Consider the following 115,343-nt stretch of genomic DNA (forward strand, 5'->3'; position numbering starts at 1 on the left):
CATACGGTGGAGCAGAAAACCTCCGGTCTGACGCTTGCCCTGTCCGGCACAGCGGGCAGCGCCCTGAATACGACGGTGGAGACCGTACAGGCGGCGAAATCTGCCGGAAACAGCCGGCTTGAAGCCCTGCAGGGGGTGAAGGCCGCGCTCTCGGGGGCTCAGGCCGTGCAGGCCGGACGACTGGCAGAAGCACAGGGCAACCAGAAAGAGAATAACAATGCCGTGGGTATCAGCCTCTCTTACGGCAGTCAGTCTTCGAAATCAGAACAGCAGTCAGAGCAGACGGTGGCGAAGGGCAGTACACTGACCGCAGGTAATAATCTCAGTATTCAGGCCACCGGCTCCGGCGTGAAGGGCGTGGATGGTGACCTGACGATACAGGGCAGTCAGATAAAGGCCGGGAACAACGTTCTGCTGCAGGCAAACCGTGACGTGAATCTGGTATCAGCAGAAAACACGTCAAAGCTGGAAGGAAAGAACACATCCAGTGGTGGCAGCGTGGGTGTCGGTGTTGGTGTGGGCTCCGGAGGCTGGGGTATCAGTGTTTCAGCCAGCGCAAACCAGGGTAAGGGCAGTGAAAAAGGCAACGGTACCACCCATACAGAAACCACGGTGGATGCGGGAAAACAGCTGACCATTATCAGCGGGCGGGACACCACGCTTACCGGCGCGCAGGCTGGCGGTGAAACGGTGAAAGTGGATGCCGGTCGCCATCTGACACTGACCAGTGAGCAGGACAGTGACCGTTATGACAGTAAACAGCAGAATGCCAGCGCCGGAGGCAGCTTCACTTTCGGGTCCATGAGCGGTTCGGCGAGTGTGAACCTCAGCCGGGATAAAATGCACAGTAACTACGACAGTGTACAGGAGCAGACGGGGATTTTTGCCGGCAGGGGCGGGTTTGATGTCACTACCGGACAGCATACGCAACTGAACGGTGCGGTGATTGCGTCCACGGCAACGGCAGATAAAAACCGGCTGGATACCGGCACACTGAGCTTCAGTGACATTGAAAACCGGGCCGACTTTAAAACGGAACATCAGAGTGCAGGGCTCAGTACCGGTGGCAGTGTTGCCGGAAATTTCCTGGGGAACATGGCAAACAATCTGCTGGTCGGTGCAAATCATGAAGGCCATGCGGACAGTACCACGCAGTCGGCAGTGTCTGCCGGGAACATCACCATCCGGGATACGCAGAGCCAGAAACAGGATGTGGCAGACCTGAACCGTGACGCAGCACATGCAAATCAGACGCTGTCCCCCATCTTTGACAGGGAAAAAGAGCAGCAGCGATTGCAGCAGGCGCAACTCATTGGTGAGATTGGTAACCAGGTGGCAGATATTGCCAGAACGGAAGGACAGATAGCCGGTGAGAAAGCGAAGCGGGACCCGGCAGCACTGAATCAGGCCCGCGCAGAACTTGAAGCAGCAGGAAAGCCGTTTACGGAACAGGATGTGGCACAGCGGGCCTACAATAACGGTATGGCGGCCTCAGGTTTTGGAACGGGAGGCAAATACCAGCAGGCGATACAGGCCGCAACGGCAGCGGTACAGGGACTGGCCGGCGGTAATCTGAGTGCAGCCCTGGCAGGTGGTGCAGCGCCGTATATTGCTGAAATTATCAAACAGACCACCCCGGACGGTGCGGGACGTGTGGCAGCTCATGCTGTGGTAAATGCTGCACTGGCGGTGGCACAGGGAAATAACGCCCTTGCCGGTGCTGCAGGTGCAGCCACCGGCGAGGTGGTGGGAATGATAGCCACACAGATGTACGGTAAGCCGGTGAGTGAACTGAGCGAGGCAGAGAAGCAGACGGTCTCGACACTGGCAACGGTTGCTGCCGGCCTGGCCGGTGGTCTGGTGGGAGACTCAGGTGCTTCAGCGGTAGCCGGCGCACAGTCAGGTAAGACGACGGTTGAGAATAATGCGCTGTCTGAGCTTGTGCCGCCTCGCGTACAGCAGGATGCTTCCCTGGCTTTTGATCTCAGTGGTAAAGGAGTCACTAACGATGAAATTATCAAAGCGGTAGACAAATCACATATCGGCCCGTCAGTAGGTGATACGGCAAAAATACATGGAGATGTAAAAGGCCAGGTCGCTGGAGGTTATGTCGCAGGAGGGTATCTGGAAGGTGTACTGTCAGAGGATAAATTTTCAATTAATGGCGGGGTCACGAAGGTATTAGGCTGGCGTGCAGATGTGTCTGCCGGGTTGACTTTTGGGCCTTACCCGATTAAAGATTTTAATCCTACTTATGATTATTCTGGTGCTATATCGACAGGTATTTTTTCAGTTGAAGGGAGTATTGGTAAAGACGGCTTTGGCGGCTCTTTCAGAGTTGGTGGAGGAATTGGTGCGAGTATTCGACAAAGTGAAAACAGTAATAATCAGCCGGAAATTAACGGTTCTGGTAGTACCGAACTAATTTCTTGGCCTATAAAAAAGGACTAACCAAATGATGTACTTGCTGTTAGGTATTGCACTTTCTGCTTTTACTGTCGGAACGGTCATGTTTTATCGATTTAGTAAAGTGACAGGAAGAAGCGTGCAATCACCTTTTACCCCAATGTTTTTTTTTGATGCTCTATTTTTTGGGCTAGGCAGCAGACGCGATATGAATATTGCTGCCTGTGCTTTTATGGTCTTTTTACTGAGTGTTTGGGGGCTCACCTATGTAAAATTACGGACTAATTTTTGGGGAAGCCCAGAAAGTTATTTTGGTTTAGGGATTGTCGGAATTTTCTTTCTGATAATGCATTGTCGCTATGGTGCAAAGGATGTTGTTATCAAAAATGATGGTCTTGCACCAATAAGGGAGTTAATTAATGTTCATCAGTCTGGCCTCACCAGCCCATTTTTGTGGTTAAGTAGGGCAGGGTACCTCGGATGTTTAATTGGCATGATAGGCTGATGCAGTGTTAATGAAATTTGTGATAAATGCCAATTAGTTGTTGAGAATAATGCGCTGGGTAACAAGAATGACAAGCTGCCACCCATTATTCCGATAAATCCGCTGCCAATCGGGGTTGAAGGTGCAGGTGGTGAGCTGCTGAACGGTGGTGGTGGGATAGCTAAAGGCGGTAAATCTAAAGATACTCAAATTTAGACAGAAACCAAGAAAGCAGAACCTGTAGGTAATGCCTATGGGCATTGGACAAAACATGGAAAAGAGTTTCCAGAGTATCAGAATGCGAAGCAATATGTTGATGCTGCACATAATTTTATGACAAACCCACCGCCAGGTACTTTAACTAAAACCCGCCCTAACGGAGACACACTGTATTACAATCCTGTGACTAATGTCTTTGCTTCAAAAGATATAAATGGTGTACCGCGTACAATGTTTAAACCAGATAAAGGTATCGAATATTGGAACAAGCAATGATGAATAATGGTTCTTATCCTTGTCCATGCTGTGGAAATAAGACAATTGATGAGCCGGGTTGTTATGAAATTTGCCCTATATGCGGATGGGAAGATGACCCTGTTCAATCGGCTGATCCAGATTTTTCTGGCGGGGCAAATTCTCCGAGTTTAAATGAGGCGAAACGAGCATTTAACGAACAGTAACTGATTATTAGCCGTCAGGCTCACCCAAATTGCCCGTACTCACGCTTGATCGCAGGACGATCCCGGTTTCGTTCAGTACGCTGGGGAACGCCCTGAGCCACCGCTTTATCTTCGGCCCGTTGACGGAGACTACGCACAGCTCCTCGGCGCAGCCGTACGGTTCGTTGTTAACGTCATCAGCCACGCTGACGGAAAAATTTGTTAGTGCCGGGCTGAGCTATGGGGCTAATGGTGCGGTACAAATTGGTACGGGAAATATCGGTGATAAGTTCGATTATCTCAGTTTCATGATGTCAGGCTTGACTGGCGTAGGTACAGCCGGGAAAGGATATTACGCTAACCAGTTGTTGGGTGCCGGTAGCGCTTACATGAGCAGCCAGATTGAAGGCCAGGACAGTACCGCATCTGTACGGTAAGCCGGTGAATGAACTGAGCGAGACAGAGAAGCAGACTGTTTCGACACTGGCAACGGTTGCTGCTGGCCTGGCCGGTGGTCTGGTGGGAGACTCGGGGGCTTCAGCGGTAGCCGGCGCACAGTCAGGTAAGACAACGGTTGAGAATAACTACCTGAGTGCTGATCAGATCGATAACTTTGCGGCGAGGGCGAAAGGTTGTGAGGCCCGTGGTGACTGTGGTCAGATCGTGAAAGAAATGGAAGATCTGAGTCTCAAGCAGCGTAATGAACTGATCGCAACATGTGCTTCGAGCCCGACAGCCTGCAAAGAGAAGTACGGTGACATCCCTGCTAACAGTTTGTTGGTTCACGAAGCCATAGACAGGGCATTGGGTGAAGATATTCCGTGGGCAATGAAGAATGACTTATCCGTTCTGTTGATGCAGCAGATGGATGAGTCAGGGATAGTGAGCAGTACTGACTTTGCCCAACGGCTGGAAAAACAGTATGGTCTTGACAGTCAGAGAGCCGAAATTTTAGCGGGAGCGGCAATGGCAGCCGTGACCGGTGGGTTGGGTAAAGGCGGGAAGCCTGCGGCTGGAACCGCAGGGAAAAATATCGTTGTGGTTGACTCGGGCAAGAAAGGTGCCTGGAACAAGGCGATGAGCAAGCCGGAGCCGAACACCATTTATAAAGTGGACGGGGATAAGACTTATCACACTGATAACCTGGCCAGACCCACTCAGGTTGAAGCAACTCTTAGCGCAAATGTGAAAGACCGGAATGGTTATCAGCAATGTAAGGCGGGTAGATGTGGTAATCTTGGAGATGAAGGTGGGCATTTAATAGCCAGTATATTTAATGGTCCAGGTGAAAAATTAAACCTGCTACCAATGGATGGAAACCTTAATAAAGGTGCCTGGAAAAGTATGGAAAACACTTGGGCTAAGGCATTAAGTGAAGGTAAAGATGTTAAAGTTAATATCCAGCCATCTTATACAGGTAACAGCGTAAGGCCGGATAAATTCTATGTTGAGTACTCTATAAATGGCGGAAGGCCGGTATCTGAAACGTTTAAAAATGTACCCGGAGGTAAGTAGTGAGGACTGATCAAGAGATTTATAATGATATAGGTTCAGTATTGCTATCTATTGCGCCTGAAAATGCATCCAAAGTGATCATGAGAGCAGAACTGTCTCCTGAAAATGATCATTGTAAATGTGAATTTGACTATATAAATGCAGATACTGGCAATACTGATTGGTTTTCGGCAGGGGCACAAGCAAACGGTGATTTATTTGATTTTCTTGTGGAATTAAGAAATTATTTTCTAGATAACTTTAAATCTCAGGAAAAGCCATTCTGGCATGGCTGTGAAGTGACAGTAGATGTAGAGGCTTTAAAGATGAATATTGAATTTAAATACGAAAATTGATTGCTAACCCACCTCTTGATTGGCGGTTTTTTTGCTCCGCAATTTATTCGGTGATTACTGAATCCATCCCAGCAGGCTATTTTACGATAGCCTGCTTCTCACCTCAAAATCTCCACACCCCATGCAAAACCAAGTTTTTGCTGATAGGTATTTAAAATCATAAAGTTATAATTTCAGAATTACGTTATGATAATTTTTATTATGCCGATCCGACTCGCCGATGACTCTATGGCAAGTCATCGGCGAGTCGTCACAGAGTCAGTACTGACTATCTTTATATAAAACAATAGATTAGTGAGAATCGAATCGGGAGTTGAATCGCATGTTTATTGGCGGTGACTCTGGGGCGACTCGTGAATTGATTCGCCAGGTGAATCGTGCCGGAGGGCCTGAAACCTTAATGAAGATTAAAGGGGGTGATACAATTATTGGTATATTTACTGATTCCTCGCGTTGCTTGTATTCCAATATCCCACGTGTGGTAATGTAACTTAAACAAAATTAGTGCAAATTAAATAAATTTAATGCAATCAAACTGCGTATTTTCATGAAAGGAGATCACCCAATAACGGGGGCTGTCTTAGGAGAAGTTACTGGCAACCAAGTAAAAGATAAACTGGACAAAGTAGGGAATAAAAATGGGAGCAATTAATATAAAAGATTTGGTTAAGCTTATTTTTTTATGCATAGGCTTGATGTTCGCTATTGTAGTAATGGCCTATTTATTAGCGTCAGTAATTGTTTATTTTAAAATAAACACATTTGATTTCAATTGGAGTGAGGCTCTTCCTGATGCCTTCAGAGTGGGGGGAGTTGGTGGGACAATCCTTGGTTTAGGTCTCTGGATAAAAGCAAAACTACAAGAAAGAAAATAAGATGATAAATAAGTCGATAACAATCTCAGCTTTTTGACTGGGGGGTTGTTGAAAACAATATGCTGAACGAGATCAGAGTCGCGATGGTACTTGGGGACCGGATAATGAAGAAAAAGCCCGTCATCAGGAGGTTCAGCAACAACGATTTGATGAACTGAGTAAAATATATGATAAAAGTCACTCGGTCGGAGAGTTAACGGTGGATGGGCAGACTATCAGGCAGAGTTCGGTAAGTAACCGTTATGGTACGACGAAAGTGTTTGAAAGCCAGAATCTGACGGATAAACAGATCCATAATTACGCACAACAGCTGGCAGGAGATACACCGCTGAAAGAGGTTCGGCCGGGGATCTATACTGCAAAGCTGGAGAACGGAACATCGATCACGTTGCGGAGTTTATCGTCGTCCCAAGAACAAACAGGTGCCAGATGGACTATTGATATTAAGGGGAATAAACAACTTTCTGACATTGCATATAAATACAAAGATGTGGAGATAAAATTTAAATGACATTATTACTTAATGACAAGCAATATAATGAATTATGTGAAGCTGCAGAAGGTCGTAATTTGGGGGCCGTTTTTTCCTATAGTGAACCAGAAGAACCCCCGCCGTTAAATTTTTCATTTGAAGAAAGGAAAAAAATTTTTCTATGGGTATTGACCCGTCTTCTGAAAGAAGGACGCATCAAACTGGCCAAGCACGGTAAGTTTCTGGGAGGAAGTATTGATGAGCAGGTTGAACGTTTCCGACAGGCATTTCCGAAAACAGAAGAAGAGATGGAAGACGGTATCTGGTTTTTTGATGAGAGTTGTCCGGGGGGAGCTGTTTGGGTGCTTGAAGATGGCTCTCTCGAATGGACCTGATAAACCCTTCACAGCGCAGGATGTGGCGCAGCGAGCGTATAACAGGGAAATACCAGCAGGCGATACAGGCCGCAACGGCAGCGGTACAGGGACTGGCCGGCGGTAATCTGAGTGCAGCCCTGGCAGGTGGTGCTGCGTCATCTGAAACAGCAGCGGTACGTTCAGACATGAGCCGGAGCAGGGAGGGCAGAACAGAAATAAATAAACAGCGATGGATATATGTCAGGTGTGAATGTGACATTATTCTGGCTTATGACAACGCTGGCTGGATGTTTCATCACCCTAATAACTCTGGCATATCAGCAATAACAATGTATGAGTTTTAAAATGAAGAAAATTATCTTTTTTCTGTTCGTGGGGCTTTTATTTTCTGTTCAGGCAGATGCTGCACGGGGAAGAAAACCCTGCTCGGGTGCTAAAGGTGGTATTTCACACTGTACGTCAGACGGACGTTTTGTCTGCAATGACGGAAGTCTGAGTCAGTCGAAGCGCTTTTGTTCCGGTTATGGCGTGGCACCCGCCAAACGTCAGGTGAAATCACCGGTCACCACGAAGCCGGTTCAGAAGAAAAAATCAGCGGCTGTCCGGAAGGTGTCACAACCGTCGGTGGCTGAGAAAAATGAGGCTGTGCTGGTCACTGAACCCCGCAACCCTACCTGTGCGCCGCTTTATATGGCCAGCAAACCCGGATTTACGCATCTGCCCATTTGTTCCGGTAATCAGTATTAATCTGTTACTGAAATAGCAGAGGAATCTGTGCTCAGCCTGCAGTTAATCCTGTAGTGGCGAGCATCATAAAGCCGGACAACCTTCCAGGTATAAATATGTCCGGAGGGCGTTAATCAAAGATATTCAGTTACTGAGAAGGAAAATAAAGGAAAGTCATGGCAGGAAGAAAAAAAGATGATAATGCAGCGGGATTTGTCCTGATTTTAGTTTGCGTTATTCTCTGGGGGATTTATGTGGCGGTCAGGGCGCTGATAAATCTTAATGAGCGCTTTATTGATGCAGTATCGAATCCGGCAGGTATTATTGGTTTGTTTTTTGGTTTGCTTACTGTATTTGTAATTTTACTTCGTTTTTTTATTTACCGGAGACTCAGAAAGAAAACAGCAGCCTTTGAGCAGGCCGTTTCAGAGCTGATTCAGAGGGAGCGGGATTTTAATGAAACTGTCAATGCCGCGATAGCCCGGGGAATACGACAGGAAAAGGAGCAGCTTGCCAGACGCCGTGAGGAGTTTCATACCGCCAGACAGAAGGCCAGCCGTGCAATGCAACGGATTGTTGATTCCGCCTGGAAATTTAAGGCGAAAACTCTGCTGGCTGGTGTAACGATTAATAACTGGCAAAACAAATATGACCAGCTTCGTAAGGAAAGAGAGGCTTACGCTGCTGTCAGTGAGAAAATAGCCTTTCTTAACCTGGAAGATAATTCTGACAGGGAGAGTGTCAGGCAACAGTTTCTGGACAAAGTGGCATTGCTGGAAAAAGCGCAGGAAGAGAAGGAATATCAGGCAGAGCTTAAGCGTCAGATGCGTGAAGAAAAAGAGCGTCAGGATGAACTTGACCGGCGCCAGCGGGAAGCGGAAGAGGAAGAACGGCGTCTTGCTGAGCAGCAGAAACTGATTGAGGAGGCGCTGCGCGCAGCAGAAGGGGCTCACAGGGAGGAGTTAGAGAAACAACGCCTGGAGCTGGAACAGAAAATTCAGGAAGCGCATGCGCAGTATGAACGTGCTAAATCCATGGCTCAGCTTACGAAACAGGGGCATGTTTATATCATTTCGAATATTGGTTCGTTTGGTGAGGATGTTTTTAAAATTGGCATGACCCGACGGCTGGAACCCATGGACAGGGTCAAAGAGTTAAGTGGTGCTTCTGTTCCGTTTGATTTTGATGTTCACGCCATGATTTCCTGTGATGATGCGCCCGCGCTGGAAAAAACACTTCATGACAGTCTGGAAAAATACCGCATTAACAGGATTAACCTGCGTAAAGAATTTTTCCGCGTGAAACTTGAGAGAATCATTAATGAAGTGGAGCGTCACCACGGGCAGGTGGAATATGTGGCTGACCCGGCGGCGCTGCAGTATCTGCAGAGTCTGGAATACGCGGAAAATGAAGCTGCCTGACAATCAGTGTTCTGATTTTATTCCGGCCGGATATAACAGGAGGGGTATCTGCAGATATCCTGCAGCATGGTTCACAGTATTCCGGTCATGTTAATGATTCTGTTTTTTTATTTCTGAATAAAACGACACCCACGATATAACGTCGTGGGTGTCGGTGATGATTATTTTTTTTGTTCACAGATTAAGGTGCGTTTATGGCGAAACTGATAAATGTATCGGCGTCCACTGAGGAGAGAATGACGTCCGGGGAGAGGAGGGTGGCTTCACGACTGGAGAGCTTTCTGAATGATGACTGCCTTGTCTGGTACGATATCCCGGTGGGACGGAAAAACCGGCATCCGGATTTTGTCATTATTGACCCGGAGAACGGACTGGTATTTCTGGAGGTCAAGGACTGGACGGTTTCCACGCTGCGCCAGGCAAATCAGGAGCAGGTCACGCTGGAAACCGACGGTCTTCTGAAATCAGAAATAAATCCGCTGGTACAGGTTCGTCGTTATGCCTGTGATACTGTTAATGCCTTACCTGCAGACCCGTGCTTACGGCAGAATGACGGTCAGTATAAGGGACGGCTGAACCTGGCCTGGGCGTATGGTGTGGTGTTTACCCGCATTACCCGTCAGCAACTGAAGACACTGGCAGGGAATGATGAGAATGCGGTGGAAAAGATTTTCCCTTCAGCACAGACAATCTGTCAGGATGAAATGACGCAGTCTGTTTTACCTGAGGTATTCCGGCAAAAAATTGCCGGGATGTTTACCACGGGATTCAGAACCCGGGTGACACCCCGGATGAGAGATATTCTGCGCGCCCATCTGTTTCCTGAAGTGACCGTGAAACAGAACTCACAAATCAAAATCATGGATATTCAGCAGGAGATTCTGGCCAGAAATATTGGTGACGGGCATCGTGTCATTCATGGTGTGGCCGGTTCCGGAAAAACCATGATTCTTTTGTTCCGTTGCCTTTACTTGGCAGAAACCATACCCGGAAAGATTCTGGTGTTGTGCTACAACATCACCCTGGCCAGTTATCTGCGGGAATGCATTGAAGCCAGAGGACTGATGTCACGGGTTACGGTATCTCATTTTCACAGTTGGTGTGCCTCGATGATAAAACGTTACGGTATTCAGGTGACGGCTGACAGAAAAGAATATCCTGAGAAATGCTTTAGTGCACTGGAAGAGGCCGTGAACAGCGGAAAAATCACCCAAACCGGATATGATGCTGTACTGGTGGATGAAGGGCATGATTTTGACAGTCGCTGGCTGGCCCTGATTGCCCGTCTGTTTGATAACGCATCCCGTTCACTGCTCCTGATGTACGATGACGCCCAGTCCATTTACCGGCGGGAGCGGGCCCTGAACTTTTCTCTGGCCAGTGTGGGGATTCAGGCACAGGGACGCACTTCTGTCCTGCCGGTCAATTACCGTAATCCGAAACGCATTCTGCACTTTGCTTATGCATTTTCCCGCGAGTATTTTGAAAAACATCAGAACCGTGAAATACCGCTTGTTCAGCCACAGGCGGGCGGTGAAGAGGGCACAGAACCGGAAATCTTGCGTTGTACTTCTGAACGTGATGAAGCCAGACAGGTAGCAGACTGGCTGGAGAAGCGTCATGCCCTGTGCGGCCACTGGAGTGATATGGCTGTATTGTGTCCGACAGAGCGTTCAGCGAAACAATTGCAAGACGTTATGACACAACGCGGGGTACCTTTTGCCACCTGTTTTGACAGGGAAGGCAAGAAGGCATACTCGCGACGTAAGGATGTGGTGCACTTACTGACATACCAGAGCAGTAAGGGGCTGGAGTTCCCGTATGTGGCGGTTATCAATGCTTCTTTCGTTCCTTCTGGTGTAGCGGATGAGTCTGAAGTAATTCCGGTGCTTTATGTGGCGTTCACCCGGGCAACCCGTGAATTACTGGTGACCTGTTACCGTGAAAACAGTATCAGTCGTCACCTTGAGGATTTTGCATAATACTGGACCATTTCTTTATTCCGGACTTTCACCATACTGTTATTATCAGGTTTATTTAATTCGCCATGAACCCGTTATTTAACGATATTCAGATGCGTCTTTTTCATCTTAACCATTCTCCGTATTCCTGGCACTGGAATGTCAGATTCAGACCCCAGGAAGCCATATATACTGGTAACGATACCTGTCATATCACCATTACCTGTAATCAGTCAGGTTTTCATTTAACCAGGGACGGACAACGGCTATTCACTGAGCGTTATATCAGAAACCTTAATGAGCTGTTACCTGTTCTGAAACGGCAGTGGGATGTGACACCGGCAATTATCCGCGCGGTGGAATACCTTTCCCGGGTACCGGTATCACACTGACGTTCTTTCCGTAACTATTAATCATGATTTAATACAGCAATACTGAATCTGCCGATGACTTCTGAAGTGAAACTGAAAACAGGTGGTGACCCCCGGTCATTACCGGATTATGCTGCCCTGCGCGATGAAATCAGCAAACTGACACACCCGGCACGCCCGGATGCATACAACAGGATTAAGTGGCCTGAATGAAGGGCTGGCTGCTTGTAGCCTGTATTAATCCGGAGAGAAAGGGACAGGCTACACGTATGGCGGTCACCATACGGCATAACCGGGCTAGGGGTAACCATCAAATAACCTCAATGTCTGATATTGTCAGGGACCTTTCGCGTCTGGGGTGGACAGATGAGCATATTGGCACAGAACTGGGGATGGACCAGGATGAAGTGCTGAGGCTGAAACCGATTAGCGAACTGACAGAGCTGTTTCAGGAAGAGGCTTTCAGTACGGCATGAACGGTTCGCTGAGATCGTCAGATATGAGTATTATTTCAGTGAGTTGATGTTTTGAGCAGGAAAAAGAATAGCCCGGAAGTTGTGGAAGACACGATTGCACTGAAACTGGAGGCTGCAGGTTACTGGCGCAGAGCTTCCACCCGCTGGCTTTTTATTGTGGGTAATTTTGAATGTACAGAAGCACAACGGGAGTGGTGGTTGTTGCGACGGGAGTATTGTCTGACGCAGATATCATCGCCGACATTACCAGTGAAGCTGGATATCAGCAAATTGGCGAAAGCTGCAGATAAGATACTGCGTTGAAATAAATGAGGGTTAAAAAATCAAAACCTAAGATGCAATCAAAAACTTCTTCTGAAGTGCTGTTTTATATTTAGTTGTGGGAATTCGTTGTTCATTTTTTTTGTAATCGAGGAGCTTTATGAAGATATCATTTTTTGGCGTGAATAACTTCAGGGCTATTTCAGGGGGGCTTGATAATAATAAAATCATTTTTAAAGATACGAACACGCTTTTTATATATGGGGCAAATAATGCCGGGAAATCCACTTTTTTAAAGGCTTATTTGTTTTTCTATTATGATGAAAAACCTGACATTAATGATTTCTTTAAACGTAACGATAATTTACCTATTGAATTTGAACTAGAAGTTCAGCTTGATGATTTAGATAAAGGTAAAATTGAAATAAAAGCACCCAAACAAAAAGATAGTTATAAGAAGTATTTGCATGATGGGTATATAAAAATTAAAAAGGTTTGGAGTAAGAATAACTCAAAAATAGAATGTAGAAATTATACTTATAATTACTCTAACGAGCAATATGATGAAGTTGGTTATGCAACAATTGGGTTGCACTCGGTATTTCAATCATGTTTGCCGAAGCCTGTATTTATTAAAGCAATGCCAACAGAAGAAGAGGCAAAAAAGATTCTTAATGAAATACTTAAGATGATGGCAGAAAGTACGCTAAAATCATCAGATCTTGAGGAGTTAAGAATAGCACAAGCTAAAATAAAAGAACTGCAAGATAAAATGTATGACTCCGGAGTGATAGAAGCATATCAAAACTCTGTTAATGGATATTTCAATAAAATATTTTTTGATACATCAATATGTTTTAAAGATAAAAAGGACAGAGTGGTTTGGACTGAAAATAAACTCGGTAGGGATTTTGAAATTGAGTTTATGAAAAAGAACGAATACGGTGAGTATGATGACGCAATTCCATCAAATTATAGTAGTGTAGGGCATGGAACGATTAGAACAGCTATATTTACTTTGCTACTCATGAGAGACGTAGCCGAAAGATTCGAGAGAAAAAAAGGAAGAAAAGACTATATGGTGCTATTTGAAGAACCAGAGTTGTTTCTTTATCCAAGAATAGTTAAAGAGTTACGAGAATTAATATATCAGGTCAGCGTTGAGGAGTTGCCATATCAGGTACTTTGTGCATCACATTCTTCAGCCATGATAGATCTTTCTAAACCTAAATCATCAATAATACGGTTAGTTAACAATTCTAAAGGTACAAAAATTTACCAAATCAATGATTCTTTTTTAAAGGATGCTAAAGGGATAATTACTAATGATGAGCTCAAACAAGAAATGTATGAGGTGCTGAGATTTAATCCTTATATATGTGAGTCATTTTATGCAGATGAGGTCTTATTAATTGAAGGTCCAACAGAGGAAATAATTTGTAGGGCTTATTTCCAAGAGTTTCCATCAAATAAAAATATTTTTGTTCTGAACTGCGGTACAGTCAATAACATTCCATTTTACCAGAAAATATTTTCCCAGTTTAATATTAAATATCATATTATCTGTGATACAGATAAATCAAAGATAATCTCTCTTGATAAAAATGGAAATCCTTATTTCGATTCGGGAATTCAGAAAAAAATTTCTGAGCAATACAAAGAGGATATAATTAAAATGAATGGGTGTATTGGATTGTTCAGGACTCACAATATAACTTTTGAACCAGCTCACCAGGATGATAGTATTCCCGAACATTTACGATTTGTTGATTGTGGGGATAGAAGTAAACCTTTTAATGCGAATATGTATTGGAAAACGATACTAAAGCCAAATATGTCCGACCGTGAAATAAATAAAGTCCCTATTATAAGACATTTACAGGAAATACTTGCACATTAGTTATAGTTTTTAAGAGAAAGAGTCCGAACACTCGCTCGGACTCTTTTCCCATTATTTTAGAGGATTGTTACCTTTGGCGTAATCGAAAGGGGAGATATTTATTTCTTTGTTTGTGTCCAGAAAATCTGCTCACCACTGTGGCATCAGTCGATGTTTTTCCAGATGCTCTGCTTTATAGATATACGCAGCACGTACGCCATTATGCTCCTGATGGCTCATCTGACGTTCCACTGCATCGCGGGACCACAAACCTGATTCAATGCACTGCACGCCATCGCCCGGATTCCACGACCATAGATTTTTTGGGTTGTGTCATACCATGCCCCATCACCCTGAGGGCTTTATTTACGGTGTTTTCACTAATTGCTTTACGTGGGACATGTGCTCCCGTAAATATCAGACTATTTTCACCTGCCCATGTCTGAAGTTCTGCCAGTATGGCTACAGCCTGTTTGTAGAGTGGTACAAGATGTGGAGTCCGCATCCTGGCTCCCCCGATGTGGGTTCAGACAGTGTGAGCAAATAAAAAAAGAAATATAAATAAAGCCATCCTGCTGTCAGTGCAGGATGGTTATTCATTATTTTTGTATCACTGAACTTTCATTCATCAGGTTTGCTCAGATAGTGAATCTATGTAGTCAGCGTACCATTGCATCATTTCACGGCGGCCATCGAGATACTGAGCATGGTTATAAGTTCCCCTGATAGCATTTTTATCTACATGGGCTAACTGTGTTTCGATCCACGATGAATTAAAACCCTGTTCGTGTAAAATAGTACTCATGGTGTGGCGGAAGCCATGTCCGGTTAGCCTACCTTTATATCCCAGTAACTCAATAACCTGATTAATACTTTCCTTGCTTATAGGCTTGCGAGGATCGTTCCTGCCGATAAACACCAACGAATGATGTTTTGATATTGGCTCAAGCAGCTTAAACAGAGTAATGACTTGTTCTGAAAGCGGCACAATATGAGGACGTTTCATCTTCATCACTTCTGCTGGAATTTCCCACAACTTTGCTTCAAAATTGATATCCTCCCAGCGAGCAAAGCGCAATTCTTGCGTGCGTACGCCAGTTAACATGATGATCTGAGTCGCTGTTTTTGTGATGATACTGCCGGTATAACCTGCTAGATCGTTAAGGAAGTAAGGAAGCTCATTAGCAGTAAGGAATGGGAAATGCACTTTCTTTGGTGTAGCTAACGCACCGGCAAGATCGGGGGCGGGATTGTAACTCGCTCTGCCAGTAATGATTGCAAAACGGAATACTTCTCCACAGCGTTGACGAACTTTACGCATTTTCTCCAACGCTCCGCGTTTCTCCATTTTACGTAAAGTTTCCAGTAGCTCCATTGGTTTAATATCAGCGATGGGACGTTTGCCAATATAGGGGAAGATGTCTTTTTCAAAGGTGTCAATGATTTCTGCACGGTAGCGTAGGGACCAGCGATCTGCTTTAGACTGATGCCACTCGCGAGCAATCACTTCAAAGGTGTTTTCTGCATTCAGTTTCTGTGCAAGTTTCTCGGCTTTTTTAGTTTCTCCAGGATCTCCACCTGCCGCCAGAATCTTCTTAGCCGCATCACGTTTTTCACGGGCGTCAGCAAGAGAAACATCGGGGTAGACGCCAAAAGCGAGGCGTTTTTCTTTACCCGCAATGCGATATTTCATGCGCCAGTAGCGTGAGCCATTGGGAGCAACTTCAACGTATAATCCGCCTGCGTCGCTTATGCGGTATGCTTTTTCTCTGGGTTTTAATGCGCGTACTTTTGCATCAGTTAACGGCATCTTTGTTTCCTCCTTAATGCAAGAATGTTTTGGTAACCAGAGTTTGTTTATATGTAAGGGAAAGGGTCAACTTGGTCATTTTGACGTTCTAATAGACTCAGTTGAGAGGGGGCCTGTCCTTAGTAACATTGCTCTCTTTCTAGAGTGTTATATGCGCCAGATCGTAACCATTCTTGATTTTTTTTGTGCATCCTCTCTTAATTTGATGGTCTTGATTAAACATCACATTCGATGTGTGTTGTGGAACGAGATGTTTTTACCCTTTCCCGTCTATTCGACAAGCATTCTGAGCCCGTTGAATTTATGAGCAGAAGGCTCTTTACCGATAGAAAATTTGCAAGGTCTACTATGGGTATCAGATGATGTTATTATTTGATTATGAAGTTTTTTTTATTGTTTTGGTGGCATGAACTTTCCTTTCAATATTTAGTTCCCCCAATTATGCCCCCAAAGGTATATTGAAGTATGTTGACTCCTGTTGACCTCAGGATACAAAGAAAGCCTGATATATAAGGGATTAGAAGGGGGGGATTGACGTCGGGAGAGTTCAGTAGAGGCATTTTGGCGGAAGATCACAGGAGTCGAACCTGCCCGGGACCGCTGGCGGCCCCAACTGGATTTGAAGTCCAGCCGCCTCACCGGAGACGACGATCTTCCGCGCCTCGATTGCTACATGGAGGCGGGGCGCATTATAGCTAGTTCCTCGCCTTATCACATCCCCCATCACACTTTTTTCCGCTTCGTTTCACCTTGCCATGATCCTCTTCACAGAAACTCTCGGCAAATCCATAAGTTACGCTTTGGCACAACCGCGCTCCCAGAAAAAAGAAACGTAAGTTGATAACAAAAAATAGCAATATCCGTATTCTTAAGGATGGTTTACGCCGTGCAATGAGCGGGAACGAACATGGTAATGAGATACTCTACTGTTTGTTATTTATTGAAAAAATGCCGGGTACGGCTGTGTCGTACCCGGTGAGATTGATTTTTACTGCACTGGCTCTGTTGACGTAACTTCGCCACTGGAAACTACGCCAGCATTCATGGTTTGGGTTACCTGCTGCTTTTCAGCGTTCACAGCATGGAGTTGCCCGCTAACCGTGGGTTTTAGCGGTGCATCGGCCTGAATATCGCCGCTGGCGGTAAGCTGAATATTGCCGTCGCCAGTCAACGGTAATTCAGGCCATCCCCACTGTTGCAAAATATTCACCGGCACACCGCGTCCGTTCAGGCTGATATGAGTCTGGCGCTGCGGCGTTTGTGAAACACTGGCAGTGGCTTCCAGAATGCCTTTCTCGGTAAACGCGCTAAGTTCGCTGATATTCACCGTGCTGCTGTTGGCGGCCAGTGCCAGCGACGGACGGCGAACATCAACACGATTGAACGTCGCGGCGGCGGCATTCAGATTCGCTGTGCCACTCCAGACGCCCCATTGGTGATTGGCAACCAGTGTCAGATTCGCGCCATAGCCATCGAGCGCGGTGAGTTGCCATGGAAAGTCAGGGTCGATATCAATGATCAGGTTGCGGCTGGCGCTAAATCTCTTCAGTTGCAGACTGTTTAACCAGCCGGGTGTTGTTTCCATCCATAACTGCTGCCAGTTTTTTGGCAGGGTATATTCCAGCCCGACAATTGCCGCATCATCGAGGATCAGCGTTTTCCCGTCGCGTTGCCAGTTTCCTGACGTTCTCACCATGCCACCTTCCCAACGGCTGGTAAACTGGCGCAGCGCCACGCCCTGCGGGGAAAACTCTGCGTTCATAATCGGGTCAAACAAATGTAGCGAACCATAAATAAACTCGCTGGCGTTCATCGACAGCTTTCCTTCCTGCGTCTGCCAGTCATCTTTAATGAAGGTCATGTTGCGCAAGCTGAGATCGAGATCGGTCACCGCCCAGTCCGGGCCTTGCAGGCGAGCATCTATCACTTCCAGGCGACCAATCTGTAACGAAGGCACAGAGCGCAATGGCGCAAAGAAATCAGTCAGCGATTTTTCGCTTTGCAGACGGATATCCGCCATGCGCAGGTTTTCCACCTGCCAGCTACCGTCGGCATTACGCTGCGCGTTTCCGGTTAATGTACCGTGCGCGATATCGGCACCCAGATTGGTCAGCGTAACGCGATCGTTATCAATACTGCCTTCAACCAACACATTGGTGGCAGGAACATCATTGAGCGACAGGGAGCCAGCACTGAACTGAATCTGCGCTTTCGTTCCCAACACTTTACCGGCTTCTGGCGACCACGGAATGACGCCGCCATTTACCCGCTGAGCACTTAATTTCCACTCGCTATTTGGGCTATTAAATGCCATATCGCGCAGTTGCAGGCGATCGGCTTTGAACGGTAGCGGGGCGGTCTGGTCGGTGAGATTCAGCGTCCCGTTTTCCAGCAGAATGGTATCGACATGGCGCGGTTCGGTCAGTTGCCGACTACTCAAGGCGATATCAACACTTTTTGCCACCAGGGTAGCGGGCTGTCCATCACGACCAAACGTGACGTTCTCCAGTATGATATGAGACGGCGCGGAAAAGCGGTGATCCATTGCCCCGAAGACCAAATGGTAGTCGCTATTTTCGGAAATCCATGCGCTGATATGCTCCGCACCCCAACGGGTTTGCAGAAGAAAATAGAGGCCAGTTATCACTACGAGTAGCGCGACGAAAATGTAGAGAAGCAGCTTCCCAATAAATTTCATAGTCTTCCATCCCGCGAAATACACATAAGGGAGTTATGCACGATTTACGCGCATTCCTCAAGGCGGGAATGGTGAAAGAGGGGCGCTGCGGCGGTAAAGAAACTTACCGCCGCTAAGTGAATTACGGTTTTTCCGGCGGGAAAATCAGGTTCAGCACAATGGCAGTAATACCGCCAGCGGCAATACCTGAAGAGAGCAGGTTTTTCAGCCAGTCAGGGGCAAATTGCAAAATCAGCGGCTGCTGAGAAACGCCCAGACCGACGGCCAGCGACAGTGCAATAATCAGAATTGCCCGACGGTTCAGCGGCTCGCGGGAAACGATGCGTACACCGGATGCGGCGATGGTGCCAAACATCACAAGCGTAGCGCCGCCCAGAACTGGCTCTGGGATGTGTTGCACGAAACCACTCACTGCCGGGAACAGGCCCAGCACGATCAGCATCAGCGCCACCACAAAACCGACATAACGGCTGGCAACACCCGTTAACTGAATTACACCGTTGTTCTGTCCGAAGCAGGAGTTCGGGAAGGTGTTAAATACTGCCGAGACAAACGAGTTCAGGCCGTTTGCCAGCACGCCGCCTTTCAGACGTTTCATGTACAGCGGGCCGGAAACCGGCTGTTCGGAAACGTCAGAGGTCGCGGTGATATCGCCAATGGTTTCCAGTGAGGTGATCATAAAGACCAGCATCAGCGGCAGCAGTAGGCTCCATTCAATACCAAGACCGTAATAGAGCGGCGTTGGTACCATAATCAGTTCTTGCGTCATCGGTTCGTTGCTTTCTGGCAACATACCCATAAACCACGCCAGCGCATATCCGGCCGCCATCGCAATCACCAGCGAGGCCACGCGTAAGTAAGGGTTACGTTGGCGGTTAAGCAGAATGATTAAAGCTAAGACCACGCCCGCCAGCAGCAGGTTTTTCGGTGCGCCAAAGGTGTTGTCGCTCATGGCCGCATAGCCGCCACCAATGGACGTTAACCCAACCTGAATTAGCGACAGGCCGATAATCATCACCACGACGCCAGAAACCAGCGGCGTAATAATGCGGCGCGCCAGATGCAGTACGCGGGAGATCACCATCTCCGTGCAACTTGCCAACATCAGGGTACCAAACAGTGCCGCCATCATGGTGGGAACATCAGCACCACCGGTCTTCAGCGCCGTGCCGCCCATAATCAGCGGGGCAACGAAGTTGAAACTGGTCCCCTGAATCGACAACAACCCGGAACCTACCGGCCCCTAGGCTTTAATCTGAATAATCGATGCCACACCGGAGGCAAACAGCGACATACTAATAATGTGTTGTGTGTCCTGTGCCGGTAAACCTAGCGCCTGGCAGATGAGAAGCGCAGGGGTGATCACCGCGACAAACATCGCCAGCAGGTGTTGACAGGCGGCAAACAGAGTTTGAGCAAGCGGTGGACGATCTTCAAGACGATAAATCAGTTCGCTGTTTTGAGTCTGCGCAACCGGTTGCGCATTTTCTGACTCGAGGGTGGAAACAGACATCGAAAACAATCCCGTGGTGGCAAAGCGGGCATTTTAGCTGACCGAAAGGTAAAAGCAAACGTTTGCCATGCATTCTCCTAAATATTTAAATGCGATAAATGCACTTTTTTATATAACTTTTGGTTGTTTTCTGCTTAAAATCCATGCCATTTTTTTATTTTCAGCTGAGAATTCGAACCGGGATAGCATGACTCGATACTCGTCATATTTCGCCCTACTGCACATGCGCGATGAAGTATGACGAGTGTGAAAGAGTGGTGCGGACACAAAGGAGTAACTATGTTTCATCTCGATACTTTAGCAACGCTTGTTGCTGCAACGCTGACGTTGCTGCTCGGGCGCAAGTTGGTCCATTCCGTCTCCTTTCTGAAGAAATACACCATACCGGAACCTGTTGCGGGTGGTTTATTGGTGGCGCTGGCGTTGCTGGTGCTGAAAAAAACCATGGGCTGGGAAGTCAATTTTGATATGTCCCTGCGCGATCCGTTGATGCTGGCTTTCTTTGCCACCATCGGCCTGAACGCCAACATTGCCAGCTTACGTGCCGGTGGCCGTGTGGTGGGTATTTTCCTGATTGTGGTTGTTGGCCTGTTGGTGATGCAAAATGCCATCGGTATTGGTATGGCCAGTCTGTTAGGTCTTGATCCGCTGATGGGGCTGTTAGCAGGGTCTATTACGCTTTCTGGCGGTCATGGGACTGGCGCGGCGTGGAGTAAATTGTTCATTGAACGTTACGGCTTTACTAATGCGACGGAAGTCGCAATGGCCTGTGCAACGTTCGGTCTGGTGCTGGGCGGCTTGATTGGGGGGCCGGTGGCGCGGTATCTGGTGAAACACTCCACTACACCGAACGGTATTCCGGATGACCAGGAAGTCCCGACGGCGTTCGAAAAGCCAGATGTAGGACGCATGATCACTTCGCTGGTACTGATTGAAACCATCGCGCTAATTGCTATCTGCCTGACGGTGGGGAAAATTGTTGCGCAACTTTTGGCTGGCACTGCTTTTGAATTACCAACCTTTGTTTGTGTGCTGTTTGTAGGCGTGATTCTGAGCAACGGTCTGTCAATGATGGGCTTTTATCGCGTCTTTGAACGTGCGGTATCGGTGCTGGGTAACGTAAGTCTGTCGTTGTTCCTGGCGATGGCGCTGATGGGGCTGAAACTGTGGGAGCTGGCTTCGCTGGCGCTGCCGATGCTGGCGATTCTGGTGGTACAGACCATCTTCATGGCGTTGTATGCCATCTTCGTCACCTGGCGCATGATGGGCAAAAACTACGATGCGGCGGTGCTTGCTGCGGGTCATTGTGGCTTTGGTCTTGGTGCGACACCAACGGCAATCGCCAACATGCAGGCGATTACTGAACGCTTTGGCCCGTCGCACATGGCGTTCCTGGTAGTGCCGATGGTCGGTGCGTTCTTTATCGATATCGTTAACGCCCTGGTGATTAAGCTGTATTTGATGTTGCCGATTTTTGCGGGGTAACCGATGAAGCGGCGGTGTAAGCGCCGCTGCAACAAAGACAAATGCCTGATGAGCTTCGCTTATCAGGCCTACATATTGATTCACAATTTATTGAGTTCGTAAGTTTCTGTAGGCCGGATAAGGCGTTCACGCCGCATCCGGCAGGAAGGTAGATCAACCTGAAACGGCGGTCTTCTCACCGCCGCCTTTTACGCATTCGAGTAACGTTCAGTCTCTGGCATCCAGCGTTCTATCAGGGCTTTTGCCTGCTGTGGGTAACGTTCGTGAATATGTCGCGCCAGGCGCTGAACTTCCGGGATCATCGCCTGATCGCGCAGTAAATCTGCCACTTTAAATTCGGCATTACCTGTCTGACGCGTACCTAACAGTTCACCCGGTCCACGTATCTCCAAATCTTTCTGCGCAATCACAAAACCGTCGTTACTATCACGCAGCACTTGCAGGCGGATTTGCGCCGTTTTGGAGAGCGGTGTTTTGTAGAGCAGGACACAGTGAGAAGCCACCGCGCCACGACCCACGCGCCCGCGAAGCTGGTGTAACTGCGCCAGACCCAGACGCTCCGGGTTTTCGATAATCATCAGACTGGCGTTAGGCACATCAACGCCCACTTCAATAACGGTAGTGGCAACCAGCAGGTGTAACTCGCCTTGTTTAAACGACGCCATCACCGCCTGCTTCTCGGCAGGCTTCATACGCCCATGTACCAGACCGACATTCAACTCTGGTAGCGCCAGTTTCAACTCTTCCCACGTGGCTTCCGCCGCCTGCGCTTCCAGTAATTCCGATTCTTCAATCAACGTACAAACCCAGTACGCCTGACGGCCTTCCGTCATGCAGGCGTGGCGCACGCGGTCGATAATATCGTTACGGCGCGTATCAGGAATTGCCACTGTCGTCACTGGGGTACGTCCTGGCGGCAGTTCATCAATGACTGAGGTGTCGAGATCGGCATACGCGGTCATTGCCAGCGTGCGGGGGATCGGCGTGGCTGTCATGATCAACTGATGTGGATGAAAGCCCTGTTGCTGGCCTTTCTCCCACAATGCCAGACGCTGATGCACGCCAAAGCGATGCTGTTCGTCGATAATCACCAGCGCCAGGCCGTTAAACTGCACCTGTTCCTGGAAAATGGCATGAGTGCCAACAATCATCTGCACCTGACCGCTGGCGATGGCTTCTTGCTGAGCCAGTCGCGCTTTACCTTTCTGCTTACCGGCGAGCCAGCCCACGTCGATACCGAGCGGTTCAAACCAGTTGCGGAAGTTATTGGCGTGCTGCTCGGCAAGTAACTCGGTTGGTGCCATCAGCGCCACCTGTTTGCCGTGCGCAATCGCACGCAGCGCGGCGAGGGCGGCGACCAGCGTTTTACCGGAACCTACATCGCCCTGTACCAGACGCATCATCGGCACATCCAGCGCCATATCGCGCTCGATCTCCGCCACTACGCGTGCCTGTGCGCCCGTTGGCTTGAACGGTAAGGCGGCGAGGAGTTTATTTTTCAGCGCGTCATTGGCGCTAAGCGGCTGGGCATGGAAACGTTGCGCTCCGGCGCGTAACGCCAGCATGCTAAGGTTGTGCGCCAGCAGTTCTTCCAGAATCAGACGACGTTGCGCCGGATGCTGCCCGGTTTCCAGATCGCTAAGTTGCAGCGTTGGCGGTGGGCGATGCAGAGTGCGCAACGCTTCCGGTAACGTCATCATTCCTTGTGACAGCTCCGGCGGCAGGAGTTCTTCAATGGCGCAGGTGTCGAGCAGATCCAGCGCCTGGTCAGTTAATTTACGCAGCGTCGCCTGCTTTACGCCTTCCGTTGTTGGATAAACCGGCGTGAGCGTTTCCTGCAACTCTGGCGTACTGAGATCGCCCTGTACGCGGTATTCCGGGTGGATCATCTCCGCACCATATTTACCGCGCTTTGCTTCGCCATAGGCCAGCACGCGGCGGCCCGTCGCCAGGCTATTTTTCATCGCCGCGCTGAAGTTGAAAAAGCGCATGGTGAGAATGCCGGAACCATCGCTGATCTGGCAGGTCATCATCCGCCGACCGCCGAAGGAGATATTGCAATTCAGCACTTCGCCTTCCACCGTGGCATAAACGCCCGGCAGTAGTTCACCGATGGGGTAGAGATGGGTGCGATCTTCGTAGCGCAGGGGAAGGTGTAAGAGTAAATCCTGCACGGTATGCAGATTGATTTTCGCCAGCTTGTTACTAAGCGCTGCGCCAACGCCCGTTAGGGAACTGAGTGGGACAGCATCTAACAGGCGACCTTTCATGGCACTTACCCTGCAGCCTGCATAGTGGCCCACCAGTCGGCATCGGCTTCAATTTCGCCTTGCTGATTGACGTGGGGGTAAGGCAGGCCTTTGCGTTTTGCGACTTTCGCCAGCACCGGATAGCCGCCTTCAAATAACAAACGTTGTTGCTCTGCTTCCGGCAACATACTGTTTTCACGCAGGTACATGCTTGCGTTTTGCCGCTGGCGCTGGGCTTCGTAAAGAATGAGGGCTGAGGCAACGGAAACATTCAGCGACTGCACCATGCCGATCATCGGAATGATGATGTCCTGATCCGCCAGGGCTAATGCTTCCTGAGTGATGCCCGTTTTCTCCTGACCCATCAAAATACAGGTCGGGCGGGTGTAATCAATTTCGCGGAAATCGACAGCGTTATCAGAAAGATGGGTTGCCAGAATCTGCATGCCCTGGCCTTTCAGATGGGCGACGGCATCGCCAATGGTACGGTGCGTTTTCACCTGTACCCAACTGTTGCTGCCAGCCGCAGCCGAAGCCATAGTGCGCATCCGGCTACCAGGCCAGACGGCGTGGACTTCGTGTACGCCAACGGCATCTGCGGTACGAATAATCGCAGAAACGTTATGGGGTTTGTGGACCTGCTCCATGCAGACGGTCAGATCAGGCTGCCGCCTGGCGAGCATTTCGCAGATACGTGCATAACGTGTTGGGTTCATAAAACATTAATTTCGGTTTCGGGTGACTTTAATCACGTCTGGCATCACGCGGATTTTGCGCATGATATTCGCCAGATGCACACGGTCACGGGCGGTCAGACGAATAAAGGCGCTGTAGACGCGACCATCCTTTTCTTCTGTATTCAAACTTTGAATATTGGAGTTGGTCGTATTGATCGCTGCCGTCAGGTTAGCTAATGCGCCCTGATGATTGAACATCTCCACCTTGATTTCGGTGATGAACTCTTGCGCCGTCTCTTTATCCCATTCCACAGCCATAAATTTCTCTGGCTCTTTCTGGTAGCCACGGATGTTACGACAGGATTCATGGTGGATCACCAGACCTTTACCGGGGCTGACGTGAGCGATAATTGGATCGCCAGGAATAGGACGGCAGCATTTCGCAAAGGTGATCAGAACGCCATCGGCACCTTTAATTGGCAGATGTCCGTGACTTTGGGTCGCCGGAGGAATGGAAGCGTCTCCATGTTGCAGATTTTTCGCGACCACCACGCTCATCGCGTTGCCAAGGCCGATTTCAGCCAGCAGATCGTCAAGCGTTGCCAGCTTCATGCGGTCCAGTTCGCGCTGAATATTTTCCTGCGGGATTTCATTGAGCTTACGGCTACCACCCAACGCATGGTTGAGCAGACGGCGGCCCAGGCTTACAGAATCATCACGCTTGAGGTTTTTCAGCAACTGACGAATTTTGGCGCGCGCTTTCGAGCTGACGACAAAGTTCAGCCACGCGGCATTCGGGCGAGCGCCCGGTGCGGTAATGATTTCAACTGTTTGACCACTGGTAAGCGGCTGCGACAGCGGGTAAGGCTGACGGTCGACGCGCGCGCCCACGCAGGCATGACCGATATCGGTATGCACCGCATAAGCGAAGTCTACGGGCGTTGCACCGGCAGGCAGCTCGACAATGCGCCCTTCCGGTGTGAAAACGTAAATCTCATCCGGGAAGAGATCGGATTTAACGCTCTCGATAAATTCAAACGAGCTACCGGCGCTCTGTTGCAGCTCCAGCAGGCTTTGCATCCAGCGCTGGGCGCGGATTTGCGCGGTAGTGCTGGTTTCGCCGTGCTCTTTATAAGCCCAGTGCGCGGCAACACCCATCTCCGCCATCTGATCCATATCTTCGGTACGGATCTGGACTTCAACCGGCACGCCGTGCGGGCCAATCATCGAGGTGTGCAAAGATTGATAGCCGTTCGCTTTTGGAATGGCGATATAGTCTTTCACGCGACCCGGACGCGGCTTGTACAGGCTGTGCATCTGGCCGAGCACGCGATAACAGGTGTCGGAATCATTGACGATCACGCGGAAGGCGTAGATGTCCATGATCGAGTGAAAACGCTGCTCTTTGAGCACCATTTTGCAGTAAATCGAATAAAGATGCTTTTCGCGACCACTGACGCGGCACGGTATTCCCGCTTCCTGCAAACGCCCTTCGATTTCCGAGAGGATTTTTTGGATCATCTCTTTACGGTTGCCGCGCGCGGCTTTCACCACTTCTTTGATTACGCGATAACGGTTGGGATACAGCGCTTCAAAACCCAGCTCTTCGAGTTCGGTTTTAATGTGGTGGATACCTAAACGGTGCGCCAGCGGGCTGTAAATTTCGAGAGTTTCACGGGCGATGCGGCGACGTTTGTCCGGGCGAAGTGAGCCCAGCGTGCGCATGTTGTGGGTACGGTCTGCGAGTTTGATGAGAATGACGCGGATATCCTGCACCATCGCCATAATCATCTTGCGAAAGTTTTCGGCCTGCGCCTCTTTCTTATCGCGGAACTTGAGCTTATCAAGCTTTGATACTCCCTCTACCAGTTCGGCGACGCTTTTACCAAAAAGCTGTTCCATGTCCTGGTAGGTGGCGGGAGTATCTTCAATCACGTCATGCAGCAGCGCTGCCATTAGCGTTTCATAGTCGAGTTTCATCTCGGCCAGAATGCAGGCAACCGCTACCGGGTGCGTGATATAGGGTTCACCGCTTGAACGTGTTTGCCCCTCGTGAGCATCACGTGCAACGAGATACGCCTGCCGCAGACGCTTGATTTGGTCTTCCGGCAGGTAGGTTTGAATCAGTTGATTCAGGCTTTCAAACAGATACAAGGGCGACCCGCTTTGTGATTAACGACGACCTTCAGCAATAGCGGTAACGGCTTGTAATTCAGCGGCTTCCTGCTCTTGCTGTTCCTGGCGTTCGCGCACGTCGAGGATCTGGTTGTTGATCAGACCTTCTTCGATTTCGCGCAGCGCAATTACTGTGGTTTTATCGTTTTCTTCCGGTACCAGCGGATCCTTTCCGCCTACCTGCATCTGACGAGCGCGACGCGCGGCGACCAGTACCAGGTCAAAACGGTTACCAATTTTCTCTACAGCGTCCTGAACAGTTACGCGTGCCATACTTAAAAAGCTCCACAGGTGAAGAAATGACTGGGCATGATACTGAAAGAAGGTTCAGTCTGCCAACAATTTGCTGATTAAAGCGTCATGACGCTGCTTTTGGCGGCTCATGCGCAAGCGTTCGGCGCGAATGATAGTCTTTAGATCACCCAGAGCGGTGTCGAAATCATCATTCACTATTAAATAATCATATTCGGCGTAATGGCTCATTTCTGCAACTGCTTGCGCCATACGCTTTGCAATGACCTCTTCGCTGTCCTGACCTCGACCCCGTAAACGGCGGTCTAACTCAATTTTTGACGGCGGTAAAATAAAGATACTCCGCGCATGCGGCATTTTCTGGCGAATTTGCTGTGCGCCCTGCCAGTCAATATCCAGAAAAACATCCACGCCGCTCGCCAGTACTTGCTCAATGGCCTCGCGTGAAGTGCCATAGTAATTACCGAACACTTCCGCGTGCTCAAGGAATGCATCTCTGCTAATCATCTCTTTAAATTCATCATGATTAACAAAGAAGTAGTGTTCGCCATGTACTTCACCCGGACGCGGTGCGCGCGTGGTGTGTGAAACAGAAACCTGAGTGTCGTACAACGGTTGGGTTTTTAATAAAGCCTGAATCAGGCTGGATTTACCCGCGCCACTGGGGGCAGAAACAATATAAAGCGTGCCTTGAGCCATGAGTATCTTTCGTATGTGATTAAGCGAAATAAAGCCTACATACGAGCTTATTATACACGGCGCAGCCATGTGACGTAGCCCTTGCTCACACTTTTTGCGCAAAGTTGTTGCGTTTTGCGTACCTGTTTCCGCAATTCCCGGTCATTTACTGCAACAAAGACGATTCTCTGGAAGCGTCATCTCACACTTTATTTTTGCCCCTCGGTTTTGCATTCATCTCGTTGTATATCTGCCCGCCTGACTACAACGGAGGTGACGATGAAAGTATGGATTGTAGTGTTAATGAGTATTTTGTGCTGGCAATCATCAGCGAAGGCGGTATGTCCGGCCTGGTCGCCAGCCAGAGCGCATGAAGAAATTTCCCGCCTACAACAGCAAGTAAAACAGTGGGACGATGATTACTGGAAAAAAGGGAAAAGTGACGAGGAAGATGGGGTTTACGATCAGTTAAGCGCCCGCCTTGCACAGTGGCAACGCTGTTTTGGCGAAGAGACAACGGGTGACGCTATGCCGCCGCCGTTGAGTGGCACGGTTATCCATCCGGTTGCTCATACGGGGGTACGTAAGTTAGCGGATAAAAATGCGCTACGTCTGTGGATGCATGAGCACAGCGATCTTTGGGTACAGCCAAAAGTTGATGGCGTTGCGGTAACACTGGTCTACCGTGATGGAAAACTGATTAAAGCGATCAGTCGTGGCAATGGGCTTAAAGGTGAGGACTGGACGCAGAAAATACGCTTGATTCCTTCTGTACCGCAATCTGTTAGCGGAGCTTTGGCCAACAGCACCCTGCAGGGTGAGATATTTCTCCAGCGTGAGGGGCATATCCAACAACAAATGGGAGGAATGAATGCCCGTTCAAAGGTCGCTGGCATTTTGATGCGCCAGGACAATAGCGACACGCTGCATTCACTGGGCGTGTTTATCTGGGCGTGGCCGGATGGACCACAGTTGATGGCCGAGCGATTACAGCAGCTTGCTACTGCGGGCTTTACTTTGACGCAGAAGTATACCCTTGCGGTGAAAAGCGTAGACGAGGTTGAGCGAGCACGTAATGAGTGGTGGAAAGCGAAATTGCCCTTCGTCACCGATGGCGTGGTTGTGCGAGCGGCTAAGGAGCCCGAATCCCGTCATTGGCTACCGGGTCAGGCGGACTGGCTGATAGCGTGGAAATATCAGCCTGTGGCCCAGGTTACTGAAGTAAACGCGATACAGTTTGCTGTCGGTAAGAGCGGAAAAATCTCGGTGGTGGCGTCACTCGCGCCTGTCATGCTGGATGATAAAAAAGTCCAGCGGGTGAACATTGGTTCCGTCAGACGTTGGCAGGAGTGGGACATTGCACCTGGCGATCAAATCCTTGTGAGTCTTGCCGGTCAGGGTATTCCACGCATTGATGAAGTGGTCTGGCGCGGTGCAGAACGCACAAAACCGAAACCACCAGAAAACCGTTTTAACGCGTTGACATGCTACTTCGCTTCTGATGTTTGTCAGGAACAATTCATATCGCGATTAGTTTGGCTGGGATCAAAACAGGTTTTGGGGCTGGAGGGCATCGGTGAATCTGGTTGGCGCTCGCTGCATCAGACGCATCGCTTTGAGCATATTTTTTCCTGGCTTTCATTAACGCCAGAGCAATTGCAGCACACGCCGGGGATCGCGAAGAGTAAAGGTGAGCAGTTGTGGCATCAGTTTAACCTGGCACGTCAACAGCCTTTTACTCGCTGGGTGATGGCAATGGGAATACCGTTAACCCAAACGGCGCTTAATGCCAACGACTTCAGCTCCTGGGCGCAACTTTTGCAGAGAAGCGAACAGTATTGGCAGCAACTACCGGGGACAGGGGGGCGTCGCGCAAGTCAGGTTATGGAATGGAAGGATAATGCGCAAATCAAGATGCTGGGCAACTGGCTGGCTGCCCAGCAGATCACAGGTTTTGTGCCTTAGTGGCCTTCGTGGCTGTAATAAAAAACCGGTAATCCCAGTTTAAGACGCAGCGCCAGCAAGCGAGCGAAAAAGCCGAATACCAGGGTGGAAATAATCACCACATCATGGTTGGAAACATAGTGTTGCAGTGCGATGTACAGCACGGCGGAAGCAAAAGAAACCCCGGCGTACAACTCTTTCTGGAATACCAGTGGGATGCGTTTACAGAACATATCGCGCAAAACGCCGCCAAATACGCCGGTCGTCACAGCTGCGACAACGGCAATGATCGGGCCGTGTCCCATATCCAGCGCGACCTGTGCGCCAATGATAGAAAAAACCACCAGTCCGAGCGCATCGAGCACCAGAAAGACTTTACGCAGGTAAGGCATCACGGGAGCAACGATGGTGGTGAACACGGCGGCGGTGGCGACGATAATCACATACTCCGGGTGTTTGACCCAGCCAAGCGGATAGTGGCCCAGCAGAATATCACGTACTGATCCTCCGCCAATTGCGGTGGCGGTAGCAATGATAATTACGCCAAATGTATCCATGCGCCGCCGTCCGGCCGCTAGCGCCCCTGTCATGGCTTCGGCAGTAATGCCAACCAAATACAAAATGTGTAACAGCATGGTTCTCTCCCTAAAAATCTGTCTGGCAGGGTAGCGATTTGTGCGCATTGTCACGATTGAGATTTTTTAAGGAGAGAATGGATTGATAATTTGTAGTTATGTGAAATTGCTATTTTCTGTAGTAAGAATGCATTTTTCTGATTTTGTGATAAGTAAAATGCATTAGAAAAAGTATGGAGTAAATAAATATGAGGACGAAACTGTATGCGTAGCGCCGCTGTAATTAACAACGGCCTACGGAGATATGTCGCTTACTCGATGTTCTGAATCTGCTCGCGCATTTGCTCGATCAACACTTTCAGCTCGATGGCGGAGTTTGTCACTTCGGCATTGATAGATTTCGACGCAAGAGTGTTCGACTCGCGGTTGAACTCCTGCATCATAAAGTCCAGACGACGGCCAACCGCTTCTTTTTTCTTCAGAATGTTGTACGTCTCTTTAACATGCGCTTCGAGGCGGTCCAGCTCTTCGGCAACGTCAATTCGTTGTGCCAGCAGAACCAACTCCTGCTCCAGACGGTTATTTTCCAGCTGTACCTGGGCATCTTCCAGCTTCGCTACCAGACGCTCACGCTGCCATTGTAGGATTTCCGGCATATGGGCGCGCACTTTGACCACTTCGGCGGTGACGCCTTCCAGACGCTGCTCGATCAATGCTTTCAGCGCCTGACCTTCGGTTTCACGCGCGATGATAAAGTCATCCAACGTACCATCGAGAGCCGCGAGAATTTCAGCTGCAATGGCGTCGAGATCCTGCTCCTGGGCTGCCATCACGCCTGGCCAGCGCAGAATATCAACCGGGTTGATTTCCCCTTCGTCGCTCTGCATTTTCACCCAGTTCGCGGCAGTTACCAGCTGTTTAGCCAGTTTTTCGTTGAGAATCAGCTCACCTTGTGCGCTAACATCTGGTTCATAGCGCAGGGTACATTCCACTTTACCGCGCGTCAGACGAGAGCGAATACGCTCGCGAACGACAGGTTCAAGGCTACGGAACTGCTCCGGCAGACGAAAGTAAGTTTCCAGATAACGCTGGTTTACCGAGCGCATTTCCCAGGTTGCGCTCCCCCATTCACCCTTGATTTCACGCCGGGCGTAGGCGGTCATACTGCGGATCATAGACGTTCCTGTTTATAAAAGGAGAGGTGGAAGGATTATAGCCATCGATGCCTTGTCAGGATAGGAATAACCGCCGGAAGTCCGTATAATGCGCAGCCACATTTGTTTCAAGCCGGAGATTTCAATATGCGTCCAGCAGGCCGTAGCAATAATCAGGTGCGTCCCGTTACCCTGACTCGTAACTATACAAAACATGCAGAAGGCTCGGTGCTGGTCGAATTTGGCGATACCAAAGTGTTGTGTACCGCCTCTATTGAAGAAGGCGTGCCACGCTTCCTGAAAGGTCAGGGTCAGGGCTGGATCACCGCAGAATACGGTATGCTGCCGCGTTCTACTCATACCCGTAATGCCCGCGAAGCGGCGAAAGGTAAGCAGGGCGGCCGCACGATGGAAATCCAGCGTCTGATCGCTCGTGCATTGCGCGCCGCAGTAGATTTGAAAGCCCTCGGTGAGTTCACCATTACGCTGGATTGCGACGTACTTCAAGCCGATGGCGGCACCCGCACTGCTTCTATCACCGGTGCTTGTGTTGCACTAGCTGATGCCCTGAATAAACTGGTTGAAAATGGCAAGCTGAAAACCAATCCAATGAAAGGGATGGTAGCCGCGGTTTCTGTCGGTATTGTTAACGGTGAAGCGATTTGCGATCTGGAATACGTTGAAGACTCAGCGGCTGAAACGGACATGAACGTAGTGATGACCGAAGACGGGCGCATCATTGAAGTGCAGGGGACGGCAGAAGGCGAGCCGTTCACCCATGAAGAGCTACTCACCTTGTTGGCGCTTGCCCGAGGGGGAATCGAATCCATTGTAGCGACGCAGAAGGCGGCGCTGGCAAACTGATTTTTAAGGCGACTGATGAGTCGCCTTTTTTTTGTCTGTAGAAAAGTAAGATGAGGAGCGAAGGCATGAAACCATATCAGCGCCAGTTTATTGAATTTGCGCTTAGCAAGCAGGTGTTAAAGTTTGGCGAGTTTACGCTGAAATCCGGGCGAAAAAGCCCCTATTTCTTCAACGCCGGGCTGTTTAATACCGGGCGCGACCTGGCACTGTTAGGCCGTTTTTACGCTGAAGCATTGGTGGATTCCAGCATTGAGTTCGATCTGCTGTTTGGCCCTGCTTACAAAGGGATCCCGATTGCCACCACAACCGCCGTGGCGCTGGCGGAGCATCATGACCTGGACCTGCCGTACTGCTTTAACCGCAAAGAAGCAAAAGATCACGGTGAAGGCGGCAATCTGGTTGGTAGCGCGTTACAAGGGCGTGTGATGCTGGTGGATGATGTGATCACCGCCGGGACGGCGATTCGCGAGTCGATGGAAATTATTCAGGCCAATGGCGCGACGCTTGCTGGCGTGCTGATTTCGCTCGATCGTCAGGAACGGGGTCGCGGCGAGATTTCGGCGATTCAGGAAGTTGAGCGTGATTACAACTGCAAAGTGATCTCTATCATCACCCTGAAAGACCTGATAGCCTACCTGGAAGAGAAGCCAGAAATGGCGGAACATCTGGCGGCGGTTAAGGCCTACCGCGAAGAGTTTGGCGTTTAAAAATATGCGCTGCGCAGGGTTTTTGCTGTGCGCAGCGTGATGCGCTTTAAGATATCGTGTTAATCTGCTTTCGCCAGCAGTGGCAATAGCGTTTCCGGCCTTTTGTGCCGGGAGGGTCGGCGAGTCGCCGACTTAACGCCAGTAGTTTGTCCATATACCCAAAGCCGCTTCATTGTACTTAAGTACGCTTCGCGTACGTCGCGCTGACGCGCTCAGTACAGTTACGCGCCTTAGGGATGGTTTGATGGTATTGCCGCTGTTGGTGCCTCTTTTGGCCGCCGTGATGTGGAGAGTGGAATGGATGCTACCCGGATAACCCTTCTGGCGCTCGATTTGTTCGGCTCGCCGGGCTGGAGTGCCGATAAAGAAATACAGCGACTGTATGCGCTCAGTAATCATGTCGGACGCCATTACCGACGCATTATTCTTTCTAAGCGCCACGGTGGTCAGCGGATGGTGCTAGCCCCTGATTACTTGCTCAAAACCGTACAGCGCAACATTCTTAAGAACGTACTTTCACGATTTCCGCTTTCCCCTTTTGCTACCGCCTACCGGCCAGGTTGCCCAATCGTCAGCAACGCGCAGCCTCACTGCCAACAGTCGCAGATCCTGAAACTCGATATCGAAAACTTTTTCGATAGCATTAGCTGGTTACAGGTCTGGCGTGTGTTTAGCCAGGCTCAGGTGCCACGCAATGTGGTAACCATACTGACCTGGCTTTGTTGCTATAACGACGCGTTACCGCAGGGGGCGCCAACTTCGCCTGCCATTTCCAATCTTGTGATGCGCCGTTTTGATGAGTGCATTGGGGCATGGTGCCAGACACGAGGAATTATCTATACCCGCTACTGCGATGACATGACCTTTTCAGGTCACTTCAATGCCAGTCAGGTTAAAAATAAAGTGTGCGGATTGTTAGCGGAACTGGGCCTGAGCCTCAATCAACGCAAAAGCTGCCTGGTCGCGGCCTGTAAGCGCCAGCAGGTAACCGGGATTGTTGTTAATCACAAACCACAGCTTGCCCGTGAAGCGCGCCGGGCGCTGCGTCAGGAGGTGCATTTGTGCCAGAAATATGGCGTTATTTCGCATCTTAGTCATCGTGGTGAACTTGATCCTTCAGGCGATCTCCACACACAGGCAACGGCGTATCTGTATGCTTTGCAGGGAAGAATAAACTGGTTATTGCAAATCAACCCTGAGGATGAGGCCTTTAAACAGGCGAGGGAAAGTGTAAAGCGAATGCTGGTGGCATGGTAAGAAAAGCGTCAGGCAGACGTTTCTGCCTGAACGTTTAGGGGAGAATTACTGCAACTGCGCAGCAATCAGTGGCCAGCGGGCGTCAAAATCATCCGTCGGGCGGTATTTAAACTCGCTGCGGACAAAGCGTGACAGCATACCTTCACAAAATGCCAGCAACTGGCTTGCCAGCAGCGTTTCATCGGTGGTGTAACCTTCACCCTCACGCATTCTTTTTTCACGCAACACCTGACGCAACTGCGCTTCAATACGCTCGAACAGTTGGTTGATGCGCCCTTGCAGGCGGTCTTGTTCAAACATCAGCGCATGCCCGGTAAGGATGCGGGTCAGGCCAGGATTACGCTCACCAAAACCGAGGAGCAACAACACAATCAGACGCAGGCGCGTAGTGGTGTCCTTCTCATCTTTCAGAATCAGATTGATGCGAGTAATCAGGCTATCTTCGATAAACTCAATCAGGCTATCGAACATGCGGGTTTTACTGGGGAAGTGGCGATACAGAGCCGCTTCGGAAACGCCGACAGAGGCGGCCAGTTTCGCTGTCGTGATACGTTGGCTTCCATCGCTGGATTCCAGCATCAGCGCCAGAGACTGAAGTATTTCTTCGCGACGGTTCCTTTTCGCAGTTTGTTTTTCTGCCATGTTACAAAATACCCCTGAAAATAAGCACTTGCCAGGCGGCACCCACGCTATGACCGCAAACGAAATGTTTGCGGCAATGTTATGACGTTATTCGGATGCGTATGTGTTACTGACGACCAGAGTGACCAAAGCCGCCTTCACCGCGATCGGTGGCGTCGAAATCTTCCACCAGATTAAATTCGGCCTGTACCACCGGAACAAAAATCATCTGCGCGATACGTTCGCCAGGTTGAATGGTGAAGCTGTCCTGACCACGGTTCCACACGGAGATCATCAACTGCCCCTGATAGTCAGAATCGATCAATCCCACCAGGTTACCAAGCACGATACCGTGTTTATGTCCCAATCCGGAGCGCGGCAGCATCATCGCCGCCAGTGAAGGGTCGGCGATATGAATCGCCAACCCGGTAGGTACCAGGGTGGTGTCGCCCGGCGCCAGTTCTACGGCGTCGTCGAGACAGGCGCGCAGGTCAAGTCCGGCAGAACCAGAAGTGGCATAAGTCGGGAGCGGAAATTCCTTCCCAACGCGCGGGTCCAGAATCTTAACGTCGATTTTTTTCATCATAACGGGTCACGATCTCGTCGAGTAATAATTGGCCAAGGAGCTCTTTACGCTCAAGCGGTAAGACTTTATCTCCGTCTTGCCAGAAAAGGTGTAATGCATTGCTGTCGCTGTTAAATCCTTGAGTTGGTCGGGAAACATCGTTCGCGCAGATCAGATCAAGGTTTTTACGAATACGTTTTTGCCGGGCGTATTCTTCCACATTATTTGTTTCGGCCGCAAATCCAACAACATAAGGCCTTTGGTCTTTTAGTGCGGCAACTCCAGCGACGATATCAGGGTTTTTGACCATTTTTATTGTTAATTCATCCCCCTGAGTCGCCTGCTTTTTGATTTTTTCACTGGCGACAGCGGCTGCGCGATAATCAGCCACGGCGGCGCAACCGATAAAAATATTTTGCTGCTGTACAGAGGCCTTCACAGCGGCTTCCATCTCCAGTGCGGTCATCACATCAACACGTTTAACAAACGGCGGTGTCGGTAGTGAAACCGGTCCGGAAACCAGCGTAACGTTCGCTCCGCGACGGGCAGCGGCAGCGGCGATAGCAAAGCCCATCTTTCCGGAGCTGTGGTTGGAGATGTAACGCACCGGATCGAGCGGTTCACGCGTCGGGCCGGCGGTAATCATAATGTTCAGATGTTTCAGGTCGTTGACGGGCGAAAAATGCGCTACCGCCATATCCACAATGGTTAATGGATCGAGCATTCGCCCAGGGCCGATATCACCACAGGCCTGACTGCCGCTATCTGGCCCCCAGATCAGCAAACCACGTGAGGCAAGTACCTCTAAATTATGTTGGGTAGCCGTAGCACGATACATCTGCTGGTTCATGGCTGGCAGTACGGCTACAGGCGCAGGTGTAGCCAGACAAATCGTCGATACCAGGTCATTCGCCATTCCGGAAGCAACACGGGCAATTAAATCTGCCGTGGCAGGGGCGAGAATCACTAAATCAGCCCATTTACCCAGCTCAATATGGCCCATAGCGGCTTCGGCTGCCGGGTCCAGCAGACTGTCGGAAACGGGATAACCAGAAACTGCCTGTAAGCTAAGTGGGGTGATAAAGGCTTTTGCCGCTTCGGTCATGGCTACGCGGACGTCTGCTCCGCGATCGCGCAAACGACGCACCAGCTCAGGGGTTTTATAGGCAGCAATACCGCCGCTGACGCCGAGAACGATTTTTTTACCGGCCAGGCTCATGATGATTTTTCCTGTAGGGGGACACCAGAAGTTGGCGATTTTATCACAATACTTTTGTTGTCGTGCTTTCACCTGAGAATCACTTTGCGAGGCGCTTTCCAGGATTGAAAACTGGCCGTCGATTTAACCAAACGTCTATGACAGGATGCGCTCTCCACAAAGGAGGTGAAGGTGAAAAGCAATGTAGAATTGTTGATGCCACGCGAAAAAATGCTGAAGTTGGGCATTGGCGCGTTAACGGATGTTGAACTGCTGGCGTTATTTCTGCGTACGGGTACGCGCGGTAAGGATGTGTTAACCCTGGCGAAAGAGATGCTGGAGAATTTTGGGTCGCTTTACGGCTTGTTATCCTCTGAATATGAACAATTTAGTGGCGTTCATGGAATTGGTGTGGCGAAATTCGCCCAGTTGAAGGGAGTTGCGGAACTGGCGCGGCGTTACTACAACGTGCGGATGCGCGAAGAAAGCCCGTTGCTCAGCCCGGAGATGACGAGGGAGTTTTTACAAAGCCAACTTACGGGAGAGGAACGAGAGATCTTTATGGTGATCTTTCTCGATTCCCAACACCGGGTCCTTACTCACAGCCGACTCTTTTCCGGCACGTTAAATCATGTGGAAGTCCATCCACGAGAAATTATTCGTGAAGCGATAAAAATAAACGCCTCGGCGCTGATCCTTGCCCATAATCACCCTTCTGGTTGTGCTGAACCCAGTAAAGCGGATAAACTCATTACCGAACGGATAATAAAAAGTTGTCAGTTCATGGATTTACGCGTGCTCGACCATATCGTGATTGGGCGTGGAGAATATGTTTCTTTTGCCGAACGCGGCTGGATTTAATCCGCTATGCGCGATCCTTCGGGATCTTTGTCTGTTCGGGACTTGAGCACATCGCCGAGTCAGCGTATACTACGCCACCTTTGAGAATCTCGGGTTTGGCATTTGGGCCTGGCAATCGAGAGTTCACATAGAACTGCGATGACCGGGCTGTAAAGCCTGACGAGGCGCCAATACCCCATACGAAGCTCGAGCTAATTTGATTTTTGGAGAATAGACATGTCCCGAGTCTGCCAAGTTACTGGCAAGCGTCCGGTGACCGGTAACAACCGTTCCCACGCACTGAACGCGACTAAACGCCGTTTCCTGCCGAACCTGCACTCTCACCGTTTCTGGGTTGAGAGCGAGAAGCGTTTTGTCACCCTGCGCGTATCTGCTAAAGGTATGCGTGTAATCGATAAAAAAGGCATCGATACAGTTCTGGCTGAACTGCGTGCCCGTGGCGAAAAGTACTAAGTACTTAGAGGAAATAAATCATGGCTAAAGGTATTCGTGAGAAAATCAAGCTGGTTTCTTCTGCTGGTACTGGTCACTTCTATACCACTACGAAGAACAAACGTACTAAGCCGGAAAAACTGGAACTGAAAAAGTTCGATCCAGTTGTTCGCCAGCACGTGATCTACAAAGAAGCGAAAATCAAATAATTTTCGCTTTGATGTAACGAAAAACCTCGCTCCGGCGGGGTTTTTTGTTATCTGCATGCCCCCATATTGACTGCATCTGTTCATTCCTGGAGATGCTATGCCTGAATTACCCGAAGTTGAAACTAGCCGTCGCGGCATAGAACCGCATCTCGTTGGTGCAATCATTCTTCATGCGGTGGTGCGCAACGGACGCTTGCGCTGGCCGGTTTCGGAAGAAATCTACCGTTTAAGCGATCAACCAGTGCTTAGCGTGCAGCGGCGGGCTAAATATCTGCTGCTGGAGCTGCCTGAGGGCTGGATTATCATTCATTTGGGGATGTCTGGCAGCCTGCGCATCCTTCCAGAAGAGCTTCCCCCTGAAAAGCATGACCATGTGGATTTGGTGATGAGCAACGGTAAAGTGCTGCGCTACACCGACCCGCGCCGCTTTGGTGCCTGGCTGTGGGCCAAAGAGCTGGAAGGCCATAATGTGCTGGCACATCTTGGGCCGGAGCCGCTTAGCGACGATTTCAACGGTGAGTACCTGCATCAGAAGTGCGCGAAGAAAAAAACGGCGATTAAACCGTGGCTGATGGATAACAAGCTGGTGGTAGGCGTAGGGAATATCTACGCCAGCGAATCTCTGTTTGCGGCGGGGATCCATCCGGATCGGCTGGCATCGTCTCTCTCGCTAGCAGAATGTGAACTGTTGGCACGAGTGATTAAAACGGTGTTGCTGCGTTCAATTGAGCAGGGCGGCACGACGCTGAAAGATTTTCTACAAAGCGACGGTAAACCTGGCTATTTCGCTCAGGAATTGCAGGTTTACGGGCGAAAAGGCGAGCCGTGTCGGGTGTGCGGTACGCCGATTGTGGCGTCTAAACATGCGCAGCGGGCAACGTTTTATTGCAAGCACTGCCAGAAATAATTGATGCTTGCCGGATGGCATACCATCCGGCATAAACGCTACGCTAACTTCGCCATCAGCGCCTGATGGACATTCTCCGGCAGGAAATGGGTGACATCGCCCTGATGGCGCGCCACTTCTTTAACCAGCGATGAAGAGATAAACGACCACTCTTTTGAAGGCATCAGAAACACACTTTCCAGTTCCGGCATTAAGTGGCGATTCATATGCGCCAGCTGCATTTCATATTCAAAATCCGCCACCGCACGCAGGCCACGAATCAGCACCGTAGCGCGTTGATTACGTGCGAAGTTCGCCATCAAATCACTAAACCCGACCACTTCCACGTTTCCCAGATGCGCGGTTGCCTGCTGTGCCAGCGCCACACGCTCTTCCAGAGTAAACATCGGTTTTTTACTGGGGCTGGCGGCAATCGCCAGAATAACGTGATCGAACATCTGCGTGGCGCGCGTCACGATATCGATATGACCATTGGTAATGGGATCGAAAGTACCCGGATAAATCGCCCGTTTTTGCATAACAACCTCAATGCGTTTTCGGTGGCAGGTAAGGTTCCAGCAGTTGAAGCAGACGCTGTAGCGCGCCCTGGTTTTGATACAGCACTTCAACGGCATGACGGCCATAGAAACTACGGTAATCGGCGTCGGTGAGTAAAGAGGAAACCTCTTTTGCAAGCGTAGTGGCATCGGTGACGGTAATCAGCCCGCTTGCCTGCTCCAGCCGCGCGCAAATGTCTTTAAAGTTAAAGGTATGCGGCCCCATCAACACCGGGATAGCGTGTGCGGCGGCCTCCAGCGGATTATGCCCACCGCGTTCAACCAGTGAACCGCCAACAAACGCGAGATCGGCAATACCGTACAGCAACATCAGTTCGCCCATCGTATCGCCAACCACCACTTGTGTACTGGCGGAAGGGACCTCTCCGGAAGAGCGTGTGATATAGCTTAGTCCAGCCTGGCGGACAAGGTTAATCGCATCCGGGAAGCGTTCCGGATGACGGGGTACCAGGATGAGCAATAAATTCGGGAACTGTTGTAACAGCGCCTGATGGGCGGCAATCACTACGCTCTCTTCGCCATCATGAGTACTGGTGGCAATCCATACCGGACGATGCGGCGCCCACTGGCGGCGCAGTGTTACTGCTTTAGCGGCCAACTGTGGCGTCACTGAAATATCGAATTTCAGGCTACCGGTGACGGTGACCTGATTATTTTTTGCACCTAGCGTCACAAAGCGCGCAGCATCTTCTTCATTTTGCGCAGCAATCAGCGTAATACGGCGGAGCAAGCGACGAACAAATTTACCCAGTTTGGCGTAACCTGCGGCAGAGCGTGCAGAGAGTCGCGCATTAGCGATAACCAGTGGAATTTTACGTTTATGTAGCGCCGCAATCAGGTTAGGCCATAGTTCGGTTTCCATAATCAACACCAGTTTTGGGTCGACTTTATTCAGGAAACGGTTGAGCGCATCGGGCAGATCGTAAGGCAGATAGACGTGCTGAACATCTTTTCCAAAAGCCGATTGTACGCGCTCCGAACCAGTCGGCGTCATAGTCGTGACTGTGATTGGTAAATCAGGATAGCGATGACGCAGCGCGCGCACCAACGGGATTGCCGCCAGGGTTTCACCGACGGAGACGGAGTGCAGCATAATGCCGCCTGGTGTTAGCGGATGGCGGTAAAAACCGTAACGTTCACCCCAGCGTTTTCGATAGGCCGGAGCCTTACGTCCGCGCACCCAGAGCCGTATCCAGATTAGCGGCTGAATAAGGTAGAGAAGGGCGGTGTAAAGCAATTCGAGCATAATAAATAGCTGACTTATGGATGTGCTGGGGATTCTATGTATTTAACGATGGCTTTACCATTACTTTTCCCGTTTTTGACTTAAATAGCTTCAGTTTGGTCTGATCTGCCGCTACATCTTCATTTTTTTTGTATTTTTATGCGATTCATTGAAACTCGGCCCCATTTTCAACTCTACATAGGCCATACCGACATTATCGATATGCTTTTTTTATCTATTTGATTTTTATGATTAAAACATATTTCGTGTATAAAAATCATTCGGGTCGGATTGCTGCGAAAGAAATGATACACTAGCACGTCAAGTAAGTGCGTTATCAGTATTCAGGTAGCTGTTGAGCCTGGGGCGGTAGCGTGCTTTTTTTCTGCTTAACTTAATCAGACAATCACACAAAAGAGTCGCTAGTGGAAAAGCCATTTCGAAAAATTCTGGTCATAAAGATGCGATATCATGGAGATATGTTATTAACTACTCCTGTCATCAGTACGCTCAAGCAGAATTATCCTGATGCAAAAATCGATATGCTGCTTTATCAGGATACCATCCCTATTTTGTCTGAAAACCCGGAAATTAATGCGCTCTACGGGATAAGCAATAAAGGTGCGGGAACATTCGATAAAATTAAAAATGTGCTTTCGTTGATAAAAACTCTGCGTGCGAATAATTATGACCTGGTCATTAATCTTACGGATCAGTGGATGGTGGCGCTGCTGGTACGTTTTTTACCCGCACGGATGAAAATATCGCAACTTTATGGTCATCGGCAGCATGGCATTTGGAAAAAAAGCTTCACACACTTAGCGCCAATACACGGCACACATATTGTTGAGCGTAATTTATCGGTCCTTGAGCCATTAGGTATTACCGATTTCTACACCGACACAACAATGAGTTACGCCGAAGATTGCTGGAAGAAGATGCGCCAGGAGTTAGATGCCCTGGGCGTAAAAGATCATTATGTTGTGATCCAACCGACAGCGCGTCAGATATTTAAGTGCTGGGATAACGATAAATTTTCTAAGGTTATCGATGCGCTGCAACAGCGAGGGTATCAGGTTGTCCTGACCTGTGGACCTTCGGCAGATGATCTCGCCTGTGTAGATGAAATAGCGCAAGGCTGCCAAACAAAACCTATCACTGGCCTTGCTGGTAAAACGCGGTTTCCTGAACTGGGTGCGTTAATTGATCATGCTGTGCTTTTTATTGGCGTGGATTCTGCGCCGGGGCATATTGCGGCAGCGGTGAAGACGCCAGTTATTAGCCTATTTGGGGCCACTGATCATGTATTCTGGCGCCCATGGACCGAGAATATTATTCAGTTCTGGGCGGGGAATTATCAGAAAATGCCGACCCGGCATGAACTTGACCGCAACAAAAAATATCTTTCTGTTATTCCAGCGGAAGATGTGATCGCCGCTACGGAAAAGCTGTTGCCAGAAGATGTCCCTTCAGCTGACAGGAATGCACAATTATGATCGTGGCGTTTTGTTTATATAAATATTTTCCATTTGGTGGGCTTCAACGTGACTTTATGCGTATTGCATCAACAGTTGCTGCACGGGGCCACCATGTTCGGGTCTATACGCAGTCGTGGGAAGGTGATTGCCCGAAAGCATTTGAGCTTATTCAGGTGCCAGTTAAGTCCCATACCAACCATGGACGCAATGCAGAATATTATGCCTGGGTACAAAATCATCTCAAAGCGCATCCCGCTGATCGCGTTGTTGGGTTTAATAAGATGCCAGGGTTGGATGTTTATTTTGCCGCTGATGTTTGTTACGCCGAGAAAGTTGCGCAAGAAAAAGGTTTTTTATATCGTTTAACATCACGATATCGCCATTATGCCGCATTTGAGCGAGCGACTTTCGAGCAGGGTAAATCGACGAAACTTATGATGCTGACCGATAAGCAAATCGCCGATTTCCAAAAGCATTATCAAACTGAATCTGAACGTTTTCAAATTCTTCCTCCCGGTATTTATCCGGACAGAAAATACAGCGAGCAAATCCCAAACAGTCGTGAAATTTATCGCCAGAAAAATGGCATAAAAGAGCAACAAAACTTATTACTGCAGGTTGGATCAGATTTTGGCCGTAAAGGTGTGGATCGCTCAATTGAAGCTTTGGCATCGTTACCGGAATCATTACGTCACAATACGCTTTTATTTGTTGTTGGCCAGGATAAACCGCGGAAATTTGAAGCGTTGGCAGAAAAACTCGGCGTGCGGAGCAATGTGCATTTCTTCTCTGGCCGCAATGATGTGTCAGAATTAATGGCAGCCGCTGATTTATTACTGCATCCCGCCTATCAGGAAGCCGCGGGTATCGTTCTTCTTGAAGCGATCACTGCTGGATTACCTGTTTTAACAACTGCGGTATGTGGGTATGCGCATTATATTGCGGATGCCAATTGTGGAACGGTCATCGCTGAACCTTTCTCCCAGGAACAATTAAATGAAGTTTTACGTAAAGCGTTAACTCAGTCTCCGTTACGAATGGCCTGGGCGGAGAATGCTCGCCATTATGCCGATACTCAGGATTTGTATAGCCTGCCAGAGAAAGCCGCAGATATCATTACAGGTGGTTTAGATGGTTGAATTAAAAGAGCCGCTTGCCACACTTTGGCGTGGTAAAGATGCTTTTGCAGAAGTCAAAAAACTGAACGGCGAGGTCTTTCGTGAACTGGAGACTCGTCGCACATTACGCTTTGAGCTGTCCGGGAAAAGCTATTTTCTTAAATGGCACAAAGGGACGACTTTAAAAGAAATTATAAAAAACCTGCTCTCATTGCGGATGCCCGTTTTAGGCGCAGACAGAGAGTGGCACGCTATTCATCGCCTGAGTGATGTTGGCGTTGATACAATGAAGGGCATTGGGTTTGGTGAAAAAGGGTTAAATCCATTAACTCGCACATCATTTATTATTACCGAAGATCTCACTCCCACGATTAGCCTTGAAGATTATTGTGCTGATTGGGCAGTCAACCCGCCTGATATACGTGTAAAGCGTATGCTGATTACACGAGTGGCAACCATGGTGCGTAAAATGCACGCCGCAGGGATAAATCACCGCGACTGCTACATTTGCCACTTTTTGCTTCATTTGCCATTTACTGGCCGGGAAGATGAATTAAAAATTTCGGTTATCGATCTGCATCGGGCACAGATACGCGCAAAAGTACCACGCCGTTGGCGGGATAAAGATTTGATTGGTTTGTATTTCTCATCAATGAATATTGGGCTGACGCAGAGAGATATCTGGCGATTTATGAAGGTTTATTTTGGGATGCCTTTACGCGAAGTTTTATTACAGGAAGGTAACTTAATTAAAAAAGCAGAAATTAAGGCGCAAAAAATAAAAGAAAGAACAATAAGAAAAAAGCTTTAAATATTCATTGCTTATAATAAGGGTTTGAAAATTGTTAAATCTTAGAAGCTTCGTTGCTAAGAAACAAGATTTATTTCGACACGAAATATCGAATGTTAAACATTTGCATATAGCATTATGCTTTGACCGTGGTTTCATAATGCCGGCGGGCGTTGCATTATATTCAATTATTTCAAATAATAGCAATATTAATCTTCATTTTCACCTTCTTGTTTCAGGAATAAGCGAAAGCGAATGCTCAGTATTTTCAGAGTTAGAGGGACCAAATACGTCAATATCAATATATCATGTGACAGATAAATTTGATATTAATCCGGACACTCTGATTCTGGGAATTCCTTTATCAACATGCTTGCGTTTTTTAATTCCAGAAGTTGTTGATGATAAAATAACAAATATACTTTATCTTGATTGTGATATTATATGTAATGGTTCTTTATATGATCTTGTTGATTACGATTTAAAAGATTATATAGCATGTGTCATCTCTGACTCGCCAGATATGCAAGAGCGTGTGAAAAAATTAGACTATGGTATTGATTTTATAAATTATTTTAATGCCGGAGTTATGCTTATTAATATCAGTGCGTGGAAAAAAGAAAATATAACACAAAAGGCGCTGGAGATGATCAATAATGGGAAGGTATATAGGTACGCAGACCAAGATGTATTAAATATTTTGCTCAATGGACGCTTATATTACATCAATAAAAAATATAATAATAAGACAACATTATCAGTAATATGTGACGAAGAACAAAAAAACTTACCCAACACAATCATAATGCATTATGTCACTCAAAATAAACCATGGTATAAAATATTTAGAGCCAAAAACTTTGAACATTATTTTTATAATTCACCGTGGAAATATCATAAAAGGATGTTAGCACCATCATCAAGTGATATTAGATTAAAAGCTAAAGTATATTGGGCCGAAGGAAAATATAGCAAAGCCATTTCTTATTATTACCATTATCTTCGCGCTAAATTATTCGGTGTGAAAATTTAGATGGGAAATTAATATAATTATGAAAATAGCATTTATCGGCGAAGCTGTTTCTGGATTTGGCGGCATGGAAACAGTCATTCGTGATGTTATTACTACCTTCAGGCAACAACATATCCATAGTGAAATGTTTTTCTTTTGTCGTAATGATAAAATGGATAAAGGATGGCTGGAAGGTATTAAGTACTCGTGTTCATTTTCCAATATTCGCTTAGGTTTTTTGCGTCGGGCGAAACACATTCATGCTTTAAGCAAATGGCTTCAGGATTGTCAGCCAGATGTTGTTATTTGTATTGACGTTATCTCGTGTTTGTATGCGGCCAAAGCACGTAAAAAATCAGGAATTGATGTGCCAGTATTTTCATGGCCGCATTTTTCTTTAGATCACAAAAAACATGCTGAATATATCACCTGTGCCGACTATCATTTAGCAATCAGCTCTGGCATTAAACAGCAAATGATTAATCGGGGTGTACCAGAATCGACGATAAATGTTATTTTTAATCCAGTCGAAGCTAAAGACACAGTCATTCCAGCGCCTGAGGAAGGCGAAACGGCAACGTTCATTTATGTTGGGCGTATGAAATTCGAGGGCCAGAAGCGGGTTAAAGACCTCCTTGATGGCTTATCACAAGCGCAAGGTAACTGGAAACTCCATGTATTGGGGGATGGTTCCGATTTCGAAAAATGCCAGGCTTATGGTAGAGAATTAAATATTGATGATCGAATTGTCTGGTATGGTTGGCAACAACATCCCTGGGAATTGGTCCAGCAAGATATTAAAAAAGTGAGTGCGTTATTACTCACATCATCTTTTGAAGGTTTCCCAATGACCCTACTTGAAGCCTTGTCATGGGGAATTCCTTGCATCAGCGCCGATTGTGTATCCGGGCCTGCTGACATTATTCAACCTGATGTTAATGGTCATCTGTATCAACCGGGAGATATTGCTGGTTTTGTAACTCTTCTCAATAAATATATAGCAGGTGAAATTTATATCGAACATGAAAAAATTCCTGCGTCGATCGATAAATTTTACCAATCGAAGTATTACGATAGATTACATAAGATAATTATTTCTGCTATTTCCCGGAGGAAATAATGCAGCAGGTGTTTTTCCAGGAAACTGAGTTTCTTAATTCAGTTATTGATTATAATCATAAAGTAGAAACAGAAAATCTTTGTCTGGACATCGCTTATGGAACTGACAAAAATTTTCTATTTGGTTGCGGAATTTCGATTGCTTCAATATTAAAGTATAATGAAGGAAGTCGATTGTGTTTCCATATTTTTACTGACTATTTTGGTGATGATGATCGTAAGTATTTTGATGCCCTGGCGCTGCAGTATAAAACCAGAATTAAAATATATCTGATTAATGCTGATCGACTCCGCTCATTGCCTAGCACTAAGAACTGGACTCATGCAATATATTTTCGCTTTGTTATTGCAGATTACTTTATTAATAAGGCGTCTAAAGTCCTTTATCTGGATGCAGATATCATTTGTCAGGGGAGTATTGAGCCACTAATTAATTTCTCATTTCCTGACAATAAAGTCGCAATGGTTGTTACAGAAGGGCAAACTGACTGGTGGGAAAAACGCGCACATTCGTTAGGTGTTGCGGGAATTGCTAAAGGTTACTTTAACTCCGGTTTTTTATTGATTAATACTGACCAATGGGCTGTTCAGCAGGTTTCTGCACGAGCCATTGCAATGCTAAATGATCCAGAAATAGTCAAAAAAATAACACATCCTGATCAGGATGTATTAAATATGTTGCTGGCAGACAGACTTATTTTTGCTGATATAAAATATAACACCCAGTTTAGCTTAAACTATCAACTCAAAGAAAGTTTTACAAACCCAGTAACCAACGATACTATTTTTATCCACTATATCGGTCCAACCAAGCCCTGGCATGATTGGGCCTGGGATTATCCTGTATCACAAGCCTTTATGGAGGCAAAAAATGCTTCGCCATGGAAGAGTACGGCGTTGCTAAAACCGAACAATAGCAATCAATTAAGATATAGCGCAAAACATATGCTTAAAAAGCATAGATATCTAAAAGGATTTAGCAATTATCTTTTTTATTTTATTGAAAAGATAAAGCATTAAAACTGGGAAACTATAAAGTAATGATATAAGGGTAGCATTGTGGACTCATTTCCTGCCATAGAGATAGATAAAGTTAAAGCCTGGGATTATCGGCTAGTTAATATAAATACTTCTGAATGTTTAAATGTTGCCTATGGTGTCGATGCTAATTATCTTGATGGTGTAGGTGTTTCCATCACATCAATTGTTCTAAACAATCGACATATTAATCTTGATTTTTATATTATTGCTGACGTTTATAATGATGGTTTTTTTCAAAAAGTCGCAAAGCTTGCAGAGCAATACCAATTAAGAATCACGCTATATAGAATTAACACTGATAAGCTCCAGTGCTTGCCTTGTACGCAGGTCTGGTCAAGAGCAATGTACTTCCGTTTATTTGCATTTCAATTATTGGGTTTAACGCTTGATCGTTTGCTTTATCTTGATGCAGATGTTGTTTGTAAAGGCGATATTAGCCAACTATTGCATCTGGATTTAAACGGAGCGGTTGCTGCTGTTGTTAAAGATGTTGAGCCAATGCAGGAAAAGGCGGTATCCAGGTTGTCTGATCCTGAATTACTTGGGCAGTACTTTAATTCCGGCGTCGTTTATTTAGACTTAAAAAAATGGGCTGACGCAAATCTAACAGAAAAAGCGTTGTCTATTCTTATGAGTAAAGATAATGTTTATAAATACCCTGATCAGGATGTTATGAATATCTTACTGAAAGGGATAACAATATTTTTGCCTCGTGAGTACAATACAATTTATACAATAAAAGTGAATTAAAAGACAAAACACATCAAAACTATAAAAAGCTGATTACAGAAAGTACTCTGCTTATTCATTATACAGGGTGCAACTAAACCGTGGCACAAATGGGCAATTTATCCATCGGTAAAATACTATAAAATAGCTTTAGAAAATTCACCATGGAAAGATGACTCTCCACGAGATGCAAAATCAATTATTGAATTTAAAAAAAGATATAAACATCTTTTAGTGCAGCATAATTATATCTCAGGAATTATAGCAGGAGTCTGTTATCTTTGCCGAAAATATTACCGTAATAACATTTAACTGGTTTATTATGATTCAGAAGAGCAAGATCAAAGACTTGGTTGTTTTTACCGATGAAAACAATTCAAAGTACCTCAATGTATTAAATGACTTTTTGTCTTATAATATTAATATCATCAAAGTGTTTCGTTCTATTGATGATACAAAAGTCATGCTTATTGACACCGATTACGGTAAGTTGGTGCTTAAGGTATTTTCTCCAAAAATTAAACGTAACGAGCGTTTTTTAAAATCTCTATTAAAAGGAGATTATTACGAACGCCTTTTTGAACAAACCCAAAAAGTACGAAATGAAGGATTACATACTCTCAATGATTTTTATTTATTAGCAGAGCGAAAAACCTTACGATTTGTTCATACATATATCATGATCATCGAGTATATTGATGGCATAGAGTTGTGTGATATGCCCGATATTGATGATGTGCTAAAAAATAAAATTCAGCAATCAATTAATGCCTTGCATCAACATGGCATGGTTTCTGGTGATCCTCATCGTGGTAACTTCATTATAAAAAATGGTGAAGTTCGAATTATTGATCTCTCCGGGAAACGTGCTTCAGCGCAGCGGAAAGCGAAAGACCGTCTTGATTTAGAGCGTCATTACGGTATTAAAAATGAGATTAAGGATCTTGGTTATTATCTTTTAGTTTATCGTAAAAAAATACGCAATATTATGCGGCGTTTGAAAGGAAAACCAGCACGCTAAAAGCAGAAATATCCCACAATTACGCGTCTTCGGTAGTCATTTTTATACGGAGTTATTTATTTCACAGGTTTATCATGAAGAATATTCGATACATTGACAAAAAAGATGTTGAAAACCTGATTGAAAATAAAACATCTGATGATGTTATTATTTTTCTATCTGGTCCCACATCGCAAAAGACGCCTTTGTCGGTATTACGGGCAAAGGATATTATTGCTGTCAATGGTTCAGCGCAATATCTGTTAAGTCATAATATTATTCCATTTATTTATGTACTTACAGATGTTCGCTTTTTACATCAGCGTCGTGATGATTTTTATAATTTTAGCCAGAGAAGTCGTTATACCATCGTAAACGTTGACGTTATGAACACGCCTCCGAAGAAGATAAACTTTATATCCTCCAGAATTGTCTCGTACTACGGTCATTTTACCGTAGAGAAAAAGGTGGATTTATAAAGAAGATTAAATTCAACATATTAAGACAGATTCATAAAGAACTGCTGATCTCTGTACCGTTATCTAAAAAAGGCCGCCTGGTTGGATTTTGCAAGGACATTAGTCTTGGTTATTGCTCATGCCATACTATTGCCTTTGCTGCAATCCAGATAGCATATTCACTGAAGTATGCGCGGGTCATTTGTTCCGGCCTGGATTTAACGGGTAGTTGTTCGCGTTTTTATGACGAAGATAAGAATCCTATGCCTTCGGAGTTGAGTAAAGATTTATTAAAAATATTACCGTTTTTCCGCTTTATGCGTGACAATGTAGAAGATATTAACATTTATAATTTGTCTGATGATACAGCGATTCAATATGATATTATTCCATTTATGAAAGTATCAGAAATTGAAGAGTCTTGAGTTTGATAAAATAAGCTAATATCTTTTATACCTTTACGTTATTTTATAAAAATATTGGGGTTATTTAATAATGATTAAAAAAATAATATTTACCGTCACACCAATATTTTCTATACCGCCAAAAGGCGCTGCAGCGGTTGAAACATGGATTTATCAGGTCGCAAAAAGACTTTCGATTCCAGCAACTATCGCCTGTATTCGAAACGACGGTTACCCGACCTACACAAAAGTAAATGATAATTGTGATATTCACTACATTGGTTTTAGTCGAGTCTATAAACGACTTTTCCAAAAATGGACTCGACTTGATCCTGTGCCGTATTCTCAGCGCGTTTTAAATACTCAACCTAAAAATGCTGATCCGAAAGACTCAGTTATTGTTATCCACAATAGTATGAAGCTGTATAAACAGATTCGTAGTAGAAGCCCTCAAGCGCAGCTAGTCATGCACCTTCACAATGCTTTTGAACCAGGGCAGTTAGACAAAAATGCAAAAATAATTGTTCCCAGCCAGTTTCTGTTCGATTTCTATTCGGAAAAAATGCCTGATGCAGATATCGCTATTGTGCCTAATGGTTTTTGCTCTGAATCGTATGCACATGACAATACTGAAGATTTAAGGAAGACGTTTAACATTGATGCGAATGATACGGTGTTATTATTTGCAGGAAGGATATCGCCAGATAAAGGCTGTCTGATGCTTATGGATGCTTTCAATAAGCTGTGTAAGGATCGAGACAATCTTAAATTGGTTATCGTTGGTGATCCTTTTGCCAGTAAAAAAGGTGAAAAAGCTGAATATCAGAAAAAGGTTCTGGATGAAGCGAAAGCTATTGGCGCGCAATGTATCATGGCGGGTGGGCAGCCACCGGAGCAGATGCATAAATATTATCGCTTAGCAGATTTAGTTGTTGTTCCTTCCCAGGTAGAAGAAGCTTTTTGCATGGTAGCAGTTGAAGCGATGGCGGCTGGTAAACCTGTTCTTGCGAGTCAAAAAGGTGGGATAAACGAGTTTGTTCTGGAAGGAATAACAGGATATCACCTTGCAGAGCCTATGACATCTGAAAGTATTCTCGCGGATATTAAGCGAGTTTTAGCGGATGCTGACAGAGAGCAACTTGCTGAAAATGCCCGGAATTTTGTTTTCTCAAAATATAGCTGGGAACATGTAACTCAGTGCTTTGAAGCACAAATGCAAGACTGGTTTGGTTAAACAATTATTTGATTTGAAGAGCCTGCCTGACATTAACTTCAGGCAGGCTTTTTTTTATTTATTCCGCATTGCTAACAGTAAACCAACAATCAAGCCAATTGGTTTAAGATCAACTTCCTCAAAGTTACCTCGAATAATATAAAAACCTACAAGAGTTAAAAATAGTAGTAATTGACCATTATAAGGAGTGACCACAACTTTTTTTAATGTTGCATTAGCTGTTTCTTTGATAATAGAGACATACAGATAAAGTAAAGCGAGTAACCCTGCTAATCCTGCTGCAAACCAAATTGACAAAATAATGTTATGTGGCCCAATAGATTGCTTGCTTATCCAGGATGGAAAATCTACGACGCGTTTATTATAAATACTATGGTAAATATCATCTCCGTAGCCATATCCCTTGAGCGGATTTTCCATTATTAATGTCCAGGCCGTACCCTGAGTGCCATTGGTGTAGCGATTAGAACTGTCAGTTTGTTGAAGTTTATAAATAAGTCTGTCTTTGTTGGCATTATCAACTTTATAGGTAAATACACAAGCTGCCGCGACGGTAATAATTATGGAGGCCAGCATCAATAATTTCCACTGACGATTTAAGATTAACCATAGTAGAGTTACTATGAATACTGCCAGCCATGCACCACGCGAGAGCGTTCCTAATAACAGAAATAAGAAAACTGCACTAAAAATTACGAATGCTATTTTATAAGAGGTTTTCTTGATAAGCCAAAGGTTTAATAATGCTGGAAATAGAAACACCATTGAGTCGGAAATACTACGGTGTTCATAGGTCGAAAATGGCATTATTCCTTTATTATAATCCTGAATATAAAGAATAATCTCAACAAGGCAACGTAACCCAAGTCCGGTAACTAATGAGTATAGTACAACTTTACCGATGCTTTCATTATCTTCATCTTTTAATAATGCGGGTATAAGTAAACTATATGCAAAAAAACCTTTAAGCACCGTGTTACTGAATTCTTTAAAGCTTAGTTTCAGATCTGGTGATATGAAAGTGGCATATAAAAGAATGAGCGACAGTGCAAGGACACTATAAAAAAGATTATTTTTATAGAGTGATTTAAATGTTCCTGGAGCACGAAAAACTTGATAGATTACCGTAATAATCATTAGTATAGATATGATATGTTTATAACGGGTAACACCATCAAGGAAAAAGGTTGCGATAAAGAGGGATACCAATACTTTATTCCAGTATGGTTTCCAGTTCTCTTTATTACGCAGCGCCAGCGAGGCTGTTAACATTGCTTCTCCACCATCTTAATAATATAGAACGTGTTAATCAGAATTGATTTTTTTAAATACGGTTTCTGCAGCCAGATGAGCAAGATCTTTATCCGGTGCCATGCAAACTACCTGATTCTTCCCATAACCGCCAATTAATCCCGGGTCTGTAGGTCCATAAACTGTGATATTGGGTTTATCGAGTGCCGCAGTTAAATGGCTTAATCCTGTATCGACTGACACAACAAATTTAGCTCCAGCCAGCACACGGGCAACGCCTTCCAGAGTCATCTTCGGCAGTACGTCGACATAATCAAAGCCTTCCGCCAGTCTTTTTGCCCGCTCTTCTTCATGCGGTGCTCCCCACGGTAGTTTAATTCGAATCCCTGAACCTGCCAGTAAACCAATTAATTCTCGCCAGTGCTCTTCCGGCCAGTGTTTATCATCGCGGGTGGTCGCATGAAGGAATACAGCATACTCCCCAACATCCGGTAGTGGATTTGTCAGGAAATGCTGCGCAATAGCATAATCGCCCTGGGCCTGCGGTTTGCTATACCCAAGGCTTTTTGCAAACAGTTCACGGGTACGTTCTACAGCATGCTGCTGTTTCGCAATATGATGCTTACGATTGTAAAACAGGCTGGCTAAAGGCTCGCGAGCGGTTTGCCAGTCCATTCCATGCTTCACGCCATGTGCTAAACGTGTCACCAGCGCTGCGCTTTTTACCAGCCCTTGGGCGTCGATAATTGCGTCATAGTTTTCTGCCTGAAGGGCTTCACGAAACGCTTTCCGTTCCGCTTTTATGGGGGCCGAGAACCAGGCTTTGCGCCAGCGACGTATCGCCACCGGAATAACCCGCTCAACGGCGGCGTGCCAGGAAGGAATCTGTGCGAATCCCTCTTCCACCACCCAATCAAACTTAATCCCCGGGATTGCCTGCTGTGCATCGGTGAGTGCGGGCAGCGTATGGAGAACATCGCCCATCGACGATGTTTTAACGATCAGAACCCGCATCCGTCAGGCTTCCTCTTGTAGCAATAGCGCGTTGATTTCTTCCAATACGCGCTGGGGAGTAATGTCGATCAAGCTCTGGTGATAACCCTCTGCAGCGTCACCTTTACGCACTTTGTGATAGCCGGTAATCAGGCGGATCACGCGCGCTTTATGGGAAAGCGGCGGCGTAAAGTCCGGACTGCTCGGCCCATACAGAGCAACCAGTGGACGATTGAGCGCCGCAGCAACGTGCATCAGGCCAGAATCGTTAGTGACAATGGCTTTACAGGCGGCAATCAAAATGACTGCCTGCTCAAGCTGTGTTTCCCCCGCCAGGTTCCGACACCATGCCTGCTGCTCGGTATTCAAAGCGGCAAGAATCTCATTGCCCGCCTCATGATCTTTCGCAGAGCCAAACAGAACCACCTGATAACCTTCATCAATCAGCTGTTTTGCCAGCTCTGCATAGTGGTAGTGTGGCCAGCGTTTCGCCGGGCCAAACTCCGCACCCGGGCAAAAGCCAATCATCGGACGTTCTGATGAGAGCGAAAATTGGTTACAGGTATACGATTTTTCACCTTCACTCACCTGCAATTGCGGCCATAACAACGGTTTTGGTAGATCTTGTGCGGTACGCATCACGCCTTTGTCATAGGCCAGCGCGACATAGCGTTCTACCATTAGCGGCCAGGCTTCTTTATCGAGCACGCGCACATCGTTGAGTAAACCGTAGCGCATTTCACCACGCCAGCCGGTGCGATGAGGAATTCCCGCGAAGAAAGGCACTAATGCGGATTTGAAGGAGTTGGGTAAGACGTAGGCGCGGTCGTAGCGCTTTTCACGCAGACTATGACCCAGTTTGCGGCGTTCGCCGATTTCCAGCGCCCCGTGACCGAGAGGCATAGGGATAGCTTCGTTAACTTCCGGCATCCGCGATAATAATGGACGGCACCATGCCGGTGCCATCACGTCGATTATCGCCTGGGGATAGCGCGCCTGGAGCGTGCGATAGAGACTTTGCGACATCATCATGTCGCCAACCCAAGACGGGCCGATCACCAGTATTTTCATGCAGAGCTCTTATGCGTCGCGATTCAGCCAGGCCATATATTCCGTTACACCTTCGGCAACGGTTTTGAACGGTTTGTCGTAACCCGCAGCGCGTAGATTAGTCAGATCCGCCTGAGTAAACGCCTGATAGCGGCCTTTCAGTTTATCCGGGAACGGAATGTATTCGATCTGACCTTTCTTGTGATAAGCAAGCGTTGCGTCGGCTACTGCCTGGAAGGATTCCGCACGACCAGTACCGAGGTTGAAGATGCCGGAAACGCCATTTTCCAGGAACCACAGATTCACATCAGCCACGTCGCCCACGTAGACGAAGTCGCGTTTAAAGTTCTCGCTACCTTCGAACAGTTTCGGTGATTCACCGTTGTTAAGTTGCGTGTTGAGATGGAAAGCGACGCTCGCCATGCTGCCTTTATGGCCTTCACGCGGTCCATAAACGTTGAAATAGCGGAAGCCAACAATCTGCGAGTTCGCTTCAGGCAGGATTTGACGAACATATTCATCAAACAGGAACTTCGAATAACCGTATACGTTCAGTGGTTTTTCGTATTCGCGGGATTCAATAAAGTCGGAGGTGCGGCCACCGTAAGTGGCTGCGGAAGAGGCGTACAGGAACGGGATTTCGCGCTCCAGACAGTAGTGCAGCAGCTCTTTGGAGTATTGATAGTTGTTATCCATCATATACTTGCCGTCCCACTCGGTAGTGGAAGAGCACGCGCCTTCGTGGAAAATCGCTTCGACATCGCCGAACTCTTCGCCCGCCATAATCTGGATCAGGAAGTCTTCCTTATCCATATAGTCCGCGATGTTCAGGTCCACCAGGTTCACAAACTTGGTGCCGTCTTTCAGGTTGTCCACCACCAGAATATCGGTGATGCCTTTATCATTCAGGGCCTTAACGATGTTGCTGCCGATAAAGCCCGCGCCGCCGGTAACGATGATCATAACTGTAACCTTCGAATTATGGAGTCAGAGACAATCTCAGACACGAATACTTCTATCATATCACTACACGGCGTTGGCTTCAGCCATTCGCCGAAAGTGAGGGGGATGGACGTTATTTATTCTAAATTTTACAGAAGTGTTAACGCGTCATCTCGTCGCGAACTATAAGTTTGGGTAATATGTGCTGGAAATTGCCCTGTCTGGAGAATCGCAATGCGTGGAGAATTTTATCAGCAGTTAACTAACGATCTGGAAACCGCAAGGGCGGAAGGGTTGTTTAAAGAAGAACGCATTATTACGTCTGCGCAGCAAGCAGACATCACTGTGGCTGATGGAAGTCACGTCATAAACTTTTGTGCCAATAACTATCTCGGACTGGCGAATCATCCGGAACTGATTGCGGCGGCAAAAGCGGGAATGGATTCTCACGGTTTCGGCATGGCTTCGGTGCGATTTATCTGCGGCACCCAGGATAGCCATAAAGAGCTTGAGCAGAAACTGGCAGCATTTCTCGGCATGGAAGATGCGATTCTCTACTCTTCCTGTTTTGATGCCAACGGCGGTCTGTTTGAAACGCTGCTGGGCGCGGAAGACGCCATTATCTCCGATGCTCTGAACCATGCCTCGATCATCGACGGTGTGCGACTGTGCAAAGCCAAACGCTATCGCTATGCCAACAACAATATGCGGGAGCTGGAAGCGTGCCTGAAAGAAGCGCGTGAATCCGGGGCGCGCCATGTGTTAATCGCCACTGATGGCGTGTTTTCTATGGATGGCGTAATTGCCAACCTGAAAGGGGTTTGCGATCTCGCGGATAAATACGACGCTTTGGTGATGGTTGATGACTCCCACGCGGTCGGTTTTGTCGGTGAAAACGGCCGCGGTTCTCATGAATATTGCGATGTAATGGGCCGTGTTGACATCATCACCGGCACGCTCGGTAAAGCATTAGGCGGCGCTTCTGGTGGTTACACCGCAGCGCGTAAAGAAGTGGTTGAGTGGCTGCGTCAGCGTTCTCGTCCTTACCTGTTCTCCAACTCACTGGCACCTGCCATTGTGGCTGCTTCCATTAAAGTGCTGGAGATGGTCGAAGCGGGCAGTGAGCTTCGTGACCGTCTGTGGGCGAACGCGCGTCAGTTCCGTGAGCAGATGTCGGCGGCGGGCTTTACCCTGGCGGGTGCTGATCACGCCATTATTCCGGTCATGCTTGGCGATGCTGTAGTGGCGCAAAAATTTGCCCGTGAACTGCAAAAAGAGGGCATTTACGTCACCGGTTTCTTCTATCCGGTCGTTCCGAAAGGTCAGGCGCGTATTCGTACTCAGATGTCTGCGGCGCATACCCCTGAGCAAATTACGCGTGCGGTAGAAGCGTTCACGCGTATTGGTAAACAACTGGGCGTAATCGCCTGAGTGAGGATGTGAGATGAAAGCGTTATCCAAACTGAAAGCGGAAGAGGGCATCTGGATGACCGACGTTCCTGAACCGGAACTCGGACATAACGATCTGCTGATTAAAATCCGTAAAACAGCCATCTGCGGGACTGACGTTCACATCTATAACTGGGATGAGTGGTCGCAAAAAACCATCCCAGTACCGATGGTTGTAGGCCATGAATATGTTGGTGAGGTGGTTGGCATCGGTCAGGAAGTGAAAGGCTTCAAGATCGGCGATCGCGTTTCTGGCGAAGGCCATATCACCTGTGGTCATTGCCGCAACTGTCGTGGTGGTCGTACCCATTTGTGCCGCAACACGATAGGCGTTGGTGTTAATCGCCCGGGCTGCTTCGCCGAATATCTGGTGATCCCGGCATTCAACGCCTTCAAAATCCCCGACAATATCTCTGATGACTTAGCCGCAATTTTTGACCCGTTCGGAAATGCGGTGCATACGGCGCTATCGTTTGATCTGGTCGGCGAAGATGTTCTGGTTTCTGGTGCAGGCCCAATTGGTATTATGGCCGCGGCTGTAGCGAAACACGTTGGTGCACGCAACGTGGTGATCACTGATGTTAACGAATACCGTCTGGGGCTGGCGCGCAAAATGGGCATCACTCGTGCGGTTAACGTCGCGAAAGAGAATCTCAACGACGTAATGGCAGAACTGGGCATGACTGAAGGCTTTGATGTTGGTCTGGAGATGTCTGGTGCGCCGTCAGCGTTTCGCACGATGCTGGACACCATGAATCACGGTGGTCGTATTGCGATGCTGGGTATCCCGCCGTCTGATATGTCTATCGACTGGACAAAAGTGATCTTTAAAGGCCTGTTCATTAAAGGTATTTACGGTCGTGAGATGTTTGAAACCTGGTACAAGATGGCGGCGCTGATTCAGTCTGGTCTGGATCTCTCGCCAATCATTACCCATCGTTTCTCCATCGACGATTTCCAGAAAGGCTTTGATGCCATGCGTTCGGGCCAGTCCGGGAAAGTTATTCTGAGCTGGGATTAACACGAACAAGGGCTGGTATTCCAGCCCTTTCTCCTGAGGATAATCTGTTAAATATGTAAAAACCTGTCAGTGTAATAAAGATATCGTAATTGCGCTGTTATCTTATATTGCTGCTTTCATTATCTCTCTAGCCTGAAGTTACTTTCTCACCCGTAAAAATAATATTTCACAAGCTTAATGGTTTCTTAATACAAAGCCTGTACAACGTTAGGGTAACTTCAGAGGTCGTCGGTAATTTATGATGAACAGCACCAATAAACTAAGTGTTATTATCCCGTTATATAATGCGGGAGATAATTTCAACGCTTGCATGGAATCTTTAATTGCGCAAACCTGGACTGCTCTGGAAATTATTATTATTAACGATGGATCAACGGATAATTCTGTTGAAATAGCAAAGCATTACGCAGAAAAACATCCACATGTTCGCTTGCTGCATCAGGCGAATGCTGGCGCATCGGTGGCGCGTAATCGCGGGATCGAGGCAGCGACGGGCAAATATGTTGCTTTTGTCGATGCTGATGATGAAGTCTATCCCACCATGTACGAAACGCTGATGACCATGGCGTTAGAGGACGATCTCGATGTGGCGCAGTGCAACGCTGACTGGTGTTTTCGTGAAACGGGGGAAACCTGGCAATCCATTCCCACCGATCGCATACGCTCAACCGGCGTATTAACCGGCCCGGACTGGCTGCGGATGGGACTTTCTTCTCGCCGCTGGACTCACGTTGTCTGGATGGGGGTTTATCGCCGCGATGTTATTGTAAAAAATAACATTAAATTTATTACCGGATTACATCATCAGGATATTGTCTGGACAACAGAATTTATGTTTAACGCGCTGCGTGCGCGATATACCGAGCAATCGTTATATAAATATTATCTGCATAATACATCAGTGAGTCGGTTGAATAGACAAGGGAATAAAAACCTTAATTATCAACGTCACTATATTAAGATTACCCGCCTGCTGGAGAAATTAAATCGAAATTATGCTGACAAAATTACAATTTATCCGGAATTTCATCAGCAAATAACTTACGAAGCATTGCGTGTTTGCCATGCGGTGCGCAAAGAGCCGGATATTATTACCCGCCAACGGATGATTGCTGAGATATTTACTTCCGGCATGTATAAACGCTTGATTACTAATGTCCGCAGCGTAAAGGTGGGTTATCAGGCATTACTGTGGTCTTTCCGCTTATGGCAATGGCGCGACAAAACACGATCGCACCATCGCATTACGCGTAGCGCCTTTAATTTGCGCTAGCGTTAAACTTCGCCGCTTCGGGCTGTTTGCCCCAGCCTTGCCACTGATGCTGGAAGTAAACGATCAGCGTGCTCTGGCTGATGCTTTCGCTTAATACTTCAAAGAAGCGATTCGCATAAACTGGCTCCAGCGGTTTTTTCGGTTTACACAGCTTCACGCCACGGAACGGATTACGCGGTGCATTGGGTACAGTATTTTTCGGCGGTGTAGATGTATCGACCTGTGGTTCATTCAGCAAGCTGCTGGCTTTCACCAGCGTAATGTCTGGCGGCAGGTTATAAACCATTTGTTGCAATACGCGTACCGTTGAGGGATGTGGATGACCAATGGCGATGGTCGAACCGTTGCGACGCGCCAGGTCAATTGCACGATTAAACTGTACACGAATATCCGCTTCATTTTGCGAATCGTCGAGGAACACCTTCCGTTTAATAACCTTCACGCCAGTGCCTTGTGCGGCGCGCATTGCCTGGGTATTACCGATGGTTACGCTGTCGAGGAAGTAAAGATTGTAACGCGCCAGCGCCTGCATCACTTTCTGCATACCAAACAGGTTAGAGGTCATTTTGCTGCCCATGTGGTTGTTGATCCCCACGGCATAGGGAACGTTATTGACCGCACTACGAATAATGCGCTCAATTTCGTCGCTGCTCATCTCCGGGCGCAGCGTGTTTTTCTCCAGCGGCTGTTTACTCAATGGTGCCATTGCCAGATGGATCAACACTTCGTGACCGCTGTTATGCGCTTTGGTCGCCATCTCTCTGGCGTGCGGTGAATCGGGTAATACCGCAACGGAGATAGCGGAGGGCATCGCCAGCACCTGGTTTTCGTTGTGCGGGCGATAACCAAAATCATCAATGACGATGGCAAGTTTGCCAGCAATTACGGGGGAGGAGAGCGCCAACAGCGCGGCAAATGCAAGAACGTTACGACGAAATGGAAACAAAACTTATCTTCCCAACCACGGTTGTGGATTGACCGCCTGACCCTGGCGGCGAATTTCGAAATAGAGTGAAGGCCGACCCTGACCACCACTGCTGCCCACCAGTGCAATTGGCTGGCCCGCGCGAACCTGCGAACCAACGCTCACCAGTGCGCTCTGATTATAGCCGTAAAGACTCATGTCGCCTTTACCGTGCTCAACCACCACCACCAGACCGTAGCCTTGCAGCCAGTCAGCCAGAATCACCCGACCGTCGGCAATCGCTTTAACTTCAGTACCTTCAGAAGCACCGATAACCATCCCTTTCCAACGCAGTTCTCCTTGTAGCTGTTCGCCATAGCGATGCAGCGTTGGCCCGCGAACCGGCCAGAATGCCTGACCGCGCGGTGCGCCCAGACCACCGGTACGGGACATCAGCGATTTTTCGCTTTCAGTCGGTTTGTAGGTGGTGCCTTTACGCGTCGCTTCTTTCTGACGGTCGCGAACCGCCTGGGCTTCGCGCGCTTCACGTTCAGCACGCGCCTTCGCTGCCGCTTCTGCACGGGCAATGCTGTTACGCAGACGGGATTCGTTGGCACGCAGTTCACTTAGCTGCTGCTGACCTTGCTGGATGGAAGATTCCAGCCCTGCCAGCGTCTTTTTACGCTCGTTCAGAGCCTGAGTCAGTTTCGCCTGTTGGGCGCGCTGCTCATATAACAGCGTTTGTTGTTCGCTTTGTTTCTCTTCCAGTTCAGCACGCTGCATGGCGACTTCTTCACGCGTTTGCTTCAACTGGGCGATGGTTTCTTGTCGCGCCTGGTTGAGATAGCCGAAGTAAGCCTGCAATCGTTGACCGCGCTGGCTTTCTTCACCGCTGAGAATCAGCTGAATACCGGTATGTTCACCCTGACGAAACGCGGCATCCAGTTGCGCGGCGAGGCTGCGTTCCTGGGCGGCTTTTTGCTGCTCCAGTTTGGCAATCGACGCGTTCATCTCATCAATCTGTTTATTCAGTTGATTGAGCGTGTTTTGCGTTTCGCGCAGCTTGCGGGTGGCTTCGGAGATCGCCTCTTCCTGCTTTTTCAGCTGAGCAAGCAGGCTTGAGCGTTGTTGCTGCTGTTGGCGTACCGCGCGCTCTTTCGCGGCGATATCGGCCTGAATAGACTTGAGTTGGTCGCGGTCATCCGCGTGGGCGGAAAACGTGCACAACAATACGCCAGCGCTAAGAACGCTGGCGTAAATGATGGGCCTGACTGCAAACCTGCGCGGTTTCGTGGCCCGTGTCATGGTATTAATCGCCTTTCCCCTCATGGGGAGGGATTATTCCACGATGAACAGCGGCTTACCAGTCATCTCTTGCGGGATTTCCATCCCCATCAGCGACAACATGGTCGGGGCGATGTCAGAAAGTTTACCGCCTTCAACCGCTTTCACGTTCTTATCACCAACGTAAATCAGCGGAACTGGCAGGTTGGTGTGTGCCGTGTGTGCCTGACCCGTTGCCGGATCGCGCATCTGTTCAGCGTTACCGTGGTCAGCGGTGATCAGCAGTTGTCCACCCACGGACTCAACGGCTTTTGTCACTTCTTCAACACAGTGATCCAGCGCTTCTACCGCTTTAACCGCCGCTTCCATCACCCCGGTGTGACCTACCATGTCGCCGTTCGGATAGTTACAGATAATGGTGTCGTATTTGCCGCTCTTGATTGCCGCAACCAGTTTTTCGGTCAGCTCTGCAGAGCTCATTTCCGGCTGCAGGTCGTAGGTAGCGACTTTCGGCGAGTTGATCAGAATGCGGTCTTCGCCTTTGAACGACTCTTCTACACCACCGTTAAAGAAGAAAGTGACGTGAGCATATTTTTCAGTTTCGGAAATACGCAGCTGAGTTTTGTCGTTTTTCGCCATCCACTCGCCGAAGGTGTTAACCAGGGAAGCCGGTGGGTAAGCCACTGCGGTTTTGATGTCTGCGGCGTATTCGGTCAGCATCACGAAATCGACGTTAACCACTTTCTTACGCGCGAAGCCGTCGAAATCAGCGTTCACGAATGCACGAGTGATTTCACGCGCACGGTCAGCACGGAAGTTCATGAAAATCAGCGCGTCGCCGTCTTCCATTGCTGCGTCTGGCTGACCTTCTGCACGAATAACGGTCGCTTTCACGAATTCGTCGTTTTCGTCGCGAGCATAAGCAGCCTGCAAACCGGCAACGGCAGTATCGGCCTGGAACTCACCTTGCGCCAGAGTCAGCAGGTCATAAGCTTTTTCAACGCGATCCCAACGGTTGTCGCGGTCCATGGCGTAGTAACGACCAATGATGGACGCTACGCGACCTTTGCCCAGTGCGGCAAATTTCTCTTCGAATTTTTTCAGCGAAGATTCAGCACTGCGCGGCGGAGTGTCGCGACCGTCAAGGAATGCGTGCAGGTAGATTTTTTCTGCACCGCGTTCAGCTGCCAGTTCTACCATCGCCATGATGTGATCTTCGTGGCTGTGTACACCGCCTGCGGAGAGCAGACCCATAATGTGCACTGCTTTGCCCGCGTTCTTAGCTTTATCTACCGCGCCAGTCAGCACCGGATTAGCGAAGAAAGCGCGATCTTTGATTTCAACGTCCAGACGAGTCAGGTCCTGATACACGATGCGGCCGGCACCCAGGTTAACGTGGCCTACTTCGGAGTTACCCATCTGACGGTCAGGCAGACCGACTTCCAGACCGGAAGCGTCGATCAGGGTATGCGGACGATTGGCCCACAGTGCATCCATTACCGGGGTTTTAGCACTAAAAATGGCGTTATCCTGCTGTTCTTCGCGATAGCCATAGCCATCCAGAATCACCAGTACCATAGGTTTTTTAGAAACCGACATTGCGACAACCTCATACTCAAGAGTCAAAATTTGCGTAATTTTACTACAGCTGAATCGATAAAATAGCCTCTGAAGATCAAAATATACGACCGCTCGCGGCAAGCCGATGCCAGATTTGCGATTTTTTTTCGTAGCGCCCCGCAAAATTGCATTCCAGTTAACGCGCTGGCTGTATTTGCCGCACTGCGCAGGTATACTCCTTTCCTGGTTTTTTTAATCACTACGTCGGGAGTTGTTACCCCCCATGCAAGAAATTATGCAATTTGTTGGCCGTCATCCCATACTGAGTATCGCCTGGATCGCGTTACTGGTGGCGGTTCTTGTCACTACGTTTAAGAGCCTGACCTCGAAAGTGAAGGTGATTACTCGTGGTGAAGCTACGCGTCTGATCAACAAAGAAGACGCGGTGGTTGTGGATTTACGTCAGCGTGATGACTTCCGTAAAGGCCATATCGCAGGTTCTATCAATCTGTTGCCGAGCGAAATCAAAGCCAACAATGTTGGTGAGCTTGAGAAGCACAAAGACAAACCGGTTATCGTGGTAGACGGTTCTGGCATGCAGTGCCAGGAGCCTGCAAACGCACTGACGAAAGCTGGTTTTGCGCAAGTATTCGTGCTGAAAGAAGGCGTCGCTGGCTGGGCTGGCGAAAACTTGCCTCTGGTGCGCGGCAAATAATTTACCTGTCGTCTTTCATGATGCAGGCCGTTAGCTGCAATTATGCCCCCAGCGACTTATTGTTATAAGCTTCTGGGGACACTCCATTTTGCTGCCGCCCTGTAACATGAAATTTCAGGGTAAAAAAACAGGAGCTAAGTTATGGCCAATGTTGAAATCTATACCAAAGAAACCTGCCCGTATTGCCATCGTGCAAAAGCACTGCTGAGCAGCAAGGGCGTGAGTTTTCAGGAGCTGCCGATCGATGGCAACGCCGCCAAGCGTGAAGAGATGATCAAACGCAGCGGTCGCACCACGGTTCCCCAGATTTTTATTGACGCACAGCACATTGGCGGCTGTGATGACTTGTATGCATTGGATGCACGTGGTGGACTGGATCCCCTGCTGAAATAACGTGTGAACGTTGGCATTACATTGCGCAGTATTTAAGGACAACACTTAAGGGTTTTCTACACATGTCAGAACAAAACAACACCGAAATGACTTTCCAGATCCAGCGTATTTATACCAAGGATATTTCTTTCGAAGCGCCGAACGCGCCGCACGTTTTCCAGAAAGATTGGCAACCAGAAGTTAAACTTGATCTGGATACGGCATCTTCTCAACTGGCAGATGACGTTTACGAAGTGGTACTGCGTGTTACCGTAACGGCATCCCTGGGCGAAGAAACTGCGTTCCTGTGTGAAGTTCAGCAGGGCGGTATTTTCTCCATCGCGGGTATCGAAGGCACCCAGCTGGCACATTGCCTGGGCGCATACTGCCCGAACATTCTGTTCCCGTATGCTCGTGAATGCATCACCAGCATGGTATCCCGCGGTACATTCCCGCAACTGAACCTTGCGCCGGTTAACTTCGATGCGCTGTTCATGAACTATTTGCAGCAGCAGGCTGGCGAAGGTACTGAAGAACATCAGGATGCCTGATGAACCAACGTAATGCTTCAATGACTGTGATCGGTGCCGGCTCGTACGGCACCGCTCTTGCCATCACCCTGGCAAGAAATGGCCACGAGGTTGTCCTCTGGGGCCATGACCCTGAACATATCGCAACGCTTGAACGCGACCGCTGTAACGCCGCGTTTCTCCCCGATGTGCCTTTTCCCGATACGCTCCATCTTGAAAGCGATCTCGCCACCGCGCTGGCAGCCAGCCGTAATATTCTTGTCGTCGTACCCAGCCATGTCTTTGGTGAAGTGCTGCGCCAGATTAAACCGCTGATGCGTTCTGATGCGCGTCTGGTGTGGGCGACAAAAGGACTGGAAGCGGAAACCGGGCGTCTGTTACAGGACGTAGCGCGTGAGGCGTTAGGCGATCAAATTCCGCTAGCGGTTATCTCTGGCCCAACATTTGCGAAAGAACTGGCGGCAGGTTTACCGACGGCTATTTCGCTGGCTTCTACCGATCAAACCTTTGCTGATGATCTCCAGCAGTTGCTGCACTGTGGCAAAAGTTTCCGCGTTTACAGCAATCCGGATTTCATTGGCGTGCAGCTTGGTGGCGCGGTGAAAAACGTCATTGCCATTGGCGCGGGGATGTCCGACGGTATCGGTTTTGGCGCGAATGCACGAACGGCGCTAATTACCCGTGGCCTGGCTGAGATGTCGCGTCTTGGTGCGGCGTTGGGTGCCGATCCTGCCACCTTTATGGGCATGGCGGGGCTGGGCGATCTGGTGCTTACCTGTACCGACAACCAGTCGCGTAACCGCCGTTTTGGCATGATGCTCGGTCAGGGCATGGATGTACAAAGCGCGCAGGAGAAGATTGGTCAGGTGGTGGAAGGCTACCGCAATACGAAAGAAGTCCGCGAGTTGGCACATCGCTTCGGCGTTGAAATGCCAATAACCGAGGAAATTTATCAAGTATTATATTGCGGAAAAAACGCGCGCGAGGCAGCATTGACTTTACTAGGTCGTGCACGCAAGGACGAGCTGAGCCGCCACTAAACCCAGGGAACCTTTGTTACCGCTATGACCCGGCCCGCGCAGAACGGGCCGGTCATTATCTCATCGTGTGGAGTAAGCAATGTCGTGTGAAGAACTGGAAATTGTCTGGAACAATATTAAAGCTGAAGCCAGAACGCTGGCGGACTGTGAGCCAATGCTGGCCAGTTTTTACCACGCGACGCTACTCAAGCACGAAAACCTTGGCAGTGCCCTGAGCTACATGCTGGCGAACAAGCTGTCATCGCCAATCATGCCTGCCATTGCTATCCGCGAAGTGGTGGAAGAAGCCTATGCCGCCGACCCGGAAATGATCGCTTCTGCGGCCTGCGATATTCAGGCGGTGCGTACCCGCGATCCGGCGGTGGATAAATACTCAACGCCGTTGTTATACCTGAAAGGTTTTCATGCCTTGCAGGCGTATCGCATCGGTCACTGGCTGTGGAATCAGGGGCGTCGCGCACTGGCTATTTTTCTGCAAAATCAGGTGTCTGTGACTTTTCAGGTCGATATTCACCCAGCGGCAAAAATTGGTCGCGGTATCATGCTCGACCACGCGACAGGCATCGTCGTTGGTGAAACAGCGGTGATTGAAAACGACGTGTCGATTCTGCAATCCGTCACTCTTGGCGGTACGGGCAAAACCAGCGGCGACCGTCACCCAAAAATTCGTGAAGGCGTGATGATTGGCGCGGGCGCGAAAATTCTCGGCAATATTGAAGTTGGGCGCGGCGCGAAGATTGGCGCAGGTTCCGTGGTGCTGCAACCGGTGCCGCCGCATACTACCGCCGCTGGCGTTCCGGCACGCATTGTCGGTAAACCAGACAGCGATAAGCCATCAATGGATATGGACCAGCATTTCAACGGTATTAACCATACGTTTGAGTATGGGGATGGGATCTGACGTTCTGTGATCGTGCCGGATGCGATGCTAACGCATCTTATCCGGCCTGGCGTAACTAATCTCTCAACACCGCTCCCGGATACCCCAGCTGCCGCCAGGCTTCATACACCACTACCGACACCGCATTGGACAGGTTCATGCTGCGGCTGTCCGGCACCATCGGAATACGAATTTTTTGTTCAGCGGGCAGGGCATCAAGAATGCTCGCTGGCAGGCCGCGTGTTTCCGGGCCGAACATCAGATAGTCGCCATCCTGATAGCTTACGGCGCTATGTGCGGGCGTACCTTTTGTAGTGAGAGCAAACAGGCGCTGGGGATTTTCTGCTTCGAGGAACGCGCTGTAGTCATGATGACGCGTAACGGCGGTAAATTCGTGGTAGTCCAGCCCCGCGCGGCGCAGGCGCTTATCGTCCCAGGCAAATCCCATTGGTTCGATGATATGCAGACGAAAGCCGGTGTTAGCGCAAAGACGGATGATGTTGCCAGTATTTGGCGGAATTTCTGGTTCGTAAAGTACGATGTTTAGCATACTGCCCCCTTAGTGCGGGGGCAGGATAGCAGATATTCATCTAACCCTTAAGCCGCATTCCCTTTCGCCATCGGAGCCAGCGCTGCAGGCAACTCTTTACCCAGCCCCTGAACCAGCGAATCTTGCGTAATCTCACTGATGGATTTCGCGCCCGTCAGCGTCATCGCCACTTTCATCTCTTTCTCGATCAGGTTCAGCAAATTCGCCACGCCCGCCTGACCCGCTGTGGCCAGTGCATACAGGAAAGCACGCCCCAGCAGTACGGTATCGGCACCGAGCGCGATCATACGCACGACATCCAGCCCGTTACGAATGCCGCTATCTGCCAGAATGGCGATATCACCTTTCACCGCATCCGCAATGGCAGGCAGTGCACGGGCAGAAGAGAGTACGCCATCCAACTGGCGACCACCGTGGTTAGAAACCACAATCCCGTCAGCGCCAAAACGTACTGCATCACGCGCATCTTCCGGGTCGAGGATCCCTTTGATCACCATCGGGCCATCCCAGAAATCGCGGATCCACTCAAGGTCTTTCCATGAGATGGACGGATCGAAGTTATTCCCCAGCCAGCCGATGTAATCTTCCAGCCCGGTCGGTTTGCCGAGGTAAGCCGAGATATTACCTAAATCATGCGGACGACCGTTCAGACCCACATCCCACGCCCATTGCGGATGAGTCACCGCCTGCAAGTAGCGGCGCATTGCGGCGTTCGGGCCGCTCATACCCGAATGCGCATCACGGTAGCGTGCGCCCGGCGTTGGCATATCTACGGTGAAAACCAGTGTCGAACAACCCGCCGCTTTTGCACGTTCCAGCGCGTTACGCATAAAGCCGCGATCGCGCAGCACATAAAGCTGGAACCACATCGGACGTTTGATAGCTGGCGCGACTTCTTCAATCGGGCAAACTGAAACTGTTGAGAGAGTAAACGGAATGCCGTGAGCTTCCGCCGCTTTGGCTGCCTGAACTTCGCCGCGACGCGCATACATGCCGCACAAACCTACCGGAGCCAGCGCCACTGGCATCGACAACTTTTCATTAAACAGCGTCGTTTCCAGGCTTAAGTCGGACATGTTTTTCAGAATGCGTTGGCGCAGCGCCACTTCTGACAAATCCTCCACGTTGCGGCGCAGCGTGTATTCAGAATATGCGCCACCATCCATATAGTGGAACAGGAATGGCGGCAGAATGCGTTGTGCTGCGGCGCGATAATCGCTGGCTGCGGAAATAATCATGTGTTTTTCTCCCTCGAATGCTCATTATGCTCACCGGGCAGGCGGGTAATGCGTGCCCGGCGAGCCTGATCTTCATCGAATCGTTTCATGGTGGTGTGGACAAAGCTGAGGTGCGCCATCATTGCTTTACGCGCACCGTCGGCATCACCTGCAAAAATGGCGTTAATGACCGCCTGATGCTGTTCAGTCAGTTGCGAAAAAACAGGTGGCACCAGATACATCCGCTGACGACTTTGCATCACTGAAGATTGCAGGACATCAAAGAAACCGCGCATGGTTTGCAGCAGCACGATGTTATGTGAGGCTTCGGCAATTGCCAGGTGAAAACGAACGTCCGCTTGCGAGGCGAGATCCGGGTCTTCACTCAGCGTCGCTTCAAAGCAGAGCTGTATCTTTTCTTTATCGGCTTGTGTGGCACGCATTGCTGCGTGCCAGGCTGTGCTGGCCTCAATGGCGTAGCGGGCTTCCAGAATATCGAAGCTGTAATCCGGATCATCGGCCATCAGCGTTTTCAGCGGCTGGACGATGTTTTGCTCCGACCACGCGTCATGGCGCCAGCGCACAAATGTGCCACCACCGCGACGACTAAGAAGCACACCTTCACTCACCAGTTTCGCCAGCGCCTCGCGCAGTGAATTACGCGACACGCCGAGCTGCATCGCCAGTTGGCGTTCAGCGGGCAACTTCATGCCCGGTTCCAGATTTTGTTCATCAATCAGCGCCCGCACACGGGAGGCTACCTCGTCTGACAGGCGTCTGGGTATAACCATCATTACGGTATCATCCACGTTAAGACGTAGGCCTGAAGCGTGGTCATTACGCCCACCATACAGGTGAAGATCAGGCTGTGTTTGACAGTAAAGCGGAACAGATCTGACTCCTTGCCAACCAGGCCAACCGCCGCACAGGCAATGGCGATGGACTGCGGAGAGATCATCTTCCCGGTAACACCGCCGGTGGTATTGGCGGCAACCAGCAACAGGTCAGAGACGCCAATTTGTTGTGCGGCAGTGGCTTGCAGAGCGGCAAACAGAGCGTTAGATGACGTATCCGATCCGGTCAGGAATACCCCCAGCCAGCCGAGAAACGGCGAGAAGAAGGTGAATGCATGACCGGTGTGCGCCAGTGCCAGCGCCAGCGTTGACGACAGCCCGGAATAGTTTGAGATAAAGGCGAACGCCAGCACCATGCCGATGGAGTAGATGGGCAAGGCCAGTTCTTTCAGCGTGCTGCCGAAGGTGCTGATAGCATCTGATGGTTTCATCTTCAGCCAGACGATAGAGAGCAGCGCAGCAAACAGAATGGCGGTGCCGGTGGCAGAGAACCAGTCAAACTTAAATACGGCGGCGTAGGCAGTGGCTTCGCTGACAACCGGCGGCATGCGGGCAACCAGTTTGTCGAGATACGGCACCGGAATGTTGATCACCCACTCATACAGCGCGCCGCCCGATGCGAACAGGGCTTTAAACGGCGGAATACTCCACAGCGTTACGGTGGCGGTCAGGAACAGGAACGGTGTCCAGGCACGTAACACCTGACCCGCCGTGTAACCGGTGTGAGCCAGCGTCATATCAACCTGGGATGCACCAAGATCGCCGAAGCGGAAAACGCGCACTGGCTGCCAGCGTTTGAGGAACAGTGTCAGGCAGAGCAACGATACCAGCGAAGAGATAATGTCCGGCAGCTCCGGTCCAATGAAGTTGGAGCTGAGGTACTGAGCGATGGCAAACGACCCACCCGCGACAACAACCGCAGGCCACGTCTCTTTGATACCGCGCCAGCCATCCATAATCGCCATGATCCAGAACAGCACGATAATGGTCATAAACGGTAGCTGACGACCCACCATCTGGCCAATTTCAAAGCTGTCGATGCCCGTCACCTGTCCGGCAACCAGAATTGGAATGCCCATCGCACCAAATGCCACTGGCGCGGTGTTAACAATCAGGCACAGCCCGGCGGCGTACAGTGGTTTAAAGCCCAGCCCGACCAGCAATGCGGCGGTAATTGCCACGGGTGCGCCAAATCCTGCGGCACCTTCGAGAAATGCGCCGAAACAGAAACCGACGATCAGCATTTGCAGGCGCTGGTCAGGTGTTATTGAAAGAATAGACGAGCGGATGATGTCAAACTGCCCGGTTTTCACCGAGATCTTATAGACGAACACCGCCGCAATAATGATCCACGCGATGGGCCACAAACCGTAGAAGAAACCATAAACCACCGAGGCCAGCGCATTGGCGACCGGCATTTTGTAGAACAATAGCGCGACGGTCAGAGCGATAGCGACTGTCCATGTGGCGGCGACATAGCCTTTTAGTTTGAGCTTAATCAGCGCAAAGAAAAAAAACAGGATGGGAAGCGATGCTATCAGGCTGGAAAGCCAGATATTCCCGGCGGGATCATAGTTTTGTTGCCAGAGATTCATTGCAGGTCTCCTGGAGGCCACGCACATCGTGTAATGAGTCTGTTGCTCATCTCCTTGTCACACGTTGTGTAAAAGTGGCACTGCCAATTTTGTTGTGTAGGGATAATGACAATGAATGGTTAACTAAATGTTATGTATTGGCAACGTTAATGTGAGTTTTAATTGAGGAACTGTGAAGCAGTGATCAGATAAGCGAAGAATTGGTAGGGCCAATTTGAGGTGGGAGAATGTCTGGTAAAGAAAAGGGCAATCCCCATCAGAGAATTGCCCTTAGACTGTTGACCCGATGCGCTTTATCAGGCCTACAGGAATGTGCAGAATCACCCTGTAGGCCTGATAAGCCGTAGCGCATCAGGCAATTTGGCGTTTACCCATTCGTTAATGGATCATTACCACTGAATACCGGCACCGAGTGCGGCGGAGTATTCACCCTGGCTATTGGTACTACCTTGTAATTTGTAGACCCAACGACCGTTGGCGCTCACCATCGACACACCTAACGCAACGGCAGATTCACCGTTATAAGTACCGCCACCAATGGAGGCCATGCTGGCACCCGGCGTGTAAGCCTGCGGCAGGCCGGTCATCGCCATTGCAGAGGCGATACCACCGCTCAACTTACTTTCAGTTTTAGACAGTTTGTTATCCATCTCAACCATGCGCTGATCGGTGTATTGCTTCGTTTCCTGCACGCTTTGCTTCAACTGCGCGTAGTTCACCGCGTCGTTGTTGTTAACGCCAGCGGAAACGTTGCTGATGCGAGTCGTACCGCCGTTGCCACCACCGAGGGTGATGTTGCTATAGTCGATAGAACCATCAGCTTTGGTGTCGTAACGTACACCGCCTGCTTCAGAAGACTTCAACTGCGCAACGTTAACAGCGTCGGTAGCATTTTTACCTGCGGCAACGTTAGTAATACGGCGTTGATTAGTGGAAGAACCTACGGAAATCGTATTTTCTTCGTTTGCCACAGAGCCAGTACCCAGTGCGACGCTGTTATCAGCGGCAGCAATAGAGCCAGAGCCAATCGCAACACTGTCTTTACCCTGCGCGTTAGCATCTACGCCATCGGTGTTGGTCTTGAAGTATTTGGTGCTACCGGTGGTTACGATATCGCCAATACCGTTTTCGATATTGGTGACGCGAGTATCCAGATTCGTTACCTGAGTATTCAGGTTAGTAATGCTCTGGGTATTCTGGGAAACCTGCGCATCCGTCACTTTCAGCTGACCAACGTTAACGGCATCGGTATCTGCCGAACCCGCCGCGACGTTGGTGATCTGGCGTTGACCGTCTTCACTGCCCACAGAGAACTCACCCACAGAGTTCTGCGGTGCATCCATATTGTAGGCGGTGTAGCCAGTCTGTGCGCCGCGAGTGGTCTGAGAACCATTACCCATTGCAATACTGTTTGCATGGTTGGCGCGTGCGTTAGAACCGATAGCAATACCGTTGATGGCATCAGCCAGCACCAGTGTATTCAGACCAATACCAATACCTGCATCAGCATTGACGATGGTTTTTGCACCCATTGCCAGTGAGTCAGTCCCTACAGCCAGTGAATCTTCTTCCGTCGAGTTGGCGTGGAAGTATTTGGTCGGCGTGGTGGCGACTGCACCAATCGCATTCTGCAACTGGCGAACGGTAACAGCGTCATGGGCTTCGGAACCATCGGCGACGTTGATGATTTGACGATATTTGCCATCATCACCAATCGACAATGCACCAAGCAGTTCGCCGTCAGTGGTGTCGTAACCAATCACAACGCCTTCTTCGGTTACGCTGGTGTTACGAGAACCTTTAACAATCACACGGCTGGAGACGGATTCGCTACCCAGTGCGATACCGGTGTCAACGTCGCTGCGGCTGTTCTGACCAATCGCGACACTGCCTTCTCTGGAAGCGACAGCGTTGTAGCCTACTGCCGTAGAGCCGACACCTGAGGCGCTGGCATCCATAAAGGTTAAACCGGCGTCATTGGTACGCGCATAGTTCAGACCCGCGCCGTTCTCTTCGATGTACGTCTCGCTGGTATTACCGGCAATCTGGTTGATGATCTCATTTTGCTGATTGATCAACGTGTTGGTGGTGAACAATTGTGAACCGTTAATCGCATCGGTACTGGTTTCAGAAATGTCACCATTAGCAACATTAGTGATTACGCTGGCTTTGCCCTCGCGGCTGGCACTGAAGGCACCATTTTCACCGGCGGTTGCGTCCCAGAGCAGAGCATCATCCAGCGTTGAGTCAATCGCATCCAGAGCATCACCGACGTTATTGTAATCGGTGTCGGCAATGGAGTAAGTCGGCGCACTAATGCTGCCGTCAGCATTCACGGTTGCACCGCCACCCAAGGCTTCAACAACTGAATTACTCACGCCATAGAGTTGCCCACCATTAACGGCGTCGGTGCTGTCTGCGGCAATTGAACCGGCTGCAACGTTAGTGATTTTACTTTCTTGACCGCCGTGGCTGGCACTAAATGCATTTGCGTCTGTATCCCAGAGCAGGGCATCGTCAAGAGTTGAGTTAAGGGTTGAGTCGATTGCGTCAAATGCATCACCGATACTCGTGTATTCGTTGTTGGCAATGGAGTAAGTCGGTCCGGTGATACTGCCGTCAGAATTCACTGTGGAACCGCCGCCCAGAGCTTCAGCAACAGAAGTACTCACACCGTAGAGTTGTCCACCGTTAATGGCGTCGGTGCTGTCTTCGGCAACTGAACCGGCTGCCAGATTGGTGATTTTGCTGGTAGCAGTACTGCCATGTTTGGCACTAAACGCATTTGTGTCTGTATCCCAGAGCAGGGCATCACCAAGTGAAGCACCCATCGACGAGTTAATAGCTTCCAGAGCCTCACCCACGTTGGTGTAATCGTTACCCGCAATGGTAAAGGTAGGCGCGGTGAAGCTGCCATCAGCATTAAGTGCTGCGTTACCACCGAGGGAGTCCACTACAAAGTCGCTCACGCCATAGAGTTGTGAACCGTTAATGGCGTCGGTGCTGGTGTTGCTAATATCACCGTTAGCCACGTTGGTGATTTTGCTGGTGGCGTCTGTGCCGTGTGCGGCGCTGAATGCAGTGCTGTCCCATCGCAGAGAGTCGTCGCCGAGCGTGGTGATCGTGTTGTTGATATCAGCAACGTCCTCGGTCAGGTTAGTGATGCTGGTGGTATTACCGGCAACGTCGTTGGTCAGGTTAGTAATACTGGTCGTGTTACCGGCGACATCGCTGCTCAGGTTGGTAATACTGGTGGTGTTAGTCGTCACGTTGTCGTTGGTGGTTTTCAGTTGAGAACCGTTAACGGCATCGGTGCTGGTGTCAGAAAGCTCACCTGCTGCTACGTTAGTGATTTTATTGGTGGTGTCGGTGCCGTGTGCGGCGCTGAATGCAGTGCTGTCCCATCGCAGAGAGTCGTCGCTGAGCGTGGTGATCGTGTTGTTGATATCAGCAACGTCGTCGGTCAGGTTGGTGATATTGGTTGTGTTACCCGCAACGTCGTTGGTCAGGTTGGTGATGCTGGTGGTGTTACCCGCAACGTCACTCGTCAGGTTAGTGATGTTATCAGCGTTAATCTGTACGTTGTCGTTGGTGGTTTTCAGTTGAGAACCGTTAACGGCATCGGTGCTGATGTCAGAAAGCTCGCCTGCTGCCACGTTAGTGATTTTATTGGTTGCTTCGGTGCCGTGTGCGGCGCTAAATGCGACTGCGGCGTCATCCCATTTTAGCGCATCTTCACCGAGGCCATTAACCGTATCAGTCAGGTTGGTGATGTTGGTGGTGTTAGTGGCGATGCTTGCCGTGTTAGTAGTGATGTTATCAGCGTTAATCTGAACGTTGTCGTTAGTGGTTTTCAGTTGAGAGCCGTTAACCGCATCGGTACTGGATGCGTTCAGCTCACCCGCCGTAACGTTGGTGATTTTGCTGGTGGCATCAGAACCGTGTTTTGCACTGTAGACTTTTTTAAGCGAGTCCCATTGCAACGTATTATCGTCAAGACCCTTTAATGCGTCGCCAACATTATTAAAGTTACCACTTTGCATTTTGTAGTTAGGGGCGTTAACAACCCCGGCAGTACTCACGGAGGCACCTCCGCCCAGACGGTCTGCAACTGACTTACTGATATCATAAAGCTGTGAACCATTGATGGCATCAGTACTGGTACTGCTAATATCGCCTTTTGCCATATGGACAATTTTACGCTGCAGCGTGTCGTTACCTACTGAAACAGTATTATCTTCCACGGCAGTAGACTCTGTGCCCAGAGCAACGGAGTTGATACCGGTTACACTGGATAGGCTACCAATCGCAATACTTTTTTCACTACCAGCAAAGCTTTCTTGTCCAAGCGCAATATTGTTTTCGCCACTTGACTGACTTTTATTACCCAACGCAATAGAATTTAAACCGTCTGCTTTTCCTGCCTGACCGAAAGCCATTGCTCCTGCTTTGGTTGCATTAGCTCCATATCCAAACGCAACGGTATTGTCAGCGTTAGCTATGCTGTTTGCGCCCATTGCCAGGCTATATAATCCATTTGCCTGCGCTTCGTTCCCGAGAGCAATAGCGTTCTCGGCTGTTGCTGCCGCCATTCTCCCAAAAACTATGGAATAATGACCATGTGCCTTAGCACCTAAACCCATTGCAATGCCATAGTCTCCGAATGCCTCAGCGCCACTGCCAATTCCGATGGCACGGCTACCAGTTGCTTCAGCCAACTGTCCAATCGCGACAGATTTTTCTCCCGTGGCTTTGGTGGAGAAACCTAATGCCGTAGCACCTACTCCTGAAGCATCAGCTTCTACCCCTAACGCAACAGCTCCAGTTCCGCCTCCTGTGGAGGATGCTTTTGAATCTTTACCAATGGCAATCCAGCTATCACTGAGTTCAGTGGGGTCAGAAATTTTACCGCCATCTCCTGAGAAAGATGCACTTGCCCCAAATGACGACAGCATCCCCCCAGCGACTAACGCAGAAACGAATAACTTCCTACTGCTGGATTTTTTGCCACGGCCTTTAGCCGTTTCGCTGGCAACCGTGTAATTCCCCGTTGCAGGATTCCAGATAACTTTAAATATTTTGTTCATTATGGTTGCTCACTATTCCTTGAGATAAGTGCAGAAGCTGCATTTATTTTTTGCTTTTGCGCTGCCGGGATTCAGCAGGCTGAAGAGTGTCGAACTGAATGTTGGCCATATTGATAGACAACTTCAGGTATTTCAGATTATTTGGTGATACCCCTTTCAGGGTCAGATTAATGTCTTGCCATTGACCAGGCATTAATTGCAGAGTGGAGTTCATGGTGGTGCTGAAAAGTAACTGTTGCCATTTGGCCAGAGCTTTTACATCGGTAGGCCTTTCACCGCCCCATGTTGCATTAAAGCCAATATTTGATACCGGAACGCTTAATAAATTGACCAGTGACATCCGAATCATGCTGCCATTTTCGACAGCATCAACAGACAAAACTCGTCCCGCTAAACCGACTGAACCGTTATTTAAAATAAAGTATTTTGTTTGTGCTGGGTTAAATTCCGTAAAGACAAATGAGTCTTGTTGATTTTTAACGACCTTCACCACATCGGTAAGTGTTCTGGTGCTGTTAAGGATGGCAGTTTGTTGTTTTTCAAAAAGTTCAAGCTTGCTTTTATACTGTTGCTGCTGTTTTTCGAGTGCCTCGATTTTGCTTTTTTGTTGCTCTTGCTGTTTGGCGAGATCGTCTATTAAGTTTGCTTTCTCAATATAGTCACAGCCTGTCAATGAACATGCTGCTGAGATGGCTATCGCGTTTAAGAATGCTTTGTAGTTCATGGATGAATTCCTTTTCATTATCCAGGAGGGGAAGAATTATTTTCGGCACCAATAATTCGCAGTCATTGCATTCACTGAAAAAATTAAAAAGAGGGTTTTTGAATTAATTTGTAATGCGAATGCGTTGTTTAATGTCAAATAATTTTATTTTGTAGCCGAAAATATTAATCTCGCGGATTTTAGTAACGGGGGGGAATGCATGTCAAATGTTTATAAATTTGAGAGGAATGCTAATGAAGAATTAATATTCATGTTGTTGATGAATTTATTGCTAAATTTGCGATAAAGGTCGTTAATTCATCAAAGTGGCGATATGTATTATGCGATAATTTGCGCAAATCATACTGGGGAATTATATAAAATGTTTCTTTGAAACATATTTTTCAGATTATAGCCCGAGAAAAATTCTTCATAAGGATGGGAGGTGGAGACGCTGGGGGAGAAATGTTAAAAAAGCCCCGCATGAATCTGCCGGGGCTATCGTTACGACGGCTTAAAACGCTGTATTCGAGAATCCTGTCATTTCTTTCAGCTCCATTTCGCGACCCAGCGCAGTCATCGGGTGTACCACGACAAGCCCACGGACGCTTTTCTTCAGCTTGCCCATGTCCGCCTGCTCTTTTTGGTAATTGCACGCTGGAACGGCATCTTCATCAGCTTTTGTGCTTCTTTGCTGAGTTTCTGGCTATGAACTTCACGCAGGCGGGCAATTTCCGCTTCCAGTGTGGCTTTCTCTTTTTCCAGCTCGGCGTATTTGTCTGCGGCTTCAACCAGCGACAGATCGGCCTGCTGGTGGCGAATGGCGTCCAGGCGATCGCTAAGACGTTTGATTTCGTTTTTTTCGACTTCTTTCATGTGATGACTTCTGATAGAGATAAATTTATAGCCTCTAGTATGCGCGACGGGGTGCGTTGTACACAACTGATGGCATTGCAATAGTTCCTTGTGAAATCATTGTGGTGTGTGAAAAACAGTCAACTCGTTGATTAATTCAGGAATTCAAAGAGAAGGATGATAAGCATGAGAATGCAATTATTATAGTTTCAGCACAATTTCCTTAATGTCATCTTTACCGGGATCTACACTAAAATTGGCGGCCGCGCATTCCCGGCGCGGGGTAATACGGAGATATTATGATGGGCAAAATAGGTGAAAACGTTCCTCTTTTTATCGATAAGGCCGTAGATTTCATGGCATCAAGCCAGGCGTTCCGGGAGTATCTGAATAAACTTCCCCCTCGTAACGCGCTTCCGTCCGATATACCCGAGGAAAGCGTACCGTTATATCTCCAACGTCTGGAATATTATCGTCGTCTTTATCGACCGAAACAGGTAGAGGGGCAGCAGTAAACGAGCATTGCTTACTTTTGAAAGGCTTTTTTTAAGCTGATTTTGGAAATCAGCTCAGTCAGTGAAAGGACCATTGTTGATCGCACAGCTTGTTGATAGCGTTGAACTTGCATCGCATACAAGCTGGAGTCTGTTGGTTCAAACTGTGGCGGCGGAGGCAGTGCCGCCACACAATGCAGTTCGCCAAATGGCCCAAGAATTTCATCATCGGTGAACGCGTACTCGTTGCCGTCGTGGTTCAGTTCTTCCCGCAGTGCCATCAACAGCTCCGCATCTTCATATTCATGGCGGCTAATGACGCCAAGACCATAAATCAGCTTTAAGCGCACGGACAGATCGCCCAGCGGACCATCGCCGTCGAGTAACGGTTCTACAGCATACTTCACCGCGTAATCGTCTTTGCGGAATACCTGAAGCACCAGAAGATTCACCGCCTCGGTCAGGAGATCGACGGCGGTAATCAGAAAGCTTCGCACGGTTTTGCCAGCATTCAGACGCTCAAGCACACGGTTTTCAAAGGCCTGGGTTTGTTCCATTGTTGCCTGCATATCTGACAATCTGTTATTCGGGCGCAGGGAGTCCTGCGCCTGGTCCACCATTATTGCATTGCGTTATAAGCGGTTACCGCCTCGGTGACAACCTCGCTGTTGGCATCAAGCCCAGAAATGTGCGCCAGCGCAGCCTGCGGGCCTTTGTCGGCAATCAGCGCCGCCAGTTCTTGTGCTTGCGGATCATCTTCACTGCGGAAGTGCATTGCAGCAGCAATACCTTCAATCAGATTTTTGTGCGGCAAGCCATATTCCAGCGTACCCAGCAGCGGCTTGATCAGGCGGTCGCCGGCACTCAGTTTACGCAGCGGCTGACGGCCTACGCGCTCAACATCATCTTTCAGATACGGGTTTTCAAAACGACCGAGGATTTTCTGGATGTACGCTGCGTGTTTGTCGGCGTCAAAGCCATAACGCTTAATCAGTACTGCGCCGCTTTCTTCCATCGCCCCTTTTACCACCGCACGGATTTTCTCGTCGAGAATCGCATCACGAATGGTCTGATGACCTGCCAGTTTTCCGAGGTACGCGGTTATAGCATGGCCCGTATTCAGGGTGAAGAGCTTACGTTCGACAAACGCCATCAGGTTGTCGGTTAACTCCATACCAGGAATGTTTGGCAGCGTGCCTTTGAACTGGGTTTTATCGACAATCCATTCGCTGAAGGTTTCTACAGTGACTTCCAGCGGATCATTCGTTGCAGACGCTGAAGGCGGTACGATACGGTCAACGGCGGAATCGACAAAGCCAACGTGTTCTTCTACCCACGCTTTGGCTTCTTCTGGCAGGGCGTTCATCACATGGCCTTTCAGTTGCGTGGTGCCGCGTACCATATTTTCACAGGCGATGATGTTCAGTGGGGATTCATTACCTTGCTCTTTACGTTTTACCAGCCCTTTGGCGATTGCCGGAGCAATGCGTTCCAGCACAACCGGGCCAACGGCGGTAGTGACTAAATCAACCTGGGCGATTAAATCAACCACGTCGTCGCCAATGCTGCTGACGGCATTAACGCCGGAAACGGTATCCACCTGCTCGGTTTCGCCAACAACGTGAACCTGATAGCTATGACGGGCATTCAGGGCATCAAGTACCACCTGATTGACATCGGCAAACGTTAGTTGGATACCCGCATCTGCCAGCAGTTTACCGATAAAGCCACGACCGATATTACCTGCGCCAAAATGTAATGCTTTCATAGTATTAACCTTCATCAATGTTTTTACCCAAGAGGGCTGGGGTGAGGCTTTTCCCTCACCCAAACCCTCTCCATAAGGAGAGGGGCAGCGCCGGATGCGGCGTAAACGCCTTATCCGGCCTACAAGAACGTGCAAATTCAACAAACTGCGCTTTGTTTTGTAGGCCTGATAAGCGTAGCGCATCAGGCAATCAGCCCCACCGTCTCCATGAGGAGAGGGTGGGCCTGGATTACTTACGACCTGCCAGCAGTTCCAGCACTTCATCCACACTAGTGGTGTGTGCCAGACGCTCGATGACGGACTCATCATCCAGCGCGTTGGTCAGACTGGTGATCACCTGAATGTGCTCGTTGTTACGGGCAGCGATACCAATTACCAGACGGGCAATGTCATCTTCTTCTTCACCGAAGCGCACGCCTTCCGGGTACTGGCAGAACACCACGCCCGTTTTCAGTACGCGATCTTTCGCTTCAACCGTACCGTGCGGCACTGCGATAGACTCACCCAGATAGGTCGGGGTCAGTTTTTCACGATCCAGCATCGCCTGTACGTATTCCGGCTCAACATAGCCGCCTTTCACCAGTTGTTCACCGGCAAAACGAATCGCTTCTTCTTTGGTTGCCGCTTTGCGACCGAGGAAGATGTTTTCCGCACCGAGCTTAAACAGGTTGGCGTTAGAATCGTCAAAGCTGTCTTTCAGGCTGTCTTTCACTTTCACTTCGTTTTCAGTATGGCGCTGGGCAGCAACCAGACGTTCGGTCAGGCTGGTGTACAGGCCGCTGTCGAGGAAGTTGGTCAGCGAAATATGCTGTGCCTGCGGAACTTGGCGCATAGCGCGCTCGGTCAGGTCACGGTGAGTGATGACCAGATCCACATCCGGCGGCAGGTTGTTGATCGCGCTGTTAGTAACAGAAATCTGCGACAGACCGGCATCCTGAATTTTCTTACGCAGCACGCCTGCACCCATCGCACTGGAACCCATACCGGCGTCACAGGCAACGATGATTTTACGAACGTGGCTCAGATCGTTAGTCACATCGCCAGCAGACAGCGGAGACGCGCCTTTAGATTCAGCTTTCATGTCCTGCATACGACGAGTTGCTGCTTCAATGTCATCTTCTTCTTTTACTTTGCTAGTTTTCAGCAAAATGGCAGAGACAACGAAGGAGACCGCCATTGCCGCACACACCCCGGCGATGTTAGCGAAGTAAGCGCCTTTTGGCGTCATCGCCAGTACCGCAAGGATAGAGCCCGGAGATGCCGGAGAAACCAGACCACCGCCCAGGATAGTCAGCGTGAACACGCCAGTCATACCGCCGAGGATAACAGCAAGGATCAGACGCGGATTCATCAGTACATACGGGAAGTAAATTTCGTGGATACCGCCCAGGAAGTGGATGATTGCCGCACCGCCCGCAGACTGTTTCGCACTACCGCGACCAAAGAACATGTACGCCAGCAGAACACCCATACCCGGACCTGGGTTCGCTTCAATCAGGAAGAAGATGGATTTGCCAAGTTCATGGGACTGCTGAATACCCAACGGCGAGAAGATACCGTGGTTAATGGCGTTGTTGAGGAACAGGATTTTCGCCGGTTCAACAAAGATAGACGCCAGCGGCAGCATGTCATGGACAACCATGAAGTTAACGCCCGCAGCCAGCATTTTGGACAGGGCTTCAACAATTGGACCAATGCCGAGGAATGCCAGAATGGCGAGGATCATCCCGATGATGCCAGCGGAGAAGTTATTCACCAGCATCTCAAAACCGGATTTGATCTTACCGTCTACCCAGCGGTCGAAGTGCTTAATGCACCAGCCACCCAGCGGACCTGCAATCATAGAACCGAGGAACATCGGCATATCTGCGCCGACGATAACGCCCATGGTGGTGATGGCACCGACTACGCCGCCACGTTCGCCACCTACCAGCTTACCACCGGTATAACCGATCAGCAGCGGCAGGAGATAAGTGATCATCGGCCCGACCAGCTTCGCCAGCGTTTCGTTCGGTAACCACCCTGTTGGAATAAATAACGCGGTGATGATACCCCACGCGATAAACGCGCCGATATTTGGCATCACCATGTTGCTGAGGAAACGACCAAAGCTTTGCACTTTGATCTTAATATCGGATGACATAAAAACACCCCTTCTTATGTTTGCTGTCGCGCAGGCTGGAAGCCCGAGGTTTTTTGTTAATGTGGCGGCAGAGGTAGCCGGACCTTGTAGATACTGCGAAATCTGGCACTGAATCGGTTAACTGTCCAGTCGACGGCCTTTTGTGTGATATCAGTCACATAAATATAGGGGGTAGAGAGGTAATTGACGTGATGTGCATCACAAAATACTTGTGTAAAAAAGCAACAAGGCGGCGATTTTCGCTAAAAATGGCATTAAAATGTGAATAACATCACATTTTTGTTTTGGTTGTTTGTTGAGTTATTGTGATCTGAATCACAAGATATTTTCTTCGGTAATTCACCTAGTGTGATCTGCAGCATGTTCTGACTCTGCCTTAAGACCGTTTTGTAACTGAGCAACTTATCGCCTTTTAAAATTATCCTTCGGTGTGATGGCGAGATTGGCAAACGCGGATTAATGTCAAAGTATCAGCCTGACTCCCTTACGGCTGCCAGCCAAAAAACAACACTGATAAGCGTGAATCCGAGGCAGATATGTTTCTAAACTACTTCGCGTTGGGAGTGCTGATCTTCGTCTTTCTGGTGATTTTTTATGGAATCATTGCGATACATGACATCCCCTATTTGATTGCCAAAAAGCGCAACCATCCCCACGCCGACGCCATTCATACGGCGGGCTGGGTAAGTCTGTTTACCCTGCATGTAATCTGGCCGTTCCTGTGGATCTGGGCGACGCTCTACCAGTCAGAGCGCGGCTGGGGCATGCAGTCGCATGCTACGCCGCAAGAGAAAGCGACCGACCCGGAAATTGCCGCGCTTTCTGATCGAATTTCCCGGCTGGAGCACCAACTCGCCGCCGAAAAAAAGACTGACTATTCCACGTTTCCGGAGATCTGATTATGGATCTGTTAATTGTTTTAACTTACGTGGCGCTGGCGTGGGCGGTCTTTAAAATCTTCCGCATTCCGGTGAATCAGTGGACGTTGGCGACGGCGGCGCTGGGTGGCGTATTCCTGGTGAGTGGCTTGATTTTATTGATGAACTACAACCATCCTTACACTTTTACCGCGCAAAAGGCAGTGATAGCTATTCCTATCACACCACAGGTAACGGGGATCGTGACTGAAGTTACCGACAAAAATAATCAGCTTATTCAAAAGGGTGAAGTGCTTTTTAAGCTCGACCCGGTACGTTATCAGGCGCGGGTCGACAGACTTCAGGCTGATCTGATGACGGCGACGCATAACATCAAAACGCTGCGGGCGCAGCTCACTGAAGCGCAGGCTAACACCACTCAGGTTTCAGCGGAGCGCGATCGGCTGTTTAAAAATTATCAACGTTACCTGAAAGGCAGCCAGGCGGCGGTGAATCCGTTCTCGGAACGTGATATCGACGACGCGCGGCAAAATTTTCTCGCGCAGGATGCGTTAGTGAAAGGCTCGGTGGCGGAGCAGGCACAGATCCAGAGCCAGCTCGACAGCATGGTCAACGGCGAGCAGTCGCAGATTGTCAGCTTAAGGGCGCAACTGACCGAAGCGAAATATAACCTTGAGCAGACCGTCATTCGCGCGCCGAGCAACGGCTACGTTACTCAGGTACTGATCCGCCCAGGTACATACGCAGCTGCCTTGCCGTTACGTCCGGTGATGGTCTTCATCCCTGAGCAAAAACGGCAAATCGTCGCCCAGTTCCGGCAAAACTCGCTGTTACGTCTGAAACCCGGTGATGATGCGGAAGTCGTATTTAACGCTCTGCCGGGGCAGGTATTTCACGGCAAACTGACCAGCATCTTGCCGGTGGTGCCTGGCGGTTCGTATCAGGCGCAGGGGGTACTGCAATCATTGACGGTTATACCCGGAACGGACGGTGTGCTGGGAACCATTGAACTCGACCCTAACGCTGATATCGACGCCTTACCCGACGGTATCTACGCCCAGGTAGCAGTTTACTCCGACCATTTCAGCCATGTTTCGGTGATGCGGAAGGTACTGCTGAGAATGACCAGTTGGATGCATTATCTTTATTTGGATCATTGAGGGGGAAGGGGGCAGGGTAAGATTACGAAAGTCCGCTCCCCGCAAGGACTGACGCCAGATAGTTTCTGTCCATAGCCAGGGCAAGATTACGAAAGCCCGCACCCCGCAAGGACTGACGCGAGGTAGCCTCTGTCCATGGCTGCTTTTCGCATCTTACGTCTTAGCCCTGCCTTGAATACCTTATGATTCGTCAAAATATTAATCGCAATATGTCTTATCCCTGAAAATAATTCCGCTGCGTTCCCTCTTCTTATTTTGCAGTCATCTTCATTCATTACCACGTCCAGACGCCAGTGCAGCTTATTCTCCACATGCCAGTGATTTCGGATCGCTGTCGCAAACTTCTCTGCGCTTAAATCAGCAGAGCTGATATAATATCTGACCATCATTTCTGGCTCTTTCTTTTTTTCTGCTATTATTGAGCGAAATGAGACTGCCACGCATAATTTTTTCAGCCCTTTCCATTCAAACGTGAAATCAATAAGATCATCAGGGACGTCGCAAACAAGATGAAGACGGGTTTCTTCTCTACCGTGACTCTTTTCACTAATTGCGTAACTGTCATGCTCTGGATTATTTAATTCTTTCAGTGGGAATTTTTCCTCGAAGGCTTTATTTAGCCGTCCCTGGTTTCCTTTTACAGCGAATAAATAATCACCTCCCTGTTTTTGTATCTTCTCTGCAATATCTTTCTGGCAACCCATCGCATCAGTTGTGATGATTTTTCCTTTAATATCCAACATGTTAAGAAGTTCAGGGATAGCTGTAATCTCATTAGATTTCTCATCCGTCTTGATCTGTCCGATGACCAGACTGCGCATTGTTGAGAACGCACTAATGACATGAATCGCTCCCCTGCGGCGACTCTTGTCATAAGAGTGCCGGAGCGTTTTTCCATCAATTGCAATGACGTCTTTATCATCTGAAGAATGACAATCACGCATCCAGTTAATAAAGCACTCATGAAACTTTGCAGGGCTGATACAGGATACAACTCTGGCAATGGTATCGTGAACAGGAATACCATTTTCAAAATCACCATATTGTTTTAAAAAATCGAGATGAGTTTCCCCAAAATCCTCTATATCTTCCCAACCTTCTGCACCAGAAATAACGGCGCAAATAGTCAACAGTAGAATATCCGACAATTTATGTTCCACTTTCCAGGCTTGTCTGTAATCGGGGATAACAGAAATATGTTCCATCAATTTTTTAAGTTCCATTTTGTTCTCCTTAATTATGTAAGGAGTATTTGATCATGTATAAGCAATAAAAAACAGCTTTAGGTAATGAGGAATGTCTCAATTATTGAACATAAAATGCGAATCATTTAGTACAAAAAATCAGCGTTACGTGATCTTTCCCTGTGTCCATAGCTGCTTCAAAATCACCATATTGCTTCAAAAAATCGAGATGTGTTTCCCCGAAATCCTCTATATCTTCCCAACCTTCTGCACCAGAAATAACGGCACAAATAGTCAACAGTAGAATATCTGACAATTTATGCTCCACTTTCCAGGCTTGTCTGTAATCGGGGATAATAGAAATATGTTCCATCAATTTTTTAAGTTCCATTTTTTTCTCCTTAATTATGTAAGGAGTATTTGATCATGTATAAGCAATGGAAAACAGCTTTAGGTAATAAGGAATATCTCAATTATTGAATATTTAGTTCGAATTATTTAGTACAAAAAAGCAGCGTTGCGTGATCTTTCCCTGCCCTTTATTCATAAACTCATGGATATGGTGATCAACGGTGGTCTGATGCAGGCGCAGAGCCTGAGTAATTATGACTGAATTTCAGCCTTCAGAAGCCAGAAGAATGGCTTTAATACAATCGCAGCCCCGCTTTTCACAACATTATGCTTATAATATGAAAAATATCTTGCCTTGCATCTTTGTGCCTACGGCATTGGATGATCTTTCCCTAATCTCATAGTTTCTTTTAGTCTTTCAAGCCTTAGCAATTCAACTTCGGCTTTAATATAACCATGTGAGGCAGCCATTTTCAGCCAATTAATTGCATTATCTAAATTATAATATTTTAAATAGGAATCGTCCTCCTCTGAGGATAGAATCATAGCATAATTATATTGCGCTGTGATATTTCCTTGAGATGCAGCCCTTGCCAGATATTTAATTTGCTTGGGTATATTAAAGTAAACATATGTATAATATTGATGTAATCGATATGACGCATCACCATCCCCGCCCTCAGATTTAATATCAAATTCATATCTTTGATTTTCACTTAAATTAAATGATTCAGATGTTGAGCTTATTTCAATGTTATGAAGTTTAACAGTGGGGGGGGCACCTCCATATGAACCACAAGAGAAAAAGAAAATATTTGCAATCAGAATAAATAAAAAACGCTTCATGTTGCCACCTTTGTTATTTTATATCACTTGGTCTCATAACTTTGCCAGGAGTGGAAGAAATGGGTTGGCCTGAAGGTCCAAACGTTATCCAGCGGCCCATATTATTACCAGTTATGACATTATTACTTGTGTCAATTGCCGAGATATTATCCGTAAGTCCTGTTTGGATCGTATTAAAAAGAGGAGTATTATTATCCCACGTTACAGCGAATAAATAATCACCTCCCTGTTTTTGTATCTTCTCTGCAATATCTTTCTGGCAACCCATCGCATCAGTTGTGATAATTTTTCCTTTAATATCCAACATGTTAAGAAGTTCAGGGATAGCTGTAATCTCATTAGATTTCTCATCCGTCTTGATCTGTCCGATGACCATACTGTGCATTGTTGAGAACGCACTAATGACATGAATCGCTCCCCTGCGGCGACTCTTGTCATAAGAGTGCCGGAGCGTTTTTCCATCAATTGCAATGACGTCTTTATCATCTGAAGAATGACAATCACGCATCCAGTTAATAAAGCACTCATGAAACTTTGCAGGGCTGATACAGGATACAACTCTGGCAATGGTATCGTGAACAGGAATACCATTTTCAAAATCACCATATTGTTTTAAAAAATCGAGATGAGTTTCCCCAAAATCCTCTATATCTTCCCAACCTTCCGCACCAGAAATAACGGCACAAATAGTCAACAGTAGAATATCCGATAATTTATGTTCCACTTTCCAGGCTTGTCTGTAATCGGGGATAACAGAAATATGTTCCATCAATTTTTTAAGTTCCATTTTGTTCTCCTTAATTATGTAAGGAGTATTTGATCATGTATAAGCAATAAAAAACAGCTTTAGGTAATGAGGAATGTCTCAATTTTTAAACATAAAATGCGAATTATTTAGTACAGAAAGTGTACTTCTGATGATCTTTCCCTGGTCGGGCAGCCGGTTTCCCGCCGGGTCTGTTGCATACGGGATATCAATGTCCAGGTTACATATAATAATAAGAGCAATTAACTTAATTTATTTGTTTATAATGCGCTTACTTAATACAAACCATTGAATATACCCTCCTGACAGAAAATAAAGCCATATTATTATCGCCATAATATACTTACTATCAATTCTTAAGCCAATAATGTCTGAAGCACTCCCTATAAATATTAGAGCGATAAAGAATACTATGCCTGTTGGAAAACATATTACCATCATTCCATAAGACATGAGACTAATTAACTCACTCACATCACGGGTGGAGTCTAATAGTGAAAGTCTATGCATGGAAAAGAATAGTATTAAAAGTGATAACGCCAGCCATATAGCTCTGAATGAAAAAATAATGCATTTCATTACATCACCCCGGTGAATACAAATCTAATAAAGCGTCCAATATTATTTCCGGAGCACTTCATCTTACATGTTTCTAAAGAATCATTAGACCAGTCTTGGCAGTTTTTAAATAGCCCTAAATTTATAGGTGTGAATATATCAGGCAATACAGAATAACGCGGTCTTACCTCTTTAAACTTCCCTTTTAAACAGTTCTCCACACAACTATTATCGGTTTCAACGAGGTCACAACGGCCAGCAGATTCTTTTGTGTCATTACTTGCTTTACCAGGCCCCCATAGACCATCTCCTTTTGATTCTCCCCGTTGGTCTTGGCCACCACAAGTATAGTCCCCTTTACCATCTGGGACACAAAGATATTGATGATAGAACGGATTCCCCCATATATCCGGCCCGCTTCTTTCACCAGTTCCACCCATTGAATGCAGTGGCTTAATGCATTTTAGTGTTTCTAATCCTAATGGATCTATATTTGAGATCGGATTCAACGGATACTGATAAAAATTCCATCCTCCCTTCAGCCCAATCGGATCCTGAGTGATATACCGCCCCTGCAGCGGGTCATAATAGCGGTGGCGGTTATAATACAGGCCGGACTCCTCATCATACTGCTGCCCCGGCAGGCGGATGAGCTGCTGCAGCTGCTGCGGGTTATCCTCACTCAGCAGGTTGCCCCATTCATCGTATTCTGCGTACCACGCTGTTGCCCCGTCAGGGCTGATAAGCGCCAGCGGCAGGCCGCGATGGTCGCAGTCGTACAGGTGGATTTTTCGCGCCGGCGTGTACACCGGGTCCATCTGGTTTTGCATCTGCTCCACCGTCAGGCCGCACTGTGCCAGCCAGCGGCGGCTTTCCTCACTCACCCGGTCAGCAAGGATTTCACTTTCCAGCCGGTCGAGCATCTGCACCAGCACCGGCGGGAACACCACATCACCACCGTCTTCACCGCCGGACTGCTGAAGGGCATCCGCCAGGCTGCGGCGCTGCGTTTTCACCAGTTCACCGGTGGCGGTTTCAACCCTGATGAGTGGCGTGAAACTTCCCGGCAGGTATACCGTCTGGATGCGGGTTCTGTCGTTCTGTATCGTGGTCAGCCGGTCGCCGTCCCAGCCATACCAGGTCACTTCCGGTTTCCGTGACAGCGACATCCAGCCCGTCAGGTCCCGTTCACGCCGCCACACCCGTTTTGCCACCCTGCGGCCCGGCGGGTCGTAAAGATAGCGACTTTCGACCAGCGGCTCTGCATATTGTGTCCGTGTGTAGTGCACCAGCCGGTGCCGGCTGTCGTAATGGTACCGGTGGGTCCGCTCATCATCCGTGCGGATAACCCCTTCCGGGATGAGGTCGGTTTTCTCCGTCAGCCTGCCGTGACGGTCATACCGGTAAAGGTAGTGAGCGTCACGGGCGATACGGTTATCCGGCCACATGCTGAGGGTGCTGTCCGGGTGCAGCTCCGGGTCGGGCAGGCGGTTACCTGCCGGGTCCGTGGCGTAAGGGATGCGGATATCCAGATTCGCTGCGGTGGTGTGGACGCCGGTCAGCCTGCCGGTGGCGCTGTAGCTGTAGCGCCGCGTCTGTCGCGGGCTGCTGATGCGGATGAGTTCGCCGTTGTCGTTCCAGGTGTAATCGCGGTCAGACAGCAGGCTGTTCAGGTGCTGGCTCTGTAACTGCCCGGCAGGGGTGTAAGCGGTGGTGAGTTCATAACGGCTGAAGCTGCGCAGCGTTTCCCGGTGCAGGCGGCCTTTACTGTCATATCCGCAATGCACCGCCATCCGGTGCCCTTCGCTGATATGGCTGATATCTGTCAGCCAGCCGCGTTCGTCATACTGCCACTGCTCTGCGGTTTCGCCATTCACGGTGCGGTGCGTGAGGCGGTCAGCGTCATCGTAATGCCAGAGGGTTATAAGCCCCTCATCCTCGCTGCGGGTAAGTTTACCGGTCAGGTCGTGGTGATAACGCTGTGTGCGACCGTCAAAGCCGGTTTCCTGTATCAGCCGGTCGAGTACATCGTAACGGAAGGTGGTGTGGCTGCCGTTTTCACTGGTCAGGCGGATGACCCGTCCGGCAGCATCGTATTCCATACTGCGCGTCAGCCCGCCCTGCGTGGTGCGGATGGCCTTTCCCCACGCATCGTACTGTGCCCCGTTTCTGCTGCCGTCCGGCGCGATGATGGCGGTCAGGTCACCGGCTGTGTTGTATTCATACCGCGTTTCATGGCCCTGCGTGTCTTTCACAGCAATTAACTGTCCACGGCTGTCATATGCGCGGTACTGACTCAGGCCTTCCTCGCGGTGCACCGCCGTCACCTGCCCGAAGCGGTCATGGTCATAACGGGTTACATAACCGGAACAGTCGGTGAAGGTCAGCAACTGACCGTAACGGCTCCACGTCATGGTTTTCCGGCTGCCGGTGGCATCTTCCGTTGCGCAGGGTAAGTCACTGTGTGGATTATCATAACGGTAGCGGGTGATATCGCCGTCAGGGGCAGTTTCCTGAATCAGACGGCCGAATTCATCATATTCCCGGCGTATTTCCAGCCCGTCAGGCCCGGTGGCTGACGTTAACTGGTTGTGGTGGTTATAGTAAAATGCCGATGCCCTGCCATCCGGCGTGGTGATGTGTGTGACAAGCCCCGTCACCACATCCGGGCTGTATTCTGTTACCCGGCCTGCGGCATCTGTCTGTGCCTTAAGTCTGCCCACGGCGTCAAACTGACTCTGCGTGACGCTGCCGTCCGCGTGTTCCTTTTTCACCACCCGCTTCAGCCCGCCTTCGCCTGCGGTATGCAGGACTTCACGGCGGTCCAGGCTGTCGGTGATGGTGATGCGGTTTTTCTCATACTGATACGTGTAGCTTAAGCCTGCCGGGTTTAGCTGTTCTGTCACCCGCCCGTCGCTGTCGTAACGGTAACGGATTTCCGGTCGGCCTGCGTGACGGTGCGCCACCATCCGGCCCCGGTATTTATCATCGTAAGTAAAGCTGCGCACCTGTGTGCCGCTGCGGTCATACACCGCCGCCAGTTCGCCGCGCGGCGTCCAGCCATAGCGCACCAGCGGTGCGGCAGGTAAATTCTCCGGGTATTCCGGGTCGTGCGTCAGCCACACGGCAGACAGACGGATACCGTTATCCCGGCCATATTCCGTGTAGCCCGGCAGGGTATCAGGAAAAACGGACGGTTCCGCCCCGCCGGAAGTGGCCTGCTGCCGGGCCTCTTCTGCCCGCTGCGCCTGGCTGGTCAGTACCAGCCGGAAGTGACGCCCGGCCCCATCCGTCACGCCGGTGATTTCGCCGCTGAATTCGCCGGCGGCTTCGCGGTGGAGCGTCTGTGTGCGCCCGAAGCGGTCCACCAGCCCGGTCAGCACCCGGTACGGCGGCAGCGGCGCGGGCAGCACCTCATCCGCCTCCGGCACCCGCTCACACCAGCCGAGCAGCCACCACGGTCCCTGCGGACTGTTCGTTGCCAGATAACGATGCGGACTTAAGCGGAGTTCTTCCGGCAGCGCCTGCCAGAGTGCGGCCAGCCGGTGGCCTTCCTCCAGTATCGCCACGCCGCCGCGCACCAGCCACAGTGATTCGCTGCGGCTGTAACCGTCCTCACCGGGAAACAGGTGCTCAAAATACAGGCTTCTGCCGCCGTTATCACTGAGTATCAGTGTGTTATCGCGCAGCTGTAAGAGGATATCCGCAGACATTTTCCAGCCGGGGCCGGGGAGCCCCACCGGCGCGGGCGTTTTTGTCCGGTAACTGCTGTAGGTGCGGGAGAGGATGAACGGCAGCGGGCCGGGCAGGGCGATGTCCGTCTCGCCGGGAAGGACTTTTGCGCCGAGCAGCGGATTGACCGGATGACCGGATGTCACCCCGCCGGGGCACACCGAACAGGCCACGCCGGTGGGGGCACCGATGCGCACCCCGGCTGAACCCTGGACAATGCTACCGCCATACTGCGTCATGTCGCCCTGACGCGCCGCCGGTTTTCCGCTCATCTGCTCATCCTTGTTTTATTGGGTTATTTGTCTGCTTCCAGGCAAAACCCTACCGACTTATAAGAAAGCCTTAAGTGAGATATCTGTCAGATAAGAACAATTAGGAAAATATTTATATCACCATGATAAATATGTGCTTTCCTTAAAAATAACAAAATATCAACATTCCCTGCCTTTTTTCCAATCGCCAGGCCATACTGATATTTTTCCTCGCACAAAGGACTCGGCATGAAACTCGTCGGTAGCTACACCAGCCCGTTTGTACGCAAACTTTCTATTCTGTTGTTAGAAAAGGGCATAACTTTCGAATTTATTAATGAACTGCCCTATAACGCGGACAACGGCGTGGCGCAATTTAACCCGTTAGGGAAAGTGCCGGTGCTGGTGACCGAAGAGGGCGAATGCTGGTTTGATTCGCCGATCATCGCCGAATATATTGAATTAATGAATGTCGCTCCGGCGATGTTGCCACGCGATCCGCTGGAGTCGCTGCGAGTGCGTAAAATTGAGGCGCTGGCGGATGGCATTATGGATGCCGGGCTGGTGTCGGTGCGCGAACAGGCGCGTCCGGCGGCGCAGCAGTCTGAAGATGAATTGTTACGCCAGCGGGAGAAAATCAACCGCAGTCTGGATGTGCTGGAAGGATATCTGGTCGATGGCACGCTCAAAACCGATACGGTCAATCTGGCGACTATCGCCATTGCCTGTGCCGTCGGATATCTCAATTTCCGCCGCGTTGCGCCGGGCTGGTGTGTGGACCGCCCACACTTAGTCAAACTGGTCGAAAACCTGTTTAGCCGCGAAAGCTTCGCTCGCACCGAACCGCCAAAGGCTTGATGCGCGATATGTCCTCCTGACCCATCTCACGTTACAATCCGTGGTTATGTTAAACGCCCTTCTCCGTGCGAGAGGGCCTTGATGAGCCTGGTTTCCTATGACAACCGAAACGCGTTCCCTCTATAGTCAGCTTCCAGCTATCGATCGCTTATTGCGTGATAGCTCCTTCCTTTCTTTGCGTGATACTTATGGCCATACCCGTGTCGTGGAGCTGCTGCGTCAGATGCTCGACGAAGCGCGGGAAATGATTCGCGACAGCCAGTTGCTGCCTGCATGGTGTGAAAACTGGGCGCAAGAGGTTAATGCTCGTCTGGCGAAAGAGGCACAGAGCGCGCTGCGTCCGGTGATCAACCTGACGGGAACCGTGCTGCATACGAACCTTGGGCGGGCATTGCAGGCGGAAGCGGCGGTTGAGGCTGTTACGCAAGTTATGCGTTTGCCGGTGACGCTGGAATATGATCTGGATGACGCCGGACGCGGGCATCGCGATCGTGCGCTGGCACAGTTGTTATGTCGCATCACCGGCGCAGAAGATGCCTGTATCGTCAATAACAATGCGGCAGCGGTGCTGCTGATGTTGGCAGCAACTGCCAGCGGTAAAGAAGTGGTGGTGTCTCGCGGCGAACTGGTGGAGATTGGCGGCGCGTTTCGTATTCCTGACGTAATGCGCCAGGCGGGCTGCACCCTGCATGAAGTGGGGACGACCAACCGCACGCACGCGAATGATTATCGTCAGGCGGTGAATGAAAATACTGCGCTGTTGATGAAGGTACATACCAGTAATTACAGCATTCAGGGGTTCACTAAAGCGATAGACGAAGCGGAACTGGTGGCGCTCGGCAAAGAGCTGGATGTTCCCGTGGTGACTGATTTAGGCAGTGGTTCGCTGGTCGATCTTAGCCAGTACGGTTTGCCGAAAGAGCCGATGCCGCAGGAGTTGATTGCGGCGGGCGTCAGCCTGGTGAGCTTCTCTGGCGACAAGCTGTTAGGCGGGCCGCAGGCAGGGATCATCGTTGGTAAAAAAGAGATGATTGCTCGCCTGCAAAGCCATCCGCTGAAACGTGCATTACGCGCGGATAAAATGACCCTCGCGGCGCTGGAAGCCACGTTGCGTCTTTATTTACACCCTGAAGCACTGAGCGAAAAATTACCGACCCTGCGTCTGCTTACCCGCAGCGCAGAGGTCATTCAAATCCAGGCGCAACGGTTACAGGCTCCCCTTGCCGCACATTACGGCGCGGAGTTTGCGGTACAGGTTATGCCATGCTTGTCGCAGATTGGCAGTGGTTCGCTGCCGGTTGATCGCCTGCCGAGCGCGGCATTAACGTTTACACCCCATGACGGACGCGGCAGCCACCTTGAGGCATTAGCCGCCCGCTGGCGTGAATTGCCAGTTCCGGTGATTGGACGTATTTACGACGGGCGATTGTGGCTGGATTTACGCTGCCTTGAAGATGAGCAACGGTTTATGGAGATGTTGTTGAAATGATTATTGCGACTGCCGGACACGTTGACCACGGCAAAACGACCTTATTGCAGGCGATTACTGGTGTAAATGCCGACCGTCTGCCGGAAGAAAAAAAGCGCGGTATGACTATCGATCTCGGCTATGCCTACTGGCCGCAGCCGGATGGACGCGTGCCTGGATTTATCGACGTTCCCGGTCATGAAAAATTTCTTTCCAACATGCTGGCGGGCGTTGGTGGTATCGATCACGCGTTGCTGGTGGTGGCGTGTGATGACGGCGTGATGGCACAGACCCGTGAGCATCTGGCGATTTTGCAGCTTACCGGTAACCCGATGCTGACAGTGGCCCTGACTAAAGCCGATCGCGTGGACGAAGCGCGTGTTGATGAGGTTGAACGCCAGGTAAAGGAGGTGCTGCGGGAATACGGTTTTGCTGAGGCAAAACTGTTTATCACCGCAGCGACCGAAGGACGGGGAATTGATGCCCTGCGCGAACATCTGCTTCAGTTGCCGGAACGCGAACACGCCAGCCAACATAGTTTCCGCCTCGCTATCGACCGCGCATTTACCGTAAAAGGTGCCGGGCTGGTGGTGACCGGTACGGCGTTAAGCGGGGAAGTGAAGGTAGGCGATTCACTATGGCTGACTGGTGTAAATAAACCGATGCGCGTGCGTGCGCTGCATGCGCAAAACCAGCCAACAGAAACCGCCCATGCCGGGCAGCGTATCGCGCTTAACATCGCTGGTGATGCGGAAAAAGAACAGATTAACCGTGGCGACTGGCTGCTTGCCGATGTGCCGCCAGAGCCGTTCACACGAGTGATTGTCGAGTTACAAACCCATACGCCGCTGACCCAGTGGCAGCCGCTGCATATTCACCACGCCGCCAGCCACGTTACGGGACGCGTTTCGCTGCTGGAAGATAACCTTGCCGAACTGGTGTTCGACACGCCGCTGTGGCTGGCGGATAACGATCGCTTAGTGCTGCGCGATATCTCTGCCCGCAACACGTTGGCGGGGGCGCGCGTGGTGATGCTTAACCCGCCGCGTCGCGGTAAACGTAAGCCGGAATATCTGCAATGGCTGGCGTCACTGGCACGCACACAAAGCGATGCCGACGCACTGACCGTACATCTGGAGCGCGGTGCGGTTAACCTTGCCGATTTCGCCTGGGCGCGTCAGCTCAACGGCGAAGGGATGCGCGAACTGCTGCAACAGCCGGGCTATATTCAGGCTGGTTACAGTTTGTTGAACGCTCCAGTTGCCGCCCGCTGGCAACGTAAAATTCTCGACACACTGGCAACTTATCATGAGCAACATCGTGATGAACCTGGTCTAGGACGCGAGCGTCTGCGGCGCATGGCGTTGCCGATGGAAGATGAAGCACTGGTGCTGTTGCTGATTGAAAAGATGCGCGAAAGCGGCGACATCCACAGCCACCACGGCTGGCTGCATCTGCCGGATCACAAAGCGGGATTCAGCGAAGAGCAGCAGGCCATCTGGCAAAAAGTAGAGCCGCTGTTTGGTAACGAGCCTTGGTGGGTGCGTGACCTGGCAAAAGAGACGGGAACTGACGAACAGGCAATGCGCCTGACACTACGCCAGGCGGCGCAGCAGGGGATAATTACGGCGATCGTTAAAGATCGTTATTACCGTAACGATCGGATTGTCGAATTTGCCAATATGATCCGCGATCTCGATCAGGAGTGTGGCTCGACCTGTGCGGCGGATTTCCGCGATCGCTTAGGTGTAGGCCGAAAGCTGGCAATTCAAATTCTGGAATATTTTGACCGCATTGGTTTTACGCGGCGTCGTGGAAATGATCATTTATTGCGAGATGCATTATTATTTCCCGAAAAATAAGGAAATGATTAATTCATAATAAATATGAATTAATACAAAATTTTTATTGATATTAAGGAAGCACGTTATTTGATGAATGTAACGTGCTTTTTATTAAAAATATTTTAATAAACTCTAATGTCGATCATATTTTCGAATGAAAATACTTTGTAATCTGCCAGCCCTTTTTTACTCTTCCAGGAGTGTTTTATGGCAGCTTCAACCTTTTTTATTCCTTCAGTGAATGTCATTGGTGCCGATTCATTGACTGACGCAATGAATATGATGGCAGACTATGGATTTACCCGTACATTAATTGTTACTGACAATATTTTAACGAAATTAGGTATGGCGGGCGATGTGCAAAAAGCACTGGAAGAACGCAATATTTTTAGCGTTATTTATGATGGCACCCAGCCTAACCCAACCACGGAAAACGTCGCCGCAGGTCTCAAACTGCTGAAAGAAAATAATTGCGATAGCGTGATTTCCTTAGGTGGTGGTTCTCCGCACGACTGTGCGAAAGGCATTGCGCTGGTGGCAGCCAACGGCGGTGATATTCGCGATTACGAAGGCGTTGACCGCTCTGCAAAACCGCAGTTGCCGATGATTGCCATCAACACCACGGCGGGTACCGCGTCTGAAATGACCCGTTTCTGCATTATCACTGACGAAGCACGTCACATCAAAATGGCGATTGTGGATAAACACGTGACTCCGCTGCTTTCTGTCAATGACTCCTCTCTGATGATCGGTATGCCGAAGTCGCTGACCGCCGCAACGGGTATGGATGCCTTAACACACGCTATCGAAGCGTATGTGTCTATTGCCGCAACGCCGATCACTGACGCTTGTGCACTGAAAGCCGTGACCATGATTGCCGAAAACCTGCCGTTAGCCGTAGAAGATGGCAGCAATGCGAAAGCGCGTGAAGCGATGGCTTATGCCCAGTTCCTCGCCGGTATGGCGTTCAACAATGCCTCTTTGGGTTATGTTCATGCGATGGCGCACCAGTTAGGTGGTTTCTACAATCTGCCGCACGGTGTATGTAACGCCGTTCTGCTGCCGCACGTTCAGGTATTCAACAGCAAAGTAGCCGCCGCACGTCTGCGTGACTGCGCTGCTGCGATGGGTGTGAATGTGACAGGTAAAAACGACGCGGAAGGTGCAGAAGCCTGCATTAACGCTATCCGCGAACTGGCGAAGAAAGTCGATATTCCGGCAGGTCTGCGCGACCTGAACGTGAAAGAAGAAGATTTCGCGGTACTGGCGACCAATGCCCTGAAAGATGCCTGCGGATTTACTAACCCGATTCAGGCAACTCACGAAGAAATTGTAGCGATTTATCGCGCTGCGATGTAATCATCATCCCCACAACGGCTGGCAAATTGTCAGCCGCTTTTTCAACTATCTCTGTAATCCTTGCCCGTAAATTCGTGATAGCCGTCGTAAAGCTGTTACCGACTGGCGAAGATTTCGCCAGTCACGTCTACCCTTGTTATACCTCACACCGCAAGGAGACTACCATGACCAACAATCCCCCTTCAGCACAGATTAAGCCCGGCGAGTATGGTTTCCCCCTCAAGTTAAAATCCCGCTATGACAACTTTATCGGCGGCGAATGGGTAGCACCCGCCGATGGCGAGTATTACCAGAACCTGACGCCGGTGACCGGGCAGCTACTGTGCGAAGTGGCGTCTTCTGGCAAACGCGATATCGATCTGGCGCTGGATGCTGCGCATAAAGTGAAAGATAAATGGGCGCATACCTCGGTACAGGATCGTGCGGCGATTCTGTTTAAGATTGCCGATCGGATGGAGCAAAACCTGGAGCTGTTAGCGACCGCAGAAACCTGGGATAACGGCAAACCCATCCGCGAAACCAGTGCTGCCGATGTGCCGCTGGCGATTGACCATTTCCGCTATTTCGCCTCGTGTATTCGGGCGCAGGAAGGTGGGATCAGTGAAGTCGATAGCGAAACCGTGGCTTATCACTTCCACGAACCGTTAGGCGTGGTGGGGCAGATTATCCCGTGGAACTTCCCGCTGCTGATGGCGAGCTGGAAAATGGCTCCTGCGCTGGCAGCGGGCAACTGCGTAGTGCTGAAACCCGCACGACTTACCCCGCTTTCAGTACTGCTGCTAATGGAAATCGTCGGTGATTTACTGCCGCCAGGTGTGGTGAACGTGGTCAACGGCGCGGGCGGCGAAATCGGTGAATATCTGGCAACTTCAAAACGTATTGCCAAAGTGGCATTTACTGGCTCAACGGAAGTCGGCCAGCAAATTATGCAGTACGCCACGCAGAACATTATTCCGGTGACGCTGGAGCTGGGCGGTAAGTCGCCAAATATATTCTTTGCTGATGTGATGGATGAAGAAGATGCTTTCTTCGATAAGGCGCTGGAGGGCTTTGCGCTGTTCGCTTTCAACCAGGGCGAAGTCTGTACCTGCCCAAGCCGTGCTTTAGTGCAGGAGTCTATCTACGAACGCTTTATGGAACGCGCCATCCGTCGTGTTGAAAGCATTCGTAGCGGTAACCCGCTCGACAGCGTGACGCAAATGGGTGCACAGGTTTCTCACGGGCAACTGGAAACCATCCTCAATTACATTGATATCGGTAAAAAAGAGGGGGCGGATGTGCTTACCGGCGGGCGGCGTAAGCTGCTGGAAGGGGAACTGAAAGACGGCTACTACCTCGAACCGACGATTCTGTTTGGTCAGAACAATATGCGTGTGTTCCAGGAAGAGATATTTGGCCCGGTGCTGGCGGTAACCACCTTTAAAACGATGGACGAGGCGCTGGAGCTGGCGAACGACACACAATATGGCCTGGGTGCAGGCGTCTGGAGTCGTAACGGCAATCTGGCCTATAAGATGGGGCGCGGCATTCAGGCCGGACGTGTGTGGACCAACTGTTATCACGCCTACCCGGCACACGCAGCGTTTGGTGGCTACAAACAGTCGGGCATCGGACGCGAAACCCATAAGATGATGCTGGAGCATTATCAGCAAACCAAGTGTCTGCTGGTGAGCTACTCGGATAAACCGTTGGGGCTGTTCTGATGTAAAAAGCTGGTCGCATCGGGTATTCATTGCCTGATGCGACGCTTACGTGTCTTATCATGCCTACGGGGGGGATATGTTTACACCTGACCGTAGGCCGGATAAGGCGTACACGCCGCATCCGGCATAAACAAAGCGCACGTTGTTACAAAAACCTACGTGCGCAATAACCCAGACTACGCCAACAGAAGTGCGTTTCTGGGGCGTGTTTTGCCAGGAGTTTAATCTCGTGTTTCGATGGTGAGCGGGCGAACCAGGCTGTACAACCACAAACCAAAACAAGCGATAGTGCCAATCACCACGGTGAGGAACACACTGACTGACAGGCCTGCAAGCAATCCCGCAGGCAGGGCCAGCAGGCCGTGGATCACGGTGTCGTTCCATCTCACCTGGTCGTAGCCAAACATGCCTAAAACGCCGCAAACCAGGCCGTAAATCACCATTGGTGTTCCGAGACCAATCAATAATAAACGGTAGATAATTGAAGGTTTAATACGCTTAATCTGTACTATGGATGTTTTACTGGAGTTATTCATTAGTTTGGCCAATAGTTCCATTATTTCAATATGATAAGCCTCGACCTGTTGAAAAGCCAGGCAGCACACTTCAGAAAGTATATAAAAAACAATATGTCGTTATATAAATAAGGAAATTGCCCTGCATCATGGTATTTCATAATATGCGTTAATTGTTCTTTTGTATATTCTCTGAGGGAAATATGTTCCTGGATTATTTTGCACTGGGAGTGCTTATTTTTGTATTTCTGGTGATCTTCTATGGGATTATTATTTTACATGATATTCCCTACCTGATAGCGAAAAAACGTAATCATCCTCATGCCGATGCCATTCATGTTGCCGGTTGGGTGAGTTTGTTTACGCTGCACGTTATCTGGCCTTTTTTGTGGATTTGGGCCACGCTTTACCGCCCGGAGCGGGGATGGGGAATGCAAAGCCATGATTCATCCGTTATGCAACTGCAACAGCGCATTGCCGGGCTGGAGAAACAGCTCGCCGACATGAAAGCTCCTTCTACCGAGTAATATTTATGGATTTACTGATTATTCTGACCTATGTGGCTTTCGCATGGGCAATGTTTAAGATTTTTAAAATCCCCGTGAATAAATGGACCATCCCTACTGCGGCACTGGGCGGCATATTTATTGTCAGCGGCTTAATTCTATTAATGAACTATAACCATCCATACACCTTTAAAGCGCAAAAAGCGGTTATTTCCATTCCGGTTGTTCCGCAGGTGACGGGTGTAGTAATTGAAGTGACGGACAAGAAAAATACGTTGATTAAAAAAGGTGAGGTGCTGTTCCGACTGGACCCGACGCGTTATCAGGCACGGGTAGATCGGCTGATGGCGGATACCGTCACCGCAGAACATAAGCAGCGGGCATTGGGCGCAGAGTTAGATGAGATGGCGGCGAATACCCAGCAGGCAAAGGCCACGCGGGATAAATTCGCTAAAGAGTATCAGCGTTACGCACGCGGCAGCCAGGCGAAAGTAAACCCGTTTTCAGAACGGGATATCGATGTGGCGCGGCAAAATTATCTGGCGCAGGAAGCCTCAGTGAAGTCATCGGCGGCGGAACAAAAACAGATCCAGAGCCAACTGGATAGCCTGGTGTTGGGGGAACATTCACAAATCGCCAGCCTGAAAGCGCAGCTTGCGGAAGCAAAATATAACCTTGAGCAGACGGTAGTGCGTGCGCCGAGCGACGGTTACGTGACTCAGGTACTGATTCGTCCAGGAACGTATGCCGCGTCGCTGCCGCTGCGTCCGGTAATGGTGTTTATACCCGATCAGAAACGACAAATTGTGGCGCAGTTCCGCCAGAACTCCTTGCTGCGCCTGGCCCCCGGCGATGATGCGGAAGTGGTGTTTAATGCCCTGCCAGGTAAGGTCTTCAGCGGTAAGCTGGCAGCCATCAGTCCAGCTGTTCCCGGCGGGGCTTATCAGTCGACCGGCACCTTACAGTCGTTAAACACAGCGCCGGGTTCAGATGGCGTTATCGCGACTATTGAGCTGGATGAGCATACTGATTTGAGCGCTTTACCAGACGGTATTTACGCCCAGGTGGCGGTCTATTCCGATCATTTCAGCCATGTTTCGGTTATGCGCAAAGTGCTGTTACGCATGACCAGCTGGGTGCATTACCTTTATCTCGACCATTAATCTTTGTTTTCCGCCGCTTGTTCAGGCCGCAGTTGCTGCGACTGAGCAAGCTGGTGGCGTATTTCACGCAGCATCTCGTCCAACACATACTGGACCCGCCAGGGCTGGTATTCCCGTTTACGGAAGATAGCCACCAGATCCAGCCACCATTCATACGGTTGCTGAAAGCAGGGGATCAGCGTGCCGTCTTGCAGGTCGCTCTGCACACTTTTGTCTGGCGCAAACACAATCCCCAGGTGATTTCGCGCCAGCTCCAGCGCCGACTGAGTATTGTCACAGACGTAATTTCCCTTAACACGATAATCACGTACTTCTTTACTTCCGGCGACGTTGAAGCGCCAGATATTCGCGTCATCGATCATCATCGAGTCGATCAAAATACAGGAGTGATGTTCAAGTTCGTCTGGTCGGCTAATGGGGTGTTTCTCAAGATAAGTTTGGCTGGCATAGGCGGTTACTGCATATTGCGTAATAAAACTGGCAACCAGCGATTCATCTTTTGGTGGCGCGTAGCTGATTAAAACATCACAATCATCGGGAAATTCGACACCTTCATAAAAGGCGTTGCGCTCAAGATTGCAGGTTTTTAGCGATAAAGTGATTTCACCGATATCTTTAATTTTGTCGATAACGTGTTTGGATAAATAGGTAATAATGCCAGTTGGTGCGTAGATGGTAACCCGACCACGTTTCTCATGCTTATAATCTGCAATAAAATTATTAAGCTGCTCGTTTCTGTCGAGCATATCATTAATGTACGGCAATAGCGCGGTGCCAAAAGGCGTCAGCATCAATTGCCGTGTGGTTCTGTCAAAGACCTTTAAGCCAACTTTTGATTCAAAATCAGCAAGATATTTACTAACATTGGCCTGCGCGATGCCAAGTACGGTAGCCGCATGGCTGATATTTTCACTGGCAGCGATTACCGAGATAATTTTTAACTCCCGGTACTTGAGTTGTAATTTTGTCATCGCAACAGTCCAACTTATATATAATTTTATATATTACTATATAAATATGAATCTTGCACCGGAGAAATTGTAAGTATTACTATGCCGACTCTTTTTTATCTTAATTTAAAATGGAATGTCGGATATGTTAATTAACCGCAATATTGTGGCGTTATTTTTTATGCCTTTTATGGCAAGTGCAACTGCCGCAGAATTATCTGTTGGTGCTGGCGCAGTTTATAATGAATCGCCTTATCGTGGTTATAATGAAAATACCAAAGCAATTCCGCTGATCAGTTATGAGGGCGATTCTTTTTATGTTCGCCAGACGACGTTAGGTTTTATTCTGTCGCAAAGTGAAAAAAATGAACTTAGCCTGACTGCATCCTGGATGCCGCTGGAATTTGATCCTGCCGATAATGACGACCATGCTATGCAACAACTCGATAAGCGTGACAGTACGGCAATGGCGGGAGTTGCCTGGTATCACCATGAGCGTTGGGGGACCGTGAAAGCTTCTGCGGCGGCTGATGTTCTGGATAACAGTAACGGTTGGGTAGGTGAGTTATCGTTATTCCACAAAATGCAGATAGGTCGCCTTTCGCTGACACCTGCTCTTGGCGTTCTCTATTATGACGAGAATTTCAGTGACTATTACTATGGCATTTCAGAGAGCGAGTCTCGTCGCAGCGGTCTGGCGAGTTATACCGCGCAAGATGCCTGGGTGCCTTATGTCAGCCTGACGGCAAAATACCCCATCGGAGAACACGTCGTATTAATGGCGAGTGCCGGATACAGTGAGCTGCCAGAAGAGATTACTAACAGCCCAATGATTGACCGTAATGAAAGTTTTACTTTTGTCACCGGCGTGAGTTGGCGTTTTTAATGGACCCGGGAGATGTTGGATAAATTGCGTCAGCGAAATCGATATTAACCAATTGTAATCGCGGTGTCGGAGGGGTATCCGGCACCGCAGTGGATTATGCCAGGTAAAACACTTCTTGCAGATCGCTACTGACCGGGCTGTTATCCGGATTAGCGGGCATCACGTCCTTCATATGCTGCCACCAACGTTGGCAGACTTCAGTGCTGGCAACCGCATTCCACCGTTCTTCAGATTCAATCTCTACCGTGGCAAACAGCAAATTACGCGTGCTGTCGAGATAGATGGCGTAGCTATGCGCGCCGTGGGATTTCAATACTGCTTCCAGTTCCGGCCAGACTGGGTTATGCCGACGCTGATACTCTGCGTGGGCATCGGAGTTTACCTGCATCACAAAGGCTTTGCGGATCATGTTTGCTCCTTATAGTGCCAGCGCGCTAGCCAGTGGGGTAACGCCGAAACGCTTGCCGAGGGCTATCAACTCTTCACGGCTGATGGTCTTTTTCATGCCGCCCATCGAATATATTTTCACTAACACTTCCGCCGATTTTTCTGCGGTATCGATCAGGCCAAACGCTTCGTCCAGCGTCGGACCGCTGCCGAAGACGCCGTGGAAAGGCCAGAGAGCCAGTGAGTGTTTTTGCATTTCCTGCGCGGTGGCCTGGCCAATTTCGTCCGTGCCGGGCACCATCCACGGCAAAATGCCAACGCCGTCCGGGAATACCACCAGGCACTCGGTGCTGCCTTCCCACAGTTGGCGGGTGAAGACTGCCGTGTCGTTTTCCAGCACATAGGTGAGGGCGATCAGGTTGGTGGCGTGGCAGTGCATGATTACCCGATCTTTACCGTTGGTGGCTTTAATGCGTTCGCAATGGGAGAGAAAGTGTGCCGGAAGTTCAGAAGTTGGGACGGCTTCGTGGGTTAGCCCCCAGAGAATATGGTAGCCCGCGCCGTCGCTGTCGACTTTTACGACGCCTAAATTGGCAGCGGGATCGAGCTGGACGTTACGAAAGAATTTGCCGGAGCCGGTGACGATAAACGGTGTATTTGCCAGTAAAGGCATTGGCTGGCTTAACGGAATATAGCGCGGTTGTGGATGGAAGCTGTCGTGATAAGGCGCGATATCGGCGTCATCCAGGCGCAGCGTCAGGTTACCGCCGTTGCGCTCGTCCCAGCCTTTCAGCCAGGCGTCGGTTGTGGCTTTGATCATTCCCTGGACAAACCAGGACTGGGTAATGTTTTGCATGTTCTGTGTTCCTGTAAATTCAGTGTTGTCGGATGCACGATCCGTAGGCCGGATAAGGCACTCGCGCCGCATCCGGCAATCAACGCCTGATGCGACGCTGTCGCGTCTTATCAGGCCTACAACTGTTGCTGACCCGTAGGCCGGATAAGGCACTCGCGCCGCATCCGGCAATCAATGCCTGATGCGACGCTGTCGCGTCTTATCAGGCCTACAACTGTTGCCGACCCGTAGGCCGGATAAGGCACTCGCGCCGCATCCGGCAATCAACGCCTGATGCGACGCTGTCGCGTCTTATCAGGCCTACAACTGTTGCCGACCCGTAGGCCGGATAAGGCGCTTGCGCCGCATCCGGCAATCAGCACCTGATGCGACGCTGTCGCGTCTTATCAGGCCTACAACTGTTGCCGACCCGTAGGCCGGATAAGGCGCTTGCGCCGCATCCGGCAATCAGCACCTGATGCGACGCTGTCGCGTCTTATCAGGCCTACAACTGTTGCTGACCCGTAGGCCGGATAAGGCACTCGCGCCGCATCCGGCAATCAATGCCTGATGCGACGCTGTCGCGTCTTATCAGGCCTACAACTGTTGCTGACCCGTAGGCCGGATAAGGCGCTCGCGCCGCATCCGGCGGTTTTTACCCACGCTGACGCAAAATCGTATTCTCATAAGCCCGCACGCTCTCCAGCCATTCGCTACCCGCTGGTGTATCGTGACGCTGGCAATACATTTCCCACACCGCCTGCCACGGCAACGATTTCTGTTCTTCCAGCAGCGCCAGTCGCGCGGTGTAATCGCCCGCCGCTTCCAGCTTGCGCAGTTCGGCTGTCGGTTCTAACAACGCACGCAGCAGGGCTTTTTTCATATTGCGCGTGCCAATGACCCACGCGGCAATGCGGTTGATAGAGGCATCGAAGAAGTCGAGACCGATATGTACCCGGTCAAACAGGTCATGACGAACAATCTCACTGGCAATTGCCTGGGTTTCATCATCCAGCAGCACCACGTGATCGCTATCCCAGCGTACCGGACGGCTGACGTGCAGCAGCAACTGCGGCACATACAGCATGGCGGCGGAAATCTTGTCGGAAATGACTTCGGTCGGGTGGAAGTGTCCGGCATCCAGGCACAGCGCAGTCTGGCGGCTGGTGGCATATCCCATGTAAAACTCATTGGAGCCAACCGTGTAGCTCTCCGCGCCAATACCAAACAATTTGCTCTCTACCGCGTCGATATGGTGCGCAGGGTTCAGCTTTTCGCTGATTACTTCATCCAGTGCTGCCAGCAAACGCTGGCGCGGGGCGAGACGGTCAACGGTGATATCTTTCATGCCATCCGGTATCCAGATGTTCATCACCGATGGCGTACCAAGTTGCTCGCCAAAATAGGCCGAAACGCGACGGCTGGCCTTACAGTGGTCAATCCAGAACTGGCGAATGCGGTCGTCGGGATGCGAGAGCGTAAAGCCATCGGCGCTTAGCGGATGCGAAAAACAGGAGGGGTTAAAATCCAGACCGAGCTGATTGGCTTTCGCCCATTCAACCCAGTTTTTGAAGTGCTCTGGTTTGATTTGGTCGCGCGAGACTGGCGTGTCTGACTCCAGATAGATGGCATGTAAGTTAAGCCGTTTAGGCCCAGGAATCAGCCGCATCGCCTGTTCCAGATCGGCGCGTAGCTCTTCGGCATTGCGCGCTTTGCCCGGGTAGTGTCCGGTGGCCTGAATACCCCCAGTCAGCGAACCTTCCGGGTTTTCAAAACCAGAAACATCATCGCCCTGCCAGCAGTGCATTGAAACGGGTAAGCGATCAAGTTGGCGCAGCGCCTCCTCGACATCAATCCCTACCGCCGCGAAACGCTGTTTCGCCAGTTTCCAGGCCTGTTCCAGTTGAGTGGTCATGCGCAAAGCTCCTTTGTCTGTCGTGTAGAGTGAATCCGCGCCACATAGTGGGCAATTTCACTGTCAGGATTAGGGGTAAAGGTGGTCAGATTCGCGGTGGCGCTTACGACCTGACGGAAATCATCCACATTGTTGAGTTCATCCAGCGTCATTAACTGGATGCCGATATTGCCGAGCGTCGAGGCTTCAACTGGCCCGGCGATCACCCGAATACCGCAGGCATCGGCACACAACTGGTTGAGCAGTGCGTTCTGGCTGCCGCCGCCGACAATATGCAGTTGCGAGAAATCTTCACCGCGTAGCTGCGCCAGTTCGTGCAGTACGTCGGCATACAGCAGCGTCAGACTGTCGAAAATACAGCGCGCCAGTTCAGCATCACTTTCTGGGATCGGTTGCGCCGTTTCCCGACACGCTGCCTGAATTTCGCTGCACATCTCGTCAGGATTAATAAAGCGATCGTCATTGGGATTGATGATGAAGCGACAGGCCGGGAGTGCCTGTGTCGCGGCGATAAGCGTCGGGAGATCGTTGATTTGCCGCTCCTGAAGCACTCGCTGAAGCAGCCATAAACCCATGATATTTTTCAGCACCCGATAGCGACCTTCCGCACCGCCTTCATTGGTGATGTTGGTTGCCAGCGCCGCATCATTGGTGAATGGCGTCTGGCTTTCGAAGCCCATCAATGACCAGGTGCCGGAGGAGAGATAAGCGGCGCGTGAACCGTTTAACGGCGAGGCGATAACCGCGCTGGCGGTATCATGGCTGGCAACGGCGACTACCGGAATTTCATTACCCTGCGGGCAAATCCAGTGACCAATGACATTACCTGGATGCGTCGGGCGACCAAACCAGGCTTTGTTGGCGCCGCTCCACGCCAGCAGGGAGTCATCCCAGTCATCGCTATTGATATTGACCAGTTGCGTGGTGGTGGCGTTGGTGTATTCCCAGTTCATCTTGCCGGTCAGACGATAACTAAAGTAATCCGGCATCAGCAGAGCGTGAGCAATGTGCGGGATAAGTTCAGGTTGTTGCTCCGTCAGCGCACGTAGCTGATAGATCGTATTGAAGGGCAGAAACTGGATGCCGCTACGCTGATAAATATCGCGTTTGCCAATTTGCTGCTGTGCCAATGTCATCAGTCCGTTAGTGCGGCTATCACGATAGGAAATCGGTAAACCGACGCGCTGACCGTGTTGATCCAGCAGCACATAGTCCACGCCCCAGGTATCAATGCCGATGCTATTGATATGAATCCCTTCCTCGCATACCTTGTTTAACCCAAGGCGAATGGCGTTTTCCAGACTATCGACATCCCAGGTGGCATAACCGCTCTGGTAATACAGACCATTGGTAAAACGATGGATTTCACGCAGCGTCAGGCTACGGGATTCACGGTGGTAACGCGCCAGCATTACGCGCCCACTGGATGCGCCAAGATCAACGGCGACGCAGTAGCGAAAGGTCATAATGAGATCCTTCTAAGTTTCATTACGCCCAGTCTAAGAAGCGCCCGACTTCGCTACCTTCTCGTTACTGACAGGAAAATGCGCCATTGGCAACCAGGGAAAGATGAACGTGATGGTGTTCACAATTTGCCGAATTGTGGCGATGTGATGCTCGCCGCATTTCCTGAAAATTCACGCTGCATCTTGAAAAATAGACATTTTTTACGCGATTTGCCGTCGAAAATTTAAGGTAAGAACCTGATCTCGTGATTACTATTCCGCCATGTTGACGACATCAGGAGGCCGGTATGACCGTATTACATAGTGTGGATTTTTTTCCGTCTGGTAACGCGTCCGTGGCAATAGAACCCCGGCTTCCACAGGCGGATTTTCCTGAACATCATCATGATTTTCATGAGATTGTGATTGTGGAGCATGGCACGGGTATCCACGTTTTTAACGGACAGCCCTATACCATCACGGGGGGAACGGTCTGTTTCGTGCGCGATCATGATCGGCATCTGTATGAACATACCGATAATCTGTGTCTGACCAATGTGCTCTATCGCTCACCGGATCGATTTCAATTTCTCGCTGGGCTGAATCAGTTGCTGCCACAAGAGCAGGACGGACAGTATCCTTCTCACTGGCGCGTTAACCACAGCGTATTACAGCAGGTGCGACAACTGGTTGCACAACTGGAACAGCAGACTGGAGCCAGTGATTTACCGTCGAAAGCCAATCGTGAAATCCTGTTTATGCAATTACTGCTCTTGCTGCGTAAAAGCAGTTTGCAGGAGGGCATGGACAACAGCGCGTCACGCCTGAACTTACTGCTGGCGTGGCTGGAAGATCATTTTGCCGACGAGGTGAATTGGGAAGCCGTAGCGGATCAATTTTCTCTTTCACTGCGCACACTGCACCGCCAGCTAAAGCAGCAAACGGGCCTGACGCCCCAGCGCTATCTGAACCGCCTGCGACTGATGAAAGCACGTCATCTGTTACGCCACAGCGAGGCAAGTGTCACCGATATCGCTTATCACTGTGGATTCAGCGACAGTAACCACTTTTCGACGCTTTTTCGCCGCGAATTTAACTGGTCACCCCGAGATATTCGCCAGGGACGGGATGGCTTTCTGCAATAACGCGAATTTTCTCAACGTATTCCCGCGCCAGCTTGCGAATAATCGAATGCGTTTTCTGTCCGAGGTGGCACGGTGGCTAATCAGTTAATTCTTCTCAAAAAAGATTTTTTTGCCAGCGAGCAGCAAGCGGTTGCCGTCGCCGATCGTTATCCTCAGGATGTCTTTGCTGAACATACACATGATTTTTGTGAGCTGGTAATTATCTGGCGCGGTAACGGCTTGCATGTTCTTAACGATCGCCCTTATCGCATTACCCGGGGCGATCTTTTTTATATTCGAGCCGAAGACAAACACTCCTACGCTTCTGTTAATGATTTGGTTTTGCAAAACATTATTTATTGCCCGGAGCGGTTGATACTTAACCTGGATTGGCAGGAGGCTATTCCGGGATTTAACGGTAGCGAAGGGCAACCGCACTGGCGTTTAGGCAGTGCGGGCATGGCGCAAGCGAGACAGGTGATTGGCCAGCTTGAGCATGAAAGCAGTCAGCACGCGCCGTTCGCCAATGAGCTGGCGGAACTGCTGTTCGGTCAATTGGTTATGTTGCTGAAGCGCCACCGTTACACCAGTGACTCGTTGTCGCCAACATCCTGCGAAACGTTGCTGGATAAGCTGATCACCCGGCTGGCGGCCAGTCTGAAAAGTCCTTTTGCGCTGGATAAATTTTGTGATGAGGCGTCGTGCAGTGAACGCGTTTTGCGCCAGCAATTTCGCCAGCAGACTGGCATGACTATCAACCAGTATCTCCGTCAGGTGCGCATTTGCCATGCGCAATATCTTCTCCAGCATAGCCGCCTGTTAATCAGCGATATTTCGACCGAATGTGGCTTTGAAGATAGTAACTATTTTTCGGTGGTATTTACCCGGGAAACCGGGATGACGCCCAGCCAGTGGCGTCATCTCAGTTCGCAGAAAGATTAATTCGCCATTCCCATACCGACGATGTTGGCGGCGACAATAATCACCACACAACCGAGGCTCAATACCGTTACCGGACGGCGGCCTGCATTGTTCCACTCTTTCAGGACCAGCCCGACGATACCGCCGCACAATACATAGAAACTCATATGCAGCATCCAACTGATGTAGTCATACTGCGCCGGAATGCGGGCGTGGCCCCAGGCATAGAAAAAGAATTGCAGATACCACATCAAACCGCCCAGTGCCGAGAGCAATACGTTGTGGATGATCAGCGGTTTTGCCAGCGAGAAGTCGGCTTTTAGCGACAAATCTTTCACTTTTGCCAGACGAATAAAACAGAAGCCGAGATTGATGATCGCGCCGCCACCCATGATGACAACATAGCTTGGCAGAGCGACATACAGCGGGTCGACGCCTAGCGCGGCAGCCGCTTCATGCATCGGTTTTGCGGCATTCATCGCAAAAGACATCCCGGCAGAAAAAATGCCACACATTACCGCCAGCACCAGCCCTTTTTTCAGGTTGAACTCTTCGGCTTTAATGCCCATTTTGCGCTCTTTCAACTGCCCGGCGCGGGTCACAATTCCTACGCCAATCAGCGCCACCAGTACGCCAAGCAACGTCATGCGCCCACCGTCGGTGTTAATCAGCAGATTGAAATTACCGTTGATAATCGGTGTCATCAGCGTGCCAACAATCAAGGTAATGCCAATGGCGATACCAATCCCCATCGACATGCCGAGATAACGCATGGTCAGGCCATAGTTGATATTACCAATCCCCCACATCGCGCCGAACAGAAAAACAGGCAGCAGGGTAGAGAGGTTAAACGAGCTGTAATACGCCCAGAAATCAGGTAGTAGCATGGCGCTGATGGCCCACGGCAGAATAATCCACGAAACAATCCCTCCCACCGACCACATGGTTTCCCATGACCACTGTTTTACTTTTTTGAACGGAGCGTAAAAACAGGCTGCACTGGCCGCGCCGATCAAATGCCAAAATATCCCCATCGTAATCGCGTTACTCATTCTTTTATCCTCATCATTTTTTCGTCGCGTCACATCTCCGACGAGATGAGTGTAAAAATCGTGCGGTCGATTAACCTTTCGCCTGTTGCCGCCGTTGCCGATTTACTGGCAATCAAGGCATTAAGTGGGTGATTTGGTTCACATCTCAGGCATTTTTCTGCAAAACCATATCCTTACGAAAAGTGCGGCATTGATAATCATTTTCAATATCATTTAATTAACTATAATGAACCAACTGCTTACGCGGCATTAACAATCGGCCGCCCGACAATACTGGAGATGAATATGAGCTATACCCTGCCATCCCTGCCGTATGCTTACGATGCCCTGGAACCGCACTTCGATAAGCAGACCATGGAAATCCACCACACCAAACACCATCAGGCCTACGTCAACAACGCCAATGCGGCGCTGGAAAACCTGCCAGAATTCGCTAACCTGCCGGTTGAAGAGCTGATCACCAAACTGGACCAGCTGCCAGCAGACAAAAAAACCGTGCTGCGCAACAACGCTGGTGGTCACGCCAACCACAGCCTGTTCTGGAAAGGCCTGAAAAAAGGCACCACCCTGCAGGGCGATCTGAAAGCGGCTATCGAACGTGATTTCGGTTCCGTTGATAACTTCAAAGCAGAATTTGAAAAAGCGGCAGCTTCCCGCTTTGGTTCCGGCTGGGCATGGCTGGTGCTGAAAGGCGATAAACTGGCGGTGGTTTCTACTGCTAACCAGGACTCTCCGCTGATGGGCGAAGCCATTTCTGGCGCTTCCGGTTTCCCTGTTCTGGGTCTGGATGTGTGGGAACACGCTTACTACCTGAAATTCCAGAACCGCCGTCCTGACTACATCAAAGAGTTCTGGAACGTAGTGAACTGGGACGAAGCTGCGGCACGTTTCGCGGCGAAAAAATAATCGCATATTGCCTGCTGCAATGAGGCGTTTACGCCGTTTTTCAGCAGAAAAAACAAACCATCGCACATAGCGGTGGTTTTTTTGTGATCAATTTCAAAATAAAAACAATGATCCTATAAAAATAAAACAACGTTTCAATTGATGTGGTTTTGATCACTTTTATTGCTCTGTTGAATGTCTATCTTCATTTCCATCAACACTGATGCATCGTTAAGGAACTTCGCATCAGCCTATAAAAATATGCCAACAGGTGATGGAAATGCAGATAAAACGCACGATAGAGAAAATCCCGGGGGGGATGATGCTCATCCCGCTGTTCCTTGGCGCACTGTGTCATACCTTCTCGCCGGGGGCGGGGAAATATTTTGGATCATTCACTAACGGGATGATTACTGGCACGGTGCCTATCCTGGCGGTGTGGTTTTTCTGCATGGGGGCGTCTATCAAATTAAGCGCGACGGGAACGGTGTTGCGTAAATCCGGTACGTTGGTGGTAACCAAAATTGCCGTCGCATGGGTGGTTGCGGCAATTGCTTCGCGCATTATTCCTGAGCACGGTGTCGAAGTCGGATTTTTTGCCGGGCTTTCAACGCTGGCGCTGGTGGCGGCAATGGACATGACCAACGGCGGTCTGTATGCCTCTATCATGCAGCAGTACGGCACCAAAGAAGAGGCCGGGGCATTTGTGTTGATGTCGCTGGAGTCTGGTCCGCTAATGACGATGATTATTCTGGGAACCGCCGGGATTGCTTCGTTTGAACCGCATGTTTTCGTTGGCGCAGTATTGCCGTTCCTGGTGGGCTTCGCGCTGGGGAACCTTGATCCTGAATTGCGCGAGTTTTTTAGCAAAGCAGTGCAGACGCTGATTCCGTTCTTTGCCTTCGCGCTGGGCAATACCATTGATTTAACCGTGATTGCCCAGACAGGTTTGTTGGGGATCCTGTTGGGTGTGGCGGTGATTATCGTGACCGGTATACCGTTGATTATTGCCGATAAATTGATTGGCGGTGGCGATGGCACCGCCGGAATTGCCGCCTCCAGTTCTGCCGGGGCCGCGGTGGCAACGCCGGTACTGATTGCGGAAATGATCCCGGCCTTTAAACCGATGGCGCCTGCGGCAACTTCGTTGGTGGCGACGGCGGTAATTGTGACTTCGATTCTGGTGCCAATTCTTACCTCTGTCTGGTCACGTAAAGCCAAAGCCAGAGCGGCGAAGATCGAAATTCTGGGTACGGTGAAATAATCTCTCTTATTCCATATCATCGCCGGATGAATTGACGTTCATCCGGCGTTTTACCTTAAATAACAAATACCTCATCAATCGTCCGACATTCGCTTTCTGTTAACTCCCCACCAGCATTGCGCGACACTCCTGTGCAGTAACCAAATTTACGTGATACCACCGTCTTGATGGTGGTGACAAAATCTTCACCGATGGCGTAAATGGACATATAGGTGCCGATCTGTTGCTGAATTTCGTGTAGGGCTGCGAGATTGCCATTCTTGAAGGCTTCGCGTGCTTCAACAAACAGCTCCGGCATAACGTTGTTCAGGCCGGATATTATTCCCGCGCCGCCAGCCAGCAAATTAGGAATGTAATACTCGTCATAGCCCGAAAGCACAGCAAAATCAGAACGAACGGACTGGGTTGCCTGAATCATGCTGCGGGTGTGTGACTGGCAATCGACGGTATCTTTAATTCCGGCAAACTCAGGAAACTCACTCGCCAGTGTGGCGACCAGATCTGGGGTTAAATCACAACCGGTCCGCGCCGGGAAGTTATATGCGAACCATTTGCCCTGTAATTCGCGCCCCAGATGGCGGAAATAGCTTAATAATTGCTTTGCCGTCTGGCCGTAGTAGTAAGGCGGGAGGATCATCACCGCATCGTACCCAACGCGATACGCTTCTTGTGCCATCAGCAATACATCGTGTGTGCAGGTGGAAGAAACGTTAGCGACCATTTTTAATGTGCTCATGGAACGCGCTTCGCGGATAAGCATGAGTCTCTCTTCGAGGGTGAAAGAGGCAAATTCACCAATGCTGCCCATCAGCAATATCACATCAATATTGGCTTCTGTTAGCCGCTGCAGATGCTTCTTCAGTCCGTTAAGATCCACATTACCGTCTTTATCCATTGGCGTAATGGAAGGGCACCAGACGCCAGAAAACTGTATTTGCTCGGTCACGTTGTACACTCCTGATAATGAAATGGCGTTTCAAATTCATCTCATTGATAACATTTCTAAGACGTCGTCATGTGAACCGTGCTCTCATTTTGCGCGCCTGACGTAAAATAAATATGGTCTAATGGGGAAATTTCTCGGTGGAGAGGGAACAGATGCGATATCCAGTTGATGTATACGCAGGCAAAGTTCGGGATTATCCGGAAAGCCGACCAAGTGCGATTGCGAAAATCCAGGTCGATGGCGAGTTGATGTTGACAGAACTGGGGCTGGAAGGTGATAAGCAGGCAGAGAAAATAGTTCACGGTGGGCCGGACAGGGCGCTGTGTCATTATCCTCGCGAGCATTATCTCTACTGGGCGCGGGAATTTCCGGAACAGGCAGATTTGTTTGTTGCGCCTGCGTTTGGTGAAAACCTCTCAACCGACGGCCTGACGGAAAGCAATGTTTATATTGGCGATATTTTCCGCTGGGGAGAGGCGTTGATTCAGGTCACCCAGCCGCGCTCTCCGTGCTACAAACTCAATTACCATTTTGACATCAGCGACATGGCGCAGTTGATGCAAAACGCCGGTAAAGTTGGCTGGCTGTATAGCGTGATTGCGCCGGGGTTGGTATCTGCGGATGCGCCGCTGGAGCTGGTTTCTCGCGTCAGCGATGTCACCGTGCAGGAGGCAATAGCTATCGCATGGCATATGCCGTTTGATGATGAGCAGTATCACCGTTTGCTTTCCGCAGCCGGGCTATCGAAAAGCTGGACGCGGACGATGCAGAAACGCCGACTTAGCGGCAAGATTGAAGATAATTCGCGGCGTTTGTGGGGAAGCAGTAAAAACTAACAGATTATAGCGAGAGATTATGGAATCGAATGAAAATATTACGGAAATACGCGCTGCAGTTAAGCATATTCTGTTTGAAGAGTATCACCTGGAATCGGTCAATGATATTTTCGAGTTAGACGGTGAAACGTTGGCTGAAATGTATGAGCAGCTTAAAGCTGTGATGGAAGAATATGGTCTGGATGGTGAAGACGTGGAGAGTATTCTCAACGGGATTGATGACTGACTCAATGAAATTGGCATCGTAGAGAGTAGGCCTGATAAGACGCGACCAGCGTCGCATCAGGCATTCTGCTGAAACGCCGGATGCGGCGTAAACGCCTTATCCGGCCTACAAAAGCTGCCCTGTGCGATGGTTAACTCCGCTTATACAGCGGCAGCCAAATCACCAGACGTAAACCGCCCAGCGGGCTGTCTTCCGCTTTCACCCAACCACGGTGCTGCTGAATGGCGGTTTCGACAATCGCCAGCCCCAGACCTGTACCGCCAGATTCACGATCGCGCGCTTCATCTGTACGATAGAACGGACGGAAAATTTGTTCGCGATCTTCCGGGCTAACGCCAGGACCATCGTCATCCACCGTAATGGTGATACCGTCTTTATCTACCGCAAAGCCCACTTCAATCTTCGTATGGGAATAACGCAGGGCATTACGAACAATGTTTTCCAGCGCACTTTCCAGGGCATTTGGGTTGCCGTACAGCGGCCACGGCCCTGGTGGGAAGTTAACCGTAAACGACTTGCCCATCTGCTCCGCTTCGAATGCCGCGTTATCCAGCACTTCGTTCCACAACTGGTTGGCTTTGATTGTCTCGCTCACCAGCGCGTTTTTCTGCTGATTACGTGACATTACCAACAGGTCGTTGATCATGCTGTCCAGACGCTGGGCTTCGGTTTCAATACGCTCCAGTTCCTTGCTTTCACCACTACGACGACGCAGTAACGCCGTACCCAGTTGCAGACGCGTCAGCGGTGTGCGCAGCTCGTGAGAGATATCAGAAAGCAGGCGC

101 protein-coding genes, 1 tRNA gene and 11 pseudogenes (2 of these 113 cut by a window edge) are annotated in these 115,343 nt (G+C 49.4%); 63 read left to right on the forward strand and 50 right to left on the reverse strand.

Going from position 1 to position 115,343, the window contains the following annotated elements; genetic code table 11:
- The 19 genes and pseudogenes from FEM44_RS10670 to FEM44_RS10760 form a co-directional block, all read left to right on the forward strand.
- On the forward strand, positions 1-2,451 hold the end of the coding sequence (locus FEM44_RS10670) for a polymorphic toxin type 25 domain-containing protein (protein ID WP_441316616.1). Its footprint begins 4,524 nt before the window's first position; the window shows 2,451 of its 6,975 coding nt (coding positions 4,525-6,975); its start codon lies beyond the left edge, outside the window; the stop codon is at positions 2,449-2,451.
- 4 nt (positions 2,452-2,455) lie between these two features.
- Complete coding sequence (locus FEM44_RS10675; RefSeq protein WP_053289061.1) at positions 2,456-2,911, forward strand: hypothetical protein; 456 nt, start codon at positions 2,456-2,458, stop codon at positions 2,909-2,911.
- Positions 2,912-3,106: 195 nt separating this feature from the next.
- A pseudogene (locus tag FEM44_RS26010) lies at positions 3,107-3,385 on the forward strand (VENN motif pre-toxin domain-containing protein); the annotation flags it as partial.
- The gene (locus FEM44_RS10685) at positions 3,385-3,570 is read left to right on the forward strand and encodes a CPCC family cysteine-rich protein (RefSeq protein WP_071531845.1); all 186 of its coding nucleotides are present in this window, start codon (positions 3,385-3,387) and stop codon (positions 3,568-3,570) included. The pseudogene FEM44_RS26010 and the gene FEM44_RS10685, both read left to right, overlap by 1 nt.
- A gap of 29 nt (positions 3,571-3,599) precedes the next feature.
- Positions 3,600-3,986: a hypothetical protein gene (locus FEM44_RS10690; protein WP_039005202.1), complete on the forward strand. Its 387-nt coding sequence runs from the start codon at positions 3,600-3,602 to the stop codon at positions 3,984-3,986.
- A gap of 10 nt (positions 3,987-3,996) precedes the next feature.
- Positions 3,997-4,153 (forward strand): annotated as a pseudogene (locus FEM44_RS26015) (VENN motif pre-toxin domain-containing protein); the annotation flags it as partial.
- A gap of 68 nt (positions 4,154-4,221) precedes the next feature.
- Entirely contained in the window at positions 4,222-5,064 is an 843-nt protein-coding gene (locus FEM44_RS10695; protein WP_431023030.1) for a DNA/RNA non-specific endonuclease, read from the forward strand.
- Positions 5,064-5,399 carry a hypothetical protein gene (locus FEM44_RS10700; protein WP_135487902.1) on the forward strand — a complete coding sequence of 112 codons (336 nt, stop codon included), beginning with the start codon at positions 5,064-5,066 and terminating at the stop codon, positions 5,397-5,399. The genes FEM44_RS10695 and FEM44_RS10700 overlap by 1 nt, the downstream gene beginning before the upstream one ends.
- Positions 5,400-6,037: 638 nt before the next feature.
- Positions 6,038-6,274: a hypothetical protein gene (locus tag FEM44_RS10705; protein ID WP_135487903.1), complete on the forward strand. Its 237-nt coding sequence runs from the start codon at positions 6,038-6,040 to the stop codon at positions 6,272-6,274.
- 256 nt (positions 6,275-6,530) lie between these two features.
- On the forward strand, positions 6,531-6,785 hold the full coding sequence (locus tag FEM44_RS25150) for a hemagglutinin (protein WP_175406691.1): 255 nt from the start codon (positions 6,531-6,533) through the stop codon (positions 6,783-6,785).
- On the forward strand, positions 6,782-7,141 hold the full coding sequence (locus tag FEM44_RS10715) for a DUF596 domain-containing protein (RefSeq protein ID WP_073520651.1): 360 nt from the start codon (positions 6,782-6,784) through the stop codon (positions 7,139-7,141). The genes FEM44_RS25150 and FEM44_RS10715 overlap by 4 nt, the downstream gene beginning before the upstream one ends.
- A gap of 1 nt (position 7,142) precedes the next feature.
- Positions 7,143-7,347: pseudogene (locus FEM44_RS26020) on the forward strand (VENN motif pre-toxin domain-containing protein); the annotation flags it as partial.
- Positions 7,348-7,468: 121 nt separating this feature from the next.
- Positions 7,469-7,870, forward strand: a complete 402-nt coding sequence (locus tag FEM44_RS10725; protein WP_135521039.1) for a hypothetical protein — start codon at positions 7,469-7,471, stop codon at positions 7,868-7,870.
- Between the two features lie 155 nt (positions 7,871-8,025).
- Positions 8,026-9,270 carry a GIY-YIG nuclease family protein gene (locus tag FEM44_RS10730; RefSeq protein ID WP_135521041.1) on the forward strand — a complete coding sequence of 415 codons (1,245 nt, stop codon included), beginning with the start codon at positions 8,026-8,028 and terminating at the stop codon, positions 9,268-9,270.
- A 236-nt stretch (positions 9,271-9,506) separates the two neighbouring features.
- Positions 9,507-11,252, forward strand: a complete 1,746-nt coding sequence (locus FEM44_RS10735; protein ID WP_135521052.1) for a 3'-5' exonuclease — start codon at positions 9,507-9,509, stop codon at positions 11,250-11,252.
- A 65-nt stretch (positions 11,253-11,317) separates the two neighbouring features.
- On the forward strand, positions 11,318-11,623 hold the full coding sequence (locus tag FEM44_RS25505; RefSeq protein ID WP_001604127.1) for a hypothetical protein: 306 nt from the start codon (positions 11,318-11,320) through the stop codon (positions 11,621-11,623).
- Positions 11,624-11,811: 188 nt separating this feature from the next.
- Positions 11,812-12,078 (forward strand): annotated as a pseudogene (locus FEM44_RS10750) (IbrB-like domain-containing protein); the annotation flags it as partial.
- A gap of 81 nt (positions 12,079-12,159) precedes the next feature.
- Complete coding sequence (locus FEM44_RS10755) at positions 12,160-12,381, forward strand: PerC family transcriptional regulator (RefSeq protein WP_032158196.1); 222 nt, start codon at positions 12,160-12,162, stop codon at positions 12,379-12,381.
- Positions 12,382-12,499: 118 nt separating this feature from the next.
- The gene (locus FEM44_RS10760; protein WP_135521043.1) at positions 12,500-14,239 is read left to right on the forward strand and encodes an ATP-dependent nuclease; all 1,740 of its coding nucleotides are present in this window, start codon (positions 12,500-12,502) and stop codon (positions 14,237-14,239) included.
- A 51-nt stretch (positions 14,240-14,290) separates the two neighbouring features.
- Here FEM44_RS10760 and FEM44_RS25510 read toward each other — a convergent pair.
- From FEM44_RS25510 to xanP, 5 genes and pseudogenes are all read right to left on the reverse strand, one after another.
- Positions 14,291-14,732, reverse strand: a pseudogene (locus tag FEM44_RS25510) (tyrosine-type recombinase/integrase); the annotation flags it as partial.
- A 114-nt stretch (positions 14,733-14,846) separates the two neighbouring features.
- Positions 14,847-16,028 carry a tyrosine-type recombinase/integrase gene (locus tag FEM44_RS10770; protein WP_001604123.1) on the reverse strand — a complete coding sequence of 394 codons (1,182 nt, stop codon included), beginning with the start codon at positions 16,026-16,028 and terminating at the stop codon, positions 14,847-14,849.
- 562 nt (positions 16,029-16,590) lie between these two features.
- Positions 16,591-16,685 (reverse strand) — tRNA-Sec (locus tag FEM44_RS10775).
- A 331-nt stretch (positions 16,686-17,016) separates the two neighbouring features.
- A complete protein-coding gene (locus tag FEM44_RS10780) occupies positions 17,017-18,726 on the reverse strand; it encodes an AsmA family protein (protein WP_135521045.1) in 1,710 nt (569 codons plus the stop codon).
- Between the two features lie 121 nt (positions 18,727-18,847).
- Positions 18,848-20,239: pseudogene (gene xanP, locus FEM44_RS10785) on the reverse strand (xanthine/proton symporter XanP).
- A gap of 279 nt (positions 20,240-20,518) precedes the next feature.
- Between xanP and gltS the strand changes: the two are divergent.
- A complete protein-coding gene (gltS, locus tag FEM44_RS10790; protein WP_064526038.1) occupies positions 20,519-21,724 on the forward strand; it encodes a sodium/glutamate symporter in 1,206 nt (401 codons plus the stop codon).
- 188 nt (positions 21,725-21,912) lie between these two features.
- Here gltS and recG read toward each other — a convergent pair whose 3' ends face one another.
- From recG to gmk, 5 genes are read right to left on the reverse strand one after another with little or no spacing between them, the layout of a single operon-like run.
- On the reverse strand, positions 21,913-23,994 hold the full coding sequence (recG, locus tag FEM44_RS10795; RefSeq protein ID WP_135521047.1) for an ATP-dependent DNA helicase RecG: 2,082 nt from the start codon (positions 23,992-23,994) through the stop codon (positions 21,913-21,915).
- A 5-nt stretch (positions 23,995-23,999) separates the two neighbouring features.
- Positions 24,000-24,689 (reverse strand): tRNA (guanosine(18)-2'-O)-methyltransferase TrmH, encoded by a 690-nt coding sequence (trmH, locus tag FEM44_RS10800; protein WP_135521048.1) that lies wholly within the window; start codon positions 24,687-24,689, stop codon positions 24,000-24,002.
- A 6-nt stretch (positions 24,690-24,695) separates the two neighbouring features.
- Positions 24,696-26,804, reverse strand: coding sequence for a bifunctional GTP diphosphokinase/guanosine-3',5'-bis pyrophosphate 3'-pyrophosphohydrolase (gene spoT / locus FEM44_RS10805; RefSeq protein WP_135487016.1), 2,109 nt, complete (start codon positions 26,802-26,804; stop codon positions 24,696-24,698).
- A gap of 18 nt (positions 26,805-26,822) precedes the next feature.
- The gene (rpoZ, locus tag FEM44_RS10810; protein WP_000135058.1) at positions 26,823-27,098 is read right to left on the reverse strand and encodes a DNA-directed RNA polymerase subunit omega; all 276 of its coding nucleotides are present in this window, start codon (positions 27,096-27,098) and stop codon (positions 26,823-26,825) included.
- A 54-nt stretch (positions 27,099-27,152) separates the two neighbouring features.
- Entirely contained in the window at positions 27,153-27,776 is a 624-nt protein-coding gene (gmk, locus tag FEM44_RS10815; protein WP_010344504.1) for a guanylate kinase, read from the reverse strand.
- 258 nt (positions 27,777-28,034) lie between these two features.
- Between gmk and ligB the strand changes: the two genes are divergently transcribed.
- Positions 28,035-29,720 carry an NAD-dependent DNA ligase LigB gene (gene ligB / locus FEM44_RS10820; protein ID WP_135523823.1) on the forward strand — a complete coding sequence of 562 codons (1,686 nt, stop codon included), beginning with the start codon at positions 28,035-28,037 and terminating at the stop codon, positions 29,718-29,720.
- Here the strand turns inward: ligB and FEM44_RS10825 are convergent.
- Both FEM44_RS10825 and FEM44_RS10830 read right to left on the reverse strand, forming a co-directional pair.
- Positions 29,717-30,334, reverse strand: a complete 618-nt coding sequence (locus FEM44_RS10825) for a trimeric intracellular cation channel family protein (RefSeq protein WP_064526048.1) — start codon at positions 30,332-30,334, stop codon at positions 29,717-29,719. The genes ligB and FEM44_RS10825 overlap by 4 nt on opposite strands.
- Before the next feature lie 251 nt (positions 30,335-30,585).
- On the reverse strand, positions 30,586-31,449 hold the full coding sequence (locus tag FEM44_RS10830) for a YicC/YloC family endoribonuclease (protein WP_000621326.1): 864 nt from the start codon (positions 31,447-31,449) through the stop codon (positions 30,586-30,588).
- Between the two features lie 126 nt (positions 31,450-31,575).
- On the opposite strand from FEM44_RS10830, the gene rph reads away from it, so the two are divergent.
- From rph to FEM44_RS10845, 3 genes are all read left to right on the forward strand, one after another.
- Positions 31,576-32,292: a ribonuclease PH gene (gene rph / locus FEM44_RS10835; protein WP_001247086.1), complete on the forward strand. Its 717-nt coding sequence runs from the start codon at positions 31,576-31,578 to the stop codon at positions 32,290-32,292.
- Between the two features lie 65 nt (positions 32,293-32,357).
- Positions 32,358-32,999: an orotate phosphoribosyltransferase gene (gene pyrE, locus FEM44_RS10840; protein WP_000806187.1), complete on the forward strand. Its 642-nt coding sequence runs from the start codon at positions 32,358-32,360 to the stop codon at positions 32,997-32,999.
- Positions 33,000-33,296: 297 nt separating this feature from the next.
- Positions 33,297-34,256 carry a reverse transcriptase family protein gene (locus FEM44_RS10845; RefSeq protein WP_135523824.1) on the forward strand — a complete coding sequence of 320 codons (960 nt, stop codon included), beginning with the start codon at positions 33,297-33,299 and terminating at the stop codon, positions 34,254-34,256.
- Between the two features lie 45 nt (positions 34,257-34,301).
- Here FEM44_RS10845 and slmA read toward each other — a convergent pair whose 3' ends face one another.
- The 3 genes from slmA to coaBC all read right to left on the reverse strand — a co-directional run bounded on the left by slmA (position 34,302) and on the right by coaBC (position 36,661).
- On the reverse strand, positions 34,302-34,898 hold the full coding sequence (gene slmA / locus FEM44_RS10850; RefSeq protein WP_130206731.1) for a nucleoid occlusion factor SlmA: 597 nt from the start codon (positions 34,896-34,898) through the stop codon (positions 34,302-34,304).
- A gap of 106 nt (positions 34,899-35,004) precedes the next feature.
- On the reverse strand, positions 35,005-35,463 hold the full coding sequence (gene dut, locus FEM44_RS10855; protein WP_000976070.1) for a dUTP diphosphatase: 459 nt from the start codon (positions 35,461-35,463) through the stop codon (positions 35,005-35,007).
- Complete coding sequence (gene coaBC / locus FEM44_RS10860; RefSeq protein ID WP_135523825.1) at positions 35,441-36,661, reverse strand: bifunctional phosphopantothenoylcysteine decarboxylase/phosphopantothenate--cysteine ligase CoaBC; 1,221 nt, start codon at positions 36,659-36,661, stop codon at positions 35,441-35,443. The genes dut and coaBC overlap by 23 nt, the downstream gene beginning before the upstream one ends.
- A gap of 171 nt (positions 36,662-36,832) precedes the next feature.
- On the opposite strand from coaBC, the gene radC reads away from it, so the two are divergent.
- The 4 genes from radC (at position 36,833) to mutM (ending at position 39,049) form a co-directional block, all read left to right on the forward strand.
- Positions 36,833-37,501, forward strand: a complete 669-nt coding sequence (gene radC / locus FEM44_RS10865) for a RadC family protein (protein ID WP_130215158.1) — start codon at positions 36,833-36,835, stop codon at positions 37,499-37,501.
- 216 nt (positions 37,502-37,717) lie between these two features.
- Positions 37,718-37,954 (forward strand): 50S ribosomal protein L28, encoded by a 237-nt coding sequence (gene rpmB / locus FEM44_RS10870; protein WP_000091955.1) that lies wholly within the window; start codon positions 37,718-37,720, stop codon positions 37,952-37,954.
- Positions 37,955-37,974: 20 nt separating this feature from the next.
- The gene (gene rpmG, locus FEM44_RS10875) at positions 37,975-38,142 is read left to right on the forward strand and encodes a 50S ribosomal protein L33 (protein ID WP_001051798.1); all 168 of its coding nucleotides are present in this window, start codon (positions 37,975-37,977) and stop codon (positions 38,140-38,142) included.
- 97 nt (positions 38,143-38,239) lie between these two features.
- On the forward strand, positions 38,240-39,049 hold the full coding sequence (gene mutM, locus FEM44_RS10880) for a bifunctional DNA-formamidopyrimidine glycosylase/DNA-(apurinic or apyrimidinic site) lyase (RefSeq protein WP_135523826.1): 810 nt from the start codon (positions 38,240-38,242) through the stop codon (positions 39,047-39,049).
- A 38-nt stretch (positions 39,050-39,087) separates the two neighbouring features.
- On the opposite strand, the gene coaD is transcribed toward mutM, so the two are convergent.
- Positions 39,088-39,567 (reverse strand): pantetheine-phosphate adenylyltransferase, encoded by a 480-nt coding sequence (gene coaD / locus FEM44_RS10885; RefSeq protein WP_135523827.1) that lies wholly within the window; start codon positions 39,565-39,567, stop codon positions 39,088-39,090.
- Positions 39,568-39,574: 7 nt separating this feature from the next.
- Positions 39,575-40,852 carry a lipid IV(A) 3-deoxy-D-manno-octulosonic acid transferase gene (gene waaA, locus FEM44_RS10890; protein ID WP_130215160.1) on the reverse strand — a complete coding sequence of 426 codons (1,278 nt, stop codon included), beginning with the start codon at positions 40,850-40,852 and terminating at the stop codon, positions 39,575-39,577.
- A 404-nt stretch (positions 40,853-41,256) separates the two neighbouring features.
- Between waaA and rfaQ the strand changes: the two genes are divergently transcribed.
- The 10 genes and pseudogenes from rfaQ (at position 41,257) to FEM44_RS10940 (ending at position 51,214) form a co-directional block, all read left to right on the forward strand.
- Positions 41,257-42,327, forward strand: coding sequence for a lipopolysaccharide core heptosyltransferase RfaQ (gene rfaQ / locus FEM44_RS10895; RefSeq protein ID WP_135523828.1), 1,071 nt, complete (start codon positions 41,257-41,259; stop codon positions 42,325-42,327).
- Positions 42,324-43,448, forward strand: a complete 1,125-nt coding sequence (rfaG, locus tag FEM44_RS10900) for a lipopolysaccharide glucosyltransferase I (RefSeq protein WP_130215164.1) — start codon at positions 42,324-42,326, stop codon at positions 43,446-43,448. The genes rfaQ and rfaG overlap by 4 nt, the downstream gene beginning before the upstream one ends.
- Complete coding sequence (gene rfaP / locus FEM44_RS10905; RefSeq protein WP_135523829.1) at positions 43,441-44,238, forward strand: lipopolysaccharide core heptose(I) kinase RfaP; 798 nt, start codon at positions 43,441-43,443, stop codon at positions 44,236-44,238. Before rfaG ends, rfaP begins: the two co-directional genes overlap by 8 nt.
- 31 nt (positions 44,239-44,269) lie before the next feature.
- Positions 44,270-45,250, forward strand: coding sequence for a glycosyltransferase family 8 protein (locus FEM44_RS10910; RefSeq protein WP_138158986.1), 981 nt, complete (start codon positions 44,270-44,272; stop codon positions 45,248-45,250).
- 19 nt (positions 45,251-45,269) lie between these two features.
- On the forward strand, positions 45,270-46,349 hold the full coding sequence (waaB, locus tag FEM44_RS10915; RefSeq protein ID WP_135523830.1) for a lipopolysaccharide 1,6-galactosyltransferase: 1,080 nt from the start codon (positions 45,270-45,272) through the stop codon (positions 46,347-46,349).
- Positions 46,349-47,368 (forward strand): lipopolysaccharide 3-alpha-galactosyltransferase, encoded by a 1,020-nt coding sequence (gene waaO, locus FEM44_RS10920; protein ID WP_135523831.1) that lies wholly within the window; start codon positions 46,349-46,351, stop codon positions 47,366-47,368. The genes waaB and waaO overlap by 1 nt, the downstream gene beginning before the upstream one ends.
- A gap of 39 nt (positions 47,369-47,407) precedes the next feature.
- Positions 47,408-48,430: pseudogene (rfaJ, locus tag FEM44_RS10925) on the forward strand (lipopolysaccharide 1,2-glucosyltransferase RfaJ).
- Positions 48,431-48,440: 10 nt separating this feature from the next.
- On the forward strand, positions 48,441-49,139 hold the full coding sequence (gene rfaY / locus FEM44_RS10930) for a lipopolysaccharide core heptose(II) kinase RfaY (RefSeq protein ID WP_135523833.1): 699 nt from the start codon (positions 48,441-48,443) through the stop codon (positions 49,137-49,139).
- Between the two features lie 74 nt (positions 49,140-49,213).
- Positions 49,214-50,001: pseudogene (gene waaZ, locus FEM44_RS10935) on the forward strand (3-deoxy-D-manno-oct-2-ulosonate III transferase WaaZ).
- A gap of 70 nt (positions 50,002-50,071) precedes the next feature.
- Complete coding sequence (locus tag FEM44_RS10940; RefSeq protein WP_135523835.1) at positions 50,072-51,214, forward strand: lipopolysaccharide N-acetylglucosaminyltransferase; 1,143 nt, start codon at positions 50,072-50,074, stop codon at positions 51,212-51,214.
- Between the two features lie 54 nt (positions 51,215-51,268).
- On the opposite strand, the gene rfaL is transcribed toward FEM44_RS10940, so the two are convergent.
- From rfaL to rfaD, 4 genes are read right to left on the reverse strand one after another with little or no spacing between them, the layout of a single operon-like run.
- Positions 51,269-52,486 (reverse strand): O-antigen ligase RfaL, encoded by a 1,218-nt coding sequence (gene rfaL, locus FEM44_RS10945; RefSeq protein WP_138158988.1) that lies wholly within the window; start codon positions 52,484-52,486, stop codon positions 51,269-51,271.
- Positions 52,487-52,519: 33 nt separating this feature from the next.
- Entirely contained in the window at positions 52,520-53,479 is a 960-nt protein-coding gene (rfaC, locus tag FEM44_RS10950; RefSeq protein ID WP_135523836.1) for a lipopolysaccharide heptosyltransferase RfaC, read from the reverse strand.
- A gap of 3 nt (positions 53,480-53,482) precedes the next feature.
- Positions 53,483-54,529 (reverse strand): ADP-heptose--LPS heptosyltransferase RfaF, encoded by a 1,047-nt coding sequence (gene rfaF / locus FEM44_RS10955; protein WP_135523837.1) that lies wholly within the window; start codon positions 54,527-54,529, stop codon positions 53,483-53,485.
- Between the two features lie 9 nt (positions 54,530-54,538).
- A complete protein-coding gene (gene rfaD / locus FEM44_RS10960) occupies positions 54,539-55,471 on the reverse strand; it encodes an ADP-glyceromanno-heptose 6-epimerase (RefSeq protein ID WP_000587764.1) in 933 nt (310 codons plus the stop codon).
- Positions 55,472-55,684: 213 nt separating this feature from the next.
- Between rfaD and kbl the strand changes: the two genes are divergently transcribed.
- The 3 genes from kbl to waaH all read left to right on the forward strand — a co-directional run bounded on the left by kbl (position 55,685) and on the right by waaH (position 59,193).
- On the forward strand, positions 55,685-56,881 hold the full coding sequence (gene kbl / locus FEM44_RS10965) for a glycine C-acetyltransferase (RefSeq protein WP_135523838.1): 1,197 nt from the start codon (positions 55,685-55,687) through the stop codon (positions 56,879-56,881).
- A 13-nt stretch (positions 56,882-56,894) separates the two neighbouring features.
- The gene (gene tdh, locus FEM44_RS10970; RefSeq protein ID WP_130206693.1) at positions 56,895-57,920 is read left to right on the forward strand and encodes an L-threonine 3-dehydrogenase; all 1,026 of its coding nucleotides are present in this window, start codon (positions 56,895-56,897) and stop codon (positions 57,918-57,920) included.
- A gap of 238 nt (positions 57,921-58,158) precedes the next feature.
- Entirely contained in the window at positions 58,159-59,193 is a 1,035-nt protein-coding gene (gene waaH / locus FEM44_RS10975) for a UDP-glucuronate:LPS(HepIII) glycosyltransferase (RefSeq protein WP_135523839.1), read from the forward strand.
- On the opposite strand, the gene FEM44_RS10980 is transcribed toward waaH, so the two are convergent.
- The 3 genes from FEM44_RS10980 to gpmM are packed head-to-tail and all read right to left on the reverse strand — an operon-like array spanning position 59,180 to position 62,980.
- Entirely contained in the window at positions 59,180-60,139 is a 960-nt protein-coding gene (locus tag FEM44_RS10980; RefSeq protein WP_138158990.1) for a divergent polysaccharide deacetylase family protein, read from the reverse strand. The two genes, waaH and FEM44_RS10980, sit on opposite strands and share 14 nt — an antisense overlap.
- A gap of 3 nt (positions 60,140-60,142) precedes the next feature.
- Positions 60,143-61,402 (reverse strand): murein hydrolase activator EnvC, encoded by a 1,260-nt coding sequence (gene envC, locus FEM44_RS10985; protein WP_001626259.1) that lies wholly within the window; start codon positions 61,400-61,402, stop codon positions 60,143-60,145.
- 33 nt (positions 61,403-61,435) lie between these two features.
- The gene (gpmM, locus tag FEM44_RS10990; RefSeq protein WP_064526112.1) at positions 61,436-62,980 is read right to left on the reverse strand and encodes a 2,3-bisphosphoglycerate-independent phosphoglycerate mutase; all 1,545 of its coding nucleotides are present in this window, start codon (positions 62,978-62,980) and stop codon (positions 61,436-61,438) included.
- A gap of 244 nt (positions 62,981-63,224) precedes the next feature.
- Between gpmM and FEM44_RS10995 the strand changes: the two genes are divergently transcribed.
- The 5 genes from FEM44_RS10995 to cysE all read left to right on the forward strand — a co-directional run bounded on the left by FEM44_RS10995 (position 63,225) and on the right by cysE (position 66,499).
- Complete coding sequence (locus FEM44_RS10995) at positions 63,225-63,656, forward strand: rhodanese-like domain-containing protein (protein ID WP_001156181.1); 432 nt, start codon at positions 63,225-63,227, stop codon at positions 63,654-63,656.
- Between the two features lie 141 nt (positions 63,657-63,797).
- Positions 63,798-64,049, forward strand: a complete 252-nt coding sequence (gene grxC, locus FEM44_RS11000) for a glutaredoxin 3 (RefSeq protein WP_000024392.1) — start codon at positions 63,798-63,800, stop codon at positions 64,047-64,049.
- A gap of 62 nt (positions 64,050-64,111) precedes the next feature.
- Positions 64,112-64,579 (forward strand): protein-export chaperone SecB, encoded by a 468-nt coding sequence (gene secB, locus FEM44_RS11005; protein WP_130206686.1) that lies wholly within the window; start codon positions 64,112-64,114, stop codon positions 64,577-64,579.
- Entirely contained in the window at positions 64,579-65,598 is a 1,020-nt protein-coding gene (gene gpsA, locus FEM44_RS11010; protein WP_135523840.1) for an NAD(P)H-dependent glycerol-3-phosphate dehydrogenase, read from the forward strand. The genes secB and gpsA overlap by 1 nt, the downstream gene beginning before the upstream one ends.
- A gap of 79 nt (positions 65,599-65,677) precedes the next feature.
- Positions 65,678-66,499: a serine O-acetyltransferase gene (gene cysE / locus FEM44_RS11015; RefSeq protein WP_001277565.1), complete on the forward strand. Its 822-nt coding sequence runs from the start codon at positions 65,678-65,680 to the stop codon at positions 66,497-66,499.
- 55 nt (positions 66,500-66,554) lie between these two features.
- On the opposite strand, the gene trmL is transcribed toward cysE, so the two are convergent.
- The 7 genes and pseudogenes from trmL to FEM44_RS11050 all read right to left on the reverse strand — a co-directional run bounded on the left by trmL (position 66,555) and on the right by FEM44_RS11050 (position 77,360).
- The gene (trmL, locus tag FEM44_RS11020) at positions 66,555-67,028 is read right to left on the reverse strand and encodes a tRNA (uridine(34)/cytosine(34)/5-carboxymethylaminomethyluridine(34)-2'-O)-methyltransferase TrmL (protein WP_000932351.1); all 474 of its coding nucleotides are present in this window, start codon (positions 67,026-67,028) and stop codon (positions 66,555-66,557) included.
- Between the two features lie 47 nt (positions 67,029-67,075).
- A complete protein-coding gene (lldD, locus tag FEM44_RS11025) occupies positions 67,076-68,266 on the reverse strand; it encodes a quinone-dependent L-lactate dehydrogenase (RefSeq protein WP_135523841.1) in 1,191 nt (396 codons plus the stop codon).
- Positions 68,263-69,039: a transcriptional regulator LldR gene (lldR, locus tag FEM44_RS11030; RefSeq protein ID WP_135523842.1), complete on the reverse strand. Its 777-nt coding sequence runs from the start codon at positions 69,037-69,039 to the stop codon at positions 68,263-68,265. Before lldR ends, lldD begins: the two co-directional genes overlap by 4 nt.
- The gene (lldP, locus tag FEM44_RS11035) at positions 69,039-70,694 is read right to left on the reverse strand and encodes an L-lactate permease (protein ID WP_135523843.1); all 1,656 of its coding nucleotides are present in this window, start codon (positions 70,692-70,694) and stop codon (positions 69,039-69,041) included. The genes lldR and lldP overlap by 1 nt, the downstream gene beginning before the upstream one ends.
- Positions 70,695-71,083: 389 nt before the next feature.
- The gene (locus tag FEM44_RS11040) at positions 71,084-75,781 is read right to left on the reverse strand and encodes a YadA-like family protein (RefSeq protein ID WP_135523844.1); all 4,698 of its coding nucleotides are present in this window, start codon (positions 75,779-75,781) and stop codon (positions 71,084-71,086) included.
- 43 nt (positions 75,782-75,824) lie between these two features.
- Positions 75,825-76,505, reverse strand: a complete 681-nt coding sequence (locus FEM44_RS11045; RefSeq protein WP_135523845.1) for a hypothetical protein — start codon at positions 76,503-76,505, stop codon at positions 75,825-75,827.
- 493 nt (positions 76,506-76,998) lie between these two features.
- Positions 76,999-77,360 (reverse strand): annotated as a pseudogene (locus FEM44_RS11050) (YibL family ribosome-associated protein).
- 281 nt (positions 77,361-77,641) lie between these two features.
- Between FEM44_RS11050 and yibT the strand changes: the two are divergent.
- Positions 77,642-77,854 (forward strand): protein YibT, encoded by a 213-nt coding sequence (gene yibT, locus FEM44_RS11055; RefSeq protein ID WP_135523851.1) that lies wholly within the window; start codon positions 77,642-77,644, stop codon positions 77,852-77,854.
- A gap of 11 nt (positions 77,855-77,865) precedes the next feature.
- Here the strand turns inward: yibT and mtlR are convergent, their stop codons facing one another.
- From mtlR to mtlA, 3 genes are all read right to left on the reverse strand, one after another.
- The gene (gene mtlR, locus FEM44_RS11060) at positions 77,866-78,453 is read right to left on the reverse strand and encodes a mannitol operon repressor MtlR (protein ID WP_135523846.1); all 588 of its coding nucleotides are present in this window, start codon (positions 78,451-78,453) and stop codon (positions 77,866-77,868) included.
- Complete coding sequence (gene mtlD / locus FEM44_RS11065) at positions 78,453-79,601, reverse strand: mannitol-1-phosphate 5-dehydrogenase (protein ID WP_135523847.1); 1,149 nt, start codon at positions 79,599-79,601, stop codon at positions 78,453-78,455. The genes mtlR and mtlD overlap by 1 nt, the downstream gene beginning before the upstream one ends.
- Positions 79,602-79,830: 229 nt before the next feature.
- Positions 79,831-81,744, reverse strand: coding sequence for a PTS mannitol transporter subunit IICBA (gene mtlA, locus FEM44_RS11070; RefSeq protein WP_000093249.1), 1,914 nt, complete (start codon positions 81,742-81,744; stop codon positions 79,831-79,833).
- 536 nt (positions 81,745-82,280) lie between these two features.
- On the opposite strand from mtlA, the gene FEM44_RS11075 reads away from it, so the two are divergent.
- Both FEM44_RS11075 and FEM44_RS11080 read left to right on the forward strand, forming a co-directional pair.
- Positions 82,281-82,643, forward strand: coding sequence for a DUF3302 domain-containing protein (locus tag FEM44_RS11075; protein WP_135523848.1), 363 nt, complete (start codon positions 82,281-82,283; stop codon positions 82,641-82,643).
- 2 nt (positions 82,644-82,645) lie between these two features.
- On the forward strand, positions 82,646-83,782 hold the full coding sequence (locus FEM44_RS11080; RefSeq protein ID WP_135523849.1) for an HlyD family secretion protein: 1,137 nt from the start codon (positions 82,646-82,648) through the stop codon (positions 83,780-83,782).
- Positions 83,783-83,868: 86 nt separating this feature from the next.
- On the opposite strand, the gene FEM44_RS11085 is transcribed toward FEM44_RS11080, so the two are convergent.
- From FEM44_RS11085 to FEM44_RS11115, 7 genes and pseudogenes are all read right to left on the reverse strand, one after another.
- Positions 83,869-85,005: an ISAs1 family transposase gene (locus FEM44_RS11085; protein WP_138158992.1), complete on the reverse strand. Its 1,137-nt coding sequence runs from the start codon at positions 85,003-85,005 to the stop codon at positions 83,869-83,871.
- A gap of 112 nt (positions 85,006-85,117) precedes the next feature.
- Positions 85,118-85,357, reverse strand: a pseudogene (locus FEM44_RS11090) (transposase family protein); the annotation flags it as partial.
- 135 nt (positions 85,358-85,492) lie between these two features.
- Positions 85,493-85,621 (reverse strand): annotated as a pseudogene (locus FEM44_RS11095) (IS630 family transposase); the annotation flags it as partial.
- A 65-nt stretch (positions 85,622-85,686) separates the two neighbouring features.
- Positions 85,687-86,163 carry a sel1 repeat family protein gene (locus FEM44_RS11100; protein WP_135522441.1) on the reverse strand — a complete coding sequence of 159 codons (477 nt, stop codon included), beginning with the start codon at positions 86,161-86,163 and terminating at the stop codon, positions 85,687-85,689.
- 13 nt (positions 86,164-86,176) lie between these two features.
- Positions 86,177-86,950 (reverse strand): ISAs1 family transposase, encoded by a 774-nt coding sequence (locus FEM44_RS11105; protein WP_171022602.1) that lies wholly within the window; start codon positions 86,948-86,950, stop codon positions 86,177-86,179.
- A gap of 231 nt (positions 86,951-87,181) precedes the next feature.
- Positions 87,182-87,508 (reverse strand): protein YbfB, encoded by a 327-nt coding sequence (gene ybfB / locus FEM44_RS11110; protein WP_135522442.1) that lies wholly within the window; start codon positions 87,506-87,508, stop codon positions 87,182-87,184.
- Positions 87,508-91,491, reverse strand: a complete 3,984-nt coding sequence (locus tag FEM44_RS11115; RefSeq protein WP_138158994.1) for an RHS repeat-associated core domain-containing protein — start codon at positions 91,489-91,491, stop codon at positions 87,508-87,510. Before FEM44_RS11115 ends, ybfB begins: the two co-directional genes overlap by 1 nt.
- Positions 91,492-91,719: 228 nt before the next feature.
- Here FEM44_RS11115 and FEM44_RS11120 point away from each other — a divergent pair, with 228 nt between their 5' ends.
- From FEM44_RS11120 to aldB, 5 genes are all read left to right on the forward strand, one after another.
- Positions 91,720-92,328, forward strand: a complete 609-nt coding sequence (locus FEM44_RS11120; protein WP_000779792.1) for a glutathione S-transferase — start codon at positions 91,720-91,722, stop codon at positions 92,326-92,328.
- A gap of 97 nt (positions 92,329-92,425) precedes the next feature.
- The gene (gene selA / locus FEM44_RS11125) at positions 92,426-93,817 is read left to right on the forward strand and encodes an L-seryl-tRNA(Sec) selenium transferase (protein ID WP_135523856.1); all 1,392 of its coding nucleotides are present in this window, start codon (positions 92,426-92,428) and stop codon (positions 93,815-93,817) included.
- Positions 93,814-95,658, forward strand: coding sequence for a selenocysteine-specific translation elongation factor (selB, locus tag FEM44_RS11130; protein ID WP_135523857.1), 1,845 nt, complete (start codon positions 93,814-93,816; stop codon positions 95,656-95,658). Before selA ends, selB begins: the two co-directional genes overlap by 4 nt.
- A gap of 189 nt (positions 95,659-95,847) precedes the next feature.
- Positions 95,848-96,999 (forward strand): L-threonine dehydrogenase, encoded by a 1,152-nt coding sequence (gene yiaY, locus FEM44_RS11135; protein ID WP_000741515.1) that lies wholly within the window; start codon positions 95,848-95,850, stop codon positions 96,997-96,999.
- A 164-nt stretch (positions 97,000-97,163) separates the two neighbouring features.
- Positions 97,164-98,702 carry an aldehyde dehydrogenase AldB gene (gene aldB / locus FEM44_RS11140; protein WP_135523858.1) on the forward strand — a complete coding sequence of 513 codons (1,539 nt, stop codon included), beginning with the start codon at positions 97,164-97,166 and terminating at the stop codon, positions 98,700-98,702.
- Positions 98,703-98,923: 221 nt separating this feature from the next.
- On the opposite strand, the gene FEM44_RS11145 is transcribed toward aldB, so the two are convergent.
- Positions 98,924-99,238 carry a hypothetical protein gene (locus tag FEM44_RS11145; RefSeq protein WP_135523859.1) on the reverse strand — a complete coding sequence of 105 codons (315 nt, stop codon included), beginning with the start codon at positions 99,236-99,238 and terminating at the stop codon, positions 98,924-98,926.
- Between the two features lie 182 nt (positions 99,239-99,420).
- On the opposite strand from FEM44_RS11145, the gene FEM44_RS11150 reads away from it, so the two are divergent.
- Positions 99,421-99,744 (forward strand): DUF3302 domain-containing protein, encoded by a 324-nt coding sequence (locus tag FEM44_RS11150; protein ID WP_130258353.1) that lies wholly within the window; start codon positions 99,421-99,423, stop codon positions 99,742-99,744.
- Between the two features lie 5 nt (positions 99,745-99,749).
- Complete coding sequence (locus tag FEM44_RS11155) at positions 99,750-100,886, forward strand: HlyD family secretion protein (RefSeq protein ID WP_138158996.1); 1,137 nt, start codon at positions 99,750-99,752, stop codon at positions 100,884-100,886.
- Here FEM44_RS11155 and FEM44_RS11160 read toward each other — a convergent pair.
- A complete protein-coding gene (locus tag FEM44_RS11160) occupies positions 100,883-101,857 on the reverse strand; it encodes a LysR family transcriptional regulator (RefSeq protein ID WP_130206642.1) in 975 nt (324 codons plus the stop codon). The two genes, FEM44_RS11155 and FEM44_RS11160, sit on opposite strands and share 4 nt — an antisense overlap.
- Before the next feature lie 124 nt (positions 101,858-101,981).
- Here FEM44_RS11160 and FEM44_RS11165 point away from each other — a divergent pair, with 124 nt between their 5' ends.
- Complete coding sequence (locus tag FEM44_RS11165) at positions 101,982-102,722, forward strand: MipA/OmpV family protein (protein WP_130206640.1); 741 nt, start codon at positions 101,982-101,984, stop codon at positions 102,720-102,722.
- Positions 102,723-102,816: 94 nt separating this feature from the next.
- Here FEM44_RS11165 and rhaM read toward each other — a convergent pair whose 3' ends face one another.
- The 4 genes from rhaM to rhaB all read right to left on the reverse strand — a co-directional run bounded on the left by rhaM (position 102,817) and on the right by rhaB (position 107,325).
- A complete protein-coding gene (rhaM, locus tag FEM44_RS11170) occupies positions 102,817-103,131 on the reverse strand; it encodes an L-rhamnose mutarotase (RefSeq protein ID WP_135523860.1) in 315 nt (104 codons plus the stop codon).
- Positions 103,132-103,140: 9 nt separating this feature from the next.
- Positions 103,141-103,965 (reverse strand): rhamnulose-1-phosphate aldolase, encoded by an 825-nt coding sequence (rhaD, locus tag FEM44_RS11175; RefSeq protein ID WP_135523861.1) that lies wholly within the window; start codon positions 103,963-103,965, stop codon positions 103,141-103,143.
- 634 nt (positions 103,966-104,599) lie between these two features.
- The gene (gene rhaA / locus FEM44_RS11180) at positions 104,600-105,859 is read right to left on the reverse strand and encodes an L-rhamnose isomerase (RefSeq protein WP_135523430.1); all 1,260 of its coding nucleotides are present in this window, start codon (positions 105,857-105,859) and stop codon (positions 104,600-104,602) included.
- Positions 105,856-107,325, reverse strand: a complete 1,470-nt coding sequence (gene rhaB / locus FEM44_RS11185) for a rhamnulokinase (RefSeq protein WP_135523431.1) — start codon at positions 107,323-107,325, stop codon at positions 105,856-105,858. The genes rhaA and rhaB overlap by 4 nt, the downstream gene beginning before the upstream one ends.
- A 287-nt stretch (positions 107,326-107,612) precedes the next feature.
- On the opposite strand from rhaB, the gene rhaS reads away from it, so the two are divergent.
- Together rhaS and rhaR are read left to right on the forward strand one after the other, a co-directional pair.
- A complete protein-coding gene (gene rhaS, locus FEM44_RS11190; RefSeq protein WP_135523433.1) occupies positions 107,613-108,449 on the forward strand; it encodes an HTH-type transcriptional activator RhaS in 837 nt (278 codons plus the stop codon).
- 72 nt (positions 108,450-108,521) lie between these two features.
- On the forward strand, positions 108,522-109,370 hold the full coding sequence (gene rhaR, locus FEM44_RS11195) for an HTH-type transcriptional activator RhaR (RefSeq protein ID WP_135523434.1): 849 nt from the start codon (positions 108,522-108,524) through the stop codon (positions 109,368-109,370).
- On the opposite strand, the gene rhaT is transcribed toward rhaR, so the two are convergent.
- Positions 109,367-110,401 carry an L-rhamnose/proton symporter RhaT gene (rhaT, locus tag FEM44_RS11200; protein WP_135523435.1) on the reverse strand — a complete coding sequence of 345 codons (1,035 nt, stop codon included), beginning with the start codon at positions 110,399-110,401 and terminating at the stop codon, positions 109,367-109,369. The two genes, rhaR and rhaT, sit on opposite strands and share 4 nt — an antisense overlap.
- Positions 110,402-110,686: 285 nt before the next feature.
- Between rhaT and sodA the strand changes: the two genes are divergently transcribed.
- Together sodA and kdgT are read left to right on the forward strand one after the other, a co-directional pair.
- Complete coding sequence (sodA, locus tag FEM44_RS11205) at positions 110,687-111,307, forward strand: superoxide dismutase [Mn] (RefSeq protein WP_135523436.1); 621 nt, start codon at positions 110,687-110,689, stop codon at positions 111,305-111,307.
- Positions 111,308-111,566: 259 nt separating this feature from the next.
- A complete protein-coding gene (gene kdgT / locus FEM44_RS11210) occupies positions 111,567-112,550 on the forward strand; it encodes a 2-keto-3-deoxygluconate transporter (protein WP_130215248.1) in 984 nt (327 codons plus the stop codon).
- 55 nt (positions 112,551-112,605) lie between these two features.
- On the opposite strand, the gene FEM44_RS11215 is transcribed toward kdgT, so the two are convergent.
- Entirely contained in the window at positions 112,606-113,496 is an 891-nt protein-coding gene (locus tag FEM44_RS11215; protein ID WP_135523437.1) for a dihydrodipicolinate synthase family protein, read from the reverse strand.
- Positions 113,497-113,648: 152 nt separating this feature from the next.
- Between FEM44_RS11215 and yiiM the strand changes: the two genes are divergently transcribed.
- Both yiiM and FEM44_RS11225 read left to right on the forward strand, forming a co-directional pair.
- On the forward strand, positions 113,649-114,332 hold the full coding sequence (gene yiiM / locus FEM44_RS11220) for a 6-hydroxyaminopurine reductase (RefSeq protein WP_135523438.1): 684 nt from the start codon (positions 113,649-113,651) through the stop codon (positions 114,330-114,332).
- 19 nt (positions 114,333-114,351) lie between these two features.
- Entirely contained in the window at positions 114,352-114,558 is a 207-nt protein-coding gene (locus FEM44_RS11225) for a hypothetical protein (protein WP_135523439.1), read from the forward strand.
- A gap of 130 nt (positions 114,559-114,688) precedes the next feature.
- On the opposite strand, the gene cpxA is transcribed toward FEM44_RS11225, so the two are convergent.
- Positions 114,689-115,343: the 3' portion of an envelope stress sensor histidine kinase CpxA gene (cpxA, locus tag FEM44_RS11230; RefSeq protein ID WP_000580414.1), read on the reverse strand. 719 nt of this gene lie beyond the right edge of the window; the window shows 655 of its 1,374 coding nt (coding positions 720-1,374); its start codon lies off the right edge, out of view; its stop codon occupies positions 114,689-114,691.

Source organism: Escherichia sp. E4742 (genome assembly GCF_005843885.1).
Classification (GTDB): Bacteria; Pseudomonadota; Gammaproteobacteria; order Enterobacterales; family Enterobacteriaceae; genus Escherichia.

Bases quoted from the DNA above. Each gene is read 5' to 3' on its own strand.
- FEM44_RS10675 (WP_053289061.1), top strand. From the start codon at position 2,456: ATGATGTACTTGCTGTTAGGTATTGCACTTTCTGCTTTTACTGTCGGA.
- FEM44_RS10685 (WP_071531845.1), top strand. From the start codon at position 3,385: ATGAATAATGGTTCTTATCCTTGTCCATGCTGTGGAAATAAGACAATT.
- FEM44_RS10695 (WP_431023030.1), top strand. From the start codon at position 4,222: ATGGAAGATCTGAGTCTCAAGCAGCGTAATGAACTGATCGCAACATGT.
- FEM44_RS10705 (WP_135487903.1), top strand. From the start codon at position 6,038: ATGGGAGCAATTAATATAAAAGATTTGGTTAAGCTTATTTTTTTATGC.
- FEM44_RS10715 (WP_073520651.1), top strand. From the start codon at position 6,782: ATGACATTATTACTTAATGACAAGCAATATAATGAATTATGTGAAGCT.
- FEM44_RS10725 (WP_135521039.1), top strand. From the start codon at position 7,469: ATGAAGAAAATTATCTTTTTTCTGTTCGTGGGGCTTTTATTTTCTGTT.
- FEM44_RS10730 (WP_135521041.1), top strand. From the start codon at position 8,026: ATGGCAGGAAGAAAAAAAGATGATAATGCAGCGGGATTTGTCCTGATT.
- FEM44_RS10735 (WP_135521052.1), top strand. From the start codon at position 9,507: ATGACGTCCGGGGAGAGGAGGGTGGCTTCACGACTGGAGAGCTTTCTG.
- FEM44_RS25505 (WP_001604127.1), top strand. From the start codon at position 11,318: ATGAACCCGTTATTTAACGATATTCAGATGCGTCTTTTTCATCTTAAC.
- FEM44_RS10760 (WP_135521043.1), top strand. From the start codon at position 12,500: ATGAAGATATCATTTTTTGGCGTGAATAACTTCAGGGCTATTTCAGGG.
- FEM44_RS10770 (WP_001604123.1), bottom strand. From the start codon at position 16,028: ATGCCGTTAACTGATGCAAAAGTACGCGCATTAAAACCCAGAGAAAAA.
- FEM44_RS10780 (WP_135521045.1), bottom strand. From the start codon at position 18,726: ATGAAATTTATTGGGAAGCTGCTTCTCTACATTTTCGTCGCGCTACTC.
- gltS (WP_064526038.1), top strand. From the start codon at position 20,519: ATGTTTCATCTCGATACTTTAGCAACGCTTGTTGCTGCAACGCTGACG.
- recG (WP_135521047.1), bottom strand. From the start codon at position 23,994: ATGAAAGGTCGCCTGTTAGATGCTGTCCCACTCAGTTCCCTAACGGGC.
- trmH (WP_135521048.1), bottom strand. From the start codon at position 24,689: ATGAACCCAACACGTTATGCACGTATCTGCGAAATGCTCGCCAGGCGG.
- rpoZ (WP_000135058.1), bottom strand. From the start codon at position 27,098: ATGGCACGCGTAACTGTTCAGGACGCTGTAGAGAAAATTGGTAACCGT.
- gmk (WP_010344504.1), bottom strand. From the start codon at position 27,776: ATGGCTCAAGGCACGCTTTATATTGTTTCTGCCCCCAGTGGCGCGGGT.
- ligB (WP_135523823.1), top strand. From the start codon at position 28,035: ATGAAAGTATGGATTGTAGTGTTAATGAGTATTTTGTGCTGGCAATCA.
- FEM44_RS10825 (WP_064526048.1), bottom strand. From the start codon at position 30,334: ATGCTGTTACACATTTTGTATTTGGTTGGCATTACTGCCGAAGCCATG.
- FEM44_RS10830 (WP_000621326.1), bottom strand. From the start codon at position 31,449: ATGATCCGCAGTATGACCGCCTACGCCCGGCGTGAAATCAAGGGTGAA.
- rph (WP_001247086.1), top strand. From the start codon at position 31,576: ATGCGTCCAGCAGGCCGTAGCAATAATCAGGTGCGTCCCGTTACCCTG.
- pyrE (WP_000806187.1), top strand. From the start codon at position 32,358: ATGAAACCATATCAGCGCCAGTTTATTGAATTTGCGCTTAGCAAGCAG.
- FEM44_RS10845 (WP_135523824.1), top strand. From the start codon at position 33,297: ATGGATGCTACCCGGATAACCCTTCTGGCGCTCGATTTGTTCGGCTCG.
- slmA (WP_130206731.1), bottom strand. From the start codon at position 34,898: ATGGCAGAAAAACAAACTGCGAAAAGGAACCGTCGCGAAGAAATACTT.
- dut (WP_000976070.1), bottom strand. From the start codon at position 35,463: ATGATGAAAAAAATCGACGTTAAGATTCTGGACCCGCGCGTTGGGAAG.
- coaBC (WP_135523825.1), bottom strand. From the start codon at position 36,661: ATGAGCCTGGCCGGTAAAAAAATCGTTCTCGGCGTCAGCGGCGGTATT.
- rpmB (WP_000091955.1), top strand. From the start codon at position 37,718: ATGTCCCGAGTCTGCCAAGTTACTGGCAAGCGTCCGGTGACCGGTAAC.
- rpmG (WP_001051798.1), top strand. From the start codon at position 37,975: ATGGCTAAAGGTATTCGTGAGAAAATCAAGCTGGTTTCTTCTGCTGGT.
- mutM (WP_135523826.1), top strand. From the start codon at position 38,240: ATGCCTGAATTACCCGAAGTTGAAACTAGCCGTCGCGGCATAGAACCG.
- coaD (WP_135523827.1), bottom strand. From the start codon at position 39,567: ATGCAAAAACGGGCGATTTATCCGGGTACTTTCGATCCCATTACCAAT.
- waaA (WP_130215160.1), bottom strand. From the start codon at position 40,852: ATGCTCGAATTGCTTTACACCGCCCTTCTCTACCTTATTCAGCCGCTA.
- rfaG (WP_130215164.1), top strand. From the start codon at position 42,324: ATGATCGTGGCGTTTTGTTTATATAAATATTTTCCATTTGGTGGGCTT.
- rfaP (WP_135523829.1), top strand. From the start codon at position 43,441: ATGGTTGAATTAAAAGAGCCGCTTGCCACACTTTGGCGTGGTAAAGAT.
- waaB (WP_135523830.1), top strand. From the start codon at position 45,270: ATGAAAATAGCATTTATCGGCGAAGCTGTTTCTGGATTTGGCGGCATG.
- waaO (WP_135523831.1), top strand. From the start codon at position 46,349: ATGCAGCAGGTGTTTTTCCAGGAAACTGAGTTTCTTAATTCAGTTATT.
- rfaY (WP_135523833.1), top strand. From the start codon at position 48,441: ATGATTCAGAAGAGCAAGATCAAAGACTTGGTTGTTTTTACCGATGAA.
- FEM44_RS10940 (WP_135523835.1), top strand. From the start codon at position 50,072: ATGATTAAAAAAATAATATTTACCGTCACACCAATATTTTCTATACCG.
- rfaL (WP_138158988.1), bottom strand. From the start codon at position 52,486: ATGTTAACAGCCTCGCTGGCGCTGCGTAATAAAGAGAACTGGAAACCA.
- rfaC (WP_135523836.1), bottom strand. From the start codon at position 53,479: ATGCGGGTTCTGATCGTTAAAACATCGTCGATGGGCGATGTTCTCCAT.
- rfaF (WP_135523837.1), bottom strand. From the start codon at position 54,529: ATGAAAATACTGGTGATCGGCCCGTCTTGGGTTGGCGACATGATGATG.
- rfaD (WP_000587764.1), bottom strand. From the start codon at position 55,471: ATGATCATCGTTACCGGCGGCGCGGGCTTTATCGGCAGCAACATCGTT.
- kbl (WP_135523838.1), top strand. From the start codon at position 55,685: ATGCGTGGAGAATTTTATCAGCAGTTAACTAACGATCTGGAAACCGCA.
- tdh (WP_130206693.1), top strand. From the start codon at position 56,895: ATGAAAGCGTTATCCAAACTGAAAGCGGAAGAGGGCATCTGGATGACC.
- waaH (WP_135523839.1), top strand. From the start codon at position 58,159: ATGATGAACAGCACCAATAAACTAAGTGTTATTATCCCGTTATATAAT.
- envC (WP_001626259.1), bottom strand. From the start codon at position 61,402: ATGACACGGGCCACGAAACCGCGCAGGTTTGCAGTCAGGCCCATCATT.
- gpmM (WP_064526112.1), bottom strand. From the start codon at position 62,980: ATGTCGGTTTCTAAAAAACCTATGGTACTGGTGATTCTGGATGGCTAT.
- FEM44_RS10995 (WP_001156181.1), top strand. From the start codon at position 63,225: ATGCAAGAAATTATGCAATTTGTTGGCCGTCATCCCATACTGAGTATC.
- grxC (WP_000024392.1), top strand. From the start codon at position 63,798: ATGGCCAATGTTGAAATCTATACCAAAGAAACCTGCCCGTATTGCCAT.
- secB (WP_130206686.1), top strand. From the start codon at position 64,112: ATGTCAGAACAAAACAACACCGAAATGACTTTCCAGATCCAGCGTATT.
- gpsA (WP_135523840.1), top strand. From the start codon at position 64,579: ATGAACCAACGTAATGCTTCAATGACTGTGATCGGTGCCGGCTCGTAC.
- cysE (WP_001277565.1), top strand. From the start codon at position 65,678: ATGTCGTGTGAAGAACTGGAAATTGTCTGGAACAATATTAAAGCTGAA.
- trmL (WP_000932351.1), bottom strand. From the start codon at position 67,028: ATGCTAAACATCGTACTTTACGAACCAGAAATTCCGCCAAATACTGGC.
- lldD (WP_135523841.1), bottom strand. From the start codon at position 68,266: ATGATTATTTCCGCAGCCAGCGATTATCGCGCCGCAGCACAACGCATT.
- lldR (WP_135523842.1), bottom strand. From the start codon at position 69,039: ATGATGGTTATACCCAGACGCCTGTCAGACGAGGTAGCCTCCCGTGTG.
- lldP (WP_135523843.1), bottom strand. From the start codon at position 70,694: ATGAATCTCTGGCAACAAAACTATGATCCCGCCGGGAATATCTGGCTT.
- FEM44_RS11040 (WP_135523844.1), bottom strand. From the start codon at position 75,781: ATGAACAAAATATTTAAAGTTATCTGGAATCCTGCAACGGGGAATTAC.
- FEM44_RS11045 (WP_135523845.1), bottom strand. From the start codon at position 76,505: ATGAACTACAAAGCATTCTTAAACGCGATAGCCATCTCAGCAGCATGT.
- yibT (WP_135523851.1), top strand. From the start codon at position 77,642: ATGGGCAAAATAGGTGAAAACGTTCCTCTTTTTATCGATAAGGCCGTA.
- mtlR (WP_135523846.1), bottom strand. From the start codon at position 78,453: ATGGTGGACCAGGCGCAGGACTCCCTGCGCCCGAATAACAGATTGTCA.
- mtlD (WP_135523847.1), bottom strand. From the start codon at position 79,601: ATGAAAGCATTACATTTTGGCGCAGGTAATATCGGTCGTGGCTTTATC.
- mtlA (WP_000093249.1), bottom strand. From the start codon at position 81,744: ATGTCATCCGATATTAAGATCAAAGTGCAAAGCTTTGGTCGTTTCCTC.
- FEM44_RS11075 (WP_135523848.1), top strand. From the start codon at position 82,281: ATGTTTCTAAACTACTTCGCGTTGGGAGTGCTGATCTTCGTCTTTCTG.
- FEM44_RS11080 (WP_135523849.1), top strand. From the start codon at position 82,646: ATGGATCTGTTAATTGTTTTAACTTACGTGGCGCTGGCGTGGGCGGTC.
- FEM44_RS11085 (WP_138158992.1), bottom strand. From the start codon at position 85,005: ATGGAACTTAAAAAATTGATGGAACATATTTCTGTTATCCCCGATTAC.
- FEM44_RS11100 (WP_135522441.1), bottom strand. From the start codon at position 86,163: ATGAAGCGTTTTTTATTTATTCTGATTGCAAATATTTTCTTTTTCTCT.
- FEM44_RS11105 (WP_171022602.1), bottom strand. From the start codon at position 86,950: ATGGAACTTAAAAAATTGATGGAACATATTTCTGTTATCCCCGATTAC.
- ybfB (WP_135522442.1), bottom strand. From the start codon at position 87,508: ATGAAATGCATTATTTTTTCATTCAGAGCTATATGGCTGGCGTTATCA.
- FEM44_RS11115 (WP_138158994.1), bottom strand. From the start codon at position 91,491: ATGAGCGGAAAACCGGCGGCGCGTCAGGGCGACATGACGCAGTATGGC.
- FEM44_RS11120 (WP_000779792.1), top strand. From the start codon at position 91,720: ATGAAACTCGTCGGTAGCTACACCAGCCCGTTTGTACGCAAACTTTCT.
- selA (WP_135523856.1), top strand. From the start codon at position 92,426: ATGACAACCGAAACGCGTTCCCTCTATAGTCAGCTTCCAGCTATCGAT.
- selB (WP_135523857.1), top strand. From the start codon at position 93,814: ATGATTATTGCGACTGCCGGACACGTTGACCACGGCAAAACGACCTTA.
- yiaY (WP_000741515.1), top strand. From the start codon at position 95,848: ATGGCAGCTTCAACCTTTTTTATTCCTTCAGTGAATGTCATTGGTGCC.
- aldB (WP_135523858.1), top strand. From the start codon at position 97,164: ATGACCAACAATCCCCCTTCAGCACAGATTAAGCCCGGCGAGTATGGT.
- FEM44_RS11145 (WP_135523859.1), bottom strand. From the start codon at position 99,238: ATGAATAACTCCAGTAAAACATCCATAGTACAGATTAAGCGTATTAAA.
- FEM44_RS11150 (WP_130258353.1), top strand. From the start codon at position 99,421: ATGTTCCTGGATTATTTTGCACTGGGAGTGCTTATTTTTGTATTTCTG.
- FEM44_RS11155 (WP_138158996.1), top strand. From the start codon at position 99,750: ATGGATTTACTGATTATTCTGACCTATGTGGCTTTCGCATGGGCAATG.
- FEM44_RS11160 (WP_130206642.1), bottom strand. From the start codon at position 101,857: ATGACAAAATTACAACTCAAGTACCGGGAGTTAAAAATTATCTCGGTA.
- FEM44_RS11165 (WP_130206640.1), top strand. From the start codon at position 101,982: ATGTTAATTAACCGCAATATTGTGGCGTTATTTTTTATGCCTTTTATG.
- rhaM (WP_135523860.1), bottom strand. From the start codon at position 103,131: ATGATCCGCAAAGCCTTTGTGATGCAGGTAAACTCCGATGCCCACGCA.
- rhaD (WP_135523861.1), bottom strand. From the start codon at position 103,965: ATGCAAAACATTACCCAGTCCTGGTTTGTCCAGGGAATGATCAAAGCC.
- rhaA (WP_135523430.1), bottom strand. From the start codon at position 105,859: ATGACCACTCAACTGGAACAGGCCTGGAAACTGGCGAAACAGCGTTTC.
- rhaB (WP_135523431.1), bottom strand. From the start codon at position 107,325: ATGACCTTTCGCTACTGCGTCGCCGTTGATCTTGGCGCATCCAGTGGG.
- rhaS (WP_135523433.1), top strand. From the start codon at position 107,613: ATGACCGTATTACATAGTGTGGATTTTTTTCCGTCTGGTAACGCGTCC.
- rhaT (WP_135523435.1), bottom strand. From the start codon at position 110,401: ATGAGTAACGCGATTACGATGGGGATATTTTGGCATTTGATCGGCGCG.
- sodA (WP_135523436.1), top strand. From the start codon at position 110,687: ATGAGCTATACCCTGCCATCCCTGCCGTATGCTTACGATGCCCTGGAA.
- kdgT (WP_130215248.1), top strand. From the start codon at position 111,567: ATGCAGATAAAACGCACGATAGAGAAAATCCCGGGGGGGATGATGCTC.
- yiiM (WP_135523438.1), top strand. From the start codon at position 113,649: ATGCGATATCCAGTTGATGTATACGCAGGCAAAGTTCGGGATTATCCG.
- FEM44_RS11225 (WP_135523439.1), top strand. From the start codon at position 114,352: ATGGAATCGAATGAAAATATTACGGAAATACGCGCTGCAGTTAAGCAT.